Origin of the sequence: Polynucleobacter sp. JS-JIR-II-50 (genome assembly GCF_018687895.1) — a bacterium.
Taxonomy (GTDB): Bacteria; Pseudomonadota; Gammaproteobacteria; order Burkholderiales; family Burkholderiaceae; genus Polynucleobacter.
This window is the reverse complement of sequence record NZ_CP061307.1, coordinates 1,430,634-1,545,976: the sequence shown is the minus strand read 5'-3', so window position 1 is coordinate 1,545,976 and position 115,343 is coordinate 1,430,634. Positions and strand designations below refer to the sequence as shown.

Annotated in this window: 103 protein-coding genes, 2 tRNA genes, 1 other RNA gene, 3 pseudogenes and 1 riboswitch (2 of these 110 cut by a window edge); of the genes and pseudogenes, 62 read left to right on the top strand and 47 right to left on the bottom strand. The window is 46.6% G+C overall.

The window, feature by feature from the left end; translation table 11 throughout:
• Positions 1–720: the 5' portion of an amidohydrolase family protein gene (locus tag FD963_RS07610; protein ID WP_215361619.1), read on the bottom strand. It extends 366 nt beyond the left edge of the window; 720 of the gene's 1,086 nt are visible here — the first part of the coding sequence; it begins with the start codon at positions 718–720; the stop codon falls past the left edge of the window.
• A gap of 21 nt (positions 721–741) precedes the next feature.
• Positions 742–1,389, bottom strand: coding sequence for a substrate-binding domain-containing protein (locus tag FD963_RS07605; RefSeq protein WP_251367209.1), 648 nt, complete (start codon positions 1,387–1,389; stop codon positions 742–744).
• A 643-nt stretch (positions 1,390–2,032) separates the two neighbouring features.
• Between FD963_RS07605 and urtA the strand changes: the two genes are divergently transcribed.
• From urtA to FD963_RS07535, 14 genes are read left to right on the top strand one after another with little or no spacing between them, the layout of a single operon-like run.
• Positions 2,033–3,292: an urea ABC transporter substrate-binding protein gene (gene urtA / locus FD963_RS07600; protein WP_076024347.1), complete on the top strand. Its 1,260-nt coding sequence runs from the start codon at positions 2,033–2,035 to the stop codon at positions 3,290–3,292.
• A gap of 52 nt (positions 3,293–3,344) precedes the next feature.
• Positions 3,345–4,928 carry an urea ABC transporter permease subunit UrtB gene (gene urtB, locus FD963_RS07595; RefSeq protein ID WP_215361614.1) on the top strand — a complete coding sequence of 528 codons (1,584 nt, stop codon included), beginning with the start codon at positions 3,345–3,347 and terminating at the stop codon, positions 4,926–4,928.
• A gap of 1 nt (position 4,929) precedes the next feature.
• Complete coding sequence (gene urtC / locus FD963_RS07590) at positions 4,930–6,072, top strand: urea ABC transporter permease subunit UrtC (protein ID WP_215361612.1); 1,143 nt, start codon at positions 4,930–4,932, stop codon at positions 6,070–6,072.
• On the top strand, positions 6,069–6,866 hold the full coding sequence (urtD, locus tag FD963_RS07585; RefSeq protein WP_215361610.1) for an urea ABC transporter ATP-binding protein UrtD: 798 nt from the start codon (positions 6,069–6,071) through the stop codon (positions 6,864–6,866). Before urtC ends, urtD begins: the two co-directional genes overlap by 4 nt.
• 2 nt (positions 6,867–6,868) lie before the next feature.
• The gene (gene urtE / locus FD963_RS07580) at positions 6,869–7,561 is read left to right on the top strand and encodes an urea ABC transporter ATP-binding subunit UrtE (RefSeq protein ID WP_011903038.1); all 693 of its coding nucleotides are present in this window, start codon (positions 6,869–6,871) and stop codon (positions 7,559–7,561) included.
• A 35-nt stretch (positions 7,562–7,596) separates the two neighbouring features.
• Complete coding sequence (locus FD963_RS07575) at positions 7,597–8,472, top strand: urease accessory protein UreD (RefSeq protein ID WP_215361608.1); 876 nt, start codon at positions 7,597–7,599, stop codon at positions 8,470–8,472.
• 18 nt (positions 8,473–8,490) lie between these two features.
• On the top strand, positions 8,491–8,793 hold the full coding sequence (locus FD963_RS07570) for an urease subunit gamma (protein ID WP_215361605.1): 303 nt from the start codon (positions 8,491–8,493) through the stop codon (positions 8,791–8,793).
• An 11-nt stretch (positions 8,794–8,804) separates the two neighbouring features.
• Complete coding sequence (locus tag FD963_RS07565) at positions 8,805–9,437, top strand: HupE/UreJ family protein (protein WP_215361603.1); 633 nt, start codon at positions 8,805–8,807, stop codon at positions 9,435–9,437.
• Positions 9,434–9,772, top strand: a complete 339-nt coding sequence (locus FD963_RS07560) for an urease subunit beta (RefSeq protein ID WP_215361601.1) — start codon at positions 9,434–9,436, stop codon at positions 9,770–9,772. Before FD963_RS07565 ends, FD963_RS07560 begins: the two co-directional genes overlap by 4 nt.
• Positions 9,772–11,475: an urease subunit alpha gene (gene ureC, locus FD963_RS07555; RefSeq protein WP_215361599.1), complete on the top strand. Its 1,704-nt coding sequence runs from the start codon at positions 9,772–9,774 to the stop codon at positions 11,473–11,475. The genes FD963_RS07560 and ureC overlap by 1 nt, the downstream gene beginning before the upstream one ends.
• A gap of 8 nt (positions 11,476–11,483) precedes the next feature.
• The gene (gene ureE / locus FD963_RS07550) at positions 11,484–12,080 is read left to right on the top strand and encodes an urease accessory protein UreE (RefSeq protein ID WP_076024339.1); all 597 of its coding nucleotides are present in this window, start codon (positions 11,484–11,486) and stop codon (positions 12,078–12,080) included.
• On the top strand, positions 12,070–12,762 hold the full coding sequence (locus tag FD963_RS07545) for an urease accessory protein UreF (RefSeq protein WP_215363940.1): 693 nt from the start codon (positions 12,070–12,072) through the stop codon (positions 12,760–12,762). The genes ureE and FD963_RS07545 overlap by 11 nt, the downstream gene beginning before the upstream one ends.
• Before the next feature lie 9 nt (positions 12,763–12,771).
• Positions 12,772–13,395, top strand: a complete 624-nt coding sequence (ureG, locus tag FD963_RS07540; RefSeq protein ID WP_215361597.1) for an urease accessory protein UreG — start codon at positions 12,772–12,774, stop codon at positions 13,393–13,395.
• Between the two features lie 5 nt (positions 13,396–13,400).
• Positions 13,401–14,258 (top strand): hypothetical protein, encoded by an 858-nt coding sequence (locus FD963_RS07535; protein WP_215361595.1) that lies wholly within the window; start codon positions 13,401–13,403, stop codon positions 14,256–14,258.
• 394 nt (positions 14,259–14,652) lie between these two features.
• Here the strand turns inward: FD963_RS07535 and FD963_RS07530 are convergent, their stop codons facing one another.
• From FD963_RS07530 to tsaE, 6 genes are all read right to left on the bottom strand, one after another.
• Entirely contained in the window at positions 14,653–14,883 is a 231-nt protein-coding gene (locus FD963_RS07530; RefSeq protein ID WP_215361593.1) for a hypothetical protein, read from the bottom strand.
• Positions 14,870–15,199: a hypothetical protein gene (locus FD963_RS07525; RefSeq protein WP_215361591.1), complete on the bottom strand. Its 330-nt coding sequence runs from the start codon at positions 15,197–15,199 to the stop codon at positions 14,870–14,872. The genes FD963_RS07530 and FD963_RS07525 overlap by 14 nt, the downstream gene beginning before the upstream one ends.
• A complete protein-coding gene (locus FD963_RS07520; RefSeq protein ID WP_215361589.1) occupies positions 15,177–15,467 on the bottom strand; it encodes a hypothetical protein in 291 nt (96 codons plus the stop codon). Before FD963_RS07520 ends, FD963_RS07525 begins: the two co-directional genes overlap by 23 nt.
• A gap of 151 nt (positions 15,468–15,618) precedes the next feature.
• Positions 15,619–15,694, bottom strand: a tRNA-Lys gene (locus FD963_RS07515).
• An 86-nt stretch (positions 15,695–15,780) separates the two neighbouring features.
• Entirely contained in the window at positions 15,781–17,127 is a 1,347-nt protein-coding gene (locus tag FD963_RS07510; RefSeq protein WP_215361587.1) for an N-acetylmuramoyl-L-alanine amidase, read from the bottom strand.
• 11 nt (positions 17,128–17,138) lie between these two features.
• Positions 17,139–17,684: a tRNA (adenosine(37)-N6)-threonylcarbamoyltransferase complex ATPase subunit type 1 TsaE gene (tsaE, locus tag FD963_RS07505; RefSeq protein ID WP_215361584.1), complete on the bottom strand. Its 546-nt coding sequence runs from the start codon at positions 17,682–17,684 to the stop codon at positions 17,139–17,141.
• Positions 17,685–17,727: 43 nt separating this feature from the next.
• Here tsaE and queG point away from each other — a divergent pair, with 43 nt between their 5' ends.
• The 3 genes from queG to FD963_RS07490 are packed head-to-tail and all read left to right on the top strand — an operon-like array spanning position 17,728 to position 19,994.
• Positions 17,728–18,822 carry a tRNA epoxyqueuosine(34) reductase QueG gene (gene queG / locus FD963_RS07500; protein WP_215361582.1) on the top strand — a complete coding sequence of 365 codons (1,095 nt, stop codon included), beginning with the start codon at positions 17,728–17,730 and terminating at the stop codon, positions 18,820–18,822.
• A gap of 27 nt (positions 18,823–18,849) precedes the next feature.
• Positions 18,850–19,635, top strand: a complete 786-nt coding sequence (locus FD963_RS07495; RefSeq protein ID WP_215361580.1) for an AzlC family ABC transporter permease — start codon at positions 18,850–18,852, stop codon at positions 19,633–19,635.
• A complete protein-coding gene (locus FD963_RS07490; protein ID WP_251367208.1) occupies positions 19,632–19,994 on the top strand; it encodes an AzlD domain-containing protein in 363 nt (120 codons plus the stop codon). Before FD963_RS07495 ends, FD963_RS07490 begins: the two co-directional genes overlap by 4 nt.
• Positions 19,995–20,024: 30 nt before the next feature.
• Here FD963_RS07490 and FD963_RS07485 read toward each other — a convergent pair whose 3' ends face one another.
• Both FD963_RS07485 and FD963_RS07480 read right to left on the bottom strand, forming a co-directional pair.
• Positions 20,025–23,102 (bottom strand): FAD-binding and (Fe-S)-binding domain-containing protein, encoded by a 3,078-nt coding sequence (locus FD963_RS07485; protein WP_215361578.1) that lies wholly within the window; start codon positions 23,100–23,102, stop codon positions 20,025–20,027.
• On the bottom strand, positions 23,099–23,785 hold the full coding sequence (locus FD963_RS07480; RefSeq protein ID WP_215361576.1) for a GntR family transcriptional regulator: 687 nt from the start codon (positions 23,783–23,785) through the stop codon (positions 23,099–23,101). The genes FD963_RS07485 and FD963_RS07480 overlap by 4 nt, the downstream gene beginning before the upstream one ends.
• A 216-nt stretch (positions 23,786–24,001) precedes the next feature.
• Here FD963_RS07480 and FD963_RS07475 point away from each other — a divergent pair, with 216 nt between their 5' ends.
• The 3 genes from FD963_RS07475 to FD963_RS07465 all read left to right on the top strand — a co-directional run bounded on the left by FD963_RS07475 (position 24,002) and on the right by FD963_RS07465 (position 27,203).
• On the top strand, positions 24,002–25,186 hold the full coding sequence (locus tag FD963_RS07475) for an alanine--glyoxylate aminotransferase family protein (RefSeq protein ID WP_215361574.1): 1,185 nt from the start codon (positions 24,002–24,004) through the stop codon (positions 25,184–25,186).
• Positions 25,187–25,331: 145 nt separating this feature from the next.
• Entirely contained in the window at positions 25,332–25,739 is a 408-nt protein-coding gene (locus FD963_RS07470) for a heme-binding protein (RefSeq protein ID WP_072583972.1), read from the top strand.
• A 6-nt stretch (positions 25,740–25,745) separates the two neighbouring features.
• Entirely contained in the window at positions 25,746–27,203 is a 1,458-nt protein-coding gene (locus tag FD963_RS07465) for a DEAD/DEAH box helicase (RefSeq protein WP_215361572.1), read from the top strand.
• Positions 27,204–27,215: 12 nt separating this feature from the next.
• Here FD963_RS07465 and gluQRS read toward each other — a convergent pair whose 3' ends face one another.
• Complete coding sequence (gene gluQRS, locus FD963_RS07460; RefSeq protein WP_215361570.1) at positions 27,216–28,166, bottom strand: tRNA glutamyl-Q(34) synthetase GluQRS; 951 nt, start codon at positions 28,164–28,166, stop codon at positions 27,216–27,218.
• A 3-nt stretch (positions 28,167–28,169) separates the two neighbouring features.
• On the opposite strand from gluQRS, the gene dnaE reads away from it, so the two are divergent.
• A complete protein-coding gene (dnaE, locus tag FD963_RS07455) occupies positions 28,170–31,787 on the top strand; it encodes a DNA polymerase III subunit alpha (RefSeq protein WP_215361568.1) in 3,618 nt (1,205 codons plus the stop codon).
• Positions 31,788–31,801: 14 nt separating this feature from the next.
• On the opposite strand, the gene FD963_RS07450 is transcribed toward dnaE, so the two are convergent.
• The 3 genes from FD963_RS07450 to FD963_RS07440 are packed head-to-tail and all read right to left on the bottom strand — an operon-like array spanning position 31,802 to position 34,511.
• Complete coding sequence (locus FD963_RS07450) at positions 31,802–32,959, bottom strand: glycosyltransferase family 9 protein (protein ID WP_215361566.1); 1,158 nt, start codon at positions 32,957–32,959, stop codon at positions 31,802–31,804.
• A gap of 14 nt (positions 32,960–32,973) precedes the next feature.
• Entirely contained in the window at positions 32,974–33,753 is a 780-nt protein-coding gene (locus tag FD963_RS07445; RefSeq protein ID WP_215361564.1) for a glycosyltransferase family 2 protein, read from the bottom strand.
• The gene (locus tag FD963_RS07440; protein WP_215361562.1) at positions 33,750–34,511 is read right to left on the bottom strand and encodes a glycosyltransferase family 2 protein; all 762 of its coding nucleotides are present in this window, start codon (positions 34,509–34,511) and stop codon (positions 33,750–33,752) included. The genes FD963_RS07445 and FD963_RS07440 overlap by 4 nt, the downstream gene beginning before the upstream one ends.
• 10 nt (positions 34,512–34,521) lie before the next feature.
• Here FD963_RS07440 and msbA point away from each other — a divergent pair, with 10 nt between their 5' ends.
• On the top strand, positions 34,522–36,285 hold the full coding sequence (msbA, locus tag FD963_RS07435) for a lipid A export permease/ATP-binding protein MsbA (RefSeq protein ID WP_215361560.1): 1,764 nt from the start codon (positions 34,522–34,524) through the stop codon (positions 36,283–36,285).
• Positions 36,286–36,295: 10 nt separating this feature from the next.
• On the opposite strand, the gene rng is transcribed toward msbA, so the two are convergent.
• The 8 genes and pseudogenes from rng to FD963_RS07395 all read right to left on the bottom strand — a co-directional run bounded on the left by rng (position 36,296) and on the right by FD963_RS07395 (position 42,972).
• Entirely contained in the window at positions 36,296–37,759 is a 1,464-nt protein-coding gene (gene rng / locus FD963_RS07430; RefSeq protein WP_215361558.1) for a ribonuclease G, read from the bottom strand.
• A complete protein-coding gene (locus tag FD963_RS07425) occupies positions 37,756–38,319 on the bottom strand; it encodes a nucleoside triphosphate pyrophosphatase (RefSeq protein ID WP_251367359.1) in 564 nt (187 codons plus the stop codon). The genes rng and FD963_RS07425 overlap by 4 nt, the downstream gene beginning before the upstream one ends.
• A gap of 64 nt (positions 38,320–38,383) precedes the next feature.
• Positions 38,384–38,827 carry a 23S rRNA (pseudouridine(1915)-N(3))-methyltransferase RlmH gene (rlmH, locus tag FD963_RS07420; RefSeq protein ID WP_215361554.1) on the bottom strand — a complete coding sequence of 148 codons (444 nt, stop codon included), beginning with the start codon at positions 38,825–38,827 and terminating at the stop codon, positions 38,384–38,386.
• Between the two features lie 23 nt (positions 38,828–38,850).
• Positions 38,851–39,237, bottom strand: a pseudogene (gene rsfS / locus FD963_RS07415) (ribosome silencing factor); the annotation flags it as partial.
• 45 nt (positions 39,238–39,282) lie between these two features.
• Complete coding sequence (locus tag FD963_RS07410; RefSeq protein WP_215361552.1) at positions 39,283–39,972, bottom strand: nicotinate-nucleotide adenylyltransferase; 690 nt, start codon at positions 39,970–39,972, stop codon at positions 39,283–39,285.
• Positions 39,969–40,880, bottom strand: coding sequence for an oxygen-dependent coproporphyrinogen oxidase (gene hemF, locus FD963_RS07405; RefSeq protein ID WP_215363937.1), 912 nt, complete (start codon positions 40,878–40,880; stop codon positions 39,969–39,971). Before hemF ends, FD963_RS07410 begins: the two co-directional genes overlap by 4 nt.
• Positions 40,881–40,922: 42 nt before the next feature.
• On the bottom strand, positions 40,923–42,200 hold the full coding sequence (gene purD / locus FD963_RS07400) for a phosphoribosylamine--glycine ligase (RefSeq protein ID WP_215361550.1): 1,278 nt from the start codon (positions 42,198–42,200) through the stop codon (positions 40,923–40,925).
• A 52-nt stretch (positions 42,201–42,252) separates the two neighbouring features.
• Positions 42,253–42,972, bottom strand: a complete 720-nt coding sequence (locus FD963_RS07395; RefSeq protein ID WP_215361548.1) for a YebC/PmpR family DNA-binding transcriptional regulator — start codon at positions 42,970–42,972, stop codon at positions 42,253–42,255.
• A 152-nt stretch (positions 42,973–43,124) separates the two neighbouring features.
• On the opposite strand from FD963_RS07395, the gene FD963_RS07390 reads away from it, so the two are divergent.
• Positions 43,125–43,209: transfer RNA gene (locus tag FD963_RS07390), tRNA-Leu, on the top strand.
• Between the two features lie 38 nt (positions 43,210–43,247).
• On the opposite strand, the gene FD963_RS07385 is transcribed toward FD963_RS07390, so the two are convergent.
• The 3 genes from FD963_RS07385 to lptF all read right to left on the bottom strand — a co-directional run bounded on the left by FD963_RS07385 (position 43,248) and on the right by lptF (position 46,518).
• A complete protein-coding gene (locus tag FD963_RS07385) occupies positions 43,248–44,189 on the bottom strand; it encodes a CysB family HTH-type transcriptional regulator (protein WP_215361545.1) in 942 nt (313 codons plus the stop codon).
• Positions 44,190–44,251: 62 nt separating this feature from the next.
• Positions 44,252–45,406 (bottom strand): LPS export ABC transporter permease LptG, encoded by a 1,155-nt coding sequence (lptG, locus tag FD963_RS07380; RefSeq protein ID WP_215361544.1) that lies wholly within the window; start codon positions 45,404–45,406, stop codon positions 44,252–44,254.
• Complete coding sequence (gene lptF, locus FD963_RS07375) at positions 45,403–46,518, bottom strand: LPS export ABC transporter permease LptF (RefSeq protein WP_215361542.1); 1,116 nt, start codon at positions 46,516–46,518, stop codon at positions 45,403–45,405. Before lptF ends, lptG begins: the two co-directional genes overlap by 4 nt.
• A 163-nt stretch (positions 46,519–46,681) precedes the next feature.
• Between lptF and FD963_RS07370 the strand changes: the two genes are divergently transcribed.
• The 9 genes from FD963_RS07370 to FD963_RS07330 all read left to right on the top strand — a co-directional run bounded on the left by FD963_RS07370 (position 46,682) and on the right by FD963_RS07330 (position 56,565).
• The gene (locus FD963_RS07370; RefSeq protein WP_371818502.1) at positions 46,682–48,286 is read left to right on the top strand and encodes a leucyl aminopeptidase; all 1,605 of its coding nucleotides are present in this window, start codon (positions 46,682–46,684) and stop codon (positions 48,284–48,286) included.
• Positions 48,287–48,313: 27 nt separating this feature from the next.
• Positions 48,314–48,778: a DNA polymerase III subunit chi gene (locus tag FD963_RS07365; protein ID WP_215361538.1), complete on the top strand. Its 465-nt coding sequence runs from the start codon at positions 48,314–48,316 to the stop codon at positions 48,776–48,778.
• A 5-nt stretch (positions 48,779–48,783) separates the two neighbouring features.
• Positions 48,784–49,572: a prolipoprotein diacylglyceryl transferase gene (lgt, locus tag FD963_RS07360; protein ID WP_215361536.1), complete on the top strand. Its 789-nt coding sequence runs from the start codon at positions 48,784–48,786 to the stop codon at positions 49,570–49,572.
• 7 nt (positions 49,573–49,579) lie between these two features.
• A complete protein-coding gene (locus tag FD963_RS07355) occupies positions 49,580–50,488 on the top strand; it encodes a LysR substrate-binding domain-containing protein (RefSeq protein WP_215361534.1) in 909 nt (302 codons plus the stop codon).
• Between the two features lie 138 nt (positions 50,489–50,626).
• Positions 50,627–51,931 (top strand): malonyl-CoA decarboxylase domain-containing protein, encoded by a 1,305-nt coding sequence (locus FD963_RS07350; protein ID WP_215361532.1) that lies wholly within the window; start codon positions 50,627–50,629, stop codon positions 51,929–51,931.
• A 131-nt stretch (positions 51,932–52,062) separates the two neighbouring features.
• Positions 52,063–53,130 carry a TRAP transporter substrate-binding protein DctP gene (dctP, locus tag FD963_RS07345; RefSeq protein WP_215361530.1) on the top strand — a complete coding sequence of 356 codons (1,068 nt, stop codon included), beginning with the start codon at positions 52,063–52,065 and terminating at the stop codon, positions 53,128–53,130.
• Positions 53,131–53,133: 3 nt separating this feature from the next.
• Complete coding sequence (locus tag FD963_RS07340) at positions 53,134–53,640, top strand: TRAP transporter small permease (protein WP_215361528.1); 507 nt, start codon at positions 53,134–53,136, stop codon at positions 53,638–53,640.
• A 2-nt stretch (positions 53,641–53,642) separates the two neighbouring features.
• Positions 53,643–55,001, top strand: coding sequence for a TRAP transporter large permease (locus FD963_RS07335; RefSeq protein WP_215361526.1), 1,359 nt, complete (start codon positions 53,643–53,645; stop codon positions 54,999–55,001).
• 40 nt (positions 55,002–55,041) lie between these two features.
• Positions 55,042–56,565, top strand: a complete 1,524-nt coding sequence (locus FD963_RS07330) for a malonyl-CoA synthase (protein WP_215361524.1) — start codon at positions 55,042–55,044, stop codon at positions 56,563–56,565.
• Here FD963_RS07330 and FD963_RS07325 read toward each other — a convergent pair whose 3' ends face one another.
• The 5 genes and pseudogenes from FD963_RS07325 to FD963_RS07305 all read right to left on the bottom strand — a co-directional run bounded on the left by FD963_RS07325 (position 56,566) and on the right by FD963_RS07305 (position 60,181).
• Positions 56,566–57,384: a sulfite exporter TauE/SafE family protein gene (locus FD963_RS07325; RefSeq protein ID WP_215361522.1), complete on the bottom strand. Its 819-nt coding sequence runs from the start codon at positions 57,382–57,384 to the stop codon at positions 56,566–56,568. It lies immediately after the preceding gene.
• A non-coding RNA gene (gene ssrS / locus FD963_RS07320) (6S RNA) lies at positions 57,385–57,603 on the bottom strand. It abuts the gene before it with no gap.
• A 99-nt stretch (positions 57,604–57,702) separates the two neighbouring features.
• Positions 57,703–57,918 (bottom strand): annotated as a pseudogene (locus FD963_RS10415) (cell division protein ZapA); the annotation flags it as partial.
• The gene (locus FD963_RS07310) at positions 57,899–58,186 is read right to left on the bottom strand and encodes a hypothetical protein (RefSeq protein ID WP_215361520.1); all 288 of its coding nucleotides are present in this window, start codon (positions 58,184–58,186) and stop codon (positions 57,899–57,901) included. The pseudogene FD963_RS10415 and the gene FD963_RS07310, both read right to left, overlap by 20 nt.
• A gap of 27 nt (positions 58,187–58,213) precedes the next feature.
• Positions 58,214–60,181, bottom strand: coding sequence for a TonB-dependent receptor domain-containing protein (locus FD963_RS07305; protein ID WP_215361518.1), 1,968 nt, complete (start codon positions 60,179–60,181; stop codon positions 58,214–58,216).
• Between the two features lie 142 nt (positions 60,182–60,323).
• Positions 60,324–60,539, bottom strand: a riboswitch (cobalamin riboswitch).
• Between the two features lie 82 nt (positions 60,540–60,621).
• Between FD963_RS07305 and FD963_RS07300 the strand changes: the two genes are divergently transcribed.
• The 7 genes from FD963_RS07300 (at position 60,622) to FD963_RS07270 (ending at position 67,528) form a co-directional block, all read left to right on the top strand.
• Positions 60,622–61,239, top strand: coding sequence for a Crp/Fnr family transcriptional regulator (locus FD963_RS07300; RefSeq protein ID WP_215361516.1), 618 nt, complete (start codon positions 60,622–60,624; stop codon positions 61,237–61,239).
• A 204-nt stretch (positions 61,240–61,443) separates the two neighbouring features.
• Entirely contained in the window at positions 61,444–63,153 is a 1,710-nt protein-coding gene (gene oxc, locus FD963_RS07295; RefSeq protein ID WP_215361514.1) for an oxalyl-CoA decarboxylase, read from the top strand.
• A 77-nt stretch (positions 63,154–63,230) separates the two neighbouring features.
• Complete coding sequence (gene frc, locus FD963_RS07290) at positions 63,231–64,481, top strand: formyl-CoA transferase (RefSeq protein WP_215361512.1); 1,251 nt, start codon at positions 63,231–63,233, stop codon at positions 64,479–64,481.
• 82 nt (positions 64,482–64,563) lie between these two features.
• Complete coding sequence (locus FD963_RS07285; RefSeq protein ID WP_215361510.1) at positions 64,564–64,992, top strand: PAS domain S-box protein; 429 nt, start codon at positions 64,564–64,566, stop codon at positions 64,990–64,992.
• 139 nt (positions 64,993–65,131) lie between these two features.
• On the top strand, positions 65,132–66,379 hold the full coding sequence (frc, locus tag FD963_RS07280; RefSeq protein ID WP_215361508.1) for a formyl-CoA transferase: 1,248 nt from the start codon (positions 65,132–65,134) through the stop codon (positions 66,377–66,379).
• A gap of 1 nt (position 66,380) precedes the next feature.
• The gene (locus tag FD963_RS07275; protein WP_215361506.1) at positions 66,381–67,313 is read left to right on the top strand and encodes a methionyl-tRNA formyltransferase; all 933 of its coding nucleotides are present in this window, start codon (positions 66,381–66,383) and stop codon (positions 67,311–67,313) included.
• A gap of 32 nt (positions 67,314–67,345) precedes the next feature.
• Positions 67,346–67,528, top strand: coding sequence for a hypothetical protein (locus FD963_RS07270; RefSeq protein WP_215361504.1), 183 nt, complete (start codon positions 67,346–67,348; stop codon positions 67,526–67,528).
• Positions 67,529–67,548: 20 nt separating this feature from the next.
• On the opposite strand, the gene panC is transcribed toward FD963_RS07270, so the two are convergent.
• The 4 genes from panC to metG form a co-directional block, all read right to left on the bottom strand.
• Positions 67,549–68,400, bottom strand: coding sequence for a pantoate--beta-alanine ligase (gene panC / locus FD963_RS07265; protein ID WP_215361502.1), 852 nt, complete (start codon positions 68,398–68,400; stop codon positions 67,549–67,551).
• A complete protein-coding gene (locus tag FD963_RS07260) occupies positions 68,397–69,272 on the bottom strand; it encodes a ScpA family protein (protein ID WP_215361500.1) in 876 nt (291 codons plus the stop codon). Before FD963_RS07260 ends, panC begins: the two co-directional genes overlap by 4 nt.
• Complete coding sequence (locus tag FD963_RS07255; protein ID WP_215320373.1) at positions 69,265–69,453, bottom strand: DUF3460 family protein; 189 nt, start codon at positions 69,451–69,453, stop codon at positions 69,265–69,267. The genes FD963_RS07260 and FD963_RS07255 overlap by 8 nt, the downstream gene beginning before the upstream one ends.
• Before the next feature lie 103 nt (positions 69,454–69,556).
• Complete coding sequence (gene metG, locus FD963_RS07250; protein WP_215361490.1) at positions 69,557–71,227, bottom strand: methionine--tRNA ligase; 1,671 nt, start codon at positions 71,225–71,227, stop codon at positions 69,557–69,559.
• 173 nt (positions 71,228–71,400) lie between these two features.
• On the opposite strand from metG, the gene FD963_RS07245 reads away from it, so the two are divergent.
• Genes FD963_RS07245 through FD963_RS07230 form a run of 4 tightly spaced genes read left to right on the top strand, consistent with a single transcriptional unit; the run spans position 71,401 to position 76,041 of the window.
• Positions 71,401–72,243, top strand: a complete 843-nt coding sequence (locus FD963_RS07245) for a formate dehydrogenase accessory sulfurtransferase FdhD (RefSeq protein ID WP_215361487.1) — start codon at positions 71,401–71,403, stop codon at positions 72,241–72,243.
• Positions 72,244–72,283: 40 nt separating this feature from the next.
• Complete coding sequence (dcd, locus tag FD963_RS07240; RefSeq protein ID WP_011902492.1) at positions 72,284–72,850, top strand: dCTP deaminase; 567 nt, start codon at positions 72,284–72,286, stop codon at positions 72,848–72,850.
• A gap of 12 nt (positions 72,851–72,862) precedes the next feature.
• Entirely contained in the window at positions 72,863–73,777 is a 915-nt protein-coding gene (locus FD963_RS07235; protein ID WP_215361486.1) for an ion channel, read from the top strand.
• The gene (locus FD963_RS07230) at positions 73,774–76,041 is read left to right on the top strand and encodes an arginine/lysine/ornithine decarboxylase (protein WP_215361485.1); all 2,268 of its coding nucleotides are present in this window, start codon (positions 73,774–73,776) and stop codon (positions 76,039–76,041) included. Before FD963_RS07235 ends, FD963_RS07230 begins: the two co-directional genes overlap by 4 nt.
• 45 nt (positions 76,042–76,086) lie before the next feature.
• Here the strand turns inward: FD963_RS07230 and FD963_RS07225 are convergent, their stop codons facing one another.
• The 3 genes from FD963_RS07225 to argH are packed head-to-tail and all read right to left on the bottom strand — an operon-like array spanning position 76,087 to position 79,588.
• The gene (locus FD963_RS07225; protein ID WP_215361484.1) at positions 76,087–77,616 is read right to left on the bottom strand and encodes a TRAP transporter large permease subunit; all 1,530 of its coding nucleotides are present in this window, start codon (positions 77,614–77,616) and stop codon (positions 76,087–76,089) included.
• Positions 77,613–78,164 carry a TRAP transporter small permease subunit gene (locus FD963_RS07220; RefSeq protein WP_215361483.1) on the bottom strand — a complete coding sequence of 184 codons (552 nt, stop codon included), beginning with the start codon at positions 78,162–78,164 and terminating at the stop codon, positions 77,613–77,615. Before FD963_RS07220 ends, FD963_RS07225 begins: the two co-directional genes overlap by 4 nt.
• A 5-nt stretch (positions 78,165–78,169) precedes the next feature.
• Positions 78,170–79,588, bottom strand: a complete 1,419-nt coding sequence (gene argH / locus FD963_RS07215; protein ID WP_215361482.1) for an argininosuccinate lyase — start codon at positions 79,586–79,588, stop codon at positions 78,170–78,172.
• Positions 79,589–79,631: 43 nt separating this feature from the next.
• Between argH and hemC the strand changes: the two genes are divergently transcribed.
• Together hemC and FD963_RS07205 are read left to right on the top strand one after the other, a co-directional pair.
• Positions 79,632–80,597 carry a hydroxymethylbilane synthase gene (hemC, locus tag FD963_RS07210; protein WP_215361481.1) on the top strand — a complete coding sequence of 322 codons (966 nt, stop codon included), beginning with the start codon at positions 79,632–79,634 and terminating at the stop codon, positions 80,595–80,597.
• A 34-nt stretch (positions 80,598–80,631) separates the two neighbouring features.
• On the top strand, positions 80,632–81,456 hold the full coding sequence (locus FD963_RS07205; protein WP_215361480.1) for a uroporphyrinogen-III synthase: 825 nt from the start codon (positions 80,632–80,634) through the stop codon (positions 81,454–81,456).
• Between the two features lie 16 nt (positions 81,457–81,472).
• On the opposite strand, the gene FD963_RS07200 is transcribed toward FD963_RS07205, so the two are convergent.
• The 3 genes from FD963_RS07200 to FD963_RS07190 all read right to left on the bottom strand — a co-directional run bounded on the left by FD963_RS07200 (position 81,473) and on the right by FD963_RS07190 (position 85,273).
• Positions 81,473–82,045: a chorismate lyase gene (locus FD963_RS07200; protein ID WP_215361477.1), complete on the bottom strand. Its 573-nt coding sequence runs from the start codon at positions 82,043–82,045 to the stop codon at positions 81,473–81,475.
• Positions 82,046–82,047: 2 nt separating this feature from the next.
• On the bottom strand, positions 82,048–83,580 hold the full coding sequence (locus FD963_RS07195) for a DEAD/DEAH box helicase (RefSeq protein ID WP_215361475.1): 1,533 nt from the start codon (positions 83,578–83,580) through the stop codon (positions 82,048–82,050).
• Positions 83,581–83,875: 295 nt separating this feature from the next.
• Complete coding sequence (locus FD963_RS07190; protein WP_215361474.1) at positions 83,876–85,273, bottom strand: coniferyl aldehyde dehydrogenase; 1,398 nt, start codon at positions 85,271–85,273, stop codon at positions 83,876–83,878.
• A 49-nt stretch (positions 85,274–85,322) separates the two neighbouring features.
• Here FD963_RS07190 and msrA point away from each other — a divergent pair, with 49 nt between their 5' ends.
• A complete protein-coding gene (msrA, locus tag FD963_RS07185) occupies positions 85,323–85,895 on the top strand; it encodes a peptide-methionine (S)-S-oxide reductase MsrA (RefSeq protein ID WP_215361472.1) in 573 nt (190 codons plus the stop codon).
• A 13-nt stretch (positions 85,896–85,908) separates the two neighbouring features.
• On the opposite strand, the gene pdxH is transcribed toward msrA, so the two are convergent.
• Entirely contained in the window at positions 85,909–86,544 is a 636-nt protein-coding gene (gene pdxH / locus FD963_RS07180) for a pyridoxamine 5'-phosphate oxidase (RefSeq protein WP_215361470.1), read from the bottom strand.
• A 22-nt stretch (positions 86,545–86,566) separates the two neighbouring features.
• Here pdxH and FD963_RS07175 point away from each other — a divergent pair, with 22 nt between their 5' ends.
• From FD963_RS07175 to pepN, 5 genes are all read left to right on the top strand, one after another.
• Positions 86,567–87,316: a ThiF family adenylyltransferase gene (locus FD963_RS07175; RefSeq protein WP_215361468.1), complete on the top strand. Its 750-nt coding sequence runs from the start codon at positions 86,567–86,569 to the stop codon at positions 87,314–87,316.
• A 245-nt stretch (positions 87,317–87,561) separates the two neighbouring features.
• Complete coding sequence (locus FD963_RS07170) at positions 87,562–88,944, top strand: amino acid permease (protein ID WP_215361467.1); 1,383 nt, start codon at positions 87,562–87,564, stop codon at positions 88,942–88,944.
• A gap of 12 nt (positions 88,945–88,956) precedes the next feature.
• Positions 88,957–90,075 (top strand): alanine dehydrogenase, encoded by a 1,119-nt coding sequence (ald, locus tag FD963_RS07165; RefSeq protein ID WP_215361465.1) that lies wholly within the window; start codon positions 88,957–88,959, stop codon positions 90,073–90,075.
• Between the two features lie 87 nt (positions 90,076–90,162).
• Positions 90,163–90,738, top strand: a complete 576-nt coding sequence (locus tag FD963_RS07160; RefSeq protein ID WP_215361463.1) for a TMEM165/GDT1 family protein — start codon at positions 90,163–90,165, stop codon at positions 90,736–90,738.
• Between the two features lie 45 nt (positions 90,739–90,783).
• Entirely contained in the window at positions 90,784–93,393 is a 2,610-nt protein-coding gene (gene pepN / locus FD963_RS07155; protein ID WP_215361462.1) for an aminopeptidase N, read from the top strand.
• A 390-nt stretch (positions 93,394–93,783) separates the two neighbouring features.
• Here pepN and FD963_RS07150 read toward each other — a convergent pair whose 3' ends face one another.
• Positions 93,784–93,987 carry a DUF2191 domain-containing protein gene (locus tag FD963_RS07150; RefSeq protein WP_072583756.1) on the bottom strand — a complete coding sequence of 68 codons (204 nt, stop codon included), beginning with the start codon at positions 93,985–93,987 and terminating at the stop codon, positions 93,784–93,786.
• A gap of 169 nt (positions 93,988–94,156) precedes the next feature.
• Between FD963_RS07150 and FD963_RS07145 the strand changes: the two genes are divergently transcribed.
• Positions 94,157–95,155: a class 1 fructose-bisphosphatase gene (locus FD963_RS07145; RefSeq protein ID WP_216862542.1), complete on the top strand. Its 999-nt coding sequence runs from the start codon at positions 94,157–94,159 to the stop codon at positions 95,153–95,155.
• Between the two features lie 70 nt (positions 95,156–95,225).
• Here the strand turns inward: FD963_RS07145 and cphA (FD963_RS07140) are convergent, their stop codons facing one another.
• Together cphA (FD963_RS07140) and cphA (FD963_RS07135) are read right to left on the bottom strand one after the other, a co-directional pair.
• Entirely contained in the window at positions 95,226–97,796 is a 2,571-nt protein-coding gene (cphA, locus tag FD963_RS07140; protein ID WP_215361461.1) for a cyanophycin synthetase, read from the bottom strand.
• 33 nt (positions 97,797–97,829) lie between these two features.
• Positions 97,830–99,989 (bottom strand): annotated as a pseudogene (gene cphA / locus FD963_RS07135) (cyanophycin synthetase); the annotation flags it as partial.
• 204 nt (positions 99,990–100,193) lie between these two features.
• On the opposite strand from cphA (FD963_RS07135), the gene FD963_RS07130 reads away from it, so the two are divergent.
• The 8 genes from FD963_RS07130 (at position 100,194) to FD963_RS07095 (ending at position 109,799) form a co-directional block, all read left to right on the top strand.
• Positions 100,194–102,527: an ABC transporter ATP-binding protein gene (locus FD963_RS07130; RefSeq protein ID WP_215361459.1), complete on the top strand. Its 2,334-nt coding sequence runs from the start codon at positions 100,194–100,196 to the stop codon at positions 102,525–102,527.
• A complete protein-coding gene (locus FD963_RS07125) occupies positions 102,524–102,991 on the top strand; it encodes a DUF1854 domain-containing protein (RefSeq protein ID WP_215361457.1) in 468 nt (155 codons plus the stop codon). The genes FD963_RS07130 and FD963_RS07125 overlap by 4 nt, the downstream gene beginning before the upstream one ends.
• Positions 102,992–103,539: 548 nt before the next feature.
• Positions 103,540–104,802: an oxalate/formate MFS antiporter gene (gene oxlT / locus FD963_RS07120; protein WP_215361456.1), complete on the top strand. Its 1,263-nt coding sequence runs from the start codon at positions 103,540–103,542 to the stop codon at positions 104,800–104,802.
• Between the two features lie 113 nt (positions 104,803–104,915).
• Positions 104,916–105,287 (top strand): DUF2946 domain-containing protein, encoded by a 372-nt coding sequence (locus FD963_RS07115; protein ID WP_215361455.1) that lies wholly within the window; start codon positions 104,916–104,918, stop codon positions 105,285–105,287.
• A 79-nt stretch (positions 105,288–105,366) separates the two neighbouring features.
• The gene (locus FD963_RS07110; protein WP_215361453.1) at positions 105,367–107,559 is read left to right on the top strand and encodes a TonB-dependent receptor; all 2,193 of its coding nucleotides are present in this window, start codon (positions 105,367–105,369) and stop codon (positions 107,557–107,559) included.
• 2 nt (positions 107,560–107,561) lie between these two features.
• A complete protein-coding gene (locus FD963_RS07105; protein WP_215361452.1) occupies positions 107,562–108,812 on the top strand; it encodes a sialidase family protein in 1,251 nt (416 codons plus the stop codon).
• A complete protein-coding gene (locus FD963_RS07100; protein ID WP_215361451.1) occupies positions 108,809–109,285 on the top strand; it encodes a redoxin family protein in 477 nt (158 codons plus the stop codon). Before FD963_RS07105 ends, FD963_RS07100 begins: the two co-directional genes overlap by 4 nt.
• Before the next feature lie 37 nt (positions 109,286–109,322).
• Entirely contained in the window at positions 109,323–109,799 is a 477-nt protein-coding gene (locus tag FD963_RS07095; RefSeq protein WP_215361449.1) for a copper chaperone PCu(A)C, read from the top strand.
• Positions 109,800–109,884: 85 nt separating this feature from the next.
• Here FD963_RS07095 and ilvD read toward each other — a convergent pair whose 3' ends face one another.
• Complete coding sequence (gene ilvD / locus FD963_RS07090; protein ID WP_215361447.1) at positions 109,885–111,576, bottom strand: dihydroxy-acid dehydratase; 1,692 nt, start codon at positions 111,574–111,576, stop codon at positions 109,885–109,887.
• Positions 111,577–111,806: 230 nt separating this feature from the next.
• Between ilvD and FD963_RS07085 the strand changes: the two genes are divergently transcribed.
• Both FD963_RS07085 and FD963_RS07080 read left to right on the top strand, forming a co-directional pair.
• Complete coding sequence (locus FD963_RS07085) at positions 111,807–112,436, top strand: response regulator transcription factor (RefSeq protein ID WP_215361446.1); 630 nt, start codon at positions 111,807–111,809, stop codon at positions 112,434–112,436.
• 78 nt (positions 112,437–112,514) lie between these two features.
• Positions 112,515–113,534: a RodZ family helix-turn-helix domain-containing protein gene (locus FD963_RS07080; protein WP_215361445.1), complete on the top strand. Its 1,020-nt coding sequence runs from the start codon at positions 112,515–112,517 to the stop codon at positions 113,532–113,534.
• A gap of 34 nt (positions 113,535–113,568) precedes the next feature.
• Here FD963_RS07080 and glnK read toward each other — a convergent pair whose 3' ends face one another.
• Together glnK and FD963_RS07070 are read right to left on the bottom strand one after the other, a co-directional pair.
• On the bottom strand, positions 113,569–113,907 hold the full coding sequence (glnK, locus tag FD963_RS07075) for a P-II family nitrogen regulator (RefSeq protein ID WP_215361442.1): 339 nt from the start codon (positions 113,905–113,907) through the stop codon (positions 113,569–113,571).
• Between the two features lie 70 nt (positions 113,908–113,977).
• Positions 113,978–115,343, bottom strand: partial view of an NAD+ synthase gene (locus tag FD963_RS07070; RefSeq protein WP_215361441.1) — the 3' portion only. 254 nt of this gene lie beyond the right edge of the window; 1,366 of the gene's 1,620 nt are visible here — the last part of the coding sequence; its start codon lies beyond the right edge, outside the window; the stop codon is at positions 113,978–113,980.

Sequence of the window (115,343 nt, the reverse complement as noted above, 5' to 3'; positions counted from 1 at the left end):
ACCTTCATAGATGAGGTGTTGTAATGCGATTGTTGTATCCAATGGATTACCAATCACATTAGACATCCAGCCATTTCCCTTAAACCGCTGAGCAAGTTGCGGAGTGCTTTGCGGATGAATAAATAGGGCAACATTCAGCTCCTGGGCTTTTGCTAGCACGGGATGAAACTTGGGGTCTGAAAAATCTTGCCCCAATACGCTTCCGCCAATTGCGGCACCACGTAAACCCTGTTTTTTTACTGCATACTCGAGTTGCTCTACTGCTAGATCGGGGTATTGCATAGTCAGTGATGCAAAAGCGGCAAACTTATCAGGTCTGAGATGACAGAGCTCTGCTAAATGAGCGTTATTGAGACGGCAGATCTCGACAGCAGTCTCTTTATCTTTGCGATACCAGTAGGGATTCACGCTGAGCACTTGCATATCAATACCCTGAGCATCCATCGCTTTAATGCGCTCATTGATTTTGATGAAATGCTCTGGAATGCCTTTGGTTGGTGGTGGAACTGAAGCGGCATCATCACCCATCAAGTCAATGGCATCTTGGAACATGCAGTGTGCGTGTACGTCGATGGTTTTTATGCGCCTACCATTGATAAAAACAGGGGTAATGCGTTTAGGTTTCGCTATATCGGCAGCATGCGCTAATCCACAACCGCAAAAAAATAAGCCACCCAGGGCCTTGCCAGAAGTCTTCAAAAATGATCGGCGGTTATTCATAAAGACACTTTCAAGTGTGGGTTAACGTACTAAATCCATGCCGCTATTTTTAATGGGTATGGCCGCGCTTGGTGAGCTTAAATATTCAACCAGTTTTTTGGCCGCCTCTTGATTTGGCGAATTCAGAATAATGGCTGCGCTAAAAGTCTGAATGAGTTGAATATCGCCAGGAAGGGCGCCGACATAGTCAATACCGGGAACGTTGACCAATTCACTGCTGGGCTGAATGGCAATATTTGCCTTATGCGCAGCCAGAATGGCAGTAGATTCAGCACCCCTTTCGGTGACTTGAACCTCAATTTGATTGCTGATCCCTAGACGTGGAAATAGTTCAGCATTTAAATAGATACCGCTTGTGCTGCCTGGCATAACAATTTTTTTTGCTTTTACTAGGGCATTTGAAAAAGACTGAATGGTAGAGATGTCTGGTCTTGGATTTCCTGATGGGATCGCAAGGCCTAAGGGGGCTTTGGCTAAATCGACATCCGAGTTTGGCAGAATCTTATTCTGAGCCATGAGTTCGGCTAATCCCTCGCGCGACAAAATGACTATATCTGCCGTTGTGCCCGCATTCAGTTGGGATTTGATGGTTTTAGGTCCGGAGCCCTGGGAAGCGCCTGATTTGGTGATTACTTTAATGCCAGTTTTCTGTTCAAAGCCGGGTAGCATTTGATTGTAGGGTCCCGAAAAACCACCCGATATCATGACCCCAAGTTGAGCTATAGCTGGTGAGCTCCAAATGAAATAAATGGAAAGGCAAAACTTAAGTAAGTATCTCAATGCTGTCTCAACTTCGTAATATGTTTTATGGGCTTAAGCTTAACCTGAAAAGACGTCCATCAACTTCGTATTTTGGGTTATCCCTAGGGTTATCCTAAAGAGTCCATTAATTTATTGGTGGTGAGAGGGGTGAATAAAAAAGCTCTTGATCCAAAAATACAAGGACTTATGTATATGCGGTGGGTCAGGCGAGATTCGAACTCGCGACCAACGGGCCTAAATAGATTTAATTGGGATACATAGGGGTGTGACTTTTCTAGACAGTAGGTTTGTCGGGTTAAACGACAAAAAGTTGTCCTAGTTCAAGTTCCCATGGTTCCAGGACAAGTAACAAAGTGGAAAATAGGGCATCCCCTTTGTAACGGTATAAATTCCTATTCTTAGTGCAATTCTTAATTTGATGACGCTTTGTTTTGGTGCAGACGCTCTGTTTTGGTGATTATTTGAATTTGCACCAACATGAAACATCCTCTAATCAATGCAGGCAGTGGTTGTATGTGCCCAACTGATTAATTTACTCAAGAGGTGAGACATGAAGCGTAGATCAATTTTGAAGTTGTCAGCTTTGGCTGCGGCTTTGAGTTTTACAGGTTTAAGTCATTTGGCGATGGCTCAAAGCAAGGAGCCAATTAAGGTTGGTATTTTGCATTCACTATCCGGAACAATGGCAATCTCCGAAACATCACTTAAAGATATGGATTTGATGGTGATTGACCAGATTAATAAAAGCGGCGGAGTATTGGGTCGTAAATTAGAGCCAGTAGTGGTTGATCCAGCTTCCAATTGGCCATTATTTGCTGAAAAGGCTCGACAGCTTTTAACTAAAGATAAGGTTTCGGTTGTTTTTGGCTGCTGGACTTCCGTATCACGTAAATCTGTACTGCCAGTTTTTGAAGAGCTCAATGGCTTACTCTTCTACCCCGTGCAGTACGAAGGCGAAGAAATGTCTCGTAATGTGTTCTACACCGGTGCAGCGCCTAATCAACAAGCAATTCCAGCAGTAGAGTATTTGATGAGTAAAGAGGGCGGCGGTGCTAAGCGCTGGGTTCTTTTGGGAACTGACTACGTATACCCACGTACAACCAATAAGATCTTGCGCGCATTCTTGAAATCTAAAGGTGTTAAAGATGATGATATTCAAGAAACATACACACCATTTGGTCACTCAGACTATCAAACTATTGTTGCCAATATCAAGAAGTTCTCTCAAGGCGGCAAGACAGCAGTTGTTTCTACTATTAACGGCGACTCAAACGTTCCTTTCTATAAAGAATTGGGTAATGCAGGCTTGAAAGCGAAAGATGTTCCAGTAGTGGCATTCTCTGTTGGTGAAGAGGAATTGCGTGGCGTTGATACCAAGCCGTTGGTAGGTCAATTGGCTGCATGGAATTACTTCATGTCAGTTAAGAACCCAGTTAATGACGAGTGGAAAAAACAGTGGGCCGCTTACTCTGTAGAGAAAAAGTTGCCAGGGGCTAGCAAGCCTTTGACAGATGACCCAATGGAGGCTAGTCGTACCGGTATCTTGATGTGGAAAGCGGCTGTTGAGAAAGCGGGCACAACCGATGTTGATGCTGTTCGTAAGGCAATGATTGGTCAAAAACTTAACACTCCAAGTGGTTATCTTGAGGTGATGGGTGCTAATCACCATTTGTCTAAGCCGGTCATGATTGGTGAAATCAAGGCAGACGGACAATTCAACGTGATCTACAAAACTCCAACAGCTATTCCAGCTAAACCATGGAGCCAGTATATCGACGGTAATGCAGGCAAGCCTGATTCAGTACAGTAATTTTCAATAGAAAATGCCCTCCCTCGCTTGGGGGAGGGTTTTCACAATCACCATGAAATTTCCAATCTTTTCAAAACTAATCCTTTCTGCTGCTTGTGTATTGGCATGTGGGATTACTTTTGCAAAAATTAATGTTGCAGATTTAAAGCCCCTGTTTAGTGATAACTTTGATGCCAAAGTTAAAGTGGTCCAAAATTTATCTAAAGAGGGTAGTCCCGAAGCCTTAGAAATTCTTCAGGCTCTCAGTGCAGAAAGCCTTTTCTTGTCGCCCCAAGGTGTTGTAGTTCAAAAGGGCGATCAATATTTAGATCCCTTAACCGGACTAAGTGTTTCAGTGAAGCCGGATGAACTGCAAGACGTTATTCTGAATAATCAACTGCGCGGTAAAGTTGATAATGCCTTGCTAGGTTTACAGCTAGCTTCTGCAGATCCACAGATTCGCGCTAAGGCAGTCGACTCTTTAATCAAGGATCCCGAGCCAGACACCTTCCCATTGGTTGAAAACTTACTGGCTACCGAAAAGGATCCTGCGCTCAAGCCAAAAGTACAGAAGCTCTGGGCGCTCCTTGCTTTGCAATCCGACAATCAAGAATCAAAACTAAAGGCAATTGAACTCTTAGGCGATAGTGGTGATCCACAAGTTGCTGCATTGCTGGCGCCTTTGGCAAAAGAGGGTGGCCCAGTGCAAGAGGCGGCTGAAAAGGCTTTAGCCAAAATTAAGAAGTCTGAGTTTAGCGGCGAAATCCTGGGTAATGTGATCGCTGGGTTTAGTTATGGAAGTATTTTGTTACTTTGCGCTTTGGGCTTGGCGATTACTTATGGCTTGATTGGCGTCATCAATATGGCGCACGGTGAATTCCTGATGGTTGGTGCTTATGCAACTTATGTTGTACAAGGATTTTTCAGGCAATATGCTCCTGGCTATTTAGATTGGTATTTGTTATTCGCTTTGCCGGTTGCTTTTATTGCCGCCGCCTTAGTGGGTATTTTGATCGAAAGAACGGTCATTAAATTTTTATATGGTCGTCCGCTAGAAACCTTATTAGCCACCTTTGGCGTCAGTTTGCTGATGATTCAGATGACCAGAACTATTTTTGGCGCTCAAAATGTCGAGGTGGCTAATCCAACGTGGATGTCTGGTGCCATGCAGGTACTACCTAACTTGGTTGTGCCCTATAACCGGATCATTATTTTTGCTTTTGCGATTGCGGTAGTAATCGTGACTTGGCTAGTATTAAACAAAACTCGTCTAGGGCTTTTCGTCAGGGCGGTTACTCAAAACCGGACTATGGCTGCATGCGTGGGTGTCAAAACAGTGCGCGTGGATATGTATGCCTTTGCATTTGGCGCAGGCATTGCCGGTCTTGGTGGTGTAGCCCTCTCACAGATTGGTAACGTAGGTCCCGATCTTGGTCAAAGCTATATTGTTGATTCCTTCATGGTGGTGGTACTCGGTGGAGTAGGTCAGCTTGCAGGCACTATTTATGGTGCATTTGGACTTGGTATCACCAGCAAATTATTAGAGCCATTTATTGGCGCCGTATTGGCCAAGATTGCTATCTTAGTGTTCATTATTATTTTTATCCAAAGACGTCCTCAAGGCCTCTTCGCACTGAAAGGCAGGAGCGTTGATTAATATGGATATTAGAAAGCTTGCTCCTTCATCTAGCTTTAGTTTGGCAATTCCTGAGCGTGAATCCATACTCAGCAAGCGTGCTTATATTGCCTTAGCAGCATTGACACTGTGCGTATTAATTGGTGTGCCAATATTTTCTTTGCTGGTTCCCGAGACTAGTATGTTCTACATGTCTGCTTATGCGCTTAGTTTAATTGGCAAGATTATGTGCTTTGCAATTGCGGCCTTAGCGCTTGATTTGGTTTGGGGTTACTGCGGAATATTGAGTTTGGGGCATGGATTGTTCTTTGCTATTGGCGGTTACATCATGGGCATGTATCTCATGCGCCAGATAGGAACTGAAGGTGTATACAAAAGCGAATTACCTGACTTCATGGTTTTCTTAGACTGGAAAGAGTTGCCTTGGTTCTGGAAGGGGAGCGAACACTTTTGGTGGATGCTCTTGATGCTCATTCTGGTTCCGGGAGTGATTTCCTGGGTATTTGGTTACTTTGCCTTTCGCTCCAGAATTAAAGGGGTGTACTTCTCGATCATTACGCAGGCATTAACGTATGCTGCCATGCTTCTTTTCTTTAGAAATGAAACAGGTTTTGGGGGCAATAATGGTTTCACGGACTTTAAGCGGATATTGGGTTACTCCATCAGCGCGCCAAGTACTCGCGTCACACTTTTCATTGTTACCTTCTTAGTCCTGTTGGGCAGTTTTATTCTTTGCCGAGCCCTGGTGACCTCAAAAATGGGAAGGGTGATTACAGCGGTACGGGATGCAGAATCTCGTTTGATGTTTTGTGGGTACAACCCCTTAGGTTACAAACTCTTTATTTGGGTTCTATCTGCCATCCTATGCGCCATTGCTGGAGCTTTATTCGTTCCGCAGGTGGGCATCATTAATCCTGGAGAGATGTCTCCAACAAACTCGATTGAGATGGCGATCTGGGTAGCAGTAGGTGGCCGCGGCACCTTGCTAGGTCCAATTATTGGCGCATTTGCGGTGAGCGGGGCTAAGAGTTTTTTTACCACTAACTTTGCAGAATATTGGCTGTTTTTCTTAGGAATGATGTTTGTATTGGTGACCTTGTTTCTACCGAATGGATTGCTGGGTATCTATCACAAATTCGTTGTTAAGAAGGGTGGGTCAAAATGAGCGCTCACTTTCTTGAGAAGGGAATCGATACTTCTCATACTGGAATCCTCTATGTGGATGATCTATCGGTCAATTTTGACGGTTTTCAGGCCATTAATAAATTGTCATTGACGATTGATGTCGGCGAACTGCGCTGTGTGATTGGGCCTAATGGCGCCGGTAAGACTACCTTAATGGATGTCATTACCGGTAAAACTCGCTCTAACATTGCTGATATTGATGGCTCCGTTTATTTAGGTTCGACCATTGATCTGATGACCATGAACGAGCCACAAATTGCCCAAATTGGCGTTGGCCGTAAATTTCAAAAGCCCACGGTATTTGAGCATCACCCTGTTTGGGAAAATCTTGAATTGGCGATGGCTGGAGATAAATCATGGCATCACTCCTTGATTGCTAAAGTAGATCTAGAGGGCCGTCGTTTGATGGAATCAGTGCTTGCCCTTACACAGTTAGAGTCAGAAGCTTATCGTGAAGCTGGCCTTCTTTCTCACGGTCAAAAGCAACGCTTAGAGATTGGTATGCTTCTAATGCAGCAGCCCAAGCTGTTATTGCTTGATGAGCCCGTTGCAGGGATGACGGACGAAGAAACAATGCGCTTAGCTGAGCTTCTAAATTCATTACGTGGTCAATGCTCGATGATGGTAGTTGAGCATGATATGGAATTTGTTGCTGCTTTAGCGGGCCCAAAAGGTAAGGTGACTGTATTGGCTGAAGGTTCAGTTCTAGCCGAAGGCACTTTGGATGAAGTGAAGCGTGATGAACGCGTAATCGAATCGTATTTAGGGCGTTAATCATGCTTATCGTCAAAGATCTCAATCAATATTATGGCGGAAGCCATATTTTGCGTAATGTGAATTTTGAAGTCCCCAAGGGTCAATTAACCAGTTTGCTTGGGCGAAATGGCGTTGGCAAAACCACTTTGCTCAAATCGCTTATGGGTGTGGTGAAAGTAAAGACTGGCTCGATTGCTTGGGATGGAAAAGAATTGGCCAATCTACCCCCGTGGTCTCGGGTGGACGGTGGATTTGCCTATGTTCCTCAAGGTCGAGAAATTTTCCCAAGACTCACAGTCGAAGAAAACTTGCTCATTGGAGCGGCAAAATTCTCAAGCCCAAAAAATATCCCTGGATATATTTACGAGCTATTTCCAATTCTGTCGGATATGAAGGCGCGTCGGGGCGGTGATTTGTCAGGTGGCCAACAACAGCAGTTAGCAATTGGGCGTGCATTGATGTCTCAGCCAGAGTTGATCATTTTGGATGAGCCTACCGAGGGTATTCAGCCATCGATTATTCAGGACATTGGTCGATGCCTTCGCAAGTTAGTCGATGAAATGGGTATTACCGTTCTTCTCGTTGAACAATATTACGACTTTGCAAAAGAGCTCTCAGATAACTATATTGTGATGCGCCGCGGTGAAGTCGTCGCGCAAGGCAAAGGTGCTGATATGGATCTCAATGGTGTTCAGGAGATGATTTCGGTTTAAAGTGGATACTCATTCCACTTAGATGGCTTACCCATATGTTTTTGGCTCCAGACAACGCAGTAAAAAAGCTATTTAGGCCTCTAAGTCCTAGTTGGCTAGCCAAACTGAGCCTATCTTATGAGCGCACTGTAATTGGCACTGTATTAAAGAAAAGTTTGCATGAGGGGCCACTGCGAGTTCAAAAAGCTTTATATCCCGAAGGTGATGATATTTGCCACACGGTCATCATTCACCCGCCAGCAGGTATCGCAGGCGGAGATACCTTAGATATCCAGGTTGCTGTTGGCAAGGGTAGTCATGTGGTTCTATCTACTCCAAGTGCCACTAAATGGTACAAATCATTTAAAAATCCTGCTACTCAAAATATTCAATTTGAGCTGGGTGAGAATGCAAAATTAGATTGGCTACCTCAAGAGAATCTTTTTTTTAAAGGCGCAAACTCTAACGTTATTACCAGGATGAGCCTTTCATCGAATGCTTCATTTATTGGTTGGGACGCCCTGATGTTAGGACGCCATGCCTCTGGCGAGGAATGGTCTAGTGGCCACATTCATATGCTCAATGAAATAAGGCGTGATGGAAAGTTAATTTGGATCGAGAACGGGCATATAGATGCCGAAGATCAATACTCCAGATCTTTAACTCAACTAGGGTCTTGGCCTGTTTGTGCAACTCTATGGGCCGTAGGACCAAGGTGCTCAGCTAATTTAGTTGAAACCTTTGCTGAGATGATGCCTTGGACTGATTCATTACGGGCTGGGGTGACGTTGATGCCACAAGGCGTCTTTTTGGTGAGGGTAGTCTCTAATGATATGGAGATAGCCAGAAATTTTATGATTGATGTATGGTCCAAATTAAGACCAATCGTTCATGGTGTGCCAGCTCAGCCATTACGGCTTTGGGCTTCTTAGGATTGTTATAGGTGAGATATGGAATTAACTCCACGCGAAAAAGATAAATTACTCATATTCACAGCGGCACTCTTAGCGGAGCGCAGAAAGGCTCGGGGCCTCAAGTTGAACTATCCGGAATCAGTCGCTTTAATTAGCGCTTCGATTATGGAGGGTGCTCGCGATGGCAAAACTGTCGCACAACTGATGCACGAAGGGCAAGCGATACTAGGTCGCGAAGATGTCATGGAAGGGGTTCCAGAAATGATTCCAGATATTCAGATTGAGGCAACATTTCCTGATGGAACAAAATTAGTCACAGTTCATAACCCGATTGTTTAGGAGCAATACAAATGAGTCTTTATATAAAAAAAATATTGTTAGCTTTTGCTGGATTGATCGGAGTTCTATCTTCAAATTTGGTTTATGCCCACCCAGGACATGAAACTTCGGTTAGTTTCCTATCGGGTCTGATGCATCCATTTAGTGGCTTTGATCATTTTTTAGTCATTGTGCTCGTAGGATTTTGGAGTGCTTTCATGCTGAAAAAAATCTGGCTTGGGCCTTGTGTTTTTATATTAGGTATGTGTCTTGGGGTATTTGCTGGCCTAAGTAATTTACCTCTTCATATCTTTGAATTTGGAATCGCTGCTTCTGTAATTGCAATGGGATTATTGTTGCTTGTACAGCGCCAGTACTCCAATAATGCAATCCTTGCCTTAATTAGTTTTTTTGGAATATTTCATGGGTTTGCCCACGCTGCATTATTTTCAAATGGATCCCTTGGAGCCCCCTTGGTAGCACAAGATATGGCTGGCTTGATTTTGGCGACAGGGATCTTGCATTTATCAGGCGCTCTATTGGTCAAGCTCCTTAGGGACAAGACGGCGATCTTTGCAAGAGTGACTGGATTTGCTAGTGTTATATACGGCTGGGTATTAATCAGTCAGCTTTCCTTTGCACTGCTTGGCGGAGCATCGACATGAGTTCGCCATCAAGTGCAAATAGCCAACGCTTTATTCCAGGGCAGATGTTTGTAGAGCCTGGAGATATTGAGTTGAATGTTGGCCGAAAAACACTTTCAATTGAAGTCTCTAATAGTGGCGATCGTCCTATTCAAATCGGTTCCCATTTTCACTTCTTTGAAGTAAATGATGCCCTAGTATTTGATCGCGATAAAACGAAGGGCATGCGATTAAATATTGTTGCAGGCACTGCTGTGCGTTTTGAGCCAGGCCAAAAGCGCACTATTGAGCTTGTAGAGGTGGCTGGTGAGAAGAAGATTTATGGCTTTGCTGGCCGCGTTATGGGGGGTCTCTAATGGCTAAGATTGGTCGTCAAGCCTATGCTGAAATGTTTGGCCCTACTGTAGGTGATCGTTTAAGACTGGCGGATACCGGCCTCATGATTGAGGTTGAAAAGGACCTCACTATCTATGGCGAAGAAGTCAAATTTGGCGGTGGTAAAGTCATTCGTGATGGTATGGGCCAAAGTCAACGCGAGTCAAAGGACTGTGCCGATACCGTTATTACCAATGCGGTAATCATTGATCACTGGGGCATTATCAAAGCTGATATCTCTATTAAAAATGGCAGAATATCTAATATTGGTAAGGCTGGTAACCCAGATATTCAACCGGGGATCACTTCTGTCATTGGCCCTGGTACCGAAATTATTGCTGGCGAAGGAATGATAGTGACGGCGGGTGGTATTGATACTCATATCCACTTTATTTGTCCGCAGCAAATTGAAGAGGCTTTAATGTCTGGGGTAACCACCATGATTGGTGGCGGTACGGGCCCAGCAACTGGTACTTTTGCAACTACTTGCACGCCTGGTCCTTGGCATATTCAAAGAATGTTGCAATCCATCGATGCATATCCTATGAATATTGGCCTATTGGGTAAAGGCAATGCTAGCTTGCCAGCTGGATTACGAGAGCAAGTTGATGCAGGCGCAATTGGATTGAAGTTGCATGAAGACTGGGGGACTACGCCAGCAGCGATTGATTGTTGTTTGGGCGTTGCTGATGAAACTGATACTCAGGTGGCAATTCATACCGATACTTTAAATGAGTCAGGATTTGTAGAAACTACCTTAGCTGCATTTAAGGGGCGCACTATTCACACTTATCACACCGAGGGCGCGGGCGGCGGTCATGCCCCCGACATTATTCGTGCGTGTGGCGAGTCAAATGTATTGCCATCCTCAACTAACCCCACCAGACCATTTACGGTTAATACATTAGATGAGCATTTGGATATGCTGATGGTGTGCCATCATCTTGATGCATCTATCGCTGAAGATATTGCCTTTGCAGAATCGCGCATTCGTCGTGAAACCATCGCTGCGGAGGATATCTTGCATGACTTAGGCGCCTTCTCGATGCTTTCATCAGATTCTCAAGCGATGGGGCGTGTGGGTGAGGTGATTATTCGTACCTGGCAAACTGCTGACAAGATGAAAGTACAGCGTGGTTTGCTTCCGGGTGATACAAATCGTCACGATAACTTCCGAGTCAAGCGTTACATCTCTAAGTACACCATTAATCCTGCCATTACCCATGGCATTTCTCATGTTGTTGGGTCTATTGAGGTGGGTAAGTATGCGGATTTAGTATTTTGGAAGCCTGCCTTCTTCGGCGTCAAGCCTTCATTAATATTAAAGGGTGGGTCTATTGCGGCAGCGGCTATGGGCGATCCAAACGCATCTATTCCAACGCCGCAGCCCGTTCATTACCGAAATATGTTTGCGGGCATTGGCCAGGGGATACGTCATAGCTCGTTAACTTTCATTTCTCAATCGGCTATGAATGCCAATATTCGCGATGCTTATGGATTAGAGAAGCAAGTTGAGGCGGTAAAGAATTGTCGATCTATCACCAAGGCAGATATGGTCCACAACGATTGGCAGCCAAATATCTCCGTAGATCCAGAGACCTACCAAGTGATAGCAAATGGCGAACTATTAACTTGTGAGCCAGCAAAGGTATTACCAATGGCTCAACGATATTTCTTGTTCTAGGAAAAATTATGTCAGAACCAATTCGCGTTGAGAAAATCATCCCCAAAGGACAGGGCTTAGCCAAAGCAGTTATTGCTAGAGCGCTCGAACTAAAGTTGCCATTTGAGGTACGCAATAAAAGCCGTTTTTCAGAAATACTTTCCGATGGTCGCGAGGCACACTTTTTTCTGCCAAGAGGTAATGTGCTGGCAAGTGATGATATTTTGATTGCAGATGATGGATCCATGATTCGAATCTCCGCGGCGGATCAAGAGGTAATAACAATTGCCTCTACCGATGCACATCAGCTAATGAGGGCGGCTTACCACTTAGGTAATCGACATATTCCTGTTCAGGTAGGCTTAGGATTCTTGAGGATTGAGCCTGACTCAGTGTTAGAGGGCATGATTCATCAACTGGGGTTGGAGTCTAAGCATGAATTTGCCCCGTTTGAGCCTGAAACAGGTGCGTATGGAGGTGGACATCGCCATAGTCATGCTGAGACATTTGATAGTGACTATGCCTTAGCTCAAAAAGTGTATGCCGAACATGAGAAGCCACATGTTCATGGGCCTGGATGCTCTCACCATCATCACGGCGATCATGATCATTCACATGAGCATTGATCTAAACGAAATCACTGCATTGATGCAGTTGGCATCACCAGCATTGCCAATCGGTGGATATAGCTATTCTCAGGGCTTAGAAGCTGCCATTGATTCTGGCTTGGTAAACGATGCTCCAACTGCAGAAGCATGGATAAAAGATGTATTTTTAGGTGTCTTTGTCAGATCTGAAGCCCCACTTTGGCTTCTCAGTTATGAGGCATGGGCAAAAAAAGATATTGATTCCGCCCAAAGTCTGAACGACTATTTCTTAGCCAGTCGCGAAACCTCAGAGCTCAGATCAGAAGCTGAGCAGATGGGTTGGTCTTTATTGCAAATTGCTCAGTCTTTGGGTTGGGGTAGCGAATACCTTACTAAATTATCTGCAATCAAACCTTTGTCATTATTGACGGCCCATAGCTATGCCTGTTTTCATCTAAATATACAGTCAAAGAATGGGCTTGCAGCTTATGCATTCTCATGGATAGAAAACCAAGTAGCAGCTTCTTTAAAAGCTATACCGCTGGGTCAAGTAGCAGGGCAGCATGCCCTAACAAAGCTTCGCTTGCTTGTTCCTGAAATGGTTGAGCAGGCTGAACAAAGAGCCAAATCTGGTTTATCGATGGTTGACAATTTTGCACCGATGTTGGCTATCCTTTCTTCCAGACACGAGACTCAGTATTCCCGATTATTCCGTTCATAGAAATAAGAAATGATGAGAACTAAAAAAAATCCCCCTTTGAGAGTTGGTATTGGTGGCCCTGTAGGTTCAGGCAAGACAACTTTGCTCGAGATGCTTTGTAAAGCAATGCGTGATCAGTATGACTTGGTAGTGATTACCAACGACATATACACTAAAGAAGATCAGCGTTTACTTACTGTTGCAGGTGCATTAGATCCAGAGCGAATCATGGGGGTTGAGACAGGCGGTTGCCCGCATACCGCCATTAGAGAAGACGCCTCTATCAATTTAGAAGCTGTTGATCGTATGCAACGGCAGTATCCAGATGTAGATATTATTTTTATTGAGTCTGGTGGTGATAATTTGGCGGCAACTTTCAGCCCAGAGCTTTCTGACCTGACGATTTATGTGATTGATGTAGCTGGAGGGGAAAAGATTCCTCGTAAAGGTGGCCCAGGAATTACACGTTCTGATTTATTGGTAATCAATAAGACCGATCTTGCTCCTTATGTTGGAGCTTCCTTACCCATCATGGAGTCAGACGCTAAAAAGATGCGTGGTGATCGACCATTTATTATGGGTAGTGTGAAGTCAGGCGATGGGCTTAAAGGAATTATTGAGTTTATTGAGAAGAAGGGACTGCTAAAGAATTAGGTTTTATGAGTTTATTTTTTCAATGTACGACCCTCTTACTTCTAACTATTTTTATCGCATCGCCAGCTAGTGCTCATGGAATTGCTGGCGATAGATACTTTCCACCTACTATCGTTGTAGATGATCCATATGCTGCTAATGAGGCTCATGGCGTAGTCGGTAGAACCCCGAATATTGGTGCTGGAAATTCGAATACCACCTCAGGAAATGTGGCGCTAGTAGGCGCCGGCATAGAACCTTTTGATGGCTTTGGTATTGCGATAGATGGTGTGTATCGACAACCCAATGGCAATCTAACGCCGCAGGCTAACGGATTTGATAATCTCTATTACACGGTAAAGAAAGAATTAGAAATTAACGACGAGCATGAGTTTGCGGTAACTATCGGTATGACGGGGCAGGCATCACGCACCGGCGGAAAGGGTTCGGATGCTTACAGCACCTATGCCCCGACAATTTACTATGCAAAGGGATTTGGGGATTTGCCCAATTCAATGGCGTTACTTAAACCATTTGCATTAACAGGAATACTGGGCTATCAAATACCTACCGAGCAAACTCAAGCAAAAGTATTTAATTGGGGCTTTACTGCTCAATATAGTTTTTTATATTTGAACCGTTATGTCCGCTCAACTGGCTGGAATGATTTTTTTAATAGATTGGTTGCTGTAGTTGAATTTCCTATGCAAACATGCCTTACTACTCGTTGTGCTGGACAAATTACTGGATCAGTAAATCCTGGTGTGGTCTGGGTAGGGGAGCATTTCAACTTATCTGCTGAGGTGGTATTTCCGGTAAACAGTCAATCAGGTGTATCAAATGGAATCCTTTTCCAGATTCATAAGTACCTTGGTAAAGAATAGCTCGATCAATCATTATTGCTTTAAGTGCTGCTTATTGTTATGCGAAGTCCTAGCTGATTACTTGATCAAAAATGCGAAGATTAAAACTTTTTTATAGTAGTTAATTCATTTCATCCTGAGGCGCTAAGAATCAAAATAAACCCACTCGAGGATGGCCACCCAGATATAAAATGTCGGTTAACCCGACAACACAAGTGTCGCGTTTCGAGACGCCCATAGTCCAATCTGTCATCTAGCGCCCACCATCCCCACTCGAAACGTCTATTAAGTTCCGCATTGCTCCTAACAGTTGTCACATTTCACCAACCTAGAAAGACAAAACCCCCACTATTGCTAGTGAGGGTTTCTTGATACTGGTGGGTCGGGCGAGATTCGAACTCGCGACCAACGGTGTTTAGGCCGTAAGTTGGCGCTGCTTAATGAGTTCTGCGGCAGGGATCCGCACTATCTTGCCATCAATGGTAGTTACGATTGCAGTATTGGTTTGAATTGCCAAGTCTATTGCAGCTTGTCCAGCACGTTGCATGGCGTAGTAGGATCCAGCAATATCAGGATCTGATGAATTACGTATATCTTTGCTTGGAGTTACCGCAAAAGGCTTTTTTATGGGATTATTTTTTTCCATAAGCAGCATCATGATCTGGTTCAATTAATAAAACCCTTAGGAAATGATCTTCTCTGAAGCCAATTCCCCGGATTGATTTGCTAACTCGAAATGAGTAGAGTGCATCAATGCCTTTTGGTGTGGGAATGCTATGAATCTTTTCCCACTTCAATCCCTTATCGCGGTAAACCTGGTTCCAGGTCAATTGCGTGATTTTCTCAAAAGTGGCTAAGGCTTTCTCTTGTTCGGATGGCTCCAAACTCTCCCAGGTAGATTGGAAGATGGGGCTATTCAGATCAAGCTCAACTAAAGGCTCAGGCTTTGCGTTTTGCGCCATGAGTTTTAGCCATTTTTAGTTTAGAAAGGTCAGTTGCTTTGGCTGGCGTATTTTGTGCCCAGACCAAGGCTGCTGATAAGTCCTTTTTAATGGCGGGCGTATGTACCCAACGCTCATTGTCGGGAATAACTGTGGCGGTACGAATAACCCAAACGCCAGGTTCAGGCGTTTCCACTAATACCTGACGTCCCGCATGCTCTTTGCCAAGCGAGATCTGCCCACTGGATCCAATGGATTTAATAACTTGATGATCTATCACTGCGCCCATGGCGTTCTCCTATATTCATGCAGCATGATTGCATTATAGCATGATATTAAAACAAGATGCTAATTAAGGTTTCAATTGAAAGGGGGTAATGCCAATTAACCGATTGTTAAAAGAAAAAGCCCCTAGATTTCTCCAGAGGCTTTTGTATAACTGGTGGGTCGGGCGAGATTCGAACTCGCGACCAACGGATTAAAAGTCCGCTGCTCTACCGACTGAGCTACCGACCCAGTTAAGCCATAAATTATAGCAAGAAGTTTGTTTGCCATCCTCAAGTCTGCGAGGTCTGCCCCTCAGCCCTTGTACTTACAAGTTCCTAGGAGTTGATCCGCCTGGCGACCGGTGGATTTTTAGAAAAATAGTCCTTAATTCCCTTCAAAATAGCCTCTGCAATTCGGTCTTGGTAGCCGTCATCGTTTAGGCGCGCCTCTTCTTGGGGATTGCTAATAAAAGCCGTCTCAACCAAGATGGAGGGAATGTCTGGGGCCTTTAAAACTGCAAAACTGGCTTGCTCCACCTTCCCCTTATGTAGGGGTGCAAATCCACCGATTTGCTTCAGGATGGAGTTACCTACTTGTAGTGAGTCTTTGATCTGGGCCGTGGTCGACATATCCAGGAGTAGGTTAGCAACTTGACGATCTTGTGTTTTGATATTGATGCCGCCAATAAGGTCGGAAGCATTTTCTTTGTTCGCCATCCATCTGGCAGCAGTACTACTAGCTCCCATTTGAGATAGTGCAAATACGGATGCACCTTTAGCATTTCTTTCAATAAAGGCATCCGCATGAATGGATACAAATAAATCCGCTTCAACACGTCTGGCTTTTTGAACCCTGACATGCAGTGGCACAAAGTAGTCACCATCTCTGGTTAAGAAAGGGCGCATATAGGCTTCGCCTTCAATCTTATCTTTGAGTCTCTTGGCAATCGCAAGCACCACATTCTTTTCTCTAGATCCAGCTGCACCAATGGCGCCGGGATCTTCGCCACCATGGCCGGGATCAATCGCAATCGTGATCAAGCGTTTGTACTTAGCAGGCGCTGGCAATTCCTTGGGGTCTGGAATAGCTTGCGCAACTGGTGCAGCTGGAGTTTTAGCCAGCTCCTTTTCTTTCTTGGTGGCGAACTGCGCAATCAGATCCACTTCTTCATTGGATTTTTCAAGAGCGCTTTCTTTCTTGGCGCTACTTCTCACTAAAGCCATTAATGGATCTGGTGGCGAAGTGGGGTAGAGGTCAAACACCATGCGGTAGTTGTACCCACCAATGGGATCAAGCGTAAAGAGCTGTGGCTTGATGGGTTCTTTTAAGTCAAACACCAAACGTACAACCCCTGGTTGAAATTGCCCAATCCGAACTTGCGAAATATACGGATCATTCGGCTTTACCTTGGCCACCAAATCTTTCAGAGTGGGATTGAGTTCCAATCCTTGCACGTCAACTACTAAGCGATCGGGGTTAGTCAGAATCTGTTGGGTAATCGGTAGCGGTGTATCGGACTCTAAGGTAACGCGGGTGTAGTCCTCGGAAGGCCAGACGCGCACACCTAAGATCTTGGCACCCCAGGCAATATCAAGCTCCGTCAGCAGCAGAGCAAAGCTCAAGAACTTCGCTGAAGTCTTGAGGTATTGCCTTCTAGAGCGATTGATTTTTTGATTGCTCATTAGCTCTTTAGTTATTGCCGAGCGACTTGTATATCGTCAACTACAGCTTTACCTCTAATAGATAAAGCCTTGATAGTGATCGAGCGCATATTTTCATCGGCGCCGGCAGATAACAGAATCTGAATATCAAATGCAGGCAAAGTGCCCTCTGCTTTTTCTGGCCACTCAATTAAGCAAATACCCGGAACATCAAAATGCTCTGCAAATCCCGCTTCTTGCCATTCCAGGGGATCACGCATACGATACAAATCAAAGTGGTGCACAGTGATTGCTTGATCTTTTAAAGTAAGTGGATAGGGTTCGCACAAAGTGTAAGTAGGACTCTTTACTTTGCCCGCATGACCCATCGCCTGAATGAGGTATCTCGCAAAGGTCGTTTTGCCGGCGCCAAGATCACCCTCTAAGGAAATGTTTAGGTGTGAACTGGGCTGCCTAGTCAGAAAGTGCTCAAAACTGGCTGCCAGTTGCTTAGCAAGAGAAGCGGTATCGGCTTCCTGCCTACAATAGAGATCTATTGAAGTGAGTGGAATTGCCGTGGTTGCCTGTGTTTGAGCCATTCCCCTAGTTTATTCAATTATTGCGCTACATTCTGTATTCCCTATGCCTTTATCTATTAGCCCTCAATCTTTAAATGAGTCCAATCTACGTGATTGGCTTGGGGAGCAGGCTGCGTCCTTAGGGTTTGATGGCGTACGCATTACCGACACCCATTTAGGGCCTGCAACCGAGCGTTTGCAGGAATGGCTGGCTGAGGGACGTCATGGCCATATGGAGTACATGGAGCGCCATGCCGAATTACGCTCTCATCCTGAGCTATTGGTATCCGGTACAGTGCGCGTCATTTGTGTATCCATGAACTACCTCCCACCCGAAACTGATTTCGATACTGAGTGGCAAAGGTTGGAAAATCCCTCTCAGGCAGTTGTTTCGATGTATGCCAGAGGGCGCGATTATCACAAGGTACTCCGAAATCGCTTGCAAGAATTTGCCCAACGCATTGAAGAGCGGATTGGGAAGTTGGGCTATCGCGTATTTACAGATTCAGCACCGTTGATGGAAGTGGAGTTGGCACGTAAGGCGGGTTTAGGTTGGCGTGGCAAGCACACACTATTACTGAATCGAGAATCTGGCTCAACATTTTTCTTGGGTGAGATCTTGGTGGATGTACCACTTCCATTAGATCAAGAGATTGAAGCGCATTGCGGTACCTGCACCTCTTGTATCGATATTTGTCCTACTCAAGCCATTACTGCGCCGTATCAATTAGACGCACGCAGATGTATTTCTTATCTCACCATTGAAAATCCTGAGGCTATACCAGTTGAATTTAGAAGTGCCATGGGTAATCGCGTATACGGCTGTGATGATTGCCAACTGATTTGCCCATGGAATAAATTCGCTAAACGCACTGAGTTACCAGACTTTGCCAGACGCCATGGCTTGGGGCAGGCAAGTCTCTTGCATCTGTGGTCCTGGACTGAAGCGGAGTTTGACCAACGCCATGAAGGCAGCGCCATTCGTAGAATAGGTTATAGCCGCTGGCGTCGCAATTTAGCCGTAGCAATGGGTAATGCGCTGGCAAGCACTGCTGTAGCAGACGGCGATAAGTCAGCAATACGCACAGCTTTAAGTGAGGCACTTGCTGATGCAGACGCTTTAGTAACTGAGCATATTGAGTGGGCCCTAAAGGCTTAGAAGCCCTACAAAGCTTACAATTAACTCATGTCATCCGCAGACCAGCCCTATATTGATCCTAGCGAAATCGCGCTAGAAGAGTCTGCGGCAGAGCGCTTTAAAAATCCCAGCGATGCATTTTGGTCTGGCATTCGGGATGCAGCAGGTGCTCCCGCAATGGTGCTCTTTGCTGGCATGGTGGGCTTCGGGGCAATGGGTAAAACTAATGGCTTTGATGTTTGGTTTACGACCTTTACTTCCTTCTTTATGTTCGCATTACCAGGGCAGGTGGTCCTGCTCGAGATGGCCATTACCGGCTCATCAGTTGTGGCTATTGCTTTAGCGGTCACACTCACATCCACTCGCTTTATCACTATGACGGTGACACTCTTTCCGCAGTTCCACCAAAAAGATCGCAATCGCAGTCTCTATGCTTCAGTACACCTACTGGCGATGACGGCATGGGCTATCTCCATGCGCGAGTTTCATGCGATTGAAGTGAGGCATCGCCTGAGTTATTTTGTTGGTTTAGGATTGCTGTGTTGGTTAATCTCTATTCCGGGAACCATTCTGGGTTTTTATCTGGCAGGTATGGTGCCACCCGCTGTGACCCTAGGATTGGTCTTTATTAACCCCCTGTTTTTCTTGCTGACATTTACCGAGGTAAAGCCTTGGATTAACCGCATTGCGATTTGCTTAGGGTGTATCTTTGGCCCCATCTTCTTCATAGTAGATCGCGATACCAGCCTATTAACCGCAGGATTGGTTTCCGGAACCATGGCTTACTTTATTGATCTCAAGTTCTTGCGCAAGAAAACTGGGGTGGTTGGATGATAGACACGATCAACACCATGACTAACGCGCTCTCGGGTTGGGGTTTGTGGATTGCTTTAGTGGGCGCCTGCCTAGGTACTTACTTCTGCCGTGCGATTGGCGTCTTGCTATCACAAAGCATCAATCAAGATAGCGAGATCTTCCGCTGGTTAGCTGCTGTGACCTATGCGATGGTTGCTGCTTTAACTATTCGCTTGATTGTGATGCCACTCGGCCTAATGGCAACCGTACCTTTGTGGATACGAGCGCTGATTTGTGTCTTAGCTATCGGTGTGATGATCTCTAAACCCACCAAGCGATTGGTTCCTGCATTACTGACGGGAACTTTGCTGATGGTGGGTTACGGCGTAATTCGTTAAACAAAAATACGCCGCCCTATCCTCTTTTTCCTATAGATGCGCCGCCAATATTTTGGCGATATGTACAGCTTCTCTTTGGGTGCCATCGGCAATTTGATGACGACAGCTGGTGCCATCAGCTACCACCCAACTACCTGGTGATTTACGTATGCTGGGCAATAGACTGGCTTCTGCCATTTGCTTAGACACTTCAATGTGCTCAGCCTCATAGCCAAAGCTACCAGCCATACCGCAGCAAGAAGATTCAATTAGCTTAGGTTCTGCATTGGGAATAAGTTTGAGTAATTCCATTGCAGGGGTCACTGCAGCAAATGCTTTCTGATGACAGTGACCATGAAACAATACTGACTTATCAGCTGCTTTGAGATTCAATTTGATCTTGCCTGCTCGTACTTCGCTAGCCAAGAACTCTTCGAGCAATTGCGCTTGTTTAGAAACGCTGACAGCACGATCACCAAAACCCATTACCAAGGACTCATCCTTTAGGGTAAAGAGACAAGAAGGCTCTAAACCAATAATTGGAATGTTCTTATCTGCGTAGGGCGCGAGGTGATCAACCAATTCACCTAGGGCGGCTTTGGCCTTATCCACCATACCTGCAGCTAAATAGGTTCTGCCACAACAAAACTCTTTAGAGCAGCCGCTTTCACTTTTATTTATTTGTTTTGTGGTGTTGCTTTGACTCTTATGGGGAATATGAACCCGATAGCCAGCGGCATTAAGTACTTTTAATGCCGCTTGAAGATTCTCATCTTCAAAGTAGGCGTTAAAGGTATCCGCCAATAGAACAACGCCTTTGCCATCAGCATTACTAGTCAATTCTTCTGAGCTGTATTGATAAGTGTTTGCCGCTTTCTGATTCCAGAAAGTTTGACTCTTCCAAGTCGGTAAGCTTCTTTGCGCAGAAATACCCATGACCCACTCTTGGAGTGTGGCAATGGGTTTAATGTGATTACGTAAGTTGAGTAAGGCTGGTAGGAGTGGAATGGCGCTAATCGTGCTGGCATATTGAGGTAAATAAGCGACTGCCAGATCTCGTAATGAATGACCAACACGCTTCTTATAAGCAGATAGGAACTCAATCTTCATCTTGGCCATATCCACGCCAGTAGGGCACTCGCGACGACAAGCCTTACAGCTCACGCATAGTTCCATCACTTCTTTGATGGCATCGCTACCGAGTGGCGACATCTCATCTTTGATATCGAGTTGATTTGAAAGCGCCAGACGCAAAGTATTTGCTCTGCCACGGGTGAGGTGTTTCTCATCACGCGTTACGCGATAGCTTGGGCACATCACTTCGGCGTCAAACTTGCGACAGTGACCATTGTTGTTACACATCTCAACTGCTTTGGCTAAACCCATCGCTGGATCGCCACCTGTACCAGGGGCAGTAGTGGCTTCTGTGACAGCATCGTTTTGTACGTTCCAAGCCGACCAATCCAATGCTGGCTGTAATGGAATAACTTTATAGCTTGGCGGAAATCTAAAGTTGCTCGCATCATCCATCTTGGGTGGATTAATAATCTTGCCGGGATTAAACAATCCCTTGGGATCAAAGGCGTGCTTGATTTCTGCAAGGGCTTCAGTGATCTTGGGGCCAAACTGCCAAGAGATCCATTCGCCACGGCAAAGACCATCACCATGCTCACCGCTATAAGCGCCCTTGTATTTGCGGACTAAGGCAGAAGCCTCTTCAGCAACCGCACGCATCTTCTGGGCGCCGTCTCTGCGCATATCCAAGATAGGGCGCACATGCAATGTGCCCACAGAAGCATGGGCATACCAAGTGCCTCGTGAGCCATATTTAGAAAACACATCTGTTAAAGCTTGGGTATATTCGGCCAAACTTTCTAGCGGAACAGCACAGTCTTCAATAAAACTTACTGGCTTGCCATCACCTTTAAGGCTCATCATGATGTTTAGACCAGCCTTACGCACTTCCCATAAATTCTTTTGCAAAGACGCATCAGGCATCGGCACAACAGATCCCGGAAGACCTAAGTCACTCATCAACTCTTGAAGTGCTTTGAGCTTATCTAATAGTGGCGCATGGGCTTCGCCTGAAAACTCCACCAACAAGATCGCTTCTGGAGTCTGAGCTGTGTGATCTATTAAGGCGGTTTCAATAGTCTTCTTAAAACTCGGATTGCTACGTGCTAAGTCAATCATGGTGCGATCGACTAGTTCAACTGCAGTAGGGCCAAGCTTCACAATATGTTGTGCGCTATCCATTGCTTTGTAGAAGCTAGCGAAGTTCACAATACCCAGCACCTTATGTTGTGGCAAAGGCGCGAGCTTGAGTTTGAGGGACTTAAAGTACCCAAGGGTGCCTTCGCTACCAACCAGAAGGTGGGCTAGATTGACACTGCCATCTTTTGTGTAAGGCAACTCACTTTGCGGATGAAAGATATCGAGGTTATAACCTGCAACGCGCCTCAGAACCTTCGGAAAGCGTGCTTCGATTTCTGGTTGGAGGGTGGTGGCTAGGTTTTTAACGAAGTCACCTAATTGCTTAGCAGCCCCAGTGCTACTTACGTAATCGCTGAAGTTGGCGATTTCGCCATCTGCTAACCAGGCATCAATACCCAAAACGTTATGCACCATATTGCCGTAAGCAATCGAGCGGCTACCGCAAGAGTTATTGCCGGCCATACCGCCAATCGTCGCTTGTCCAGCAGTAGAAACATCCACTGGATACCACAGACCATGTTCCTTGAGTGAGTTATTGAGATGGTCCAGAACAATGCCTGGCTCAACTTCAACATAACCTTGATCCAGATTGAGATCTAAAATATTTCTGAAGTATTTAGTGTTATCAATCACTAGTGCTGCGCCAGTAGTTTGACCGCACTGACTTGTGCCGCCGCCACGGGGTAGCACAGGCACGCCCATCTCTGCTGCTATCTGAATTGCGCTAGCAATATCTTGAGCAGTTTTCGGAACAAAGACTGCAACCGGCATGGCTTGATAGATGGAGGCATCGGTTGCATAGCGGCCACGACTGGCGCTATCAGTCATCACTTCCCCTGAAGTCTCTTTGCGAAGACGTGCCGCTAAAGCCGCTTGATCAACCATGAGTTCTTTAAGATCTAAGGGTTTGTTCATGATTTGGTAGCTTCTGACAGGGATTCTGATTGGAGTAATTGAGCAACGACATCACGTTTGTTTCTGACGTGTTGGATCATAATTTTTCTCATGCGGACGCTATCTCGTGCCTTAAGGGCATCGAGCATTTCTTGATGTTCTTCCACAGCCTTTTCCCACTTGACGCCATCTTGATTGGAGCGAAAGCGTAATGCTTCAATGCGCGCATTGACTTGAGTAAATAGTTTAGATAAAACAGGATTATTAGCCGCCTGATTAATCAGATGGTGAATGCGTAAATTGAGTTTGTAGTAACTCGATAAATCTCTGCGCGCATAGGAGGCCATCATTTCATATTGGAGGGCTTCTAATTCAGAGAGGGTGGCATCACTAATAATGTTGGCTGCTAATTCCCCAGAGAAACCTTCTAGATCTGCAATGACATCAAAGGTATTTAATACATCCGCAAGGCTGAGTTGCACAGCAATTGCACCGCGATTAGCGATCAACTCCACCAGACCTTCAGCTGCTAAACGGCGAATCGCCTCTCGAATGGGGGTGCGGGAGACGTTGAGACTCTCAGCCAATTCACGTTCATTCAATTTGCTACCAGGGGCAATCTTGCCCTCGACCAAGAGGGATCTCAGCTTCTCGAAAGTTGCTTCGTGCAAGTTTTGTGAATTTGGCTGTTCTACTACCGTCATGGATCAACCCTTAGTTAAGCTCTCGGCTTCTTAATTTGTATACAAAATAAGAATAAACCATCTTAAGGCATAAATACAGCCTTTAAATGCTTAATTTAAGCCTTATTCCAATAATTATTTACAATAATTTGTATACAAAATGGAAATTTCCCCAAAATTGTCATACACTAACGGCAGAAATAACTACCTATAAACACTTTAAAAGTGAGACAAAGCATGTTGAAACTTGATAACCACGCATCAGGACGCCATTTTTTACATATTCCCGGCCCAAGTCCTGTGCCTCCTCGTGTATTGCGCGCCATCAGCTATCAAACTATCGACCATCGTGGTCCGGAATTTGGTGCATTTGGTCTCAAAGTATTGGATGGCATCAAAAAGATTTTTAAAACTGAGCAGCCTGTGATTATTTATTCCGCATCTGGAACCGGTGCTTGGGAGGGTGCATTAGTCAACGTTCTCAATCCTGGTGACAAAGTGTTGTTCTATGAAACTGGTCAATTTGCAAACTTGTGGCGTGCACTTGGCAAGCGTCTTGGTTTAGACGTTGAGGTGGTTGGTAAAGCAGGACAAGATTCTTGGCGTTGGGGTGTAGATGCATCTGTAATTGAAGAGCGTTTACGTAAAGACACCGGTCATGAGATCAAAGCTGTTTGCGTAGTGCATAACGAAACTTCGACCGGTGTCACTTCGAATATTGCTGCTGTTCGTAAAGCGATTGATTCCTTAAAGCATCCAGCCTTATTGCTCGTAGATAGCGTATCTGGCTTGGGTTCAGCGGATTACGAGCATGACAAGTGGGGTGCAGACGTCACTATCTCTGGCTCACAAAAAGGTTTGATGTTGCCTCCTGGAATTGGCTTTAATGCTTTGTCACCACGTGCAATTGAAGTCAGTGAAAAAAACAAAATACATAAATCGTATTGGGCTTGGGATGAGATCCTGGAGTCAAATAAAAATGGTTATTGGCCAACAACTCCCAGCACCAATTTGATGTATGGTTTGCATGAAGCTATGGACATGATGATGGCTGAAGGATTGGATACGATCTTTGCACGTCACCAGCGTTTAGCTGCTGCTTGTCGTGAAGCGGTGAATGCATGGGGTCTAGAAATTCAGTGTCAAGATAAAGACTGCTACTCACCAGTGTTGACTTGTATTGCTACTCCAGAAGGCATGGATGCGGATGTATTACGTAAACATGCGCTGGAGAAATTCAACCTATCTTTGGGAACGGGTTTGGGCAAGATTAAAGGTAAGGCATTCCGCATTGGCCATTTAGGCGATTGCAATGAGCTGAGCCTGATGGCTGCCTTAAGTGGGGTGGAGATGAGTCTGGGCTCTATGGGTTACAAACCTAAGGCCAGTGGAGTCGTTGCGGCCCAAGAGTTCCTTAAATAAGAAGTACTTAGGGGCAACTTAGAGCAAATTAGGGTGGGTGGAGCTAGATTCCTCAGGTTCAATCTGGCTACACCCCTTATAATTCAAGTACTTATATAGAAGTGCACGAAATAAACACACCATATTCGAGATAGAAAGATTAAAGATGACCGCAACTAAACCTTACCTCACTCAAGCTGATGCTCAAAAGATTTTAGATGCAGCAAATAAGCATGCGGCTGCCAATAATTGGGCGGTTACGATTGCCGTTTGTGATGATGGCGGTCATATGTTGGGTTTAATTCGTCGTGATGGTTGTGCTCCAGTATCTGCATACATTGCACAAGAGAAAGCACGTACAGCTGCAATGGGTAAACGCGAAAGCCGTGTTTACGAAGAAATTATTAATAACGGCCGCACCTCTTTCTTATCTGCCCCGCATATTTCGGGCATGTTGGAGGGGGGTGTCAATATCGATGTAAATGGCTTTACCATCGGCGCAGTCGGCGTTTCCGGCGTTAAATCGACCGAGGATGCTGAAACCGCTAAGGCCGGCATTGCGGCCATCCTGTAAGTTACCTTGACAAATACTGCTACTGAAATAAATTCTTCTATAGGGGTTAGCGACAGCGCTACCCCTAGTGTTACCCCTCCAGCAACAATTACTTTTGCTGACTTTGGTTTAGACCCGAAAATTCAAAAAGCGGTTCTTGAACAGGGTTACACCATTCCCACGCCGATCCAAGCGCAATCCATCCCGCATGTATTAGCGGGTAGTGACTTGATGGGTGCAGCGCAAACCGGTACCGGTAAGACGGCCGCTTTTGTATTGCCAATCATTCAAAAGATTTTGCGTCACGCGAGTAACAGCGCATCGCCAGCACGCCATCCGATTCGTGCATTGGTTCTCACTCCAACACGTGAGTTGGCGGTGCAAGTGGCCGAGAATGCTGCAAGCTACTCCAAACATACTGATTTACGTGCTGCCGTTGTTTATGGTGGCGTGGATATGAAAGAGCAAGTCGCGGTACTGCGTAATGGCGTAGAGATCTTGATCGCCACTCCAGGACGTTTGCTTGATCACATTGGCTCTAAGGTTGCCAACCTTTCTCAGGTAGAGATTTTAGTTTTGGACGAAGCTGATCGCATGCTCGATATGGGCTTCTTGCCTGACTTACAGCGCATCATTGATTTGATTCCTGCGCAAAGACAAACATTGTTGTTTTCTGCAACGTTCTCACCAGAAATTAAGAAACTGGCACAAAGTTATTTGCGTACTCCAGTAACGGTTGAAGTGGCTCGTCAAAATGCCGCCGCTGATACGGTGAAGCAAGTGGTGCACATGGTTTCCTCAGCAGATAAGCAACGCGCGATTGTCAAAGTGTTAGAAGCGCGCACGCGTGCTGGCTTATCACGCCAATGCATCATCTTTACGAATAGTCGTTTGGGTTGCGCAAAACTTTCTCGTGCACTTGAGCGCGATGGCATCAAGGCGGGTGCGATTCACGGTGACAAGAGTCAGGGCGAGCGTACTTTAACTCTAGATGCATTTAAATCTGGCGCGATTGAAGCGTTGGTGGCAACCGATGTTGCTGCCCGTGGTTTGGATATTCCCGATATGCCATGTGTGATTAATCACGAACTGCCTTACAACGCAGAAGACTTTATTCACCGCATTGGCCGTACAGGTCGCGCAGGCAGTAAAGGTGACGCGATTGCCTTGGTGGATGCCAGTGAAAAGCGTTTGCTCGATGATATCGAGAAGTTAATGAAGCGCAAGTTGGACGTACAGCCTTTGCCTGAAGGTGCGCCTTCACAAAGTCGCCCTTCATCTAGTAGTTATGGCGGCTCCAGTAGCTCCAGAAGCTCTTACAGCGCACCTGCGAAAATATCTGATCCCTTTTTCTATAAACCTTACGAGCCAAGTGCAGCTTCTACATCTACTGCAGATGCTGCTAAGCCGGAAGAGAAGAAAGCGGGCATTACTCCTGCCAAACCTGCAGTTGGCGCTTTACTCGGCGGATTTAAGAAAAAATAATCAACTGAGTAATTAACTTCGCCATGCATGAGTGGCTGCAAGCAGCCACTCTGCAATAGTGACATTCTCGCCATCCGGCAAATCCTGTAGTCCCAAATGTGTTGCCGCTTTGCGCAGCTCCATTAGTGAGTGTTTCTTATCTTGCGTATTGATTTTCGTTGCTAAAGTTTGCTTACTGAGTTTTTCACCATGCTCATCGAGCACCAGTGGTAGATGAAGATATTCTGGTCGCTTGTATCCCAATATCTCTTGCAGGTAAATTTGCCTTGCGGTGTTGCTCAATAAATCTTTGCCACGAACGATATGTGTAATGTTCTGCTCGGCATCATCAACGACTACAGCGAGCTGATAAGTAAATAAGCCATCACTCCTGCGTAGTACAAAATCGCCCACTTCTGTATTGAGGTTTTGGCTTTGAGAGCCCAAAGCTAAATCCTTAAATTCAATATGGCAATTTTGGGTAAGGGCAATTCGCCAAGCTTGCTGCAATTGCCCCAAAGAGTCTGTGGGATTGCTGATTAAGTGGGCAGGGCGGCAAGTGCTGGGATAGACCATCTCTTGATTGCGAGGGGTCTCGATTCCTAGCTTGGCCAGGGCATTGGCAATAGTTTGTCTTGAGCAAGTGCAGGAATACAGGCACTGAAGCCCATTTAAGCGCTCTAAAGCCCTCTGATAGACGTCATGGCGCTGAGATTGATAAATGACTTCCCCATCCCAGGAAAGGCCGCAGGCGAGCAATTGAGCCTGAATTTGCCGGGTTGCCCCAGGTATGCACCTTGGGGTATCCAAATCTTCGATTCTGAGCAGCCATTCCCCCCGATTTTTACGGGCATCTAGCCAGCTTCCTAGGGCGGCAACCAAGGATCCGGCGTGCAGCGGACCGGTGGGCGAGGGGGCGAATCGCCCGCGATAGCCGCCGGTTGGGGATGGAAGGTTTTTGAGTGTGGACACAGCTAAAATCATCTCATGGCTTCACCCCGTTTTGTACATCTCCGCGTCCATTCCGAGTTTTCGATTACGGATGGAGTCGTGCGCATTGATGATGCGGTAGCTGCCGCCGTCAAAGATGAGATGGGCGCGCTAGCGATTACGGATTTAAGTAATTTATTTGGTTTAGTGCGGTTCTATACCGCCGCTCGTTCTGGCGGGGTCAAGCCGATTGCCGGAGCAGATGTTTGGGTTAGCAATCCCCAGGATCCAGATCAGCCTCATCGCTTATTGCTCTTGGTGCAAAACCATTCTGGTTACCTCAATTTATGTGAGTTGCTCAGTAGAGCGTCTCTGGATAATCAATCCCGTGGTCGTGCTGAAGTTGATTCTGCTTGGTTTACTGAGCCCGCTGCCAAAGCGGAAGACAAGGCTGCCAAGCGCACACTCTCTTATGGATTGATTGCACTTTCTGGCGCACGCATGGGTGAAGTCGGCATCGCGCTATTGGGTGGGCAAGTAGATCATGCCAAGATTGTTGCCAGACGCTACGAAAAACTCTTTCCGAAGTCTTTCTATATTGAGGTCCAGCGCGGCGGCAATCCTCAAGACGAAAAACAACTCCAGCTTGCCTGTCATCTGGCCAGTGAGCTCGATCTACCCGTAGTCGCAACGCACCCAGTGCAGTTTATGCAGAAGAGTGACTTTACGGCGCATGAGGCCCGTGTCTGTATTGCTGAAGGGGAGTTGCTAGGTAATCCTCGTCGCACCAAGAAATTCAACGATGAGCAGTACTTCTTGACGCAAGCGGAAATGGAAAAACGTTTTGCTGATTTGCCAGCCGCATTAGCGAACTCGGTTGAGATTGCCAAGCGTTGCAATCTCTCATTGGTATTAGGTCAACCACGTTTACCGGATTTCCCTACGCCCCCCGGTATTACGCTCGATGACTATCTCTTGCAGCAATCGGAGATTGGTTTGAAGCGCCACATGGAGCGCAATTTCCCGGATGCAGAGGAGCGCGAAACAGAAATGAAGCGCTATCACGAGCGTCTCGTGTTTGAGGTTAAGACGATTTCTCAAATGGGTTTCCCAGGCTACTTCTTGATTGTGGCGGACTTCATTAACTGGGCTAAAAATAATGGTGTGCCTGTAGGCCCTGGTCGTGGATCTGGCGCAGGCTCTTTAGTGGCGTACTCACTCGGTATTACCGATTTGGATCCACTTCGTTACAACTTACTCTTTGAACGCTTCCTAAACCCAGAGCGGGTATCGATGCCCGACTTCGATATCGATTTCTGTCAGCATGGTCGTGACCGTGTGATTCAGTATGTAAAGGATAAGTACGGTAAGGATGCGGTGAGTCAGATCGCCACCTTCGGAACCATGGCAGCTAGAGCGGCGATTCGTGACGTAGGGCGCGTGTTAGAGCAGGGCTATAACTTCGTAGACGGTATCGCTAAACTCATTCCGAATAAGCCAGGTCAGTACATGACCATTGAGATGGCAAAGAAGGAAGAGAAGCAATTAGCCGAGCGCGAAAAGAATGAAGATGAAGTTCGTCAATTGCTTTCCTTGGCGCAGCAGTTAGAGGGTATGACTCGCAACGTTGGTATGCATGCGGGCGGCGTGCTAATTGCTCCAGGGCGCCTCACTGATTTTTGTCCGCTCTACACGCAAGAAAGTAAAGATCAAGACAGTAGCTCTGTGATCAGTCAGTTTGATAAGGATGACGTAGAAGCGATTGGTCTGGTGAAGTTCGACTTCCTGGGTCTGACTACGCTTACTATTTTGGCAGCAGCAGAGCGTTGGATTAAATCACTACACGCTGATCGCAGAGACTGGAATATCGGTGAGATTGCGCTCGATGATGAAAAAGCATTTGATGTTTTGAAGCGCGCCAATACTGTCGCAGTATTCCAGCTAGAAAGTCGCGGCATGCAAGGCATGCTTCGTGAAGCTAAGCCTGACCGCTTTGAGGACATTATTGCCCTAGTGGCTTTGTATCGTCCGGGCCCAATGGATTTGATTCCAGACTTTATTGAGCGTAAGCATGGGCGTCAAAAAGTAGAGTATCCCGATCCTCGTATTGAGCCTGTTCTGCGCGAGACCTACGGCATCATGGTCTATCAAGAGCAGGTGATGCAAATGGCGCAGATGATTGGCGGCTACTCATTGGGTGGTGCCGATATGTTACGTCGTGCGATGGGTAAGAAAAAGCCTGAAGAAATGGCTCAGCATCGCAAGATCTTTAGTGATGGTGCAAAAGCGGGTGGCATTACCGAGTCAAAGGCAAATGAGATCTATGACTTGATGGAGCGTTTTGCTGGGTACGGATTTAATAAGTCCCATGCTGCTGCATACGCACTCTTGGCATATCAAACTGCTTGGCTAAAAGCGTATTACCCAGCCGAATTTATGGCAGCCAACTTATCACTCGCGATGGATGACACCGATAAGGTGAAGATTCTGCATGACGATTGTTTGGTAAACAATATTCGCGTTTTCTCGCCTGATATCAATACTGGCGTGTATGAGTTCACGCCATTGCGCGCACCCGATGCAGCTCCAGATTCCTCCATCAGTCATATTCGTTATGGTTTAGGTGCGGTGCGCGGCACCGGTGAAGCGGCGATTGAATCCATCGTCAAGGCGCGTGAAACAGGCGGTCCATTTAAAGATTTATTTGATTTCTGCGCACGAGTAGATCGTAGGCAAGTCAATCGCCGCGCCATTGAAGCGCTGATGCGTGCTGGCGCATTTGATAGCTTGTATCGTGACTCCGTTCCTGCGGGCGGGAATTTGTACGACATTCGATCTACCTTACTAGCATCCCTAGCTAGAGCGATTGAGGCTGCTGAGCAAGCGGAAGCATCGATTCATCAGGTGAGCTTGTTTGAGGCAGCTGGTGAAGAGGATCGCCATCTCCCAGAACTAGTGCGTGAGCCTATCTGGTCTGAGAAAAAACGCTTGCAAGAAGAGAAAAATGCCTTAGGTCTTTGCCTAACAGGGCACATGTTTGACGCCTATCGCGATGAGACTTCTCACTTTATCCGGCAGCCTTTGGCTAAGGTAACAGAAGGTAAAGATCAACTCATTGCCGGCATTATCACTTCAGCACGAATGCTAACTGGTCAACGCGGTCGCATGATGATTGCAACTATCGATGATGGCTCCGCTGCCCTCGAAGTCACCTTGTATAGCGAAGTCTACGAGCCCAATCGTTCTTGGCTAAAAGAAGATGAGCTCTTGGTTGCCAAGGTCAATGTGACGCCTGATAAGTTCTCGGGCGGCATGCGCATTGTGTCTGAGGCGGTAATGGATATCACAGGTGCGCGTATGCGTTTTGCTCGTAATGTTCATGTTTGCATTGATAACGCAATTGATATCAAGATGCTCCGTAACCAAATTAATCCCTACCTTATGGCTAATCGTGTGCGTGATCCTAAGCTTGGTGCATCTGCCCCTGCTGCGCCGGGATCGAACGATGGCATGAAGGGTTTAATGCTGACGGCTGCTGTCACTACCAGTGGCGGCGCTTGCTTGATGCAGTTCCCAGAAGAGTTGCGCATCTATCCTGACGATGCCTGCTTGCACGGGCTAAATCAAATCTTGGCTTCTAAGCAAAAAGATCCTGTACAGATTCAGTATCACTGATCGTATTGGTTGATCTAGTTCGGTAATGCTTTCCGAACCGCCTCGATGACTTGTTGGGGCTCTAGTAAGTCCAAGCACTCGCTATAGCTATCGGCCTTATCTAGGCATCCGGCTTTACGGCAAGGTACGCATTCACCGGGACCCTGCAAGATGGTGACATTACCAACGGTTTGGGTACGATCACGTAATTGATATGGCTGTTCACCAATAAAACCATTGGGCCATGGGCCAAAGTTCGTTGGCGGGGTGGCGCCAAAGAGAGTGATGGTTGGGGTATTGCATGCTGCTGCTAAATGGGTGATTGAGGTATCAACCCCAATATACAAAGTAGCACCACGAATCAGTGTGCCTGCTTGCGGAATCGATAATTTGCCCGCAGCATTGATCACTTGCTTTTTGCTTTCATCATCTAGCAGAGAAATGATGTCGTGATTGAGTTGTACATCTTGCTTTGCAGGGGAGGCGCTTAACACTACCTGAAACCCTTGCTTTACTAGCCAAGTAATGAGTGCTTGCCAATACGCTAGTGGCCAACGCTTATAGGCAGTAAGTGGTCCTGGGTGCACAACGACATAAGGTTGCTTGAGTTCTTTAACAATACCGGGTGTTAAGGGCTCTCCAGCAGGCGGAGTAACCGAAATCGGCTTGGCAAAAATTTCCGTTTGATTTTGAAAGAAGGGCTCTAGTAGGCGCAGTTTTTCAGTAATGACATGCTGATGAAAGTAGTCAACATCAACTGTATGCATGCAAATAAATTTTTTCCAAGCATTTTGCTTCTCGCTCTTGCTTCGTTTCTGTTGATCTTGTGCATCTTTGCCTTGAGGATGTCCGCCAAGGACGCCAATCCTTCTCAAGGCAGCAACCAAGCCATAAAAGTAAGCGCGATCACTGGGTTGCGTAACAAAAGCCAAGTCATAGCGTTGAAACAGTCGATTAAAGAGGGAGAGATATTCCACAAAACCCGGTCTATCCGAAGTTTCAATCACCTCAGCAATATCAGGATTGCCATGAAGCATCTCTAGCTTGCCGCGATAACCTAAAAAATGAAACTCCGCATCAGGCCAAAGCTCTCTGGCTTTACTAATCAGGGGTGTTGTTGCTAATACGTCTCCAATTTGCCTCGTGGCAATAAATAAAACCTTTTTAGGTTTAAGTGAGGAGTACGTAGTCATGGCGGTGAGAATATTCAAAGGGCCTTAGCCAAGATCTTCTCACGAACCCGTCGAGCGTTCTCGGCAGCATTGCTTTGATCATGAAGTTTATGAAATAGATGGAGCACTTCAGTAGACCATGAGCCTGACTTGCGATGAATGCGATGGTGTTGCAGGCGGAAGATAAAATCCGCATCCTCATGGCCCCAGCCGGTCATAGTTTCATCAAAGCCATTGATGGCTTCAGCATCGGCCTTCCAGCAGGCCATATTGCAACCCTTAATGCGACGCCAAACAAATTTTTTGTAGTCGCGCCAAGAGCCATTACCTAGCTTTACTTTAAGGGGCCAGTATTTATTGATGCCGCCAGTCAAGCGCTTGCTAATGAGATTTGAACAAAAGCGCTCAAAACTCCACTGGGGCCAAGTGAGTAATTCTGTAGTAAGGCCTTCATCAAGCAAGATTCTGCTGCCAGTAACTAAATAACCCTTTTGCGCTAACGCACGATGTCGTGCCACAAAGTCTGGCTGGACAACGCAATCGCCATCCAGAAAAACAAGGTAGTCGCCATGGGCTGCAGCGATTGCTTTATTGAGAATCTTGGTTTTCTGAAAGCCTTGGTCTTCTTGCCAAAGATGAGTAATAGAGGCCGGGTGCAAGGCTTTAATGGATTCAATGAGGTGTTTTGTGCTCTCAGTAGAGCCATCATCAGCAATGATGATTTCAAAGTTCTGATCGGTTTGAGTGGCTAGAGATTCTAGGCAAAGCTTGAGTGCTTGTGGCCAGTTATAGGTAGCCAGCAAAATCGAAATCATTTACTGGCTTCCTGATTCAGGTGCCACAACTTAATATAGCGGTAATAGGTTCCCTGGCCATTGGATACCGCCAATGCAAATCCTTGGGGGCCGTCTAGGAATCCCGCACGCAAAACATAGGTACGGAAAAATGCCCAGGCGCCATGCAGGACTGCCTTGAGGGGGCCACTAGTTTTACCTCTGGCAAATGCCTGCTCTGCGGAAGCGGTGGAGTAGCGATCTAGCTTTTGGAGGACTTGAGAGTAATTCATGAAGCTGTAATGCAACATGGGATTCTCTAGCTTGGCGACTTGGCTATTCGGTATCAGGCGCTCATGAACCAAATCATCTGAGAAGCGGGCGGTACCGCGTTTAAATAAACGATCGACATAATCCGGGCTCCAGCCAGAGTGGCGGATAAATCGTCCGCAATACCAAGAAAGTCTGGGGATGGCAAAGCAATCTACGTGGGCGCTATGGTGAATCGCCGTCAGAATTTCTGACTTTAGGGCTGGAGTCAGTCTTTCATCAGCATCCAGAGATAGAACCCATTCGCTGGTAGCTAAATCCAGGGCGCGGTTCTTCTGGGGTCCAAAACCGGGCCAATCCGCAGGCTGAGAAATGCTTGCCCCATGCTTTTGGGCTATTTCTAGGGTGCGGTCAGAGCTATTGGTATCAACCACTACGATCTGCTGGGCGATCCCTTCCAGAGAGGCCAGGCAATCGTCCAAATTGGCCTCTTCATTGCGGGTGATGAGTATGACTGATAAGGTGGGCATAATTCATTATATGAATGCTCAAGACCGCACCGCCCTAAATCGCTTAATTACCTACCTCAAGCCCCATTACGGCTTGATTATTGGGTCGCTTTTGGCCATGGCTTTGGTGGCTGGCGCCGAAACCTCCATTCCGGCTCTGATGAAGCCTTTGCTGGACCGCGGCTTTACTGGTCAGCTCAATAGCAAGCTCTGGCAAGTCCCCGTTTTTCTGGTTGGCTTGGCTTTGGTTCGCAGTTTGGCTCAATTTCTATCCAACTACCTATTAACTCGCGTAATTAATGCGGTGTTATTGAAATTGCGCGAGCAAATGTTTCAAACACTGTTGCATGCAAAGACCACTTTTTTTCAACAGAACTCCGCATCAAATCTGATTAATGCCGTTGTCTTTGAAGTCAATAACGTTCTCTCTATTATGGGTGGAATGCTGATCAGTTTGGTGCGTGACTCACTCACTGTCATTGGTTTGATGGGCTATCTCATCTACCTAAACTGGCAATTGACATTGGTCGTTCTATTTATTTTCCCCGTGATTGCATTCATCATGAGCAAAATTAATCGTCGCCTAAGATCGCTGAATAGAGAACAGCAAACACTCACTAGTGAACTTGCTTATATTGTGGAAGAGGCGGCTGCGGGATATAAGATAGTTAAAGTTCATGGTGCCGAAGAGTACGAAATGAATCGTTTTAAGCAAAAAGCTGAACGTGCACGTCAGTTTGCTTTGAAGTCTGCTGTGGCTGGCGGTCTAAATCAGCCAATTACTCAGTTGATTGCCTCTATGGCCTTGTCGGTGGTGTTGGTAATTGCCTTGATGCAGTCGGCCACTGAAGGCACCACGGTAGGTGGATTTGCTGCCTTCATTACTGCAATGATGTTGGTGATTTCTCCCTTAAAGCATTTGGCGGATATCAACCAACCTTTGCAGCGCGGCCTTACTGCTGCAGAAATGATTTTTGGATTGATGGATCAACCTTTCGAAGAGGATGAAGAGCGTAAGCAAAATATGAAGTCGCTCAATAAGACAAAAGGCGCTATTCGTTTTGATGACGTTGGCTTTTCATATCAACAAGAGGTCGGGCGAAAAGATGCTTTGCGCAATATCAGTCTCAATATTAAACCGGGTGAAGTTGTAGCTTTTGTTGGCCCTTCAGGTGGCGGTAAATCTACGCTCGTTAATTTATTGCCACGCTTCTATAAGCCGACCAGCGGCCACATTTTCTTGGATGACATTCCTATTGAAGATATTGTGTTGGCTGATGTCCGACGCCAGATTGCCTTTGTAAGTCAGGATGTCATTCTCTTTAACGATACGATTGCTGCTAACGTCGCCTATGGCGCTAGCGATCATGATGGCATTGATCGCGGACGTGTCATGGAGGCTTTGGAGGCTGCCAATCTGAGCGCGCTGATTAAAGAGTTGCCTGAAGGCATTGATTCGATGGTGGGAGATAACGGTAATCGCTTGTCTGGTGGGCAGCGCCAGCGTATGGCTATTGCCCGCGCAATTTATAAGAATGCGCCAATTTTGATTTTGGATGAAGCAACTTCAGCACTGGATTCTGAATCCGAACGTCAGGTTCAGGAAGCGCTCGAGCGCTTAATGGCGAATAGAACTACCTTAGTGATTGCTCATCGTTTATCAACAATCGAACATGCTGACCGAATTGTGGTGCTTGAGCATGGGAAGATCGTTGAAAATGGTTCGCACGAAGATTTAATTAAGCAAGATGGCTTATATGCGAACTTACATCGCATCCAATTCTCCAACGCTTAATTCGGAAGCCTTAACTCAGAACAATATCGTATTGCTCTTGACGGAAGCTGCCTTCTGCTTGCAGGGTAATTGGCTTGCCAATGAAATCACCTAACTGCGCCAAGAATTGATTTTCTTCCTCTAGAAATAAATCAATTACATCAGGTGCAGCCACAATCCTAAATTCGCGTGGATTAAATTGGCGATGCTCTCGCACAATTTCACGCAAAATCTCATAACAAATCGTTTGGGCAGTTTTAATCTCACCTTTGCCAAGGCAGGTGGCGCATGGTTCACAGGTGATATGAGCTAAGGATTCACGCGTCCGTTTGCGGGTCATTTCTACTAAGCCCAATGCAGAAAAGTCGCTGACTGAGGTGCGCGCATGATCGCGCTCAAGATTGCGTTTGAGCTCATGCAATACGGATTCTTGATGGTCTTTGCCCAGCATGTCGATGAAATCAATAATGATGATGCCACCTAGATTACGTAAACGGAGTTGACGCGCAATGGCTTGGGCTGCCTCTAGATTGGTTTTAAAGACGGTGTCATCGAGATTTCGGGCGCCTACATAACTACCCGTGTTCACATCAATCGTAGTCATTGACTCCGTTTGATCGATCATGAGATAGCCACCAGACTTGAGGTCGACTCGGCGACCCAGTGCTTTATTAATCTCGGCATCAACATCAAATAAGTCAAACAGGGCGCGTTCGCCACGATGTAGAGTCAGCTTGCCCAAAAGATTGGGCATGTACGCATTCGTAAATGCTTTGAGCTTCTCAAAATTCTCAGCAGAATCCACGCGGATCTGAGTGGTTTCTTCCCCAGCAACATCGCGTAATACCCGCTCAGCTAGGCTAAGGTCCTGATAGAGTAGGGTGGGGGCTGGATTATGCTTCATTGCCGCATGAATGTTTTCCCAGGTAGTTCGCAGATAAAGCATGTCATGCTGTAGCTCCATATCGGATGCATCTTGAGCGCTGGTACGGACGATGATGCCGCCTTTTTCGTCTTCAGCCATCAGGCCTGCAAGACGCGCCTTAATTGCTTCGCGTTCCTCGGGCTGATCAATTCGCTGAGAAACGCCAATATATTTTTCAGTAGCGGTATCGCTACCTGCTGGAGGTAGATAAACTAAATTGCGTCCAGCAATACTCAGTTGAGTTGTTAGACGTGCACCTTTAGTTCCTAAGGGATCTTTTAATACCTGCACTAACAGTGTTTGACCTTCAAACAATAATTTTTCAATTTGTGCTTGAGGATTATTTTGCGTGATATCGGCGACGTGCATAAATGCCGTGCGCTCAAGACCGATTTCGATAAATGCTGATTGCATGCCTGGCAGTACGCGAACTACTTTGGCTAAGTAGATATTCCCCACAATGCCGCGTTGGCGAGTGCGCTCAATTTGTAGCTCTTGAACCGCTCCTTGCTGAATTAAAGCAACGCGCGTTTCTTGCGGGGTGATATTAATTAGTATTTCTTCGTTCATATGCTGCTAACTTGGGCGCGATCCAGTAAAAGCTTCGTTTCATAAATAGGTAGACCCATGATACCGCTATAGCTGCCCTGAATTGAAGGAATAAAAGCCCCACCCAAACCCTGTATGCCATAGGCGCCAGCCTTACCAAAGGGTTCGCCGCTGGCAATATAGCCATCAATCTGTTCGGGGGATAAGTTTGCAAATTGCACTTTGGAAACCTGTACAAGCTGTATGGGTTTTTCATCAGAACTTACAGTCACAGCTACTGAGCTGAGTACTTCATGTACTTTGCCGCTGAGCATAGTCAGAATTCGGGCAGCATCCGCTGCATCGACCGGTTTACCCAGAATTTCACCAGCGGGATGATTGGGTATGCTCACGGTGGTATCGGCACAGAGAATCGGAGCCCAAGGTAAGCCACTCTTTTTCCATCGGCCGAGCGCTGCAGCACTTTTTGCCAAGGTAACGCGCTCCACATAGAGGCGTGCTTTTTCTAGTGGGAGAGGAGTTTCGATGCTCTCACTATCTTCATTGGTGCTTGGTAGCAGCATTTCAAAGCGAATACCCATTTGCTTTAGTAGCTCTTGGCGGCGAGGGCTTTGCGAAGCGAGATAAATAAAAGAGTACAACGGATTACTCACGATGATAGGGGTGGCCTTGCAGGATAGTCCAGGCTCGATAAAGCTGCTCTACTAACATGACTCTAGCCATGGCATGTGGCAAGGTAAGGCTGGACAGTCGCCACATAGCTTGTGCGCTTGCTTTTAGGCTGGGATCCAGGCCATCTGCACCACCAATTAAAAAGGTAATGTCAAAGCCTTCTTGGCGCCAGCTAGCCAGTTGAGTGGCTAAGTTCTGAGTAGTTTGGTCTTTGCCTCGTTCATCCAAGGCAATCACTCTGGATCCCTTGGGAATGGCTGCTGCAATTTTAATAGCTTCTTTTGCGGGCGTGAGATCGGGTTTGATCTCTTTGATTTCAATGCTGCAATCCGCAGGCATTCGTTTGATGTAGTCATGAGTTGCCGTGGCAACCCAATCAGGCATTTTATGACCAACAGAAACGATGGTGAGCCGCATTGCCGCTAGTGACGACGAAATTACTCGTCGTCTTCAGATTCGCTGGCCTTAACAAGACCTTTATCGCCAGCCAATTTCACGCGTACAGGTTTAGCGCCCCACATACCTTCAAGCTGATAGTAAGAGCGCAACATTGGTTGCAGAATATGTACGACGATATCGCCACAATCAACCAATACCCATTCACCGGTTTCTAAACCTTCGATAGAAATGACTTCTCCACCTTTAGCATTTACCTCTTCCTTGACCGACATGGCTAAGGAGCGGGTTTGACGGTTGCTAGAGCCGGTGGCAATGACCACTCGATCAAATAACTCGCTTAATTTAGTGGTGTCATATACGCGGATATCTTGTGCTTTAACATCTTCAAGGGCATCAATCACGACGCGTTGTAATTTACGTAAGTCCATATTTTCTCGGCAATAATTTTTCTATTTAGGGTGATCTTAGCTTGATTACTGGTACAAGCCCAGATTTGTAATGATTTCTAGGGTGTGGGTTGGAATTTGCTCGGATGCAATAGAGCTCCGTGAGCTGGATTTAAGGCGATCTCGTAGTGCTGTTGAGGATAGATCAATATTCAAGCTTTCATCGATGTATATGAGGCCTGCAGCGCTATTTTCAAGGGCATTTGCATCAGATGTTTGATGGGTCTTCAAAAATTGAACCACTTCAGGGCTTATTTCTAGCTTTAAGTCATGATTTGGCCTAGTCGCCACCGCAAAATTGACATGCTGACTCAGCTTTTCCCAGGAGTTCCAGCTAGGTAGGGCAACAAGAGAATCTGCCCCCATCAGCCAAGTCAGGCTAGCGCCTGTTCCAAAGCGCTCACGCAAGGCTGTAACGGTATCAATCGCATAACTAGGCCCAGCGCGATCAATCTCCATGCGATCAATACCTACTTGAGTGGAAATCTTGAGATATAAAAATGCGCGCGCCAAATCAATGCCGGCAGCTTCAGTCAACTTCAGTCGCATTTCTGCTGGAGTGATACCAGCTCCTTTTTGCCATGGCTCGCCACTTGGGATGAGCAGTAGCGCATCTAAGTGGAGTAGCTGTGCAAAATGGGTGGCCAATTTCAAATGACCAACATGGGGTGGATCAAATGTACCCCCAAGAATGCCTATTTTCTTTATAGCGCTCAAGCTAGCCAATCTCGTGGCTTAAGGTAATAGTCATACAGCTTAGCCTCAGGAGTGCCAGGCTTGGGTTGCCAGTTGTACCACCACTGAACTACTGGCGGCATCGACATCAAAATAGATTCAGTGCGACCACCAGAGTGCAAACCAAAAATAGTTCCGCGATCAAAGATCAGGTTGTATTCCACATAGCGACCGCGGCGATATTCTTGGAAAGACTTTTCTTCAGGGGTGAAGCCATCTTGATAACGGCGTTGAACGATTGGTAGGTAAGCATCAATAAATGCATCTCCCACTGCGCGCGTCATTGCAAAGCTTTTCTCAAACCCAAGCTCATTAAAGTCATCAAAGAAAACGCCGCCAATACCACGTGGCTCATCGCGATGTTTTAAGTAAAAGTATTCGTCACACCATTTTTTAAAGCGAGGGTAAAGCTCTTCGCCAAAGGGGTCTAATGCATCCTTGGCAGTTTGGTGAAAGTGTTTGCAGTCTTCATCAACACCGTAATAAGGGGTAAGGTCAAAGCCACCCCCAAACCACCATACCGGCTCTTTACCAGGGGCCTGCGCAATAAAGCAGCGCACGTTCATGTGCGTGGTGGGTACTTTAGGATTATTCGGGTGGAATACCAAGGACACGCCCATAGCTTCAAAGCTACGGCCTGCCACCTCTGGACGATGATGTGATGCCGAAGGGGGCATTTGATCGCCGCGGACATGGGAGAAGCCCACGCCACCTTTTTCCAGAATATTGCCGCCATCCACAATGCAGGTGCGACCATAGCCTTTGAGTTTGCTGTCTTCAGGTTTGTGCCATTCATCGGCAACAAAGACCTTGCCATCCAAAGCGCTCATTGCACTTGTGATGCGGTCTTGCAACCCTAAAAAGTATTCTTTTAGGGTTGCGATATCGATTTGAGTCTGTTGATCTGACAAGGGCGTTCTAACTTGATGGATTTACTTAATTGCGCGGTAGCCAATATCTTTGCGATATTGCATGCCGTCAAACTGAATATGGTTGATGGCTTCATATGCTTTTTGTTGGGCACCACGCACGGTATCGGCAAGTCCAACAACGCAGATCACCCGTCCACCGGAGGTCACTACTTTGCCATCTTGCAATTTCGTACCAGCATGGAAAGTAATTTGATCTTCAGTGTCGGCCGGAATGCCGGTAATCACATCTCCAGCACGTGGGGTATCGGGATAATTGTGGGCTGCAAGCACAACGCCTAAGGCAGTGCGACGATCCCATTCCAGCTCAACTTCATTGAGCGTTCCATCTACTGCATGATCTAGCGCATTAACGAGATCACTGCGCAGGCGAGCCATGATCGGTTGTGTTTCTGGGTCGCCCATGCGGCAGTTAAATTCCAAAGTCTTGATCTTGCCATCAGGAGAGATCATTAAGCCCGCATACAAGAAGCCTGTATACGGAATGCCATCAGCCTGCATACCCTTCACCGTTGGAATGATCACCTCACGCAATGCACGTGCATGTATTTCTGGTGTAACGACTGGTGCAGGGGAGTAAGCGCCCATGCCACCAGTATTCGGTCCTTGGTCGGCATCGAGTAAGCGCTTGTGATCTTGGCTGGTCGCTAACGCAAGAACATTCTTGCCATCCACGAGAACAATGAAGCTAGCTTCTTCACCTGTTAGGAATTCTTCAATCACAACGCGGGCACCTGCATTGCCTAATTTGTTATCAGCCAACATCATGTCAACTGCGGCATGCGCCTCCTCAAGACTCATGGCAACTACTACGCCTTTACCTGCGGCAAGACCATCGGCCTTAATTACAATCGGCGCACCCTTAGCATCAATATAAGCATGCGCTTCAAGCGCGCTTGAAAAAGTTTGGTAATCAGCCGTTGGAATGCCATGACGTTTCATAAAGGCTTTAGAAAAGTCTTTAGAGGATTCCAATTGAGCTGCCAATTGAGTTGGGCCAAAAATACGCAAGCCATTGTTGCGGAATACATCTACGATGCCAGCAGCAAGTGGCGCCTCTGGTCCAACAACCGTTAAGTGAATCTTCTCGCGCTTAGCAAAGTCAGCCAGCTCTTGTAATCCAGTGATCGGTAAGTTCTCAATGCCTGCAGCAGTTTGTTTGGCAGTAGCCGTGCCGCCATTACCAGGAGCAACATAAACCGTTTGGACTTGTGGAGATTGAGCCAGTTTCCAAGCTAAAGCATGTTCGCGTCCGCCGGATCCGATTAAGAGAATTTTCATAACAAGCTATCTAGTATTTAAATGAAGTAATTAAAAAAATGAATTTAAAAAATCAAAGCGCAGCGTTCGTAAACACTTCTTGAACGTCATCCAAATTTTCAAGCGCATCTAACAATTTCTGCATACTCTCAGCCTGATCACCTTCTAAGGCAATCTCAGTCTCAGGGCGCATGGCAACGGTTGCTAGCTCAGGCTTGAGGCCCGCCTTACTAATGGCATCTTGTACGTTAGAAAAATCAGGAACAGGAGACAGTACCTCTAAAGAGCCGTCATCGTGAGTAATCACATCTTCAGCGCCAGCATCTAAAGCTACTTCCATGAGTTGATCTTCACTGGTGCCTGGAGCAAATAACATCTGCCCACAATGCTTGAATAAAAATGCAACAGAACCTTCTGCGCCCATGTTGCCACCATTCTTATTAAAAGCATGACGAACTTCTGCAACGGTACGAGTGCGGTTATCGGTTAAGCAATCCACAATAATGGCGGCGCCATTCATGCCATAACCCTCGTAACGAATTTCCTCGTAGTTCACGCCTTCTAGTGATCCGGTTCCGCGTTGAATCGCTCTTTGCACGTTATCGTTTGGCATATTGGAGTCTTTGGCCTTATCAATGGCCAGACGTAATCGCGGGTTAGTAGCAATATCACCACCGCCTAATTTGGCGGCTACGGTAATTTCTTTAATGAGTTTGGTCCAAATCTTGCCGCGTTTTTCGTCCTGACGACCTTTGCGGTGCTGAATATTGGCCCATTTCGAATGGCCGGCCATACGGGTAAGTCCTTTTAATAGTTTGGCTAGAAGACCTCATTTTAAGGGGTTCTAGACCCAAGGTAGGGTGTAACTAACCATTTTTTGTTACACTCTTATGTCTTAGCAGTAACAAAGTAGCAAAGTAAGCAGAATTTCCACTGCAAACACCTGCCTCGGTGATGGAATTGGTAGACGTGCCGGACTCAAAATCCGGTGCCGCAAGGCGTGGCGGTTCGAGTCCGCCCCGAGGCACCACTCAAAGACTATTCAGTCCTTGAGCATCCCTAGATTATTTAAATTTCGTAAGTCTCGGATTTGTTATTCATTGCCTGCTCAACAATCTTCTTAGTGAGCGTTGGTGAGAAGAGTTCAATGAAGGTATAGACAAATGAGCGCAAGTAAGCACCTTGTTTGACGCCTAGGTGAGTCACGTTATTACCAAATAAATGTCCCGCAGGAATTACCTTGAGATTGCGATCGCGATCGGGGTCATAAGCATGGCCCGCAACAATACCAATGCCCATACCCGTTTCTACATAAGTCTTAATGACGTCGGCATCTATCGCTTCCAAAATAATATCGGGCGTAATGTTTCTTTGTGCAAAGGCCGCATCAATCTTGCTACGACCAGCAAATGCCTTGTCGTAGGTGATGATGGGGTACTTAGCAATCTCTTCTAGAGTAAGTGTTGCCTGGTTGAGAAGGGGGTGACTCAGTGGCACCATGAGTACGTGCTGCCATTGATAGCCCGGCAAAGCTAGTACGCCCGGAGTGTTGGCAATGCCCTCCGTGGCAATCGCAATATCTGCACGATCATGTGTGAGTAACTCTGCAATTTGACCTGGGTTACCTTGCTGAATACTCACCTTAACTTTTGGAAAGCGTTTGGTAAATTCAGTGAGCACTTTGGGAAGTGCGTAGCGTGCTTGTGTATGGGTGGTGGCAATCACGAGGCTACCTTGATCTTGGCTAGCAAAATCTTTACCCACTCTTTTCAGCGTTTCCACTTCATCGAGGATGCGCTCAATCGAACTCAAAATGCGTTTACCAGGCTCGGTCAAGGAGCGAATGCGCTTGCCATGGCGGCGAAAGATCTCCACGCCTAACTCATCTTCCAATTCAATAATGGCCTTAGAAACCCCCGGTTGAGAGGTGAATAAGGCTTTAGCGGCAGTGGTTAAGTTGAAGTTTTGCCTAACGGCTTCACGCACGAAGCGGAATTGGTGGAGATTCATAAGGATTCCTGTCTATATATCAGCAATGATATAGGAATCAAATTCTAAATGATTTTTGGGTATTAAGCCTTAGAAACCCAGCGCAACCCGAATAGCGCCAAAAGGAAGTAGAGCAAAGGCGGGGTAAGCGCTGTTAGAAGCGCTGGCCAAGAACCCAAAAGCCCTACGTTAGAGAAGAGGGAGTTAAATAACTGAAAGCTCATACCCAGCATGATGCCGCCAAAGACCTTAATACCAACACTACCTGCTCGAACCTTCAGGTATGCAAAGGGAAGGGCTAGCGCAAGCATCACAAAAATAGTGAAGGGATAAACTACTTTCTTCCAGAAGGCGATGGAATGTCTCTGCGCATCTTGTTTGTTTTCACGCAGATGGGAGATAAAGCGACCCAAGCTCATGATCGACATTTTTTCAGGGCTAATTAAAAGCACATTCAAAATTTGAGGTGTAACTTCCGATTCCAAAGTCAGGATCGGGTGCGTAAATGTTTGTGCAGAAAAGACTGGGTTTAGCGGGTCAGATTGTTTCGTTTCTTTAAAGCGAGTTTCGGTGACATCATTTAAAACCCAGATGCCAGTCTCATCAAACTGTCCGGAGACCGCGCTGCGAATAGAGAGAAGATGATAGGTGTCATCAAACTCATACATGCGGATATTTTGAATCTCATTATCTTTATCAACCTTGCCTACGTTGACATAGCGCACCCCAGGTCTCACGGGTCCGCTGCCATCCTCATCGCGTAAGTGATCTTTTACCCAAACGCCTGTTTTAAATTGTGACGTATAGGCTGAGCCCATCGCCTTCATGCGAATCTGGTCAGACTTTGCTTCAGAATAAGGGCCAACCCATTCACTCATGATGAGTGTAAGCGCTACTAATGGCAGTGAAATTTTTGTGAGAGTAATGAGCCCGCGTTTAACGTCCAATCCAGCGATGCGCAAAATAGTGAACTCAGACTGACTGGCCAGCATTGCAAACACATAGATACTGCCAATCAAGCCTGCAATGGGGATGATTTCAGAGATTCTGCTTGGGGCCTTTAGAAAAACATGGAGCAGGGCTAATGGGAGTGTGTATGCCCCCTGTACAGATCCTAATTCGCTCAAGATGTCGAAGAACAAGAACAAAGCCACCAAGGCGAACAAGATAAAGCCAAAAGCAGCATAAATCTGCTTGGCTAGATAGCGCTCGTAAATGAAAGGGAAAAGCAATTTCATTTGGTGGCCATAGAGGCGGGTAATTGACGGCGCCACCACTTTAGAGAGGGATTAATACGATTGCGAATTAAGGCTGTCGCAATTAAGAGAGCGAGTAAATGAATTGGCCAGATGGCGACAAAAACACTGACCTTGCCTTGCGATACAAAATTTTGAGTCAGGTTCAGTAAGTTGCTATAGATTAAATAAATTAAGACTGCATAAAACATTGCAGTGTAATTACCCAAGCGAGGGTTCACATAAGCAAGCGGAATTGCAATCAGTACCAAACCTAATGCCATTAATGGCAAGCCAATGCGCCAGAGTAATTCAGCGCGATTGGGGCTGGTAGAGACTGGATTAGGATCATTTAAGAGCTCGGTGATTGTCTTCTCGCGATCACGTGGTGCGGGCGCCAATGATTCTTTGCTCCGTATCTTGGTGCTATATTCGTTAAATTCCAGAATTCTGAAGTCGGGCTGAGTGGGTTGCCCCTCATAGCGTCTACCGTTATGAAGCACGATGGATTTCTCACCGCCTGCAGAATTTTGAATGTAACCAGTTTGGGAAACTGCAATACTCAGTCGACCATTCTTGGAATCAGCCACGAAGATATTCCTGACTTCGCTTTTATCAACATCGAGCTCTTCAATGAAAAATACGCGCTCTGCTTTTGCAGACTCTTTGAACTGTCCGGCACTCACCATGGATACGTCATCACGTTGTTGAAAGCGTTGACTAATTAAAGTGGACTCTCGGTTTGCCCAGGGCCAGACAAAAAGGGCCAGCAGCGCGATCACAATGATGAGCGGTGTAGCAAATTGCATGATGGGGCGAATGAGATTGGTAATGCTTAAGCCGCTAGCAAACCACACAATCATTTCTGAATCTTTGTACCAGCGTACTAGAACGATGAGGGTTGCGACAAATAGAGAGACCGTCAAAAGAACCGCAAGATAACCTAGGGTAGCCAAGGCAATTAACACGAGCGCATCTTCTGGATTGACGGCCCCGTTAGCGGCATAACCCAAGATTCGGATCACTAAGGTAGTCACCATAATGGTGACTAAGACCAAAAAGACCCCGCCAGTCGTAAAACTGAGTTCGCGGCGAAGGGCCTGTTTAAAAATCATGAGAATTTATAGGTCTGGATTTGAAAGGTTATCGGGCTTGTAAATGGCTTATATTGCTGGAGGTAAGGGAAGTTATTCTCATGTCGGAGGATAATGGATAAACGTCCCAAATTAGTAGATTACCCCTTTTGAATCGACCAAAACACCGTAATAGATCATGACAATTCAATTCAGCACCAAGATTTTCCCCCAAGCAGACCTCCAGAGCCTAAAACTCCAGAGAGCCACCCTCAAATCCTTGCTTGGCCATAACACCGATTGCTTGGTTTTGGCATACTCCAAGGCAGATTTGGATAGTTTCTCAGGTGCTAAGGGCGCCAAGGCAAAAGTGGGATTTTTACCAGAATTAGATCTCTTGCTCGGAGGCTCAGTCAACCACGCCAATATTGTTGGGGATTTAGATTCCAAGCAAGCCTCGGTGTGTATGTTGCGCGCAGAAAAATCTTGGTCCAGCAATGGCGTTAAAGCAAAAAGAGTATTGCTAGTGAGTTTGGGCGATGTACATCTTGCTAGCGAACGGAGTTTGACTACTTATTCCAAGGTTGCTCGCGCCGCTTTGAAGGCCTTAAGTGGCGGATCCATTGAAAGTGCGCTTTGGTTTACACCAAGTTTTGCGCTTGCGCACAAAGCTGACTTTATTGCCGAAGAGGTGCGCCTTACTGTTCAATACGCTGGCGACCAAGCTTATCGTTTTGGCGTGCGTCAGCCCGCTATGAAATTCAAAATAAAAGATCAAGCAGACATATTTAAGCATCTCATCTTTGCAGGTAACGATGCCTGCGCTAAAGAGCTGAAGCCTGCAGTGGAGCAGGGTGTCGCGATGGTAGAGGGTATGAACCTGGCGAAGGACTTAGGTAACCTTCCTCCAAACATCTGCACACCAACCTACCTCGGTAAGGCCGCGCAGGGCTTGAGTAAAAAGACTGCTTTGAAAGTAGATGTACTTGGGCTCAAACAAATTGAAGCTTTGGGAATGGGTTCATTCTTATCTGTTGCTAAAGGATCTGCTACCCCGCCGCAATTTATTGTGATGAAGCATCAAGGTGGCAAAGCAGGAGAGGCTCCGATTGTTTTAGTGGGCAAGGGAATCACTTTTGATACTGGCGGAATTTCATTAAAGCCAGGCGAAGCCATGGATGAAATGAAGTACGACATGTGTGGCGCAGCTTCAGTGATCGGCACCATGTATTCCATTTCTTTAATGAAGCTAAAGAAGAACGTGATTGGAGTCGTCCCTACTTGTGAAAATATGCCATCAGGCCAAGCAACTCGTCCCGGCGATATTGTGAAGAGCATGTCTGGACAGACCATTGAGATTCTCAATACCGATGCAGAAGGTCGTTTAATTCTGTGTGATGCGCTCACTTATGTAGAGCGCTTTAAACCGGCAGCAGTGATTGATGTTGCCACTTTAACCGGCGCTTGCGTAATTGCTTTGGGCCATGTGCACAGCGGTTTATTTTCCGAAGATGAGAGCTTGGTAAGTGAATTAACTAAAGCAGGTCATGCCTCCTTAGATACTGTATGGCGTTTGCCTTTGGATGCGGCTTACCACGAGCAACTTAAGTCCAATTTTGCAGATGTGGCTAATATTGGCGGCCGTCCTGCTGGTAGCGTGACAGCGGCATGCTTCTTGTCTCGCTTTACCGAGAAATACAAATGGGCCCACTTGGATATCGCTGGTACGGCATGGAAGAGCGGCGCTGCCAAAGGCTCTACCGGTCGTCCTGTGCCCCTCTTGGTGAACTTCTTGCTCGAGCGCAAGTAAGCGCTGTAGATCTCGGATATATATTGAATGGCTCGAATTGATTTTCATAGCAATGTGAGTGACAAGCTTGAATACGCCTGTCGCCTTACGCGCAAGATTTGGAGCGCTACGCCTGCAGGTGAACCAGTCCGCAATATTGTGATGGTCGGCGAGAAGGCGGATCTGAAAAAGTTGAACGAGCTTCTTTGGGTATTTAGCAGCACCGATTTCTTGCCGCATTGTTTTATTGAGGACGAGGCTGCAAGCGAAACCCCAATAGTACTAACGGATGACTTTGCTTCCCCGGCCTTGAATGGCATTCCCCATGCTGATGTCATGATTCATTTGGGGATGCGCATGCCTGCTGATGTGCCAGCCTTAGTCTCGCGCTTTCCTAGAGTCGTTGAGGTGGTCACGGTGAATGAGGCGGAGCGTTTGGCAGGGCGCGAGCGCTTTAAAGCCTATCGAGAGTTGGGTCATGAGTTGCATAACTTTGACCAATCCAAAAGCTAAGAGCTATGTTGATTCACCCACAGTTTGACCCTGCGGCAATTCGCATTGGATCTTTTGCAATTCATTGGTATGGCTTGATGTATTTAATGGCCTTCGTTCAATTTTTGCTTTTGGGTCGCTTACGCATTAAATCAGTACGTTATCAAGCTCTAGGCTGGACCTATAAAGATCTTGAGGATCTCCTGTTTGCTGGCGTTCTTGGTGTGGTATTGGGTGGTCGCTTAGGTTACACCTTGTTTTATATGCCAGGCTTCTATCTAACTCATCCTTTGAGTATTTTTAAAATTTGGGAAGGCGGTATGTCTTTTCATGGCGGCTTGTTAGGTGTACTGGTTGCGCTCTTCTGGTTTGCTAAAAAACGTAAGACCACTTTTTTTGTCGTGAGTGATTTGGTTGCTCCACTAGTTCCCTTTGGCTTGGCTTTTGGTCGACTGGGGAACTTTATTAATGGCGAGTTATGGGGTAGACCCACCGATCTTCCATGGGCGATGATTTTCCCATTAGTGGATTCCGTCCCACGCCATCCATCACAGATTTATCAATTGCTTGGTGAAGGTGTGCTCCTGGGCATTACCCTCTGGATTTATGCAGGCAAGCCAAGACGTGTTGGTCAGGTATCTGGATTTTTCTTGTTGGGTTACGGTATTTGCCGCTTCTTGGCGGAGTATGCGCGTGAGCCCGATTCCTTCTTGGGCCTTCTAGGCTTAGGTTTATCTATGGGTCAGTGGTTATGTGTGCCAATGATGTTGTTTGGCCTCTATCTCATGACTGCATTTAAATCGAAGAGTCACTAATTAGCTCATGCTAAATGAAGAGCTGACACTTCGAAAATTAGAGGTGCTGTGCTCGTTTATTCGAACCGGCAGCCTTTCTAAAACAGCGGAAGAGTTGCACTTAAGTTCAGTCAGCATTCACAAGGCATTGCATTCTCTGGAATCCGGAATAGGGTGCGCTCTATTTGTAAAAGATGGACGTCAGTTAAAAGCTTTGCCTGCAGCTATTTATTTGGCTGAAGCAAGTGCGGATTTACTAGCAGATGTAGACCGCGTCCTGAAAAAGACCAGAGCCAAAGCCGGGGTCGAAAGCGGGCAAATCCGCCTAGGCTCCATGTACTCTTTGACGGCCAACATTATTCCTAGAGTCATCATGGGCACCAAAATCCGCAGACCTGACTTAGATATTGATTTATATCTGGGATCTAATGAGGACTTGATGAAGAGGCTCAGCGAGGGAAATGTAGATGCAGTAGTCATGGCAGTTCCTACAAGAGATCTTCCGGAGGGTGTCCAGGTAGTCCCTCTTTTTGAGGATCAGTTATTTTTGGCTTCCTCAAAAAACAATAAGCCAGCCGAAGCCAATATTGATTTATCCAAGTACCGGAATGAGAAATTTCTGACCCTTCAGGATGGTTTTGCCACCACCTCAGGGTTTTATGAAGCTTTCCAGTTAGCTGGTTTTGCCCCCAATGTGGTTATGAAGGTAGGGGATATCTTTTCTCTCATGAATATGGTTTCAGGGGACCTGGGAAGATCTTTGTTGCCTGGTCGGGTGAAGGCTTTAATGGGTGATGCGATTGAATTTACCCCTTTATTGCCAAAATATCAGGCAACCCAACATATTGCCCTAATGTACCTCCAGGCTAATGAATCGAACCCCAATATCCTCGCTTTAGCGGCTGAAACCCGTATGTTGCATCGCAATAATTCCTAAACCTGCATGAACACGCCAGCCAATCAATTAACTTCAAGTTAATGAATATATACTTTCATTAATTGATTCAGGTATGGCGCAGCTATACATTAGTAAACACCCCCTCACATTTTGGGTTGAATTCTTTGAGAGATACACATGCTTGAAAAGCTAGCAAAAGCCCGTTACTTTTCCCGCGTTACCGGCGCAGTCAATCGACTCATATCGGAGCGTGGTGAATCGAATGCCGTCAGCATGGCTGACGATGTGATCCACAACTATCGCAAGCTCTCTAAAGACCAGCACTCTAAGTTTTTCAATTTTTTATTTGAAAAACTCAATCCTGATGCCGCCGCAGTCATGGCTGCCGCGCAAAATTTTTCAGCAGAAGCAAGTGCGCGCAATTACATTAAATTACAGCGCGTGACAGAGCCACCAAGGCAAGAATTATTTCGTCGACTTAATCGCGCAACTAATGGAACTGCTGCCTTGGTAGCTATGCGTCGTGACCTATTGCAATTGCTCGATAAGCAGCCTGAATTAACTGCAGTTGATTTTGACTTACGTCATCTCTTGTCATCTTGGTTTAACCCGGGATTTTTGAAGATGCATCGGGTTGACTGGAAGTCGCCTGCGGAGGTTTTGGAAAAGCTGATTCAGCATGAAGCTGTGCATGCAATTGATGGCTGGGATGACCTGCGCCGCCGCTTGCAGCCTGACCGTAGATGTTTTGCATTTTTTCATCCACAGCTTCCAAACGAGCCTTTAATTTTCGTTGAGGTAGCGCTTTTGCCAGAAATCCCGGCTGTGATTACCCCTTTGGTGGATAAAAAGGCGGAGACCGTTCATCAGACTTCACAATATAAAGTGGCTGCTTTTTATTCCATTAGTAACTGCGAGCCTGGCTTGCGTGGCGTTTCAATGGGTAATTTCTTGATTAAGCGCGTTGCCGAACAGTTGCATGCGGAGTTTCCGGGTCTAAAAACCTTTGTGACGCTCTCACCAATTCCGGGTTTTATTGACTGGGTTGCTGCTGGCGCAGATATTGGTGGTGAAAAGACGGGTACCCAACTCAAGCCGGCAGTTCGCACAGCACGTGAGCAATCCTTGGAGGTTCTTGGACTTGCTAATCGCTCTTGGCCTGAGCGTTTAAGTGCTGGCTGGCATCCAGACAATGCCACTGAAAAAGAAAAGGCCGCTTTACTTTGCCTCGCAAGTATTTACTTGGGTTTAGGCTCCGCTGGTCGTAACGGTAACCCGGTGGCTAAGTTTCACTTGGGCAACGGCGCTAAGCTTCATCAGATTAACTGGGCCGGAGATCTCTCTCGCAAGGGTTTAAGACAGTCAGCCGCACTTATGGTTAATTATTTGTACGATCTTTCCGCTGTTGAGGAGAATCATGAGCGCTTTACCCATGGGGAAATTGATTATTCACGTGCGGTTGGCCGATTAATGCAGGCTTAGAAATATATTTTTGGAGGAGAGGCTCTAAAAGCAGAATTCAGAGATTATTCGCTTTAGAGTATGTGGCAAGGAAGCAGACACTAAGATCTGATCGTATTATGCAGTCTATAAAACACTACTAGGAGAACAATATGAGTAATGAATTGAAGTCTGGGTCTATTAAGCCAAATGCTTTGCGTCGCCAATTATTGGCAGGATCTGCAGCGTTGCCTTTAGCGGGCATCGTGGGCTATAGCCCTGCATCAAACGCTCAAGGTGCAACTAAAACTTTGAACATCTCACATCAGTTTCCTGGTGGAACTATTCAGGCGGGTGACTTCCGTGATCGCCTCTGCCGTAAATTCGCTGAATCTGTTGAAAAGCGCACTAAAGGCGCATTGAAGTTCCAGGTATACCCAGGTTCATCATTGATGAAAACGAATGCGCAGTTCAGCGCAATGCGTAAGGGTGCTTTAGATATCTCATTGTTCCCAATGCCGTACGCTGGTGGAGAAGTGCCTGAGTTGAACATTGGCCTAATGCCAGCATTGGTTACCAGTTATGAGCAGGCTGCTAAATGGAAGACTGCTGAAGTTGGCAAGATGCTGACCAAAATTTTAGAAGATAAAGGAATTGTTCTCTTAAGTTGGGTTTGGCAAGCCGGTGGTGTGGCAAGCAGAAGCAAGCCAATTGTTCTCCCAGAGGACGTTAAGGGAATGAAGATTCGTGGCGGTAGTCGTGAATTCGATCTGATGCTTAAGGCAGCAGGGGCTTCAGTGATCTCTTTGCCTTCTAACGAGATCTACGCAGCAATGCAAACTGGTGCTATGGATGCAGCTTACACATCTTCCACAAGTTTTATGTCATTTAAGTTAGAAGAGTTGGCAAAAGCATTTACTAGTGCACGTCAAAAATCCTATTGGTTCATGCTTGAGCCATTGATGATGTCTAAGCAAATCTTTGATGCTTTACCAAAAGATCAACGTGACGCTCTCATGGCAGCTGGCGCCGAGATGGAGAAGTTTGGACTTGAGGCTGCAAAAGATGATGACAAGACTGCAGCCTTAGCTTACGCAAGAGCTGGCAGCAAAGTCACTGACGTTGATGCAGCGATTGTGGACAAGTGGAGAGCGATTGCTCGCGATAGCGCTTGGAAAGACTACGCAGAGAAGAATGAAAGCTGCGCATCATTGTTAAAAGCAGCAGAAAAAGTAACCTAAATTATGAATCAACTTTTACAAGCGACAGACCGCTTAATGTCTGGAATGAATAAGCTGATGGTGTTGTTTGGATCATTGGCATTAGTGGCCGCTTCGGTCATCTTGAGCTATAGCGTTGCTTCAAGAGCATTTTTCGGAGCAACGACTGACTGGCAGGATGAGGCTGCGGTATTTTGCTTGGTAGGCGCCACATTCTTGTGTGGTGCTTATGTTCAGCAAATTCGGGGGCATGTGGGTATTTCAGCGGTATCTACTATGTTGCCTAAGGCGGTTAATCGTCTCAGAGTGTTGATTATTGATATTGCCTCATGTGCTTTCTGTGCTTTTTTTGCATGGAAGTCGTGGACTTTGTTTCATGAAGCGTGGGTAGACGGTCAAGTGACTTCATCTTCATGGGCTCCACCTCTGTGGATTCCATACATCATGATGTCTATTGGCATGACCTTGTTGGCGTTTCAGATTTTGCTCCAAGCGTTTGGAGATGTTGTTAATCCAGGCGAGGGGGAATAAGCATGTCAATCATGACACTAGGATTATTGTTTGCAGCAGTTACCTTATTGGTAATGTTCTCAGGGATGCCCATCTCTTTTGCATTGGGCTCAGTAGCAGTGATATTTATGGTGTTCTTTATGCCTGCATCCTCATTGGATACAGTTACTCAGAATGTCTATGAAGAAATGGCGAGCATCACTTTGCTCTCTATCCCGCTATTTATCTTAAAAGGGGCGGCGATCGGACGTTCACGTGCCGGTCAAGATTTGTACGAGGCATTGCATGTATGGCTTGGTAAGGTTCCCGGTGGATTAGGCGTTGCCAACGTTTTGGCTTGTGCTCTGTTTGCTGCAATGGCGGGATCAAGTCCTGCGACCTGTTCTGCAATTGGTAGTGCTGGCATTCCAGAGATGCGTAAGCGTGGTTACTCACCAGGATTAGCGGCAGGCATTATTGCTGCTGGCGGAACGCTTGGCATTCTCTTGCCACCTTCGATTACGATGATTCTGTACTCAGTTGCTGCAGAACAATCATTAGGGCGTTTATTTCTTGCTGGCATTGGCCCTGGCCTGATGTTGGTATTGTTCTTCTCGATCTATACCGTTTATCGCTTCCGCAAAGAATACAACTTAGCCTTAGAGGCTGTGAAGGTAGGCGCTCCTAGTCAACCAATCCTCGAGCGTCATACATACACCATGCAGCAGAAGATGAGTTCTCTGCCGCGTGTATTGCCTTTCTTGGTTTTATTGATTGGTGTGATGATCGCTCTCTACGGCGGTTATGCAACCCCATCTGAAACTGCGGGCCTTGGTGCAATTTTGGCTTTTGCATTAATTGCTGGTATCTACAAAATGTGGCGTATCAAGGATTTGTCGCCATTACTTAATGCCACCATCAAAGAATCCACAATGCTGATGTTCATTATTGGAATGTCTTTATTGTTTTCCAATGTGATGAGCCATTTGCACCTCAGTCAGTCAGCTGCGCAAGCCATTGTTGATCTTGGCTTTGGTCGTTGGGGGCTGTTGGCTGCTATTTTGATTTTGGTAGTGATCTTGGGCTTTTTCTTGCCACCAGTCTCGATTATTTTGATGACTGCCCCGATTTTCTTGCCACCATTAAGAGCTGCTGGATTTGATTTGGTTTGGTTTGGAGTGGTGATGACCATTGTGATGGAGACAGGTTTGATACATCCACCGGTAGGTCTCAATATCTTCGTAATCAAAAACATTGCACCTGATATTTCTTTAAATGAAATTATCTGGGGTGTATTCCCATTTGTGATCATCATGATTCTCTCTGTTGTATTGCTCTGCTTTGTGCCAGAGATTGCTACCGGATTATCTGATTTGGTAATGGGTGTGGCCAAGGTGCATTGATTGCAGTATTGATAAAAATATTAGTCTTATAGGAAATTTCATGAATTTATATTCACTCTTGGAAAAAGGTTTTCCAAAAGATAAAAAAGCGTGCGCTCTTGAGACGCACGACGGCCTTTACTACTCTTGGGGTGACCTTGAGTCAGCAACAGCCAAGCTTGCCAATTTACTTGCTAGCCTAAAGCTTCCAAAAGGAGCAAGGGTTGCCGTGCAGGTTGAAAAGTCTCCCGAAGCACTTTTTCTTTATCTAGCAACCATTCGTGCGGGCTATGTGTATTTGCCGCTGAATACTGCCTATCAGTCAGCTGAAATCCAGTACTTCCTGGAGAATGCTGAGCCAGCAGTGGTTGTGTGCAGTAGCAAGAATCTCTCTTGGGTATCTAAGGTGGCCTCTAAGGCTGGCACTAAGCATGTATTCACGCTGGACGAGAATCGTACGGGTACTTTATTGGACCGTGCAGGAAACCTGAGCGACCAATTCAAGACAGTTCCAGCAAAAGATGACGATCTTGCAGCGATTCTGTATACCTCCGGTACAACAGGGCGCAGTAAAGGCGCAATGCTTACTCATAAGAACCTTGGCAGTAATGCACAAGTGTTGCAAAAGTTCTGGGGCTGGAAAAAGGGTGACGTATTGCTGCACGCTTTGCCTATCTTCCACGTTCATGGATTGTTTGTGGCGGCACATGGCGCATTGATTAATGGCAGCAAAATGATTTGGTTGCCACGTTTGGATACTGCGCAGCTGATCAAGCACATGCCTCAGTCCACAGTGATGATGGGTGTACCGACCTTCTATGTACGTCTGTTGGCTGACAAAGGTTTTACCAAAAAAGTAGCAAGCAATATGCGCCTATTTGTTTCCGGCTCGGCTCCTTTACTGACAGAAACATTTAACACCTTCAAGGAAGTGATTGGCCAGCCGATTCTTGAGCGTTATGGCATGAGTGAGACGGTAATGTTGGTTTCCAATCCTTACAAAGGCAAGCGCGTAGGTGGTTCAGTTGGCCTGCCATTGCCTGGCGTTAAGGTGCGTGTAGTTGATGAAGATAACAAGCCATGCAAAGTAAATGAGATTGGTAGTATTCAAGTGAAGGGCCCGAATATATTTGCAGGCTACTGGCGCATGCCTGAGAAGACTGCTGAAGAATTTACCAAAGACGGCTGGTTTAAGACTGGCGACGTCGGTCGTTGGGGTGGCGATGCCAATGGCGGTAAAGCGCCAAATGATTACTTGTGCATTGTTGGTCGCAGCAAGGATTTGATTATTTCTGGTGGCTATAACGTTTATCCGAAAGAGATTGAAAGTTTTATTGATGACATGACTGGCGTTGATGAGAGTGCTGTGATTGGTATTCCGCATCCTGATTTTGGTGAGGCCGTAATGGCGGTAGTAGTACCTAAGGCAGGCGCAAAACTGAATGCAGAAGCAATGATCGCTACTTTGAAAACACAAATTGCAAACTTTAAGATTCCGAAGCGCGTAGAGATTGTTGCTGATTTACCTCGTAACGCCATGGGTAAGGTGCAAAAGAATATTTTGCGTCAGCAATACACAGCGTAATTAGAAGCCAAATGCCTTGCGGCTTTCATTAAACATGAAGGCTGCAAGGAAAAAAAGCATGATGCCAAAGACTCGTTTGAGTTGAGCGATATCGAGTTTTCTGGCCATCTTTGCCCCTAAAGGCGCAGTAAAAATACTGACCGTCACAATGCACGCTACTGCTGGTAAATAAACAAAGCCCAGAGAGCCTGCTGGAAGATTGGGATTGCCCCAGCTTCCGTACATATAGCCAAGCGTTGCGGCAGCAGCAATTGGAAAACCCAAGCCAGATGAAGTAGCCATTGCTGTGTGCGGCTTGACGTTGCACCAGAGCATGAATGGCACTGTAATAAAGGCCCCACCTGCGCCTACTAGGCTTGCTAGTGCGCCGGCAAATGTCCCAAAAGAAAATAATCCAGCCGCACCAGGTAAGTCTCTACCTGCTTTAGGCTTCTTATTGAGTAGCATCTGAATTGAGGTGTAAACAATAAAGACGGCAAAGAAGAGTGATAGCCATGAGGTTTTGAGCGCCTCGAACAATTCACTGCCACCGATCAGCCCACCAAAAATCATTCCGGGACTTAAAGAGGCGACTAATTTCCAATCAATGGAGCCATGTTTGTGATGTGCCCAGATTGCGGAGGTGGTTGTAAACAGAATGGTTGCCATGCCTGTTGCAATGGCCATATGCACAATCACTTCTTGACTAAATCCGAGATGATTAAAAACCAAGATCATGAAGGGAACCAGAATCATGCCGCCACCAATGCCCAGCAGTCCAGCTAAGTAGCCAGAGATGGCGCCACACAACATCAACATCAAGATATCGCTTAGTAACATGAATTCCCCGCCTTGGCCGCTAGGCCGTCATCCTGAACCCTAAGGTTCAAGGTGGAACGGCTACTCTGTTTCGGGTGCATTAAGAGGCTCAGGGAGTAACCAAGTCTAAGTTGGCACTGTGAACTTGCAAAACGCTCACGCCCACAAGGTAAAGATCGTTCCGGATGCTTGCGCATCGGTTCAAGGAACTATTGGCCTTGGCGAACCAGGCAGGGAAAGGGTTTGCATCAAAGCATCCACTTGATCTTCAAGTGCACGAATCTCACCCTGTAGGCGAGTAACTTCATCTGTGCTGACATTGGAAGAAGTGCTTTGTTGCGATTGATTTTTTTGTAAGGTAATGAGGTCGCCAGCAATTTTGAGTGCGGCCATCATGCTCGCTCTTTCAATACTGCGGTTACCACCATTAATAGCAAGCTGAATTTGTTCATCTACCAAGACACACGCTGCACGGAGTAGTGGCTCATGCTCTGCACTGGTGGCCAGGGTAATTTTCTGACCGGCAAGACTTACCTCAATGCGTTGTTGGCTCATTGTCATCCTCGGGGTTATTTGGTGGGATAGCTTCGCCTAGTAGATTGAGCTGGCGACCGTCGCTTTGTTCTGGCAGACGACTTAGGATATGTTGAATACGCTTTTGCGCATCTTCAATCTTGTTTTCGAGTTGCGCTCGATTTTGGTTTAAGTTTTGAACTGCCTCAGCAATAACCTGAATTTTTCCAGCCACTCGATGGATGGATGCGCATAGCGCATCCATGTCTAAGGCCAGGTTGCCAGTGGAAAGAGGGGGGGTCTCGCTCATACTGGCATTGTAGTCTGAAAAAAGGGCTTATTTCATGGCGTAACGCAGGCCTACAAATACGTTAGAGCCCGGGGTGTTATAGCCATAACTGAGTTGGTAGGTCTTATTTAAGGCATTGTTCCAGCGGGCAAAGACGCTAAGGTCTTTCTCTAAATCATAGTTGGCATAGAGGTTAAAGATGGTGTAGCCGCCCATGCCAGTGTTCGCACCCTGAAAATCATCTCTTCGCCCGGAAAAAGTCGCGCCAACACCGGCGGTTAACTTAAGGTAAAGGTATTCAGCTGCTAAATTGCCATACTGCTTGGCTTGTTTAATCAGGGTGCTATTAGTGCTTTCATTGACTGGGTTTTGCTGTGTGAAAGAGCCCTTTAGGTTGAGCGAAGCAATTTGAGTGGACCCGCTTAAAGTGCCCCCGGTAATTTTGGCGCTGGCAACATTGGATGCGCAGCCAAAAATACCAGTTCCCACTGGGCAAGTATCTGAATTACTTACTTGAATCAAGTTTGAGATGGAGTTACTAAAGACCACGATATGCCCATCGAGACCTGGTTTTTCAAAATGTAGCCCCGCTTCTGTATTTTTACTTTTCTCAGGAAGAATCGCTGTATTTCCATATCCAGGGTAATAGAGGTCATTAAATGTTGGCGCCCTAAACCCAGTGCCATAGTTGATGTTTGCGCGCCATTCTGGGGTGAAGAAATAGCCGTAAGCCGCTGCTCCTGTAGTTTGTGGTCCATATCCAGTGATGCTGTCATTGCGCAATGAGAAGTTAGCTATGTGCGCCTCCCTTTTGAGTTGATAGGCAATCGCGCCTGAATTGGTATTACGGGTTTGACTAAAGCCCAGAAATGGATAGGGCGCCGTCGGATTATTGAAGTCGCCATTGTTGTAGTCAAGCTGATAGCTCGATACCTTTTGGGTTTTACGTTCTGCCAATACTTGCAAAATATCGGAGCCAATGGCGAAATCATTTTGCCAAGTGTAAGTATTTTGTCTTTGATTCAGAGTGCTGTCATATGCAGGGTTATCTGGTGTGTTCGGAGCATGCGTTAATGCAGTTCCTGTTTGCGCCGAGACTTGTAAGAGGCTGCGCCAGTTTTCCATCACCTGATTTTTAGAGTAGAGAGAATAGGTTCCCAATTGAGAAACTTGATTTTGGATTTGTTGATATAAAAACTCTTGCGGGTCATATTGTGGCAGCTGATTATTCAGGCGGCTATTGAGAAATTGCAATCCAAGCTCCTGTCCTTTGCTCCATTCCTGTGAAAGCCTGCCAGTAATGCTGTCTTGCACGTAACCCGTTCTGCCTGAAGCAGTCAGGCCGTCCTTATTATTTGGGGCAATAGTGTTAAAGCCCATAGAAAGAGTTTGGCTGGCTGCAAGTGAATAGCGAATTTTTTGATCGCCTTGCGTAGATCCATTGATGCTAGCCTCACTAATGCTGGTGCCATAACTGCCATATCCAAAAGAGGCGCCCACCTTAGCAGGGCCATCACCTTTTTTAGTAAAGATTTGTACTACGCCACCGATAGCATCAGATCCATAAAGACTGCTCTGAGGGCCAAATACGATTTCAATATGATCAATGATGCTCAGTGGGATAACTGACCAGTTAGTGCCACCATTAATTGCATCATCAATGCGAACACCATCGATTAATACCAGAGTCTGATTGTTGGTGGTGCCTCGTAAGAACACGCTGGCATTTGATCCGCCAGTGCCATAACTGGATATAGTTACTCCCTTTTGTCGTTGTAGTAATTCAACTAAGCTAGTCTGTCCGGCTTGCTCAATTTCTTCAGGTCCGACATACACGTTGTCAGCCAATACGTCGCTAGCTTTGGTTGGCGTGCGCGTTGCGGTAACGATAATGGGATTAACGGTATTGTTTGTGCTCGCTAAAACTAACGGTGCGTTGTTTTGTGCAAAGGCATTAATACTGATAAGGACGCCCAAAATGAGGACGGCTTTTCTGTTGTTGAACTGCTGCTTCATGATTCACTTTCTGTTATCGAGTGCCTAGCTAACTTCCCCGTTAGCTGGGTCGAACAGAATTTCACATGCAGGAGTTCAGGCGTCAATTGGGCGCAATCTAGAGAAGCTCAGCGCTTTCTTGGCGCGCGAAGGTCCCCGTCCGCAAAATTCCACCTGTCTTGGCCGGTATCCGGGCTTGTAAATATCAGAATCTGGCCTTCCCATGCAATTGACGCGCACAGTGGCTTTGTCAGATTCCTGACGTCTTTGACAGCTAGAAAAGACGCATTTACCTACCGTTGCGGGGGCAGCACACGTTTGGTGTTTCCCGTTTAACTTTATTGCACTGCAATAAAGCACCACGACCTCGCCATTCTAGCGGATTTGATGTGCGCCAAGCGGGAATCCAAGGCTTTGAGAGGTAAAAAAGCCTACAATAGAGGGTCTTGGAGCAAGGATTCATGACTGTATTAGATAAGCATCCCGAAAAAAACCTGATTCGCCTGCAGTTGAGCCAAAACTCGGTCTTAAAAAGCTTGGATTCCTCCGCAATGGCGGATTTAGAGCGTCATTTAGAAATCGCTGACCTCAAAAAATCAGAAATCTTGCTGCACCAGGGTGACCACCAGATGGAGCAGTACTTCGTTTTGGATGGAATTCTGAAGCGGATTGTCTCGAGTGCGGATGCTAAAGAGATGATTTTGCGCTTTGCCATTGAAAAAGATATTGAAACGAGCTATGCGGCATGGCGCTTAAAAACCGCTGCCCCTTATAGTATTGCCTGCGTCACTAAGGCGCGTGTAGCCCGGATGCCTATGAAGAAGTGGGCGGAATTCCTTGAGGAGCACAAACCTCTCAAAGAGAGTTTTGAGTTCGAGGTCATGCGCCTGATGAGTGAAATCATGGCTCACACCATTACTTTGCATATGCTCGACGCTCCGGGTCGGGTAGAGCGTTTCTTGCGTAAATATGAGGATTTGTTCGAGCTTCTTCCAAAGAAGGAATTAGCGGCTTACCTAAACCTCTCTCCTGAGACTTTAAGTCGTCTTAAAACGAAGCACAAAGAGCTGTTTGTTTAAGGGCCAAAACTGCCCGTAATTACAGGATTTAGGGGGAAATTGACCGAAGTCAATGATGAACCTCTCCCCCAAGCCTAATATTCATCTCAGCCTACGCGGGATACAAAACCCGTTATGCGATTTATAACTACATTGGAGACGTTAGCGAAAGCTAAATTGCATTAGCTCTACAAGGGCAAACCCGCAATTTCTATATAAATTTCTATGACAACTGATAATCAAAACACACAATTAACCGATGGCTTTCACCTCGTCATTGACGCCCTGAAAGCAAACGACCTCGATACTATTTTTGGCCTCGTTGGCATTCCAATTACTGACTTATGTCGTTTAGCGCAAGCAGAAGGTTTGCGTTTTATCGGCTTCCGCCACGAACAACACGCAGGTAATGCTGCCGCTATTGCTGGTTACATGACGCAAAAGCCAGGTATCTGTATGACTGTTTCTGCTCCTGGTTTCTTGAACGGTTTGACAGCACTTGCTAATGCAACCGTGAACTGCTTCCCAATGATTTTGATCTCTGGTTCAAGCGAACGTGAAATCGTTGACTTGCAACAAGGTGACTACGAAGAGATGGATCAGCTCAACGCAGCTAAGCCATATTGCAAAGCTGCTTATCGTATTAACCACATTGAAGATATCGGCATTGGTTTTGCTCGCGCAATCCGTGCTGCAGTTTCTGGTCGTCCAGGTGGCGTGTATTTAGACTTGCCAGCTCAGTTGCTTGCACAAACCATGCCTGCTGATGAAGCTAAGAAATCCATCTTCAAAGTAATCGATCCAGTTCCACGTCAAATCCCAGCGGCTGACGCAGTTGCTCGTGCATTAGATGTGTTGAAGGGCGCTAAGCGTCCATTGATTCTCTTGGGTAAGGGTGCTGCTTATGCTCAAGCTGATAAAGAGATTCGTGACTTAGTTGAAAAATCAGGTATTCCTTACTTACCTATGTCGATGGCAAAAGGTTTGTTGCCAGACAATCATCCGCAGTCTGCTTCTGCAGCGCGTTCATTCGTATTGGCTGAAGCTGATGCGGTATTGTTGGTTGGTGCACGTTTGAACTGGTTGCTTGCACACGGTAAGGGTAAAACTTGGGGCAAAGAGCCTAAGAAATTTATCCAAATCGATATTCAAGCAAATGAAGTGGATAGCAACGTACAAATCGCTGCTCCATTGATTGGTGATATCGGTTCTTGCGTTGGCGAACTCTTGAAGGGTATCTCTGCTGTTCCTAAGCCAAGCGCTGAGTGGATTGCTGCGATCACTGAGAAGAAAGATAAGAACTTAGCCAAGATGGCCGAGACATTGGCCAAAGAAGCCAACCCAATGAACTTCCATGGTGCACTGCGTGTGATTCGTGATGTGATCAAGAAGAACCCAGATGTGAACTTGGTAAACGAAGGCGCAAATACACTCGACTATTGCCGTGCAATCGTTGATATGTATAAGCCACGCAAGCGCTTTGACTCCGGTACATGGGGCATTATGGGTATCGGTATGGGTTACTCCATTGGTGCAGCTGTCATTAGCGGTCTTCCAACAATTGCGGTTGAGGGTGATAGCGCGTTTGGTTTCAGCGGTATGGAATTGGAAACAGTTTGCCGTTACAACTTGCCAATCACGACTGTTGTATTCAACAACAACGGTGTATACCGTGGCACTGACGTAAATCCAACTGGTGGTGCTGATGTTGCGCCAACTGTATTCGTTAAAGACGCTCGTTACGACAAAATGATTGAAGCGTTTGGTGGTGTTGGTTACTACGTAACTACCCCAGCAGAATTAGAGGCGGCGTTAACGGAGGCGATTGCTGCCGGTAAGCCAGCACTCATTAATGCTGTTATTGATGAAACTGCAGGTACTGAGAGTGGACGTTTAACAAACTTAAACCCATCCACAGCAGGTGCGAAAAAATAAGAAATACTGAGTATAAAACGTTAATATTTTTAGACTACATTTAGAAGTAAACAAGAAAGACTTAAGGAGAAACAAACATGACTAAACCATTAGACGGTATTCGCATTATTGACTTCACACACGTACAAGCAGGTCCTGCATGTACTCAGTTGTTGGCTTGGTACGGCGCTGACGTAATCAAGGTTGAGCGTCCAGGTTCTGGTGACGTAACTCGTAGCCAATTGCGCGATATTCCAGGTGCAGATGCTTTGTACTTCACAATGTTGAACGGTAACAAGCGTTCTTTGACTTTGGATACTAAGACTCAAGAAGGTAAAGAAGTTTTAGAGAAGATGATCCAAACTTCTGACGTAATGGTTGAGAACTTTGGCCCAGGCGCTTTGGATCGTATGGGATTCTCTTGGAAGCGTATCCAAGAATTGAACCCAAAAATGATCATGGCTTCTGTTAAAGGCTTTAGCGATGGCCACTCATACGAAGACTTAAAAGTGTATGAGAACGTTGCTCAGTGTGCTGGTGGCGCTGCTTCAACAACTGGTTTCTGGGATGGTCCTCCTACTGTTTCTGCTGCTGCTTTGGGCGACTCTAATACTGGTATGCACTTAGCAATCGGTATCTTGACAGCTTTGATGCAACGTCAAAAAACTGGCAAAGGTCAAAAAGTTTCTTGCTCAATGCAAGACGCTGTATTGAACTTGTGCCGCGTGAAGTTGCGCGACCAACAACGTTTGGACAAAATTGGTTACTTGGAAGAGTACCCACAGTACCCACACGGTTCATTTACTGACGTAGTTCCACGTGGCGGTAACGCTGGTGGTGGCGGTCAGCCAGGTTGGGTGTTGAAGTGTAAGGGTTGGGAAACAGATCCAAACGCATACATCTACTTCACAATTCAAGGTCATGCTTGGGAGCCAATTACTAAAGCTTTGGGCAAACCAGAGTGGGCAACTGATCCAGCTTACATGACTGCTGAAGCTCGTCAAGACAAGATTTTTGATATCTTCGCAACAATCGAAGACTGGCTCAAAGACAAGACTAAGTACGAAGCTGTGGACATTCTCCGTAAGTTCGATATTCCATGTGCCCCAGTGCTCTCAATGAAAGAATTGGCTAACTCACCAGACTTGCGCAAGAGCGGTTCTATCGTTGAAGTTGACCATAAAGTACGTGGTAAGTATTTGACTATCGGTAGCCCAATCAAGTTCTCTGATTTGGAAATCGAAGTTGGTCCATCACCAGTATTGGGTGAGCACACTGACGAAGTATTGGCTGATCTTGGCTATAGCGCTGATGACATCGCTAAGTTGCACACAGCTAAAGCAGTTTAATAACAAGTAACACTGGCATTAATTTGAAGGCGCTCCTAGTGAGCGCCTTTTTTATTTCTCAGAAACTCGATAGACTGGTCAAATGAACACCAATATTGATTTACACAAGTTAGTGGAGTGCGTAGGGGATGCGATTGTTGTTGCTGATGCCAATGAAAAGATTGTGCTGTGGAATCCTGCAGCCACACGTATCTTTGGGTACTCAGAGCAAGAGGCTCTTGGTAAAACGCTAGATCTCATCGTTCCTGAGCGTCAACGTCAAAAACACAATGAAGGCTATAGCCATTCCATGGAGACGGGGACAACACGTTATGGAACTTCTTTATTAAAGGTGCCTGCTAAACATAAAGATGGGGGCACCATATCCATCGCCTTTACTGTAGGAATGCTATTTGACGCCTCAGGCAAGGCCGATGGAGTGGTTGCGATCATTAGGGATGAGTCAGAGCGCTTTGCCCAAGAAAGGGCCCTTAAAAAGCGACTTTCTGATCTTGAAAATCCTCAGACTTAGCCGCATATAGACCCTAACAAGAGTAAATGCAGGTTTAGATGGAATACATGCCCAAAAAACGGGCACGCCTCAATTTTCCCTATTTCCCACTGGTAAAATTGCCTTAATTCAAAATTTCATTCTTATTAGGACTTAAATCATGGCAAAAGCACTAGAGGGAGTCAAAGTTCTCGACTTTACGCACGTTCAATCAGGTCCAACCTGTACTCAGTTACTGGCTTGGTTTGGTGCGGACGTCATCAAAGTAGAGAAGTCTGGCGAGGGCGATGCAACACGCGGTCAGTTGCGTGATATTCCAGATGCGGATAGTTTGTATTTCACGATGTTGAACCACAACAAGCGTTCGATCACTGTGAATACCAAAACCCAAAAAGGTAAAGAAATTCTGGAGCGACTCATTAAAGAGTGCGACGTATTAGTAGAAAACTTTGCACCAGGTGCGCTTGATCGCATGGGGTTTTCTTGGGAACGTATTCAAGAGCTCAATCCAATGATGATCATGGCTTCTGTCAAAGGCTTTGGTCCTGGCCCATACGAAGATTGCAAGGTGTATGAGAACGTAGCGCAATGCGCCGGTGGCTCTGCTTCCACTACTGGTTTTGATGACGGCCCTCCCATGGTTACTGGTGCGCAAATCGGTGATAGCGGAACAGGGTTGCATTTAGCGCTTGGTATTGTTACCGCGCTATACCAACGCACTCACTCTGGCCGCGGTCAGAAAGTGTTGGCGGCAATGCAGGATGCCGTATTGAACTTGTGCCGTGTGAAGTTGCGCGATCAACAGCGTTTAGAGCGCAACGGTACTATGCAAGAGTATCCACAGTACCCTAATGGTAAGTTCGGTGACTCTGTACCTCGTGCTGGTAATGCTTCTGGTGGCGGTCAGCCGGGCTGGATTCTCAAATGCAAAGGCTGGGAAACCGACCCTAATTCCTATATTTACGTAGTAGTACAAGCACCAGTGTGGCCGGCAATATGTAAAGTCATTGGCCGTGAAGATTGGATCACTGACCATAACTTCGCATCCGCAATGGCACGCTTACCACGTCTCATGGAAATTTTTGCTGAGATTGAAAAATGGACTATGACCTTAAGTAAGTTTGAGGTTATGGAGGCACTCAATAAGTACGATGTCCCTTGTGGCCCAATTCTTTCTATGAAAGAAATCGCTGAAGAACCCGCATTGCGTGCTACTGGAACTGTGGTTGAAGTGGATCATCCAATTCGTGGCAAGTATCTGACGGTTGGTAATCCAATTAAGCTATCTGATAGTCCGACGGATGTAGAACGTTCACCATTGTTGGGTGAGCATACTGATGAAATTCTCAGTGAGCTAGGTTACTCAACTGATGAGCTGATTTCTCTTCGTCACGATAAGGTGATTTAAGATGCGGGTTGCTTTAATTGGGAGTGCGGATTTTGGTAAAGCAGCTTTAGAGGCTTTTTTAGATCGCGGTGATGAAGTCGTTGCTGTTTTCTGTCCACCCGATAATCCCAAGTCAAGCAAACCCGAAGTCTTAAAGGAGGCTGCACTGGCAAGGGGTTTAACTCCCTTGCAGTTTGCTTCCTTGAAGGGCCCGGAAGCTGCTCAAGCCATGATTGATGCCAACGCCGATATCTGCGTAATGGCTTATGTGCTTCAGTTTGTGCCGCAAGAGCTCTGCAAGATTCCGAAGCATGGCACTATTCAATATCACCCATCTTTACTTCCTAAGTATCGTGGCCCCAGCGCCATTAACTGGGCGATTGCATTGGGTGAGGAGAAAACAGGTTTAACCATCTTCCGCCCATCCGATGGTTTAGACGAAGGTGAAGTGATTTTGCAAAAAGAAGTAGCTATTGGACCTAACGACACCTTAGGCAAGATCTACTTTGATCATTTATTTCCGATCGGCGTGAAAGCTCTCTTGGAGACTGCAGATCTTGTAGTTGCGGGCAAGCATCAAGAGATAGTTCAAGATGAATCGCAAGCCAACTACGAAGGCTGGTTTGATGCGAATGCTGCACAGATTCATTGGGCAACACATATCAGTCAAATTTATAACCTGATTCGCGCATGTAATCCTGCGCCGGGTGCTTGGACAAAGTTTGGCGAACAAAAGGTGCAGATCTATGATTGCCACAAACATGTTGCCGCAACCTTTGGCGCTGTTAAAGGCAAGCCTGGCGAAGTCACTCAGATCACGCTCGATTCATTCTTTGTTACCTGCCATGGTGGACAGATTGAAGTCCTCAAGGCCAAAGGTGCTGCGGGTAAGGTTACTGGTGCTGAATTGGCAAAAGAGTTAGGTCTAGAGGTAGGTCAGTTCTTTGTCTTGTAAAAAATATTCTTGAGTACCCACTAAATCAAGCTATGACAGAAGTAAATCCTCAGGCGCCATCTTCCCAGACAGAAGATGCAAAAAAAGAGCATGAAGAAGCTCTTGGTCATGAATTTGCTGCCAATTCTGAGGCCCACAACTCAAGAAGGGGTGGGTCCAGTAAGCGTGAAATCATGGAGGAGTTGTCGCGCCAAAGATTTCCCTGGGACGAGTAAGTCGCAGATAAATCTCGAGATTAAATCTCTAGGTTATCAATCAAGCGTGTCTTACCAAGCTTAGCTGCCGTCAAAATGACGAGTGGCTCACCGGCGTGCAGTTGCTCATTGGAGGCCGGCGCCAAATCGCTTTGTTGGCGAATAGCAATGTAATCGGGCTGCCATCCACGTTTCGCCAAAGAGGCAACAGCAGCCTTTTCAATCTCAGAGAGGGATTGGCTGTTGCGATCCTTCAGTTGTAGGACTTGCTCCCGAACTTCTTTGAGCGTCTTCATTAACTCAGGTGCTTCAGCCCTTTCCTCAGCTGAGAGGTAGCCGTTGCGAGATGAAAGTGCTAAGCCATCTTCCGCGCGAATGGTTTCACCAGGAATAATATCGACTGGTAGGGCAAACTGTTTAGCCATCTGACGAATAATCATCAGTTGCTGATAATCCTTTTTGCCAAATACGGCAACCTTAGGCTGTACGCAAGAAAAGAGCTTCAATACAACTGTACAAACGCCTTTAAAGAATCCGGGGCGGAACTCGCCTTCGAGGATGTCGCCCAATTGCTGCGGTGGATCAACTCGGTATTCTTGAGGCTGTGGATAAAGATCGCGCTCTGTCGGCGCAAACAAGATGTACACACCCTCTTTTTCCAACTTATCGATATCTGCCTGCATGGTGCGCGGGTAGCTATCAAAATCTTCGTTAGGACCAAACTGCAGACGATTCACAAAGATGCTGGCTACTACAGGGTCGCCATGTTGTCTTGCCAAGCGCATCAGCGAGAGGTGGCCTTCGTGGAGATTGCCCATAGTTGGTACAAAGGAAGCGCGGTTTTGACCTCTTAAATGGTCGCGTAATTCTTGAATGTCGCTAATGATTTTCATGCAACAGGCGTGTAGGCAAGACGCACGTAAATCGGGGCATAGGGCTCAGCTTGAGTAATTTCCACCAGTGCTTCGCGTGAGAGCTCAAGCATCGCAATGAAATTCACGATAACAACAGGTACGCCTTTACCGGAGTTGATAGCCTCTTCAAACAACTCACTGAACTCTACAAATTTAGTGCTTTGCAGGCGGCGCAAGATGCGTGTCATAAAGTCACGTACCGATAATTCTTCACGCGTAATGGTGTGATGCTGAGTGAGTTTGGCACGGTGCAGAACATCACGCCAAGCCATTTGCAAGTCTTCTACATTGACGTCTGGCCAAGCAATGGCGACAGTAGTATCCACATAGCCATGTGCTACTTGGAAGTCGCGACCTTGCTGTGGAATCTGATCAAGCTCTTGCGCTGCTAACTTCATGCGCTCGTATTCAAGTAGGCGACGAACTAATTCTGCGCGAGGGTCTTCAACCTCTTCTTCGCTGTCTGCCTTCTTCATTGGCAGGAGCATGCGAGATTTAATTTCAATCAACATGGCGGCCATGAGTAGATACTCGGCAGCCAGTTCAAGATTGTGATGACGGATTTGATCAACATAGCTCAGGTACTGCTGAGTAACCTGTGCCATTGGAATATCAAGAACGTTAAAGTTCTGTTTACGAATGAGGTACAGCAATAGATCTAAGGGTCCTTCAAATGCCTCTAGAAAAACTTCTAGCGCATCTGGTGGAATGTATAAATCGGTAGGGAGCTTAAAAAGCGGTTCACCATAGAGCTTGGCGAAAGCAGCAGACATGCCATCGGTAACCGATGGAGTGCTGTCTAACAAATCCGATATTGGCTGAGCGCTAGGCTCATTGCCTTGATTAGTCATTCGAGTACACGTAGGCGCGTTGCTTGAGTTTTGCAGCTTTTGCACGGCGCTGGTCTTCAACGCTCAATGGCTCTTTGTCCCAGAGAAGGGCGCGACCAGCTTGCTGTTCAGCCTCGAGGTTTGGATGCTCGGTTTTGAGTTCAGTTAAGAACTGGGTGATTTCAGATTGATATCTTGCCATGGCATTTCCTAAAATACTCAATAAATTCAATAACTTATGAAATTAATTCGAAAAGTTATCTAGGGATTACAACCGCCATTATAGGTGCTTTTTAGGGCTATTTTTACAAGTTTGCCGCTAGCAAAGCCTCAATTTGAGGGGCTTCCACCCGGGTCATGAGGTGCTTATAGGCTTTGATAGGGCTCTTGCTGGAGAGTGGGGTATCAATGTCTGACCAGGAAAGGGGTGGCAAAGAGAGGAACTCTTCCACGCCAGCAGCAACTTGAGGAATCACCGGCTTGAGATAAAGACTCATCATTCGGAATGCTTCCAAGGTAATACTGCAGACCCGCTGTAAATCCGCTTCACGTTCTGGATCTTTGGCGATTTCCCACGGCTTATTCTCATCGACAAAACTATTTACTTTGTCAGCAAGCTCCATCACGGTGCGTAACGCTTTGGCGTACTCGCGGCCCTCGTAGAGTTCTGTAATTTTTTCGTTTGATGATGCAATTTCTTTTAAGAGTGGATCGCTCATGGCTTCATCAGAAACAACGCCACCAAATCGTTTTACTAAGAAGCCAGCGCTACGACTTGCAATATTGATGTACTTGCCGAGTAAGTCGCTATTAACGCGCGCAACGAAGTCTTGAAGATTTAAATCCAAGTCTTCCATGCTGTCATTGAGCTTGGTGGCGAAGTAATAGCGGAACCATTCTGGATTAAACCCACATTCAATCACGCTGTTTGCTGAAATCAGCGTACCACGTGACTTACTCATCTTCTCACCGTCAACGGTTAAGAAGCCATGTGCAAATACGTTGGTTGGTGTGCGGTATCCAGAAAATTTCAGTGTGGCAGGCCAGAACAAGGTATGGAAATACAGAATATCTTTACCGATGAAGTGGTATTGCTCGGTGGTGGTATCTGGCTTTACCCACTCATCAAAGTTGAGCCCTTTGGCCTGGCAATAATTGAGAAAGCTGGCGTAATAGCCAATCGGGGCATCAAGCCACACATAGAAGTACTTACCTGGTGCATCAGGGATCTCAAAGCCGAAATACGGGGCGTCGCGGGAGATGTCCCAGTCGCCCAGCTTGCTTTCTCCTGGCTGACCAACCCATTCTTTCATCTTATTGCGAGCTTCTGGCTGCAACGGAGTTTTGACTTGAGTCCAGTCGCGTAAGAATTCTTCGCAACGTGGATCCGACAACTTAAAGAAGTAGTGATCCGAAATCTTTTTAATAGGTGTTGCACCGCTCACTACTGAGAAAGGATTCTTTAGATCTGTAGGTGAATACGTCGCACCACATTTTTCGCAATTATCACCATACTGATCTTTAGCGCCGCACTTAGGGCACTCGCCTTTGATAAAGCGATCCGGCAAGAACATTTCTTTTACAGGATCATAGGCTTGCTCAATCGCGCGCTTCTCAATCAAACCTGCATCGCGTAGCTTGATGTAAATATCTTGGGATAACTTTTCATTCTCAGGACTATCGGTGGTGTAGTAGTTGTCAAACGAGATGAGGAAGTTATCAAAGTCGCGCTTATGTTCTTTCCAAACATTGGCAATCAGTTCTTTGGGTGTAAGACCTTCTTTTTCGGCGCGCAACATGATCGGAGTGCCGTGAGTGTCATCGGCGCCAACGTAATGCACTTCATGACCACGCATTCTTTGAAAGCGCACCCAGATATCGGTCTGCACATACTCGACTAGATGGCCGATATGGATCTGACCATTGGCATACGGTAGGGCGGAGGTAACTAGAAGGCGGCGTTGGGAGCTGCTCATGTAATGCGGACTTAAATAAGAAGGTTAATAAAAAGGGAAAACAGTTAAATAGGGTGCAGCACTCAATTATGCTGGCTTATGCAGTGATTTTAGTCTGCGGTTAAAGTAAAGCACCCGTCAAGTCTTCATAAACCCCGATAAACTTCCTTTTAGCCCGACCTTAGAGAGTATTTATGGCAGCAAAACCGACCATTCAGATGTCTTCCGCCTCTGTGCCCTTGGTGCATGAGGTTGAGGTCATGGATGAGCTGGGGCGTCTTAAAAAGACCCACATTCCTGGTGAGCGCCCCTTAACGATTTACTTAGACAAGCGTGAAGTTGTAACCCTTATGACCTTGGGAAGCGCTCCGGAAGCGCTGGTCTTGGGCTATTTACGCAATCAGCGCCTTGTGGAGTCTCCCGACGATATCGAGAGTATTCAGGTCGATTGGGAGACCGATTCTGCCGCTGTTAAAACACGCAGAAGCACAGTAGATATTGATGCCCTAACCAGTAAGCGGGTAGTAACGACTGGTTGCGGTCAAGGGACGATGTTTGGCGGCTTAATCGAGGAGATGGACGCGATTCAGCTACCCGAAGGCCCGACATTGTCGCAAGAGGCAATAGTGACCTTGATTGACTCCATTCGGATTCATGACTCGATTTATAAGAAGTCTGGCTCGGTCCATGCCTGTGCAGTTTTTGAGCGGGACGGCAAGGATGGGGTGCGTCTGCTGCACTTCATTGAGGACGTTGGTCGTCATAACGCAGTCGACTCGATTTCTGGCTTGATGTGGCTAGCCAATAAACCGGGCAAGGATTTGATTTTCTTTACTACGGGGCGCTTAACCTCAGAGATGGTTATCAAGGGCGCCCAGATGGGCATCCCCTTCCTCCTGACCCGCTCGGGCGTGACCTTGATGGGCCTCGAGCTGGCAAGGAAGACTAATCTGACTATCCTCTCTCGCTGCTCCGGCAAACACTTTGAGATCTATAACGCCTCAGAGAGGGTCGTTTTTAGCCAAAAACCTCAATAAATTCGTCAGCAGGTGAGGGCGAAGGTTTTACAATTCGGTCATGACTATTAAATCAGACCACTGGATCCGCCGCATGGGCGAGCAAGGCATGATCAGCCCATTTGAACCTGGGCAAGTTCGCCAAGACGCCGCCGGTAACAAAATCGTAAGTTACGGCACTTCAAGCTATGGCTATGACATTCGTTGCGCAAACGAATTCAAAATCTTTACCAACATCAATAGCACTATCGTTGATCCAAAGAATTTCGATGAACAATCCTTCGTCGACTTCAAGGGCGATGTTTGCATCATTCCACCAAACTCTTTTGCGCTTGCCAGAACAGTTGAGTACTTCAAGATTCCACGTAGCGTATTAACCGTTTGCGTTGGCAAGAGCACTTATGCTCGCTGCGGCATTATTGTGAACGTCACGCCATTTGAGCCTGAGTGGGAAGGTTATGTCACTTTAGAGTTTTCAAACACCACACCATTGCCTGCAAAAATTTATGCAGGCGAAGGTTGTGCGCAAGTACTCTTCTTTGAGAGTGATGAAGTTTGTGGCACATCATATAAAGATCGCGGTGGTAAGTATCAAGGTCAGCGGGGCGTTACCCTGCCTAAGACCTAAGCCATTACGGTAGTGCGTAAATTTCTATTTAATCGCCGTCCATCACGGATTAATCTAGAAGAATATCGCGCCACACTCTCGCGCTCAGAAATGGCGCGACCAGAGAATAATTTCTACCATTGGCTACTGGGTACTACCTGGACTAGCTTTATGTTGCTAGTTGTTTTTGTATATCTCGGCACGAATCTTTTATTTGCTTTTGCTTATATGGCATGTGGGGATGGCGCCATTACTAATTCGCGACCAGGCTCTTTGTTAGATGTCTTTTTCTTTAGTGTGCAAACGATGGCAACTATCGGTTATGGTCGAATGACTCCGGTTGGTAGTTGGCCTAATGCGATTGTGACCTTTGAAGCATTTTTTGGGATTGTGTACTCCGCATTAACTACGGGCCTGGCCTTTGCGCGCTTTACCAGGCCTACTGCAGGTATACGTTTCTCTAAAGTGGCCGTGGTTGGTAATCATGACGGTATCAAAACATTAAAGTTCCGAGTGGCTAATGATCGCAGCTCTCATATTGTGGAGGCGCAGCTAAGGCTATGGTTGATTGCGGAAAGTATGACAAGCGAGGGAGAGCGTTATCGCAGATCGGTGGAGTTACAGCTCCATCGCTCTGAGAGCCCGGTCTTTTCCTTGACCTGGACGGCGATGCATAGCGTGGACGAAGCAAGCCCCCTAAAAGATTTCTTGGGCAAAGCCGAATTGAATGGGCATTGGCACCTTTTAATTACCTTTACGGGGTATCACGAGAGCCTGGCCAATCAAGTCTATGCTCGACATGTTTACTTACCAAGAGATGTGCAGCAAAATGCGACTTTTGTCGATATAGTCACGGTTTCGCCAGACGGCAGCCGGATAATAGATTTAGCCAACTTTGAGAAGTGGGTTCCGAATGTCTCGGATAAATTAGTAGGGGAGTTTTTATGAAATTTCGTTTTCCAATCATCATTATTGATGAAGACTTCCGCTCCGAAAATATTTCGGGTTCGGGAATTCGTGACCTCGCTGAGGCGATTGAGAATGAAGGCATGGAGGTTATTGGCTTAACGAGCTATGGCGACCTAACTTCGTTTGCTCAGCAAGCTTCTCGCGCATCCTCATTCATCGTTTCGATTGATGATGAAGAGTTTGACTCTGACTCTGAAGATAATGATCTTCCAGCCTTAAATAACTTGCGTGCTTTTATTACCGAAGTACGTAAGCGTAATGAAGATATTCCGATCTTCTTGTATGGCGAGACGCGTACCTCACGTCATATGCCTAATGACATCTTGCGCGAGTTGCACGGTTTCATTCATATGAATGAAGACACCCCAGAATTCGTGGCGCGCCATATTATTCGTGAAGCCAAGGTATATTTGGATTCTTTGGCCCCTCCATTTTTCCGTGCGTTAACTAACTACGCCTCTGAAGGTTCTTATTCTTGGCATTGCCCAGGCCACTCTGGTGGCGTTGCTTTCTTAAAGAGCCCAGTAGGTCGTATGTTCCATCAATTCTTTGGTGAAAACATGTTACGTGCTGACGTCTGTAACGCCGTGGAGGAATTAGGTCAGCTCTTGGACCATACTGGCCCAGTGTTGCAGAGCGAGCGTAATGCAGCACGCATCTTTAATGCAGACCATTTGTTCTTCGTTACTAATGGCACATCAACTTCAAACAAGATTGTTTGGCATTCCACCGTTGCCCCTGGCGACGTAGTCTTAGTTGACCGCAATTGCCATAAGTCCGTGATTCATTCAATTACCATGATGGGCGCGATTCCGATCTTCTTGATGCCTACCCGTAATCACTTGGGCATTATTGGGCCGATTCCTAAGGAAGAGTTTGAATGGAAAAACATCCAGAAGAAAATTGATGCCAATCCGTTCATCAAGGATAAGAACGTCGTGCCACGCGTCATGACACTGACTCAAAGCACCTATGACGGTATCGTGTACAACGTCGAAATGATTAAAGAGATGTTAGATGGCAAAGTAGATTCATTGCATTTTGATGAAGCTTGGTTGCCACATGCTGCCTTCCATCCTTTCTACAAGGATATGCACGCCATTGGTTCGGATCGCAAGCGCACTAAGAAAAGTTTGATGTTTGCAACTCAGTCAACCCATAAGCTGCTCGCTGGTTTATCCCAGGCTTCGCAAGTATTGGTACAAGATGCAGAAGATACCAAGCTAGATCGTGATTGCTTTAACGAAGCCTATTTGATGCATACCTCTACTAGCCCTCAGTACGCCATCATCGCTTCATGTGACGTTTCTGCGGCCATGATGGAGTCTCCTGGCGGCACAACTCTGGTTGAAGAGTCTATTGCTGAGGCGATGGACTTCCGCCGCGCGATGCGTGAAGTAGATGATAAGTTTGGCGCTGACTGGTGGTTTAAAGTTTGGGGCCCAGATCACTTGGCTGAAGAGGGTATTGGTGAGCGCTCGGATTGGATCTTGGAGCCCGCTGCTGCTTGGCATGACTTTGGCAAATTGGCCAAAGACTTCAACATGCTTGATCCTATCAAGGCGACAGTAGTTACACCTGGATTGGATATTGAAGGTAACTTCGGTTCCATGGGCATCCCAGCTAGCATCGTGACCAAATATCTTGCTGAGCATGGTGTCATCGTGGAGAAGTGCGGTCTGTACTCCTTCTTCATTATGTTCACGATCGGCATTACTAAAGGCCGTTGGAATACGCTCGTAACAGAGTTGCAGCAGTTCAAAGATCACTTTGATAAAAATGCACCCTTGTGGAAAGTATTGCCTGAGTTTGTTGCTAAGCACCCGCGCTATGAGCGCGTTGGCTTAAAAGATATTTGCCAGCAAATTCATGAGTTCTATAAGAGTCGTGATGTGGCACGCATGACTACTGAGATGTATACCTCAGACATGGTTCCTGCCATGATGCCTTCAGAAGCTTGGGCCAAGATGGCGCACAAAGAAGTAGATCGTGTGCCGCTCGATCAATTGGAGGGGCGCGTAACTGCCATGTTGGTTACTCCTTACCCTCCAGGTATTCCATTGCTGATCCCAGGGGAGCGCTTTAACAAACGCATCATTGACTATCTCTACTTTGCTAGAGACTTCAATGAGAAGTTCCCTGGATTTGAGACGGATATCCATGGGCTCGTTAAAGCCAACATCGATGGTAAGAGTGAGTACTACGTCGATTGCGTCAGGCAAGAGCGCGACATTACTCTGTAATCAACTCATGTTTTGCATTAAATCGCCTCGTACTTACGGGGCGTTTTATTTTGCTGGCTTATCCAGCCGAAACGTCACCGGAGCATCCTCATCCACCTTGGTTCTGGATGTATCGGGCTTGCTTTCTTCGCCAGTGAAATTAAAGTCTTGGCTTTGAACTACGGCAGCAGGTTTATCCAAGAGCGTGGTCACTAAGGCTGGGAATGCCATCACCAGCACAACCATCACCAACTGCAGACCCACCCAGGGGAGGGCACCCCAGTAGATGTCACTACTCTTTACCTCTTTGGGTGCAACCCCTCTAAGGTAGAAGAGGGCGAAGCCAAAAGGCGGATGCATAAAAGAGGTTTGCATGTTCACGCAGAGCATGACTCCAAACCAAACTAAGGCAGCACTAGCCGCTGCCTGAGGATTGCCATTCATAGAGTCAAGCAATACCGGGGAGAGGAGTTTGACTGCTGCCGGCGCAAGCATCGGCACAACAATGAAAGCGATTTCAAAGAAATCCAAGAAGAAGGCTAGGAAGAAAACAAATAAATTCACAACGATTAAGAATCCAATCCAACCACCAGGAAGATTGGAAAAGAGTTCCTCAACCCAAAAGCCCCCATCCACCCCCTGAAACACGACGGAGAAACAAGTTGATCCAATAAGAATGAACACCACCATGGCAGTAATACGCATGGTGTTTTGATAAGCCTCTTGTATTAATCCCTTCAGATTGGGTATCTTGGAGCGGCGTAGCCAAGCAAGCAGGAGTGCCCCCATCGCCCCCATCGCCCCCGATTCTGTTGGCGTAGCAATGCCAGTCATGATGGTGCCAAGAACCAGGAAGATCAGTATGGCCGATGGAATAATTCCCATGAGACATTTTTTCCAAAGTGCCCAGCCTTTGAGCGTGAGATCGGTCTCAGGGACTGGCGGGAGATAGTCTGGACGAACACGACTTAAGAAGAAGGTGTAGAGAGCAAAGAGGGCGATCTGTAAAAGCGATGGACCCCATGCACCCAGATACATGCTGCCCACATCAGCACTGCCACTTTGAGTCTTCAATTGGTCCGCAAGCACAATCAAAACTAAAGAAGGTGGCACCAGCTGCGTAATCGTTCCAGAGGCCGCTAACACGCCTGTAGCGTAGCGCATGTTGTAGCCGTAACGCATCATTATCGGGAGTGAGATCATCGCCATAGCGATCACCTGAGCGGCTACAGTGCCAGTGATGGCGCCTAATATAAAGCCAACGATGATCACAGAGTAACCAAGGCCACCACGTACGCGACCAAAGAGCTGCCCCATCGAATCCAGCATTTCTTCTGCAAGACCACAGCGCTCTAAGATAGCGCCCATGAAGGTGAAGAAGGGAATAGCTAGCAGGAGATCGTTGGCGAGCACGCTACCAAAGATGCGTTGCGGAATAGCTTGCAAAAATGGGACGCCAAAGAATCCTTCACTGATAGCAATGGCTGAGAAAAATAGTCCTGCCGCCATTAAAGAGAAGGCAACCGGGAAGCCGATCAACATAAAGACAATCAGTCCACCAAACATCAAGGGCGGCATCCACTCCAATGGAATCATTGCATCGGCTTTTCGTAATGGAGGTCTTCGGCGGGGAGGGTTGTTTTACCCTGTAACGCGCCGATACGCTTAATGATTTCTGAGAGGCCTTGCAGGCTCAGCATAAAAAATCCAAAGGACACTACAAACTTAATTGGGTAACGCGCTAAGCCACCGGAGTTCAGTGAATGCTCCATTACCAGCCATGATGGGTAAAAGAGCGTTGTCCAGGAGAGCCAAGCAAATAAGAGGCAGGCTGGCATTAAAAAGAAAATTAAACCGAAGAGGTCAACCCACAGACGTCCCCGATCAGAGAGTTGGGAGTAGATTAAATCTACACGTACATGCTCATTGCGTTTGAGTGTGTAAGACGTACCGAGCATGACTGCAGCAGCAAAAAGATACCACTGCAGTTCTAGTGGCCAGTTGTTGCTGACATCAAATCCATAGCGGAGTAGGGCATTGAGCGCTGACACGATACAAGACAGCAAAATCATGATGCTGGCTGCCTTGCCCAGAAGCTGGTTTACGTAGTCAATTCCCGTAGAGAGTTTGCACCAAAACCCCATGAATTTTAAAGGTCTGCACGACCCCGTTGGATAGCATTAAGTACTTGGGCGGGGGCGGTGCCACCAGCGTGTTGGCGTGATTGCACAGAACCATCAACTGTAAGCAATGCAAACACATCATCGCTGATGAGTTCAGGGCGATTATCAAGACCGCATGCAAAGCGAAGTTCTGAGAGGCTTAAATCTGTCAGCATGCAGTTTCTGCCAACGCAGGCTTTAACAGCATGAGCGACTGCTTCATGGGCATCGCGGAAAGCCAAACCTTTTTTCACCAAGTAGTCGGCCAAGTCAGTTGCTGTTGCAAAACCTTCTTCAGCAGCCTTCTTCATGACCTCTGCCTTTACTTCAATGTGCGGAACCATGTCAGCAAAAATACGCAAGGTATCTTGTACGGTATCTACCGCATCAAATAAAGGCTCTTTATCTTCTTGATTATCTTTGTTGTAGGCCAGTGGCTGACCCTTCATAAGAGTCAGCAAAGAAATCAGATCACCATAAACGCGACCAGTCTTGCCACGGGCTAATTCTGGAACATCTGGATTTTTCTTTTGCGGCATGATCGAGCTACCAGTGCAGAAGCGGTCTGGCAGATCAATAAAGCCAAAGCGGGGGCTCAGCCACAAGATTAGCTCTTCCGATAGGCGTGAAACGTGCATCATCAAGATGGATGAGAAGGCGCAAAACTCAATCGCAAAGTCGCGATCAGATACAGCGTCTAATGAGTTATTGCAGATGCCATCAAAGCCCAAGGTCTTAGCAACTTGTTCGCGATCGATCGGGTAGGTGGTTCCAGCTAATGCTGCTGCACCTAAAGGCAGGCGATTGAAGCGAGCACGCAAATCTACTAAGCGACTAGCATCACGACTAAACATTTCAAAGTAGGCCATCAAGTGGTGACCAAAAGTAATCGGTTGCGCAACTTGCAAATGCGTGTGACCAGGCATGATAGTGGAGGCATGCTTTTCAGCCAAATCCAAAAGCGCTATGCGCAAAGATTTGAGGGTGACTGCAATGTCATCAACGCTGCTTCGCAACCATAGGCGCAAATCAGTCGCTACTTGGTCATTGCGTGAGCGGCCAGTATGCAAACGCTTGCCAGCATCGCCTACTAATGCGGTCAAGCGTGCTTCGATATTCAGGTGCACATCTTCAAGTGCTAACTGCCAATTAAATTGTCCGGACTCGATTTCGCTCTTAATTTGAGCCATACCCTTTTGAATATCGGCCAAATCTTGGCTGCTAATGATCTTTTGGGTCGCCAGCATTTCAGCATGGGCTAGGGAGCCGGCAATATCGACCATGGCAAAGCGTTGATCAAAGCCAATAGAGGCGGTATAACGCTGAACTAGTTCGTCGACAGGTTCTGCAAAACGGGCCGACCAAGCTTGGGCTTTGTTGGCTAAGGAATTATTTGATGAGCTCATAAACACAGTATATTGGTGTAGGTCTTTGATTATTTTAAATGTTATGTCCCAAACCCTGAATTCCTCCCTATCTGACGCTCCAAAGCGCCTCGTAATCGCCTCCCGTGAAAGTCGCCTAGCCATGTGGCAGGCTGAGCATGTCCGGGATTGCCTTAAAAAGCTCTATCCAGGCTGCGATGTCGAGATTTTGGGGATGACCACCCGTGGGGACCAGATTTTGGACCGAGCCCTCTCTAAAGTGGGTGGTAAGGGTCTTTTTGTGAAAGAGCTCGAAACTGCATTAGAGGATGGGCGTGCTGATCTAGCGGTTCATTCATTAAAAGATGTCCCGATGGTGATGCCCGTGGGATTTGACCTTTCTTGTGTCATGGCCAGGGAAGATGCGCGCGATGCATTTGTTTCCAATGACTATGCAGGTCTTGAGGATTTACCGCACGGTGCGATTGTGGGAACCTCGAGCTTGCGGCGCGAATCTGTTCTACGCGCCAAATTTCCACATCTCGTCATTCAGCCATTACGCGGTAACCTGGATACCCGCATGAGCAAGCTAGATCGAGGTGAATATCAAGCCATCATTTTGGCCGCTGCTGGCTTAAAGCGTTTAGGTTTGGAGTCCCGCATCCGTGCATTTTTGCCATACGATCCTTACACGCCTGCTGCAGGTCAGGGCGCCTTAGGTATCGAAACTTTAATCAAGCATCCCAATATCAAACAATGGCTTGCTCCACTAAATGATTTACCAACTTTGTTTGCTGTTTCTGCTGAACGTATGGTGTCTCGTCAACTCGGCGGCTCATGTGAAGTACCGTTAGCCGCCCATGCCACATGGGATCAGAACCAAATGAACATTCGCTCTTTTGTGGCGAGTGTTGATGGCAAAGCCATTTGCTTGGCCAATGGCAGCGCTCAGGTTACATCAGTTGCAGACGCAGAGGCGCTAGGACTTGCAGTGGCAAAGGACTTGTTGTCACAGGGCGCGGCTGATTTAATTCCTAAAATTTCTAAGTAACGCTTAGCAAATAAAGAAAAAGTAGCTGATTCGTATGAGTACTAAAACGATCATTGTCACAAGACCTAGTGGTCAGGCTCGTCAATTGATTGAAGTGCTCACTAAAGCAATCGAGGCGAGCGGAGTAGGAAAGCGTAGTCTCCCAGAAATACTCTCTCTGCCTTTGTTAACAATTGTTCCGAAATCCGATGGGCATTTAGCTGACCATATCGCTACCACCCTGAGGGACGCGGATCTTGCCATCTTTGTAAGTCCTAATGCCATCGAGAGTGTGATGCGTTTATTAGAACGAGATTGGCAAGATTTTTCTAAGAAGATTATTCCGATTGGTGTGATGGGTGGCAGCAGTCATCTTGCCCTGAAAAATCATGGTGTTGGATCGGAACACAATCCCACCCCCATCATCATTCCAGGAAATAACGAAAACTGGGACTCTGAAGGCTTGTGGAAAGAGCTTCAATCCCTGAAATGGAATTGGCAGGGTAAAAAAGTAGTTATCTTTAAAGGTGAGGGTGGCCGTGATTGGCTGTCAGATACGCTATTAAAGGCAGGGTCAACCGTGGAGGCTATCTCAACCTACACACGTGCGCCCTTGGATATTGATAATCCTGCTTGGCAACTTGTACAAGAAATGGATTTGAGTAAATCACTTTGGTTGCTCACCTCCTCTGAGGCGGTACGTTACCTCGGCGAAGTCATGAAAGACCAATTTACGCAAAACCTCAATGTCGCCAGTGCGCTATGCCCACATCATAATATTGCGGATGCAGCCGAAATGATTGGGTTTGGTGAGGTCTTTACAAGTGAGCCAGGCGATGAAGCTTTGATCAAGTCAACCTTAGCTTGGCTGACAATCTAAAAGAAAAAGCGAATAACTAGTACTTTTCGGTCTTTAGTAAGGCGGGCAAGAAAATCTCATTTACCAAGATGGGATGACCCTTTAGGCGATAGAGGGTGCGTCGTGCCCATAAGGGTGAGCCTAAGCCAGCAAAGTGCTTAGAACATTTTTTCCATAATTCAGTGCTTTTATCCAGACGCGCAATATCGCGCGGTGGCTTTGCCCTGGAGTGTTTGCGAGTTTTGCTAAACAAGACTGCGCCCAAAGGCTTAGTACCTAAGCGCAAGACCTGATGATTGCTGCCACTGGAGCTTAACGTTGGAATGACGCTATGTGCCATAACCAAAGGAACGCCATTTGAGCAGAGCAATACTTCACGTACTCTGCAGCGTCTGAGCTTGAAATGAAAATAGCGACTTTCGTCGCTATGTAGTGATTGAGGACAGTCGCGCAAAACTTGAACTTCTAGCTTTTGCCCAATTGCATTCTCAATTTTTTGGGTGAGAGACCCGGTATCGCTTAGCCAAGGTTGCCACTCGCGTGGCGCCCGATGGATTTCGCCGGAACCGACTCGATTCCATGCAGAACGGAGACGATTACGGCGAATCATTTTTAGCTACCGCTAAAGCTACGACGTTGACCGCCGGCCTTTGGTTTAGCAAAACGCGGGCCGCCTGCTGGACGTGAGTCTCCAGAGCGTGCCGGACGTGAGTCAGCGGAACGCGCAGGACGTGAGTCAGCAGAGCGCGCTGGACGAGAGTCGCCCGAACGACCACCACCAGTATTACCACCACCGAAGCCACCGCCAGAGCGAGACTCTGAGCGAGCGCCTGAGCCATAACGACCACCGCCACCACCGCCAGAGCGATTGCCACCACCAAAGCCGCCACCAGAGCGACCGCCACCAGGACGACCGCCGCCACCACCAAAGCTTGGCTTGGCTTGTGGCTCAAGACCAGCAATCACTGAAGCAACGATATCTTGCTGTGTGAAGCGTTCGATATTACGGATCTTCGCGCGATCACGATGTTCAACCAAAGTGATAGCAACACCATTACGACCTGCACGACCTGTACGACCGATGCGATGCGTATAGTCTTCTGGTTTCATTGGCAAGCCAAAGTTAATCACGTGACTAATACGTGGCACATCGATACCACGAGCCGCTACGTCAGTTGCAACCAAAATCTTGGTGTGACCTTTACGTAAGGACTCGAGACGGCGCATGCGCACAGCTTGAGGCATTGCACCATGTAGGGCAGTTGCTTCATAGCCATTAGCACGCAATGTGTCAGCAATTTTTTCGCTCTCAACTTGAGTGCTTGCAAATACAACTGCTTGATCCAAATCAGCATCAGCCAAAATGTGCTCGAGCAACTTATGCTTGTGTGACATGCTGTCAGCCCAATGCAACTTCTGTTCAATGTTGGCGTGCTTTTCACCTGCGTGAGCAAGTTCAATACGCTTGGCATCTGTAGTCAACTCGTTTGCTAAAGACATGATCTTTGGCGCAAAAGTTGCAGAGAACATCAAAGTTTGGTTGCGGCCTACGCAACGCTTATCAATTGCCTCAAGGTCGTCAGCAAATCCCATGTCGAGCATGCGGTCTGCTTCATCGATAACGAGCTGTTTAACATCATCTAAGCGAATTGCTTTGCTATCACACAAGTCGAGCAAACGACCTGGAGTTGCAACAACTAACAACGCACCTTTCAATGCCTGGATCTGCTTGCCGTAAGGCATGCCGCCCATCACAGTTGCGATACGGATACCTTTCATGCCGCGAACCAAGTTCACTGCATCAGCAGAAACCTGCTGAGCCAATTCACGAGTGGGGCAGAGCACTAACACTTTAGGTTGTGCGCGACCTGGTACAGGTGAGTTATTCGGGTTGTCTTCGATGAGTTGATTAATTAAAGGCAATAAAAAGGCTGCGGTTTTACCGCTACCGGTTTGGCTGCTGACCAATAAGTCACCACCAGCTAAAGCCGCAGGAATAACCTGAGCTTGCACGGAAGTGGCTTGGGTATAACCCAGTTCAGCAACGTTTTTAAGGAGTGATGCCGCTAGGGCAAAATTCTGGAACTCGGTTCCAGTGCTCTTTGAGTCTTTCGACTCATGATTAGTTTCTTTAGAAAAAGTCATGCTATTACACATCCCCTTTAAGGGATGTCTCCGTATGTTGCACCCATTGTTTTTTATAGGGTGCGATGGTCAAAGGCATCGACCATCAGACAAGCGGCAGCGTTGTTGTGTTTATGACTTCTAAACTAATCGCTGAAATAGAGCTGGGGGGCGATGAATCAAATTGCTTTAAAAAGCCTCCTATTATGACATTTTCAGCACTCGATTACAAGGGTTTTCCCGACTTAATTCAGAAATAGAGGCTTAAAGCTTCATCTTCTGAGCTTAGTCATTCAGGTATTCCTTGTTTAACTCTTTATTTGAGATAACGCAAAAGCCACTCAGTCATTTTTCCATATGGAGGGCGCGCTGTTTTAGTTCCCTTGAAAAGGTTTAAACCAAAGAAGCCGCGTACTTGAAGAATCGATTTTTGATGGCTGAAGGTATTAAAGCCTGCTTTGCCGTGATAACTCCCCATGCCACTCGCACCCACACCACCAAAAGGAAGATCTTCAATGGTGATATGTAAGAGTGTGTCATTAATGGTGACGCCACCAGAACACGTTTCATTTAAAACGCGCTTCATATTCTTTTTGTCTTTGCCAAACCAATATAGAGCCAAGGGATTGGGTTTGTTGTTTACATAAGCAATCGCTGCCGAGGTATCTGCAACAGTCACGATCGGCAGTATGGGTCCAAAGATTTCTTCATGAAGAATACGGGCTTCCGGCGGAACATTGACCAATGCAATAGGCTCGAATGGTCTTGCACCAGCACCAGGGTTATTGAGCAAAGGAATGACTTTTGCACCACGGTCTAGCGCATCGCTGACTAGGTGTTGCCAGTATTCCAATTGGCGCCCATCAATAGGGCCTGTTAGTTCCTCTGGTTTGCTAAATTGAGCTTGAGCTGCAGTTTGTAATTCTTGAATAAATTCTGCTTGAATGCTTGGTTCTAGTAAAACATAGTCAGGGGCAATACAGGTTTGACCGCCATTAAGTAATTTTCCATAAGCAATAGAGGCGGCAGCATCTTTGAGTTTGGCGCTCTTATCAATGATGACAGGCGTTGTACCGCCAAGCTCCAGAGTGACTGGAGTGAGATTTTCTGCGGCAGCACGCATCACTTTTTTGCCAATGTTGCCTGAGCCAGTGAAGAAAAGATGATTAAAAGGCAGTGCTGAAAATTGCTCGGCTACTTCTGGACCACCAGTAGTGACACAGAATTCGCTAGGGTGGAAATATTCTTGAATGAGGCTGGCAATAAATCCAGAGGTGCGTGAGCTTCGTTCAGACGGCTTGAGCCAAACGCGATTACCAGCAGCAAAAGCAGCGATTGCTGGAATGAGTGCTAATTGAACTGGATAGTTCCACGGACTCAGAATGCCGACTACGCCAAGCGATTGACTTTCAACCCAAGCTTGTGAAGCGCCCATGTGGAATGGAACTTCTCTTTGCTCGGGCTTCATCCATTCTTTGAGATGCTTGCGGGGGTACTTGCAGGCCTGATAAATCATCTGGCATTCAGCAAGTCTCGTTTCTACTGGGTGGCGCACCCCGAAGTCTGCCTCGAGCGCTTTGCAGATTTTTTCTTCATTCGCCTCAATCATTTTTTCAATGCGCGCAATTCGATCCAGTCTCACTTCGAGGGTAGGGTTTGGTTCTGCAGCGTAAGCTGCTTTCATTTCATCGAGCTGGATAGTGAAGCGATTCATAGTCTATTAATAGTTGGCAGGTATTGGAATAAGGCATTAGGATAAAGCCATGGAAACAAATTTAGATAAAAAAGAACCCCTTTTAGAGCGTGCTACCTTGGGTGGAGGCTGTTTTTGGTGTCTGGAAGCGGTTTACCAGCAAATTTCTGGAGTTCGGTCGGTGGTATCTGGCTATGCTGGTGGCGCTAGGCCCAATCCGACTTATGAGGCTGTTTGCACGGGTGTATCAGGCCATGCCGAGATTGTCGATATCTTGTTTGATCCGCAAATCATTTCATTTAGGGATTTATTGGAAATCCTTTTCGTGATTCATGATCCGACTACCTTGAACTATCAAGGCAACGATCATGGTACTCAATATCGTTCAGTCATTTTTACTCATAGCGAAGAACAGTCTCAGATTGCGCATGAAGTAGTGCAAGAACTTGAAGATTCAAAAATCTATGCCAATCCAGTGGTCACGCAGATCGATGCTGCGCCAACTATTTATCCCGCAGAAGACTATCACCAGAATTATTTTCAGCAGCATCCTAATCAAGGATATTGCATGGCAGTAGTTGCGCCTAAGCTGGCTAAATTTAGAGCGAAATTTAAATCGCTCATAGCGCCCCAATATTGCTAAGGATTAACAGTCTCTAGGGTGCTAGGCGATTCACTCGCCAGTCTGCGCCTTCTAGTTTGTAGTGCATACGGTCATGCAATCTAGATGGGCGCCCTTGCCAGAATTCAATTTCAGTAGGACGTAGGCGGTAACCACCCCAATGCCCTGGACGTGGAGGGGTGTCACCAAACTCTGTCTTAAAACGTTTTTCCGCTTCCTCTAAGAACTCCCGGTTTGGAATGGCAGCGCTCTGAGGCGAGGCCCAGGCACCAATTCTGGAGGCGGCTGGGCGGGAATGGAAGTACTCATCACTTTCGGCTGCACTAACCCGCTCAACAACACCCTGAATACGTACCTGGCGCTCTAATTCATGCCAATGGAAGAGGAGGGCTGCTTGAGGGCGGATAGCCAAGTCTTTGCCTTTTTGACTCTCGTAGTTAGTAAAAAAGGTAAAGCCATTTTGGTCTGCGCCTTTTAGTAAGACAATACGGGCTGATGGATTGCCTGCTTGGTTAGCCGTTGCCAAGGTCATCGAGTTGGGTTCAGGACACTCTGCTTTCACAGCTTGATCAAACCAAAGCTTGAAAAGCTGGAGCGGGTCTTGGGGAACCTCGGTCTCTGAGAGCTGGCCAAAGGTATAGTTTTTGCGAAGTTGTGCAATGGAGTCCATTTATTCAGTATAAAGAGAAGCTATGGCAGAAGACAAGGTAGAAGGCAGCTTAGAAAATCGTCGTTTTGGCGGGGTCTCACGACTCTATGGGCCAGAACTGCGCGAGCGCTTTCTGAATGCAACGGTTGTTGTGGCTGGTCTAGGAGGTGTTGGATCCTGGGCGGCAGAAGCTTTAGCTCGCACGGGTATCGGACACCTTGTCATCATTGATTTTGATCATATCTCCGAAAGCAATACTAATCGACAGCTGCACGCTCTAGAAGGGCAGTTTGGTAAAGCAAAAGTCGAGGTGATGAAGGAGCGTATTCTGCTAATTAATCCAGAGATCAACTTGACTGCTTGTGATGAATTCTTGGAGCCAGAAAACTTAGATCGACTTATTCCAGCAAATGCATTGGTATTAGACGCGACCGATTCAGTACAAACCAAAATTGCTTTATCAGTGTGGGCCGTGAAAAATAATCGCGCTTTAGTCATGTGTGGCGCAGCTGGTGGCAAGTCAGATCCCACATCGGTGCGTTGCGAAGATCTCTCTCGTACCGAGCAAGATGCCTTGTTAGCCAAGGTTCGTCAAGGGTTACGACAAGATCACGGCTTCTCCAGAAATCTGAAGAAAAAAATTGGCATTCGTGCGATCTACTCGCATGAACCACGAGCGGGAGCTTCCAGCGGAGGTCTGGCCTGTTCGGGCTATGGCTCCACCGTGATGGTAACGGCTGCTTGCGGGCTCGCAGCTGCCGCAGAAATTCTGAATCTCATCTCTGCACAATAAGTTTTCCCCAAAAATTGTCGTAAATCCTTAAGGGGATTCCCTGTAGGAAATTACTGATTCTTTTGCAATCAGAAATAATTTATTTCAAACTCTGCGTTGATTTCAAAGACATTTCAATATTTTCCTAAATAGATTTATTTAATTAATTACTTTAGTAATTTTTCTCCCCTGGTACTGATCACCGTTCCTCCCTAGACTTTGCTTCGTTGGCAAGTTGCCAATGACAAATCGAAAGGGGGTCTCTCTTGCAGACTGAACACACTGGCTTAAAGCGCCATCTCAAAGTACGACACATTCGTTTGATGGCTTTGGGCTCAACGATTGGCGTGGGATTATTTCTGGGGTCAGCAAGTGCAATTCAAATAGCGGGTCCATCAATTCTTCTGGGTTATTTACTGGCAGGTATCGTTGCCTTTATTGTCTTGCGCACGCTTGGTGAGATGGCGGTGCATGAGCCTGTAGCAGGTTCTTTTGCCGCTTATGCTAATACCTATGTGGGCCCACTAGCGGGGTATATGGTGGGGTGGGGGTACTGGACTTATTGGATCGTAGTTGGAATTGCTGAAGTCACAGCAGTTGGCATCTATATGGGTATTTGGTTTCCAGAGACGCCTCAGTGGATTTGGGCACTTTCTTCTATTGTGATGATGGGCTTAATCAACCTGATTGCAGTAAAGGTATTTGGAGAATTTGAGTTTTGGTTTGCCCTGATTAAAGTGGTGGCGATTGTCGCGATGATTGCGCTTGGAGGTTCAGTCATCTTGTTTGGCTTTACCAATAATTGGCAGCCCATTGGTCTGAGTAATTTATGGCAACACGGCGGCTTCTTTCCAAATGGCATCAGCGGAATGTTGCTGTCATTACAAATGGTCTTGTTTGCTTACGTTGGTATAGAAATGATTGGTCTTTCTGCGGGCGAGGCTGAGAACCCACAAAAAACCATTCCCATGGCCATAGATTCTTTGGCTTGGCGCATTCTCATTTTCTACATGGGTGCCATCCTGGTTATTTTGGCAATCTTTCCTTGGAATCAAGTTGGGCAGCAGGGCAGTCCATTCGTAGTGATGTTTGAGAGGCTGGGTTTGCGAGAGGCGGCGGGCTTAATTAACTTTGTCGTGATCACTGCAGCACTCTCTTCTTGTAATGCCGGTATCTTTAGTGGTGGACGCTTGTTGTACTCCTTATCGTCTAACGGCTATGCTCCTAGATCTTTTTCAAAGCTCTCACGGTATGGCGTTCCCCATCGAGCGGTGATGACTACAGTCGGAGTCTGTATGTTGGGTGTAGTGCTGAACTACTTTGTACCTGAAAAAGCCTTCCAATACATGATGGCTGCAGTGACCTTTATCGGTCTAATGGTTTGGATCGCGATCTTGATTACACAGATCAAATTCCGTCGCTCGCTATCCAAATCCCAGGTGGCGGAGTTGGGGTATCGCGCTCCTTGGTGGCCGTATTCCTCATGGTTTGCTCTGGCATTCATCGGATTAGTGGTGGTGTTGATGGGCTTTCATGAGGATGCACGGATCGCACTCATAGTGGGGCCGTGTTTATTGGGCGCGTATCTCGCAATGTTTTATGTCGTGGGCTTACATCGCAAAACAGCAAACCAGCGTGACTTTAAATAATAGGAGAAGGTAATGATCATTGGTGTACCTCAAGAGGTAAAAAATAATGAGTTCCGAGTGGGATTAACCCCGGGTAATGTCAGCGGACTTTGTAAGCAGGGGCATTCCGTTCTGATTCAGCGAGGTGCTGGCGAGCAAATCGGCTTAACGGATGAGTTTTATCGGCTTGCTGGCGCCAGCCTCGTGAATAGTGCAGCAGAAGTGTTTCAAAGGGCGGAGATGATTGTGAAAGTCAAAGAGCCTCAGGCGCAAGAATGCGCCATGTTGCGCGAGGATCAAATTCTGTTTACCTATTTGCACTTAGCTCCAGATCCAAGGCAGACAAAAGCTTTGTTGCAATCAGGCGCTACCTGCATTGCCTATGAAACAGTGACGGCTATGAATGGCGCTCTCCCTCTATTGGCGCCCATGAGTGAAGTAGCGGGTCGCATGTCCATCCAGGCAGCTGCATCGCATTTAGAGAAAACCAATGGTGGCTTAGGTGTGTTGATGGCGGGTGTACCTGGTGTATCACCGGCCAAGATTGTCATTCTAGGAGGTGGTGTCGTGGGCCGTAACGCTTTGCAAATGGCGGTCGGCATGGGGGCTGATGTTTGCATCTTTGATCGTGATATTGATCGCTTGCGTCAGATCGATATGTTCTATGGCAATCGCGTCAGAACTTTTTATTCCGATAGCTTGCTAATTGAGCAAGAGGTATGTGAGGCTGATGTCGTGATTGGAGCAGTGTTGCTACCTGGTGCAGCTGCTCCCAAGTTGGTGACGCGCGACATGATTAAAACAATGAAGCCTGGTTCGGTTGTGGTGGATGTTGCGATTGATCAAGGCGGCTGCTTTGAAACCTCCAAGCCAACTACGCATGCGGACCCAACCTTCGTGGTAGATGGTGTGATTCATTATTGCGTTGCTAATATGCCCGGAGCAGTTGCGAGAACATCTACCTTTGCTTTAACCAATGCGACTTATCCGTTTGTAGAGGCTTTGGCAAACCGGGGAGTGATGAAAGCACTCTCAATTGACCATCACTTGCGCAATGGTTTGAGTGTGCATAAAGGGATGTTGACATCAAAGCCAGTTGCAATGGCTCAGGGCCTAGACTATGCAATGGCCGAGGAGCTTTTAGTAGCGTAGCAATAAATATCCAAAATGAGTGGGTCTAGTGAGGGCTAGGATTTAAACTATCCCTGATACGCAAAACTTACTGGACCTACATCATTTATGGATTTTTCAGCCTTAACCCTCTCTGCTGGGGTAGTTGCTCTAGCGGAGATGGGGGATAAAACTCAATTGCTTTCATTAATGCTTGCGGCTCGCTATCCCAAGCAAGCATTAGCGATCATTGCAGGTATCTTTATTGCCACTATTGCTAATCATGCTTGTGCTGCTTTATTAGGTCATTGGCTTACTACTCTAGTGTCACCGGATGTGATGCGTTGGATTTTGGGTTTGAGCTTTTTAGGAATCGGTCTGTGGTTGCTGGTGCCAGATCATATTGATGATGCAGCTGGGTCTAAGGTAACTGATAGGGCTCTCCAGGTATTTTTGCTCACGGTAGGCTTATTCTTTTTGGCCGAGATGGGCGATAAGACACAAATAGCGACCATTGCCTTAGGCGCCCGTTACGAGGACGTATTCTCCGTAACAGTTGGCACCACATTGGGGATGATGCTGGCAAATGCCCCTGCCGTCTGGATTGGGCAGAAATTCACGAAACGCATGCCCATTAAGTGGGTACACGCGGTTGCAGCCGTCACCTTTATTGCAATTGGCTTGGCTACCCTGATATGGGCCTGAGATAGCGAACCAACCTGTCTGCCAGCCAAGACTTAAAATAGGCTCATGAAAACTGATCTCCCCCAGAGCTTTCGTAGGCTCGAATACCTCCCGCCTGCATACACCTTCGATCATGTCGAACTCGATATCGCTCTGGATCCAGCGCGAACTATTGTGAAAAGTCGTATTGAGGTTTTGCCAGGCAAAAGTTTTAAGGCAGGTGTCCCATTGGTTTTAGTAGGGCAAGAGCTCGAGTTTGTCAGTTTGCGCATCAATGGTGAAGCGCATCGCCATTTTGAGTTAACACCAGAAACACTGACGATTCATTCACTGCCAAATGAAGGTAAAGAAAAGTTTGTCGTAGAAATTATTTGCGTTTGCGTTCCCGAGAAAAATACCACCCTGATGGGCTTGTATGTTTCCAACGGGAACTTTTTCACTCAATGTGAAGCAGAGGGTTTCAGAAAGATTACTTACTTCTTGGATCGTCCTGATGTGATGGCGCGCTATCGCGTGACATTGCGTGCGCGCGAAGTAGAGTGCCCAGTGCTGTTATCCAACGGCAACTTACTGACTACAGAAAAACTGCCTAATGGATGGCATAGCGCTACTTGGGAAGACCCATTTCCTAAGCCATCCTATTTGTTTGCCTTAGTTGCTGGTAAGTTGGAGTGCATTGAGGAGACCATCACCACTAGTAGCGGCGCGAAGAAGTTACTGCAGATTTGGGTTGAGCCGCATGACCTCAAGAAGACTCGACATGCCATGGACTCCCTAATTGCCTCTATTCATTGGGACGAAAAGCGTTTTGGGTTAGAACTGGATTTAGAGCGCTTCATGATTGTGGCGGTAAGCGATTTCAATATGGGTGCAATGGAGAACAAAGGGTTGAATATTTTCAATACTAAGTTTGTTCTTGCTCAGCCAGAAACTGCTACCGATGCTGACTTTGCCAATATTGAAAGTGTCGTTGCGCATGAATACTTCCATAATTGGACAGGTAACCGCGTTACTTGCCAGGATTGGTTTCAGCTATCCCTGAAAGAGGGCTTGACTGTATTTAGAGATCAAGAGTTCTCTGCCGATCAAATGGGTAGCGAATCTGGTAGGGCGGTAAAGCGTATTGAAGACGTCAGATTATTGCGTCAACTGCAATTTCCAGAAGATGCGGGTCCGATGGCGCATCCGATTCGTCCGGATGAGTATCAAGAAATTAATAACTTCTATACCGTCACTGTCTATGAGAAGGGTTCAGAAGTTGTGAGGATGTATCAAACCCTCTTAGGTAAAGAAGGTTTCCGTAAAGGTATGGATTTATATTTCAAGCGTCACGATGGTCAGGCGGTTACCTGCGATGATTTTTTGGCTGCGATGGCAGACGCCAATGGCAAGGACCTAACTCAGTTTAAGAATTGGTATAGCCAGGCAGGCACTCCAAGGGTTAAGGTGCAAGAGCGCTATGATGCCGCCAAAAAACAGTACCAACTGACGCTGACGCAAAGTTGCACGCCTAGTCCAGGTCAGCCGGAGAAGAAGCCCTTTCATATTCCATTGAAGATGCGCTTAATTACCAAGGCAAATGACCAAGCTGAACAGTTATTGGAATTGACGCAAGAGAGTCAAACTTGGACTTTTGACAATATTCAAGATAAACCGGTTCTCTCGATTAATCGTAACTTCTCAGCGCCAATCAATTTGGATTTTGAACAATCTGAGGCAGATCTATTAACACTTTTCTCAAGCGATGATGATGCATTTAATCGTTGGGAGGCTGGTCAGAAGTTAGCGATGCAAATGATTTTAAATAATCGTTTGCCTGATGAAAAACTGATTGAGGCGTACCACAATATCTTACTAGACCCTAATTTGGATCCAGCCTTTAAGGATCTGGCTTTAACGCTGCCTGCAGAGTCTTATTTGTATGAGCAATGTACAAGCGTTGATCCTCAGAAGATATTTGCTGCGCGACGCGCTTTCCGCAGAGAGATTGCCAAGCAGTTGCAACTTGAGTGGGCCGCCTTGTATCAGCAGATGCAAACACCTGGACCATTTAAGTCTGATGGGATGGATGCTGGTAAGCGCGCCCTGAAAAATCTAGCATTGAGTATGTTGCTGGAGGCGGCGCCAGCAGTATGGGCACCAATGGCAGCCAATCAATATCAAATTGCTGACAATATGACTGACCGTTATGCAGCCTTATCTGCATTAGTGGTGCACGGCGCAAAACAGGCTAAAGATTGCTTAATTGATTTTTACAATCGATTTGCGAATGATGCCTTGGTTATTGATAAGTGGTTTGGCTTGCAATCCAGCCGTCCCCCTGCTGACGGTCTTGACTCCACTCTCGCTGAGGTGAAGAAACTCCGTGAGCATCCTGCATTCAAGTTAAACAATCCAAACCGAGTTCGCAGCGTGATTCATTCGTTCTGCGCTAACAATCCAGCTAGCTTTCATCAGGCGGATGGCAGTGGCTATGATTTCTGGGCCGATAGCGTATTAGCTCTAGATCCTATTAATCCTCAGGTAGCAGCTCGTCTTGCAAGAGCGCTGGACCGCTGGCGTTTATTTGCCCAACCCTATCAAGATCATATGAAAGCGGCTCTAGAGCGTGTTTCTGCATGCCCAACACTCTCTCCCGATGTGAGGGAAGTGATTGGAAAGGCGCTGGGTAACTAAGAAGTTAATGGAGCTTATTGCCGTACGAAATACCCAATCGAATTGCAAGCTTTTCCAGGCTCTTATCCAGAGTCCAAAGCTGGGCATTTTCTGAAAGCAGAGTTGATGTAAGGAGTGAGACATCAATTGCCCCACATCCAGATTCTTGGAGTTGATGCTTTTCAATAAACTCCAATATTTCATAAGGGGTGGCTATAGTTGCTTGTCGTAATTTTTTAATATAGCCCAAGGTTTTAGAGCGTGGCGATGGGGGTGATCCGCAGGCTAATTCTATTTGGATTAGGGGATGACACAGTATTTGGTCATTTAGTAGTAGAGATTCGAAAGATACATTTGACTTTCTAAAGTGAGCTACCCAGACTGATGTGTCAACTAAAACCATGGTCATGATTACTGGCCATCCTTCGGTTTGCGGCGAGGAATAGTCTTCATCTGAGGTGATTTACCACCCAATGCTACCAACCTCTTAGCAACTTGAACTCTTATGAATACGTTAATGGCCTCCCTAAAGAGATCAGCTTTATCCATATCAGGGTCAGCAAGATCCAAACCTCTTTGATATAGATCGTCGTCAATCGTGACAGTAGTTCTCATATATATCTCTCATCATTATTGATGCATTATAACATCTAAAATAACATCAAAATTAGAGTGGTTTATTGCCCAAATGATCATTTAGATGGGAAATATCAATATTTTGAGGTTGGCATTCGGAACAAGGCAAAATAGACCTTAATTTCAATAGAGCTTTGGAGAAATACCTTTGTCCTCAAGTACCCATATCAATTTCAAGCAATATTTAGCCTCCACAAAGCCGGCTGGCGATGCTATTCCGGCTGGATTGCAAGATTTGCTGACCGCGGTTGTTAACACCTGCTCAACTCTCAGTCATGAAGTAGCGCAGGGCGCCTTGATTGGCTTGTTGGGTTCCGCAGGCACTGGCAACGTGCAGGGTGAAGTTCAGCAAAAACTTGACATCATTGCAAACGATTTGCTGATCGACGGCGTAAAGGGTTGTAAATCACTCGCAGGTTTAGCCTCAGAAGAAATGGAGCTTCCAGTTCCAGTTCAAGGTACAGGTGATTACCTGCTGTTATTTGACCCACTCGATGGCTCATCCAATATTGATGTGAACGTATCGATTGGAACTATTTTTTCAGTTCTCAAGAAACAAGATCCGAATGCACCTTTGCAGACCTCTGACTTTTTGTTGTCAGGGCGTCATCAAGTTGCTGCGGGTTATGTAGTGTATGGACCTCAAACCACGATGGCCTTGACCTTGGGTGATGGTGTGGTGATGTTTACCTTGAATAAGGTGACTGGTGAGTTTTTGCTCATCAAGGATGCGGTAAAGATTTCTCATTCAACCAAAGAGTTTGCAATCAATATGTCCAACATGCGCCACTGGGCTGACCCAGTTCGTCGTTATGTTGAGGAGTGTTTGGCAGGCGTCAGTGGCACGCGTGACAAGGATTTCAATATGCGTTGGATCGCTTCCATGGTGGCGGATGTGCATCGTGTTTTATCTCGTGGCGGGGTATTTATGTACCCATGGGATCAGCGTGAACCGCACAAGCCCGGTAAGTTACGCCTGATGTACGAAGCCAATCCAATGAGTTTCCTGGTAGAGCAGGCGGGCGGCGCATCTACTAATGGCACGGATCTCATTATGGATTTGCAGCCAACAGACTTGCATGAACGTGTTTCTGTGATGCTAGGCTCTAAAGAAGAGATTGATCGCATTCAGAGCTATCACTCATAAGTGCATTAGTACTGCACCAATAAAAACCCCAATCAAGCGATTGGGGTTTTTTATTATCGAAAAGTTACTATTAAGGCCTTACCTGTTGCTTAAGATAGGCAAGAGACTCTTCAACTTGATCAATCAGAATCAAGCAAATATCGCCTGCAGCAAGATCGTTTAGGGCTGTATCAATAGCCTTAAATTCACCATGAATCTCTTTGACTTGCTTAGCCTTAGTTGCGCCAACCAAGCCTTCTTGCAAGAGTTTTAATACCTCACCATCTTCACGACCACGCTGGCAAGCATCTTGATAAAGAATGACATTGTCAAATACGTTGCCCAGGATGCGGGTTAGATCGCGGATATCTTCATCACGACGATCACCTGCACCGCTAATAACCACGTGGCTCTTCTTGGGTTTCATGGCCTCAACCGCACTAGTTAGGGCGCGCATAGCATCAGGGTTGTGACCATAGTCAGCAATGACGGTGGCGCCATTGTGTTGGAATTGATTAAAGCGTCCCGGTACGGAATTCGGATCGCTTTCAAAGCTATGTAAACCGCGCGCAATCTTTTCAGCATCAAGACCAAGAGCCCAGGCGGCGCCAATAGCAGCCATTGCATTTTCAATTTGGAAGCCCAGTACGCCATTTTGTGTCAGCGGGATTTCGCTAACGGGGAAGCGATACATCACACGCGATCCCTTGGAGGCAACTATGTAGGTGCCATCAAAATAAATAACTTTTTTATTCTTGGCGCGATGGGCGGCAATAACTGGGTGATGTTGATTTTGGGCAAAGAAAATGACTCGACCAGAGCACTTGTCACCCATCTTTACAACCATTGGGTCTGCTGCATTAAGCACTGCGGCACCGGTTGGGGCGACGTTTTGCACAATCACGCGCTTGAGAATAGCTAAATCTTCAACGCTAGTAATGTAATTAAGGCCTAAGTGATCGCCTTCGCCAATATTGGTTACAACCGCAACTTCGCAGCGATCAAAACCAAGACCTTCGCGGAGCATTCCACCCCGAGCGGTTTCAAGCACAGCCGCATCAACATCTGGATGCATCAGAACATTACGAGCACTCTTGGGCCCGCTGCAATCACCAGTATCGATAAGGCGATGGTTGATATAAACGCCATCAGTTCCTGTCATGCCAACGCGTAGGCCAGTTTCATTTAATAAATGAGAAATCAGCCGAACCGTGGTGGTTTTACCATTTGTGCCGGTAACTGCTACCACAGGAATGCGGCCATCTTCACCTAGCGGAAACATCATATTGATGATGTCTTCGCCAACGGGGCGTCCTTTGCCATATGAAGGCTTTAGATGCATACGTAAACCGGGCGCAGCATTGACTTCAACGATGCCGCCACCTTGTTGTTCCAATGGCTTGTAGATGTTTTCACAAAGGATGTCTACGCCAGCAATATCGAGTCCAATCATCTGGGCGGCAGCTACTGCACTTGCTGCGACGTCTGGATGAACATCGTCAGTAACATCAGTAGCGGTTCCGCCGGTACTGAGATTGGCGTTATTGCGGAGTAGAACGCGTTCGCCAGTCTTGGGCACGTATTGTGGAGTGAGGCCAGAGCTTGCCAGATGCGCCATGGCAATGTCATCAAAGCGAATCTTGGTTAAAGCTGTTGCATGGCCATCGCCACGCAATGGATTTTTATTCTCGATTTCAACTAGCTCTGCAACGGAGTGACTTCCATCGCCAACTACTTGTGCTGGCTCACGCCGAGCGGCGGCCGAGAGGCGGTTGCCAACGACGAGTAAGCGATAGTCTGCACCAGGGAGATAGCGCTCCACAATAGTTTCACGACCAAAGGCTTGAGTCACAACAAAACCAGCCCGAACCTCTTCTTCAGTTTGAATGTTGGCAACAACACCCTTACCTTGATTACCATCTTTCGGCTTTAAAACAATCGGACCACCAATTTTTTGAGCGGCGCGCCAAGCATCATCTGCAGTGGTAACTACTTCGCCAATGGGAACGGATACACCAGCGGCGGCAAGTAAGTTCTTGGTGAGTTCTTTATCTTGAGCAATCGCTTCAGCAATCGCACTGGTGTCGCTAGTCTCTGCAGCTTGAATACGTTTTTGTTTGCTGCCCCATCCAAACTGCACCATGCTGCCTTCGGTCATCCGGCGATAGGGGATGTTGCGTTGTAATGCGGCATCAACAATCGATCCAGTACTCGGTCCAAGGCGAACATCTTCGTACAGAGCCTCTAATTCTGAGAGGGCGGCAGCGAGATCAAACGGTGCATCGTTGAGGGTGGCTTGAATCAAAGCAAAACCAAAGTCAAAAGCCATGCGCCCAACGACTTCTTCGGTGTATTCCACTACGACTTGATAAACGCCGGCATCGACTGTTTGTACTGTGCGACTAAAGGTGACGGGGCAACCCGCTTGCGCTTGAAGTCCAAGCGCTGCATGCTCCAGGGCGTGAGCTAAAGAAAGCACCTCATTGTGCCCGCCGCGACGCATGCTGCCCAACTGGGGGAAGCGCTCACGAATCTTGGTTTCAAATTGAGGAATAGAGTCGATTGAGCTTTCCGACTCATCACAAGAAACAATCGCCTCTAAGGCGGTATGGCGGCTCCATAAATTTGGGCCGCGCAACATGCGAATACGGGTAATTTCCAATTAAGCCCCTGTAGCAGTAGTGGCGTCAGGCACGAATGTTTCTGCGCCTGCTTCGATAACGTTGAATGGAATTTCAAGGGCCCAGGCTGCTGCTATAGCTGCACCTAAGTTCATGGTCTTCCAAGGAGAAGAGTGGTTGGCTTCAGAGTGACGTGGCACAGGAATGGATTTCTGATCCAGCTTTCCAGACTTCAAGGTAATTTGTTGCTTGCCAATGACAACTGCACGACCACCGTTTACTAAGTGGGCTTTGACAATCTCAGAGTCTGAATTCTCACTAAAGAAAATCACTTGACCATCACAAAGCTCAGCCATTTGTACGCACATTGGATCATCAGCATTCAGTACGGCAACACCAGTTGGAAGAACAACATCAACCTGGGTACGCACAACACTAAAGACTTGATCTTCATCGTAGATAGCGTATTGCGGGAAGTTGGCCGTTGGATCAACATTGAGAACTACACCCACTTGGCAACGATCGTAGGCTAAGCCTTCAATCAACATCGATAAATGATTATTCTCAATCACGACAGCTTCTACTGCGCGATTGAGAAGGGTGCGTCGAGCATTCTCCCAATTTGATGCATTGGAGTTTGGAATAGCTCGATTGCCAAAGAACAGGCCTTTACTGCAAGAAAGGCCAACGTAGATATTCGTTAAGCGCAAGAAATGGGCAATCATTTCGGCGACAGGGGTTTTGCCTCGTTCACCGCAGACGCCAACTACTGGAATGCGGAAATCCACTCCAGGTGGGAAGAGATGATTTGCAATCTCTTTGCCAACAGGTTGTGGTTTGCCGCTGGCAGGCTTGAGATGCATCAGTAGGCCAGGGCCAGCATTCACTTCAACAATGGCAGCATGTTGATCTGCCAAGGGTTTGCTAATGTCCTGCGCTACTAAATCAACACCGGCAATTTCAAGACCAACAACACGAGCGGCTAAAGCTACTTGGCTTGCCACATCGGGATGAATTAAATCAGTGACATCAAATGCAACGTTGCCGTTACTTTGAATCAGTACTTTGTGATCTATTGCAGGAACACTGTCGCCTTTTAATTGCTGACGTGCCAGCTCGAGCTCTACTGCAGAATCAATGCGTACAGGATTAAGAGGGTGCTCTTCTGCGGTGCCGCGACGGGGATCAGAATTAATCTGTATTTGAATTAGCTCATGAACAGTGTGTTTACCATCACCAGTGACCCATACAGTTTCACCTTTTGCCGCAGCAACTACTTTGTTGCCTACAACTAGCAAGCGATGCTCATCGCCAACAATGTGACGCTCAACTAAAACCTCGCTACCTTCATCGATGGCAACTGCATAAGCTGCCTCAATTTCTTGTTGGGTATAGAGGTTGATAAATACACCCCTGCCATGATTGCCATCAATCGGCTTGACAACCACTGGTAAGCCAATATCCTGTGCCGCTTCCCAGGCATCATCAGGGCTGGTAACAGTTCTTCCCTCAGGTGTTGGAACTCCAGCACTGCGTAGCAAACTCTTGGTGAGATCTTTATCGCGAGAAATAGTTTCAGCAATTGCGCTCGTTTGATCGGTCTCTGCTGTCCAAATGCGGCGTTGTTTAGCGCCATAACCTAGTTGAACCAGGTTGCCCTCAGATAAACGAATCGATGGAATGCCACGCTCTTCAGCTGCATTCACAATGCATGCTGTACTTGGACCTAGCAAAAGATCATCGCCAATATCACGCAAATTTTCGATGATGGTTTGCACAAGAGCAACGCAGTCAGCATTGTCTTGTGCTAGAGCTAAATAAAGATCACGCGCATATTTGAGGGCGGTGAGTGTTACCTCCTCATTAATTGCGCTAACCATCACTTTGTAAACACCGCGTCTATCGCCATCACGTGCCTTACCAAAGCCGCCAGGGATGCCGGCTAAGTTTTGTAACTCAAGAGTTAGGTGTTCGAGAATGTGAGCAGGCCAGGTGCCTTCTTCTACGCGCTTTAAAAATCCGCCAGTTTCACCATAGCTACAGCGATGCTCAACGAGGCTTGGAAGGGCTTTCACTAAGCGTTCATAAAAGCCGGGAATCAGGTTAGAGGGGTAGTCCTCTAAATCGCCAATATCGAGCCAAACCTCAATCACGGGATGGTAAGTCCACATATTGGGACCACGGAGATGCTTAACGCTCAGAATCTCGATGGATTTATCTAGTAATTGGGGCATATGCAGTGTTGCGATGGCCGGCGCCAGGTTTTGGCGTTGACGCGTCAGACAGTCTCTCTGTTTCTAATAGTTATTTGAAAAACTCACAAAATTGGCAAAAATACATAAAAGGGCCTACTTAGATAATTTAACGGCTTTTGGCCCTCTAAAGTTGACAGGAGCAATAAATCTAAAAAATTTAGCTCCACTATACTTTTAAGGTCAATGAAGCTACAAATCCTACCTTTTGCCCCTGAGCTACCGAGCTATTGGTCGGCTATTTTGGGGGCAGAGACTTCCCCGGTAAAGAGCCCTGAAGCCCTACTAGCTTGGGTTGAGCTCGATTTAGGTCTCGACCTACGTTTTGAAAAAAGCCTGCTTTTACTCGGTGAACAAGGCTTGTTTTGGACCGACGGCAAAGTATTTGAGTCTTGGAAGTTGGAGACAAACACCCATTTAATCCACGGTGATCATGCTGGAGTAGGGCATTTGCGCTTGGAAACTCCCGATAAATTGTTGAGATCCTGGAATTTCACCCTGGCGGTAAACCCCCAAGTACTTCGCCTCCAATCCGCTTTTAAACAATTAACTCGTGGCGAGGAGCTGAGCAATGGTGCGGTCAGTGAGTATGACAAGCAGGTCTGCCCAGTTTGTTTGAGCCCAAAACCAGCAAATTCTGATTCTTGCCCGACTTGTGATCCTGAGGATGATGCGCCGCCATCTACTTGGACGCTCTTCAAGCTTTGGCGTTTTGCACGACCTTACAAGAAACAATTGCTACTGGGTTTTGTATTGACTCTGTTATCTACAGGCGCGACTTTAATTCCACCGTATCTCACCATGCCATTAATGGATCACGTGTTGATTCCATATGAGCGCGGCAATCCTATTGATTTTCATTTAGCCAGCATGTATCTGTTGGCATTGTTTGGCGCAGCAATTGTTGCTTGGGGCCTGGGTTGGTGGAAGACTTATTTACTTGCATTGGTGAGTGAGCGCATTGGTGCTGATTTACGCAACACTACTTTCGAGCATCTGTTAAAACTTTCGCTGGAATATTTTGGCGGCAAGAGAACGGGTGACTTGATTGCCCGCATTGGCGCTGAGACAGATCGTATTTGCGTTTTCCTCTCGTTATACGCGCTCGATTTTGCTACCGATGTGTTGATGATCACCATGACTGCAGCCATCCTAGTATCCATTGATCCTTTGCTGGCCTTGGTCACCTTGGCGCCATTACCATTCATTGTTTGGATGATTCATGTTGTGCGCGATCGTTTGCGTTTTGGTTTTGAAAAGATTGATCGCATCTGGTCTGAGGTAACTAATATTTTGGCGGACACTATCCCAGGCATTCGGGTAGTGAAAGCATTTGCGCAAGAAGACCGCGAACTCAAACGCTTCGTAGATTCCAATAAGCACAATTTACAAATTAATGATCGCGTGAATCGCGTGTGGGGATTGTTTTCTCCTACAGTAACTTTGCTTACTGAAACGGGTTTGCTAGTGGTATGGGGTTTTGGTATCTGGCAAGTTGCGCACCAGAAAATTTCTGTTGGCGTCTTGATTGCTTTCTTGGCATACATCGGCCGTTTTTATATTCGCTTAGATTCCATGAGTCGAATTGTTTCTCATACTCAGAAAGCGGCAGCTGGCGCTAAACGTATTTTTGATATTTTGGATCACGTCTCTAGCGTTCCTGAGCCTATCAATCCAGCACCTTTGGGTGAGGTCAAAGGCCGTATCTCCCTGCGTGGCGTAGGCTTCCGTTACGGTAATCGTGCCGTTTCTAAAGGCATTGACTTGGATATTGCGCCAGGCGAAATGATTGGCCTAGTAGGGCATAGTGGTTCCGGTAAGAGTACTTTGGTGAACTTGATCTGCCGCTTCTATGATGTGAGCGCGGGATCGATTTCATTGGATGGACGCGATATTCGGAGCATTGGGATTGCTGACTATCGCAAGCGTATTGGTTTGGTGTTGCAAGAACCGTTTTTATTCTTTGGCACGATTGCTGAAAACATCGCATACGGTAAGCCAGATGCAACGCGCGAAGAAATTATTGAGGCAGCACGTGCCGCTCATGCCCACGAATTTATTCTGCGCCTCCCTCTGGGTTATGACTCCCTGGTAGGGGAGCGCGGCCAATCGCTCTCTGGTGGCGAGCGTCAACGCATATCAATTGCGCGAGCACTGCTGATTAATCCAAGCATTCTGATCCTAGATGAAGCAACATCATCTGTTGATACCACTACTGAAAAAGAAATCCAGCGCGCTTTGGATAACCTGGTGAAGGGCCGCACTACGATTGCAATCGCCCATCGCCTCTCCACCTTAAGAAAAGCTGACCGCTTGGTGGTTTTAGATAAAGGCGAGATAGTGGAAATAGGCTCTCACGATCAATTGATGGAGGCCCAGGGCGCTTATTACACCTTATATCAAGCCCAGCTGCGTCATGCTGCGGAACTCGTTGAGGGCGGCGCTATTGGTGAAAGTCTAGATGAAGTTCAAGAAGAAAAGCTGGAACAAGTTGCTAAGCAAGTTGGGGGTGGGGTATGAGTACGACTCATCAGCTAGAGCGTGATGCGCTAGGCCGTCTAGTCTTTATCGATAACAAGGGTGAGCGACACATTGGCGTTCATCCTGTCAGGGCTTTTCCAATTACTGCGCCTGCTGCTGGTATTGGCATCATGAATCAATCTGGAAAAGAGCTTTGCTGGTTTCCAGATGTCACTGCAATTTCTGAAGCAGAACTTGGATTGATTGAGGAAGAATTGGCTGAACGCGAATTCATGCCAGTCGTTGAGAAGATCACTAAGGTTTCTACGTTTGCCACCCCTAGTATTTGGGATATCGAAACGGATCGAGGTCCAACTCGAATTCGCCTCAAGGGCGAGGAAGATATTCGTCGAATTGCTGGCAATACATTGCTGATTGCCGATTCCAACGGACTGCAATTTCTCATCAAAGACTCTACGCAATTGGATAAAGTCAGCAAAAAACTGCTAGATCGGTTCCGCTAAAAAGGATTTGCCGCGCTAATCCCAAGTCAGCAGGCGTCAATAAAGCATTTTTCCCTAAATTGAGCCAATCTCCTTTAAAAACAAAGGCTTAAGATACTTTTGCCCGTTTTTTTGGCCTGTTGCACTGCAATAGTATTAGGGTTATACTCTAGGTACTAACCCTTAAGGAGATTCAAATGACTGTTTTATTGAATATGATTAACCAGCTTTTCACAGAAAGCAAACCAAGCCAAGACAAGCCTGCTCGTCACTATGATTTCGACGGTGCATATCGCGGCATGTAATTTAAAAAATTACAGCAATTCAAAAGCCACCTTCGGGTGGCTTTTTTCATTCCTATCGTCGCTAGTCAGCGGTACAGAAAATCCGCTGATTTACCCTTGTAAAGCTTATATTTCATGGGGTTAAGGCAAGGGTAATCACTAGTGGGGAATTGAGGAAAACTTGATTAGTGTCAAGTATTCCAATGTGTAAATGCTTAAAAATCACATAACCCAAATTTTTGGGTGTGATGAGTATTTATAAAAAGCAAAAATAGGAGATTTAGGATGAGCGGCGAGAAAACTGCAGGACCTTTAGGAGGTCGTTGGTTTCAGCTACTAATTGGCATCATTTGTATGTCGATGATTGCAAACTTGCAATACGGTTGGACTTTATTTGTAAACCCAATCGACGCTAAGTTTGGTTGGGGTCGTGCAGCGATTCAAGTTGCATTCACCATTTTCGTATTGACCGAAACTTGGTTGGTGCCAATCGAAGGTTATCTCGTTGATAAGTTTGGTCCACGCCCAGTTGTTTTCTGCGGCGGCATTTTATGCGGCCTTGGCTGGATCATGAATTCCCATGCAGATACATTAACTATGCTCTACGTAGCTGCTGCTGTTAGTGGTGTGGGTGCTGGTGCTGTTTACGGTACTTGCGTAGGCAATGCGCTCAAGTGGTTCCCAGATCGTCGTGGTTTAGCTGCTGGTATGACTGCTGCAGGCTTTGGTGCAGGCTCCGCATTAACTGTTATTCCAATCGCAAACATGATTGCTAATCAAGGTTATCAAGATGCGTTCTGGTACTTCGGCATCTGGCAGGGTTCAATCGTAGTTGTATTGAGTTTGTTGCTTTCTAAGCCGATCAAAGGCGTTATCACTACTGTTAAAGCTGCCGTTGCTCAGACTCGTAAAGATTTCCGCCCGATGGAGATGGTGAAGCAGCCTGTGTTCTGGATCATGTATCTCATGTTCGTCATGGTTGCGGCTGGTGGCTTGATGGCTACTGCTCAATTAGGCCCAATTGCTAAAGACTTCCAAATTGCTGGCGTAACTGTAAGCTTGATGGGCTTGGCATTACCTGCTCTGACCTTTGCTTTGACTGTTGACCGTGTATTGAACGGCTTGACCCGTCCTTTCTTTGGTTGGGTATCAGACAAGATTGGCCGCGAACAAACTATGACCTTATGCTTCTCATTTGAGTGCTTAGGTATTCTTGGTTTGTATTACCTCGGTCGCGATCCAGTCATGTTTGTTCTGTTAACTGGTTTAGTGTTCTTTGCCTGGGGTGAGATCTATAGCTTGTTCCCATCAACTAACGCTGATACTTTTGGATCAACCTATGCTGCTGGTAACGCAGGTCTCCTCTACACAGCAAAAGGAACTGCTTCATTGTTAGTGCCTTTGTCTAGCGTATTGGTGGCTACTACTGGTGGCTGGGAAGTGGTGTTCTGGGTTGCGAGTTTCTTGAATGGAACTGCTGCGATCTTGGCTTGGTTTGTATTGCGTCCAATGCGTCGCAAACTCATCGAGCGTTCTGCTTCTATGTAATTCAGGTTAAAAGCCTAAGAAAAGGGGTCTTCGGACCCCTTTTTGTTTGCCCAAAATAAAGTAAAGTCTGGCAGGATCAGTCGGCGGCTTAAATCAGATAAAATTCCACCATCATGAACTCCTCCAAAAACCGCTTCGTTCACTGGATTGCTACCTTGGCAATTGCAATGAGTGCGCTTGCGCCAGCTGCATCTCAAGCAGTTTCCATGGCTAAGCATGGCGAAGGTTTTGCAATGGAGATTTGTTCTGTCGATGGCGGCAAGATGCAAATCGATGTTCAAGATGACGGGCAAGACGTTGCCAATCACATGCAGCCATGCCCGTATTGTGTAGCGCAGAGCGTTATCACTCCGGCATTCAATACTAATCTCAGATTTGAAGCTCCACAGACTTTAGCTCTGCTGCCTCAGCTTTTCTACCAATCACCCAAACCACTTGTTGTTTGGGTAACTCCACCTTCAGCAGCTCCACCAGCACAAGCCTAATCAATATTAGGGCATAGCCTAGCTATGTAGTAGGCAACGAAAAAATATTACGTTGTCATAATAATCAGTGGAGTAGTAGATGTTGTTTAAGCAAAAGAAAATCAGCGCATGCGTGGGCGTGCTATTTGGGTCGGTGCTAATCAACGCGCAAGCACAAATTGCGCAGCCACCTGACTACGGTCAAAAAATAGGTGATGTGGTTGTTAGTGCTACCCGCTCTGGTACCGAGTTAAAGGACATGACTCAAAATACTTCTATTTTGACGAATGAAGATATTCAAAATGCCCCGGAAATGACGGTTGACCAGGTCTTAAAGAATCAAGCAAGCGTATTTTTAAATGATCAACCGTATTATGAAAAGGACCCCACCGGTCAAAGTTTGAATGTCCGTGGTCTTGGTGCTGCGCGGACTCTGGCGCTGATCGATGGGCTGCCTGCAAACGATGCTATGTATGGAACCATTCAATGGAATCTTGTCCCGCTCTCAGCAGTGCAGGATGTAGAGCTGGTACGCGGTGGCGTCTCCAATCTTTATGGTAACTATGGCATGGGCGGTCTAATCAACATCACGACCAAGCCCATTAACGATAACAAAGGCGAAGTATCTGCCAGTTATGGCTCATACAATACAAGCAATGTAGCGGCTTCAAAAGAAGTGGCAGTAAATGACGTATTAAAGCTGCGAGTATCTGCAGACTACTTTAATACTGATGGCTATATTAACCAGCCTACTATTTCTCCGGCAACAGTATATCCAGCAAAGAATAAAGCGGGGCAGTCTGCGCCTCGATTACCCGGGATGGGTCCTGAAAGCGCTAACAGTGCAAATTACCGACTTCAAGGAGCCTTGAAATTAAGTTCTGATACGGATGTGTTTTTTAATCTTGGCTCCCACAATATGCAAAATCTACCTACTGGTGGATATAACTTTGCTACCAAGACAACTCAAGAAACTACTTTTTCTGGAGGAGCAACTACACGTTTGAGCGCAGCGCAAAAGGTTCAAGTAAATGCGTTTTACGAAAACACCACTCTTTGGCAGCAAAATGTCAGTAATAGCGGTGCAACACCAGCCTATATTAGTGCCAACTATAACGATCCTTATTCAACACTGGGAGCATCTGCCCAATATACCCATGACTTAAAGGATCAAACCATCAATCAGGTGGTGGTAAGTGTTGATGGAAGACAGGTAGCCGCACAGAATTTAACGAATTCCTTTAGCTCTGCTGCTGGATATGCAAATGGAGTAGTTACCTCTTCTGATTACGCAAAAGGTCAGCAACAGTTTTATGGTGTGATGGCACAAATGAAGGCGAAAACAGATGCCATCCCATTGCAAGCCACTCTCTCGCTTCGAGAGGATCAATGGCAAAGTCAAACTCCAACCTATTGGATCGCAGGTGCAAATGGTGTTCAAAATTACACCAATGTCCCTAATCAAACTGTATATAAGTTCAGTCCGAATCTGGGCTTGTTATTGCAGGCTACAAAGGAGTGGGATTTTAGGGGTGCGGCCTACCAGGGTTTCCATGCGCCTGGTTTGAACAACACGCTTCGTACTTATGGAAATTCAACGAGCGTTAGTCTGGCCAATCCATTGCTGAGCCCCGAGAACATGACTGGCTATGAGCTAGGGACTGACTATCGCTGGAATGCGGGCTTTGTGCAGATCACGGGCTTTAACGCGAATGTAAAAAACGCAGTTTATGCACCCAATGTTTCTCAGGCGCAAGCCGCTGCTGCAGGTTGTCCAATCTCAGTTTGTACCGGAGCGAATGGCCAAACATTTAGTTTGTATGGTAATAATCAGAATCTTCAAAGTCGCGGACTTGAAGTTCAGGCGCATCATGATCTCAATGCTCAGTGGGCTGTTGATGGTACCTATACTCACACGAACACCATCCTTACCTGGATTGGTTCGGGGGTTAGTGCATCCTTAAATCCAATCGGATCTCAGGTTGGCGGTGTGCCACAAAACATGGGTTATGCAGGAGTGACCTATATGCCGCTTCCAAAGACTAGTCTGACAGCCAATGTTCGTTATATTGGTAACTCTTGGTTGGATGGCGCACACACCTTACCAGTTCCTTCCTATGCAGTTGTTGGTTTAAAGGTGAACCACCAATTAACGCCAGAAGCCTCGGTATTTGCCAGTGTGATCAATATGTTCAATCGAAGCTATATCACTTACGGTACGGGAACTAGTCAAGGAAGTTATATCGCTGGGCAACCACAGAGCATTACTGTAGGTGCACGTATCATCTTCTAATCATGAATCCGACCCCATACTCTTTTAATCGATTCTTATTGCTCGGAGCGCTTCTATTGGGGGCGCTGAGCCTTCCTGCGCAAGCGCAAATGCAAATGGATCATTCGTTGTCTATGGCTAGTGCAAAGCCTGACAATACCTGTCAGGGCGCTGGTTTGGAGTGTGCCAATGCTGCAACCCCATTTTTTACGCAGGATGGAAAGCTCTTGCTGGCATGGACGGCAAATGGTGTAGTTGCTGTTGCGCAGTCTTCTGATTTAGGAAAAACATTCTCACCATCAGTCAAAATTGCTGAGCACGGTAAAACATTAGACGCTGGCGCTGATGCACGTCCGCAAATTGTTGCTGATAAACAAGGGAATGTCTTTTTGGCATATGCTTTTTTCAAAGACACTAGTTGGAATGCGCAAATTAATACTGCTAGATCGACCGATGGGGCTAAGACATTCGCCAAACCAGAGTCCTTGGTCAATGACAGCTCCAGTCAGCGTTTTCCATCCGTTCTGATAAAGCCAGATGGCGATATTTTTATCTCGTGGATCGATAAGCGTTTAGTTTCTGCGGCGAAACAGGGTGGACAAAATCGTCTTGGCGGCTCAATTGCCTATTCTTTTTCTCGGGACGGAGGCAAAAGCTTCCAGATAGAACGCTTTGCCAATGAGAGTAGTTGTGAGTGCTGTCGCATCGGTGGCAGTCTTGATCCCAATGGCAATCCTGTGCTGGCATACAGAGCAATATTTCCTGGAGGCATTCGGGATCAGGCCAGCCAAGTGATTTCAGCTTCAGGTGCAGGACCAATCCGTAAGGTGGCTGATGATAATTGGAAAACGGATGCTTGCCCACATCATGGGCCATCCATAGCAGTATCAAATGACGACACATTCCATGTGGCTTGGTATACCCAAGGCAGTAAGCGCTCCGGAGTGTTTTATGCCAACTCCACCAATCAAGGTGCCACCTATTCCAAGCCTAGTCGCTTAGGCTCTGAAAGTGCCAATGTTTCCAGGCCATATCTATTGGCATTGGGCCAGCAAGTTTGGTTGGTATGGAAAGAATTTGATGGTGTGCAATCTTCCGTATATTTAAAAGAATCTAGCGACAATGGAAAAACTTGGGCAACTCCTAAAATACTATCTAGTACAGCAGGTTATAGTGACCATCCCTTGTTGCTAGCTCAAGAGAATCTTGTATTTTTATCCTGGCTTACGCGTCATGATGGATACCAGTTAATTAATATTGGACAAAAGCAATGAAAAGATATTGGCTCTTTTTTATACTCGCCTTATCGGTGGCTGGGTTTACCTTTGCCGATCCAGTATATCTGAAGCCTTATCAGGCAGGCGATTGGAAATCCATCATCAAAGCCGCAAATGGTGGACCTCTGGCTATTAATTTTTGGGGGGTGACTTGTCCATCCTGCGTTAAAGAGATGCCGCAGTGGGGTCTTTTTATCAAAAACAATCCAAGTGCTAAAGTAGTTTTTATTCAGGTTGATGATGTCTCAACCGAGTCGATGAAAAAAATGTTGAGCAAAGCAAATCTGGATAAGGCCAATAATTATTATGTCGCAGCGCCTTTTGATGAGCGCCTGCGCTATGAAATCGATCCTAAATGGCATGGTGAAACACCGACAACCATAGTGATTGATAAAAATGGCAAAGCTACCAGAAAAACAGGCTTAGTAGACTTTCAACAATTACAAAATGCTTTGATAGTTAAACCATAATTAAATGAATCGCTTATCAATTACTGGGAGAAAATAAATGAAGATAAAACTATTGGTAACACTGTGTGCTGTTGCGGGGATGGCTTTAGTGGGATCGGCATGGGCGCAAAACATTTCCAAAACAGTCACCACTAACGCTATCAAAATTGAAGATGCTTATACCCGCGCCACAGTTCCTGGCCAGCAGGTAGCCGGAGGCTTTATGAAGATTGAGAATAAAGGCGCTGCTGATCAATTGGTCTCTGCCAGCTCACCTGTTGCAGGTGAAGTGCAGCTCCATGAGATGGCGATGGAGGGTAACGTCATGAAGATGCGTCAAGTGAAGAATATCGCTGTGCCAGCAGGTGGTGCTATTGAATTAAAACCTGGTGGCTTGCACTTAATGTTTATCAACATTAAAGCTCCATTAGCTGCAGGTGAAACTGTTCCCGTGAAGTTAAAGTTTGCTAAGGCAGGTGATGTTGAGGTTAAGATGCCAGTTAATGCAATGGGCGCTGGAGTTATGAAGCACTAAGTCATTAGATTTGGTGGTAGACGTAATAAAAAAGCCCCTAGTTTTACCTGGGGGCTTTTTCTTTTAAGGCTCCTACTTGATTAACTTAGTCACCCAAGTTCAAGTCAGTTACCGCACCTTTACTTGCGGTACTTGCAAGGCGAGCATATTTTGCCAATAAGCCGCGAGTGTAGCGAGGCTTAGGTTGCACCCAAGCTGCGCGACGCTTCGAAATTTCTACCTCATCAACGTTCAATTGAATCAGTAGTTGATGGGCATCAATGGTTACCGAGTCCCCTTCATGAATGAGAGCAATCGTGCCGCCTACATAGGCTTCAGGAGCTACGTGACCCACAACCATACCCCAGGTACCACCAGAGAATCGGCCATCAGTGATGAGGCCTACAGACTCACCTAGACCTTGTCCTACAAGAGCAGAGGTTGGGGCAAGCATCTCACGCATCCCAGGGCCGCCTTTTGGGCCTTCATAACGAATCACAACGATGTCACCATCCTTGATCTTCTGGGCCATGATGGCCGCCATGGCATCGTCCTCAGAATCAAATACACGGGCTGGGCCAGTGATCGATGGGTTCTTGAGGCCGGTAATCTTGGCCACACAACCTTCTGGAGAAATATTGCCCTTCAAAATTGCCAAGTGACCTTGTTTATACAAAGGATTATCTAAGGTGCGAATCACTTTTTGATCGGCGCGCGGTACGGATGGAACATCCTTCAATACTTCAGCAATCGTTTTTCCAGTGATAGTCATGCAGTCGCCGTGGAGCAATCCGCCATCAAGCAAAATCTTCATGACTTGTGGAATGCCGCCGGCTTGATGCAAGTCCGTTGCAAGGTAAGTGCCGGATGGTTTCATATCTACGATCACTGGAACGCGTTTACGAATGCGCTCAAAGTCATCAATCGTCCAATCAATTTCAGCAGCGCTGGTAATGGCCAAGAAATGCAAAACAGCATTAGTGGATCCGCCAACCGCCATGATGACGCTGACTGCGTTTTCAATGGATTTCTTGGTGATGATGTCACGTGGGCGCAGGTTATTTTTAACAGCCTCAACTAGGACGCGCGCTGATTCGGCAGCACTTGCTACTTTTTCAGCATCAACGTTCGCCATCGTAGAGGAGTAAGGCAAGCTCATACCTAAAGCCTCAAACGAGGAGCTCATCGTATTTGCTGTGTACATTCCACCACAAGAGCCGCTACCTGGACAGGCATGCTGTTCAACACCTTTTAAATCTTCTTCACTTAATCGGCCGGATGTAAATTCACCAACCGCTTCAAAAGCAGAAACAATATTGAGTTCTTTACCCTTGTAATGACCCGGTTTAATCGTGCCACCATAGACATAGATGCCAGGCACATTAGTGCGCGCTAAAGCCATCATGCCGCCTGGCATATTTTTATCGCAGCCGCCAATAACTACTACGCCATCTTGCCAAAGACCATTTACACATACTTCAATACTGTCAGCAATCACTTCACGTGACACTAGGGAATACTTCATGCCTTCAGTACCCATGCCAATGCCATCAGAAACAGTTGGTGTACCGAATACTTGTGCTTTTGCACCAGCTGCTTCTAGGGCTTCAACAGCAGCATCAGCTAATTTTTGTAAACCACTATTACATGGAGTAATAGTAGAGTGGCCATTCGCAACACCAACCATTGGCTTTACGAAATCCTTTTCTTCGTAACCCATTGCGTAATACATCGAACGATTAGGTGCGCGTGCGACCCCTTCGGTGACCATGCGCGAGCGTTCATTGAGGCGTTTCATGCTTATTACTCCAGAAAAGGTTTGTGTCGAAAGGCTCTATTGTGCCGTGAGATGGAATCCAAGGTTCTCTAGATTTGGGTAACCGCCTAACCCCGGGAAAATGTTGCGCTGCAACACATAAATACCAATGAAATCATCAATGGAGATCTAAACATTAGCTAAACAGCTAATATCTTAGTAAAGGACGCTGCAGTACATTAAGTCATCAATCACTTTTTCCTTTGAATTCAATGACTAAAGTCGGCCATATATACCTAATTGATGATGACGAGTCGATGCGCATCTCTCTATCTAGAATGCTGCGTGAACTAGGCTACCTCGTTGATGACTATGCGTCTGCTGCCGTTTTCTTAGAAAAATCAGTTCCAGTCTCGCCCGCTGTCATTCTCTTGGATATGCAGATGCCGGATATGACCGGCCTTGATTTACAAGAAAAACTGCAAAAGTTAGGTCGTAAAACGCCCATCGTATTTGTGAGTGGTCAAAGTCACCCACACCAAATCGTTCAAGGCCTTAAGCGGGGTGCGCTGGATTTCTTATTCAAGCCATTTAATTTGGAAGAACTCTTAAAGGCAGTGGCAGATGCAATTGATTTTGATGGTCGCCAACTCAAGCGAGTCTCTCTGGATGTGGAAGCCAAGAAAGACTACGAGAGCCTCACTCCTAGGGAGCGTGAGGTATGTGGATGGCTTGTTAAGGGCCTTCTAAACAAGGATATTGCCGTAAAACTAGGAACTACCGATGCCACGATTAAGGTCCATAAGGCCAGGGTGATGGACAAAATGCATGCGGATTCTCTGCAAGTACTGGTGAAGAGGTATCTTGAATCCAACCTTGAGAACCATCCATTGAACACCTAGCTTTGTGGCTAATTACTCTTATCCTATTTTGGTATTACTATCAATCTTATTAATTCCATATGAGATGGTTGCTGGGCAGTGAATAAATCGGTCAAACTTCCTGAGATTCGTAAAGAGGCATTTACTAAGGCCAGAGAAAGCCTTGGCCTCAGCACGAAAGATCTTTCAGGAATGACTTGCCTTTCTGTTCGCCAAGTAGAGCAGATTGAAAATGGCGAGACCAGCTCTTTTTATGGCGATCAAGTGAAATTCACGGCAGCAAAAAAAGTGGCTGGCTTACTAAAGCTCGCACCTGAAGAGGCATTTGATTTTTCTGGTGTCGCGCAACCTATTAAAGCATCTGATGTTGAAGAGAAATTGCAGGAGGAGACAAAAGCTTCTCTACTAGAAAAAAAGGCGAAGTCCGAAAAAGAAAAAGAGATTAGTCCTGTAGCAGCAGAGAAAGTCGCAGAGCCAAAACCTGAGAAGATGAATGCTAGCAAAATCTCACAAAAAGCGATCGATTACAGCGAAAAATCAAAAGCTCCAGTAGACCCTAAAAAGAAACTCTTTCTACTGTTAGCAATTGGCGCTGCATTAGTTTTCTCTGTGGTGAACTTGCGCCCATTATTTTTTCCGGAGCCGGTTAAAGAAGAGGTGGTCATTATTCAAGAGGTGGCACAAGAGCCTGTGCCGGCAAATGCAGCAGCAGAGGCGGTGACAGAGACTAAGCCAGCTCCAGCAGCAGTAGAGCCAACTCCAGTGGTAGTTACGGCGGAATGCCCGCCTGCAGATGCATCTGCACTCAATTACAGGCCCGAAGCCCCTAAAAAAGCGGGTGACATGGTTTATCTGCAATCAAAGACTGCGCAAACAGTATGTGTAGTGGATGCTACCGGTAAGACTCAAAATAAAACGCTTGAGCCAGGAGTTGGGATGAGTGTTTATGGCAAGTCGCCATTAAAGGTATTAACTAGTGGTTTAAATCAGGTAGATTTGTATTACCAGGGCGCAAAGGTTCGTATTGGTAATACTAGTAGTAAGACAATTATTTTGGAGCCGGCTGAAATTATTCAGCCCGCGGCTCCAGCAAACTCAACAGACTCTCAGTTGCGCTGATAACCTAAGAGGTCTAGCAGTTTAATTCGATGAATTAAACTGCTGCGTTATCGGTTTCGCCGGTGCGAATGCGAATCACTTGCTCTACTGCGGTCACGAAAATCTTACCATCACCAATCTTCCCGGTACGAGCAGCTTTAGTGATTGCCTCAATAGCAGCTTCAACACGGTCATCAGAAACCACGGCTTCTACTTTTACTTTAGGTAAAAAGTCGACTACATACTCAGCGCCACGATAGAGTTCAGTATGGCCTTTTTGACGGCCAAAGCCCTTAACTTCAGTAACGGTCAGACCGGTAACGCCGACTTCCGCCAATGCCTCACGAACTTCATCAAGTTTGAACGGCTTAATGATGGATGTAATTAGTTTCATTTGTTCCCCCTAATGCAGTAATCATACCCAGATCTGTTCTGAAATACCAAAAACCGACCCGCTGGGCGTTCTACGCTCTAAATTGTGAGGTAATGGGGTAGCGCCAATCGCGGCCAAAGGCACGAGTGGTTACACGGACTCCCGGTGGGGCTTGGCGACGCTTATATTCATTAAGCTTGATTAAGCGGGTTACTTTTTCTACGCTCTCAGCATCAAAGCCTGCAGCAATGATTTGAGCAATCGATTGGTTTTGCTCCATATAGCGCTCAACAATGCCATCTAGCACTTCATAAGAGGGCAGGCTATCTTGATCTTTTTGGTCTGGACGTAATTCTGCTGAAGGTGCGCGCGTCAGAATCCGCTCCGGAATGACTGGCGTAATACTGTTGCGGTAGGCGCACAAGCGATACACCAAAGTCTTGGCGATATCTTTAATGACTGCAAAGCCACCTGCCATATCACCATAGAGTGTGCAATAACCAACTGCCATTTCGCTCTTGTTGCCCGTGGTTAAAACAAGGCGGCCTGTTTTATTGGATAGGGCCATTAGTAGAGTTCCACGCACACGCGCCTGAATATTCTCCTCGGTAGCGTCTACTGCTAAACCTTTGAATTGCTCCGCTAGAGAAACTTCTAAAGCATCTACTGGTCCACTAATGGGGATTTCATCATATTGCACGCCTAAGTTCTGGGCCATCTCCCGTGCATCAATCCAAGAGATATCGGCGGTATAGCGAGAGGCCATCATGACAGTACGTACCTTGTCAGCACCTAAGGCATCCACGGCAATGGCTAATACCAAAGCTGAATCTACGCCACCAGATAGGCCAATAATCACGCCAGGAAAGCGATTTTTAGTCACATAGTCACGCACTCCCAAGACGAGTGCTTGATAGGCTTGCGCTTCAACGGATTGCGGCGGGGTAACCGGACCTTTTTCTAGTTCGCCAGTTGCTGTCACGATAACAAGGCCTAGGCCGGTTTCAAACTGAGGCATTGCCATCACGACTTTGCCATCACTATTTAATGCAAATGAGCCGCCATCAAAAACCAATTCATCCTGACCGCCAACAGCGTTGACGTAGACTAATGGCATTTTGGTTTGTGCAATATGCCCACGGAGCACTTCAATGCGCAAGGCTTCTTTTTGCAGGTGGTAAGGAGAGGCATTGGGGACTAGCAATACTTGTGCGCCAGCAGCATGAGATTGTTTGGCGGGACCTGCATGCCAAGCGTCTTCACACAAGATTAATCCATAGCGAACACCTTCGCATTCAAAAACACAAGCTTGATTACCAGGCACGAAGTAACGAACTTCGTCAAATACCTCATGGTTAGGTAATTCTTGTTTTGCGTAGCCTGCAATGACTTTGCCGTTTCGTAAAACAGATGCGTAGTTTTGCAAACCTGCAGATGTTTGTTTGGGATGGCCAACA

Excerpts from the sequence above, each read along its gene's own strand:
- FD963_RS07605 (WP_251367209.1), bottom strand. The coding sequence starts at position 1,389 with ATGCTACCCGGCTTTGAACAGAAAACTGGCATTAAAGTAATCACCAAA.
- urtA (WP_076024347.1), top strand. The coding sequence starts at position 2,033 with ATGAAGCGTAGATCAATTTTGAAGTTGTCAGCTTTGGCTGCGGCTTTG.
- urtB (WP_215361614.1), top strand. The coding sequence starts at position 3,345 with ATGAAATTTCCAATCTTTTCAAAACTAATCCTTTCTGCTGCTTGTGTA.
- urtC (WP_215361612.1), top strand. The coding sequence starts at position 4,930 with ATGGATATTAGAAAGCTTGCTCCTTCATCTAGCTTTAGTTTGGCAATT.
- urtD (WP_215361610.1), top strand. The coding sequence starts at position 6,069 with ATGAGCGCTCACTTTCTTGAGAAGGGAATCGATACTTCTCATACTGGA.
- urtE (WP_011903038.1), top strand. The coding sequence starts at position 6,869 with ATGCTTATCGTCAAAGATCTCAATCAATATTATGGCGGAAGCCATATT.
- FD963_RS07575 (WP_215361608.1), top strand. The coding sequence starts at position 7,597 with ATGTTTTTGGCTCCAGACAACGCAGTAAAAAAGCTATTTAGGCCTCTA.
- FD963_RS07570 (WP_215361605.1), top strand. The coding sequence starts at position 8,491 with ATGGAATTAACTCCACGCGAAAAAGATAAATTACTCATATTCACAGCG.
- FD963_RS07565 (WP_215361603.1), top strand. The coding sequence starts at position 8,805 with ATGAGTCTTTATATAAAAAAAATATTGTTAGCTTTTGCTGGATTGATC.
- FD963_RS07560 (WP_215361601.1), top strand. The coding sequence starts at position 9,434 with ATGAGTTCGCCATCAAGTGCAAATAGCCAACGCTTTATTCCAGGGCAG.
- ureC (WP_215361599.1), top strand. The coding sequence starts at position 9,772 with ATGGCTAAGATTGGTCGTCAAGCCTATGCTGAAATGTTTGGCCCTACT.
- ureE (WP_076024339.1), top strand. The coding sequence starts at position 11,484 with ATGTCAGAACCAATTCGCGTTGAGAAAATCATCCCCAAAGGACAGGGC.
- FD963_RS07545 (WP_215363940.1), top strand. The coding sequence starts at position 12,070 with ATGAGCATTGATCTAAACGAAATCACTGCATTGATGCAGTTGGCATCA.
- ureG (WP_215361597.1), top strand. The coding sequence starts at position 12,772 with ATGATGAGAACTAAAAAAAATCCCCCTTTGAGAGTTGGTATTGGTGGC.
- FD963_RS07535 (WP_215361595.1), top strand. The coding sequence starts at position 13,401 with ATGAGTTTATTTTTTCAATGTACGACCCTCTTACTTCTAACTATTTTT.
- FD963_RS07530 (WP_215361593.1), bottom strand. The coding sequence starts at position 14,883 with ATGGAAAAAAATAATCCCATAAAAAAGCCTTTTGCGGTAACTCCAAGC.
- FD963_RS07525 (WP_215361591.1), bottom strand. The coding sequence starts at position 15,199 with ATGGCGCAAAACGCAAAGCCTGAGCCTTTAGTTGAGCTTGATCTGAAT.
- FD963_RS07520 (WP_215361589.1), bottom strand. The coding sequence starts at position 15,467 with ATGGGCGCAGTGATAGATCATCAAGTTATTAAATCCATTGGATCCAGT.
- FD963_RS07510 (WP_215361587.1), bottom strand. The coding sequence starts at position 17,127 with ATGAGCAATCAAAAAATCAATCGCTCTAGAAGGCAATACCTCAAGACT.
- tsaE (WP_215361584.1), bottom strand. The coding sequence starts at position 17,684 with ATGGCTCAAACACAGGCAACCACGGCAATTCCACTCACTTCAATAGAT.
- queG (WP_215361582.1), top strand. The coding sequence starts at position 17,728 with ATGCCTTTATCTATTAGCCCTCAATCTTTAAATGAGTCCAATCTACGT.
- FD963_RS07495 (WP_215361580.1), top strand. The coding sequence starts at position 18,850 with ATGTCATCCGCAGACCAGCCCTATATTGATCCTAGCGAAATCGCGCTA.
- FD963_RS07490 (WP_251367208.1), top strand. The coding sequence starts at position 19,632 with ATGATAGACACGATCAACACCATGACTAACGCGCTCTCGGGTTGGGGT.
- FD963_RS07485 (WP_215361578.1), bottom strand. The coding sequence starts at position 23,102 with ATGAACAAACCCTTAGATCTTAAAGAACTCATGGTTGATCAAGCGGCT.
- FD963_RS07480 (WP_215361576.1), bottom strand. The coding sequence starts at position 23,785 with ATGACGGTAGTAGAACAGCCAAATTCACAAAACTTGCACGAAGCAACT.
- FD963_RS07475 (WP_215361574.1), top strand. The coding sequence starts at position 24,002 with ATGTTGAAACTTGATAACCACGCATCAGGACGCCATTTTTTACATATT.
- FD963_RS07470 (WP_072583972.1), top strand. The coding sequence starts at position 25,332 with ATGACCGCAACTAAACCTTACCTCACTCAAGCTGATGCTCAAAAGATT.
- gluQRS (WP_215361570.1), bottom strand. The coding sequence starts at position 28,166 with ATGATTTTAGCTGTGTCCACACTCAAAAACCTTCCATCCCCAACCGGC.
- dnaE (WP_215361568.1), top strand. The coding sequence starts at position 28,170 with ATGGCTTCACCCCGTTTTGTACATCTCCGCGTCCATTCCGAGTTTTCG.
- FD963_RS07450 (WP_215361566.1), bottom strand. The coding sequence starts at position 32,959 with ATGACTACGTACTCCTCACTTAAACCTAAAAAGGTTTTATTTATTGCC.
- FD963_RS07445 (WP_215361564.1), bottom strand. The coding sequence starts at position 33,753 with ATGATTTCGATTTTGCTGGCTACCTATAACTGGCCACAAGCACTCAAG.
- FD963_RS07440 (WP_215361562.1), bottom strand. The coding sequence starts at position 34,511 with ATGCCCACCTTATCAGTCATACTCATCACCCGCAATGAAGAGGCCAAT.
- msbA (WP_215361560.1), top strand. The coding sequence starts at position 34,522 with ATGAATGCTCAAGACCGCACCGCCCTAAATCGCTTAATTACCTACCTC.
- rng (WP_215361558.1), bottom strand. The coding sequence starts at position 37,759 with ATGAACGAAGAAATACTAATTAATATCACCCCGCAAGAAACGCGCGTT.
- FD963_RS07425 (WP_251367359.1), bottom strand. The coding sequence starts at position 38,319 with ATGGGTATTCGCTTTGAAATGCTGCTACCAAGCACCAATGAAGATAGT.
- rlmH (WP_215361554.1), bottom strand. The coding sequence starts at position 38,827 with ATGCGGCTCACCATCGTTTCTGTTGGTCATAAAATGCCTGATTGGGTT.
- purD (WP_215361550.1), bottom strand. The coding sequence starts at position 42,200 with ATGAAAATTCTCTTAATCGGATCCGGCGGACGCGAACATGCTTTAGCT.
- FD963_RS07395 (WP_215361548.1), bottom strand. The coding sequence starts at position 42,972 with ATGGCCGGCCATTCGAAATGGGCCAATATTCAGCACCGCAAAGGTCGT.
- FD963_RS07385 (WP_215361545.1), bottom strand. The coding sequence starts at position 44,189 with ATGAATCTCCACCAATTCCGCTTCGTGCGTGAAGCCGTTAGGCAAAAC.
- lptG (WP_215361544.1), bottom strand. The coding sequence starts at position 45,406 with ATGAAATTGCTTTTCCCTTTCATTTACGAGCGCTATCTAGCCAAGCAG.
- lptF (WP_215361542.1), bottom strand. The coding sequence starts at position 46,518 with ATGATTTTTAAACAGGCCCTTCGCCGCGAACTCAGTTTTACGACTGGC.
- FD963_RS07365 (WP_215361538.1), top strand. The coding sequence starts at position 48,314 with ATGGCTCGAATTGATTTTCATAGCAATGTGAGTGACAAGCTTGAATAC.
- lgt (WP_215361536.1), top strand. The coding sequence starts at position 48,784 with ATGTTGATTCACCCACAGTTTGACCCTGCGGCAATTCGCATTGGATCT.
- FD963_RS07355 (WP_215361534.1), top strand. The coding sequence starts at position 49,580 with ATGCTAAATGAAGAGCTGACACTTCGAAAATTAGAGGTGCTGTGCTCG.
- FD963_RS07350 (WP_215361532.1), top strand. The coding sequence starts at position 50,627 with ATGCTTGAAAAGCTAGCAAAAGCCCGTTACTTTTCCCGCGTTACCGGC.
- dctP (WP_215361530.1), top strand. The coding sequence starts at position 52,063 with ATGAGTAATGAATTGAAGTCTGGGTCTATTAAGCCAAATGCTTTGCGT.
- FD963_RS07340 (WP_215361528.1), top strand. The coding sequence starts at position 53,134 with ATGAATCAACTTTTACAAGCGACAGACCGCTTAATGTCTGGAATGAAT.
- FD963_RS07335 (WP_215361526.1), top strand. The coding sequence starts at position 53,643 with ATGTCAATCATGACACTAGGATTATTGTTTGCAGCAGTTACCTTATTG.
- FD963_RS07330 (WP_215361524.1), top strand. The coding sequence starts at position 55,042 with ATGAATTTATATTCACTCTTGGAAAAAGGTTTTCCAAAAGATAAAAAA.
- FD963_RS07325 (WP_215361522.1), bottom strand. The coding sequence starts at position 57,384 with ATGTTACTAAGCGATATCTTGATGTTGATGTTGTGTGGCGCCATCTCT.
- FD963_RS07310 (WP_215361520.1), bottom strand. The coding sequence starts at position 58,186 with ATGAGCGAGACCCCCCCTCTTTCCACTGGCAACCTGGCCTTAGACATG.
- FD963_RS07305 (WP_215361518.1), bottom strand. The coding sequence starts at position 60,181 with ATGAAGCAGCAGTTCAACAACAGAAAAGCCGTCCTCATTTTGGGCGTC.
- FD963_RS07300 (WP_215361516.1), top strand. The coding sequence starts at position 60,622 with ATGACTGTATTAGATAAGCATCCCGAAAAAAACCTGATTCGCCTGCAG.
- oxc (WP_215361514.1), top strand. The coding sequence starts at position 61,444 with ATGACAACTGATAATCAAAACACACAATTAACCGATGGCTTTCACCTC.
- frc (WP_215361512.1), top strand. The coding sequence starts at position 63,231 with ATGACTAAACCATTAGACGGTATTCGCATTATTGACTTCACACACGTA.
- FD963_RS07285 (WP_215361510.1), top strand. The coding sequence starts at position 64,564 with ATGAACACCAATATTGATTTACACAAGTTAGTGGAGTGCGTAGGGGAT.
- frc (WP_215361508.1), top strand. The coding sequence starts at position 65,132 with ATGGCAAAAGCACTAGAGGGAGTCAAAGTTCTCGACTTTACGCACGTT.
- FD963_RS07275 (WP_215361506.1), top strand. The coding sequence starts at position 66,381 with ATGCGGGTTGCTTTAATTGGGAGTGCGGATTTTGGTAAAGCAGCTTTA.
- FD963_RS07270 (WP_215361504.1), top strand. The coding sequence starts at position 67,346 with ATGACAGAAGTAAATCCTCAGGCGCCATCTTCCCAGACAGAAGATGCA.
- panC (WP_215361502.1), bottom strand. The coding sequence starts at position 68,400 with ATGAAAATCATTAGCGACATTCAAGAATTACGCGACCATTTAAGAGGT.
- FD963_RS07260 (WP_215361500.1), bottom strand. The coding sequence starts at position 69,272 with ATGACTAATCAAGGCAATGAGCCTAGCGCTCAGCCAATATCGGATTTG.
- FD963_RS07255 (WP_215320373.1), bottom strand. The coding sequence starts at position 69,453 with ATGGCAAGATATCAATCTGAAATCACCCAGTTCTTAACTGAACTCAAA.
- metG (WP_215361490.1), bottom strand. The coding sequence starts at position 71,227 with ATGAGCAGCTCCCAACGCCGCCTTCTAGTTACCTCCGCCCTACCGTAT.
- FD963_RS07245 (WP_215361487.1), top strand. The coding sequence starts at position 71,401 with ATGGCAGCAAAACCGACCATTCAGATGTCTTCCGCCTCTGTGCCCTTG.
- dcd (WP_011902492.1), top strand. The coding sequence starts at position 72,284 with ATGACTATTAAATCAGACCACTGGATCCGCCGCATGGGCGAGCAAGGC.
- FD963_RS07230 (WP_215361485.1), top strand. The coding sequence starts at position 73,774 with ATGAAATTTCGTTTTCCAATCATCATTATTGATGAAGACTTCCGCTCC.
- FD963_RS07225 (WP_215361484.1), bottom strand. The coding sequence starts at position 77,616 with ATGATTCCATTGGAGTGGATGCCGCCCTTGATGTTTGGTGGACTGATT.
- FD963_RS07220 (WP_215361483.1), bottom strand. The coding sequence starts at position 78,164 with ATGGGGTTTTGGTGCAAACTCTCTACGGGAATTGACTACGTAAACCAG.
- argH (WP_215361482.1), bottom strand. The coding sequence starts at position 79,588 with ATGAGCTCATCAAATAATTCCTTAGCCAACAAAGCCCAAGCTTGGTCG.
- hemC (WP_215361481.1), top strand. The coding sequence starts at position 79,632 with ATGTCCCAAACCCTGAATTCCTCCCTATCTGACGCTCCAAAGCGCCTC.
- FD963_RS07205 (WP_215361480.1), top strand. The coding sequence starts at position 80,632 with ATGAGTACTAAAACGATCATTGTCACAAGACCTAGTGGTCAGGCTCGT.
- FD963_RS07200 (WP_215361477.1), bottom strand. The coding sequence starts at position 82,045 with ATGATTCGCCGTAATCGTCTCCGTTCTGCATGGAATCGAGTCGGTTCC.
- FD963_RS07195 (WP_215361475.1), bottom strand. The coding sequence starts at position 83,580 with ATGACTTTTTCTAAAGAAACTAATCATGAGTCGAAAGACTCAAAGAGC.
- FD963_RS07190 (WP_215361474.1), bottom strand. The coding sequence starts at position 85,273 with ATGAATCGCTTCACTATCCAGCTCGATGAAATGAAAGCAGCTTACGCT.
- msrA (WP_215361472.1), top strand. The coding sequence starts at position 85,323 with ATGGAAACAAATTTAGATAAAAAAGAACCCCTTTTAGAGCGTGCTACC.
- pdxH (WP_215361470.1), bottom strand. The coding sequence starts at position 86,544 with ATGGACTCCATTGCACAACTTCGCAAAAACTATACCTTTGGCCAGCTC.
- FD963_RS07175 (WP_215361468.1), top strand. The coding sequence starts at position 86,567 with ATGGCAGAAGACAAGGTAGAAGGCAGCTTAGAAAATCGTCGTTTTGGC.
- ald (WP_215361465.1), top strand. The coding sequence starts at position 88,957 with ATGATCATTGGTGTACCTCAAGAGGTAAAAAATAATGAGTTCCGAGTG.
- FD963_RS07160 (WP_215361463.1), top strand. The coding sequence starts at position 90,163 with ATGGATTTTTCAGCCTTAACCCTCTCTGCTGGGGTAGTTGCTCTAGCG.
- pepN (WP_215361462.1), top strand. The coding sequence starts at position 90,784 with ATGAAAACTGATCTCCCCCAGAGCTTTCGTAGGCTCGAATACCTCCCG.
- FD963_RS07150 (WP_072583756.1), bottom strand. The coding sequence starts at position 93,987 with ATGAGAACTACTGTCACGATTGACGACGATCTATATCAAAGAGGTTTG.
- FD963_RS07130 (WP_215361459.1), top strand. The coding sequence starts at position 100,194 with ATGAAGCTACAAATCCTACCTTTTGCCCCTGAGCTACCGAGCTATTGG.
- FD963_RS07125 (WP_215361457.1), top strand. The coding sequence starts at position 102,524 with ATGAGTACGACTCATCAGCTAGAGCGTGATGCGCTAGGCCGTCTAGTC.
- oxlT (WP_215361456.1), top strand. The coding sequence starts at position 103,540 with ATGAGCGGCGAGAAAACTGCAGGACCTTTAGGAGGTCGTTGGTTTCAG.
- FD963_RS07115 (WP_215361455.1), top strand. The coding sequence starts at position 104,916 with ATGAACTCCTCCAAAAACCGCTTCGTTCACTGGATTGCTACCTTGGCA.
- FD963_RS07110 (WP_215361453.1), top strand. The coding sequence starts at position 105,367 with ATGTTGTTTAAGCAAAAGAAAATCAGCGCATGCGTGGGCGTGCTATTT.
- FD963_RS07105 (WP_215361452.1), top strand. The coding sequence starts at position 107,562 with ATGAATCCGACCCCATACTCTTTTAATCGATTCTTATTGCTCGGAGCG.
- FD963_RS07100 (WP_215361451.1), top strand. The coding sequence starts at position 108,809 with ATGAAAAGATATTGGCTCTTTTTTATACTCGCCTTATCGGTGGCTGGG.
- FD963_RS07095 (WP_215361449.1), top strand. The coding sequence starts at position 109,323 with ATGAAGATAAAACTATTGGTAACACTGTGTGCTGTTGCGGGGATGGCT.
- ilvD (WP_215361447.1), bottom strand. The coding sequence starts at position 111,576 with ATGAAACGCCTCAATGAACGCTCGCGCATGGTCACCGAAGGGGTCGCA.
- FD963_RS07085 (WP_215361446.1), top strand. The coding sequence starts at position 111,807 with ATGACTAAAGTCGGCCATATATACCTAATTGATGATGACGAGTCGATG.
- glnK (WP_215361442.1), bottom strand. The coding sequence starts at position 113,907 with ATGAAACTAATTACATCCATCATTAAGCCGTTCAAACTTGATGAAGTT.